Origin of the sequence: Caballeronia glebae, from assembly GCF_001545035.1 — a bacterium.
Classification (GTDB): Bacteria; Pseudomonadota; Gammaproteobacteria; order Burkholderiales; family Burkholderiaceae; genus Caballeronia; species Caballeronia glebae.
This window is the reverse complement of sequence record NZ_FCOJ02000029.1, coordinates 1-90,309: the sequence shown is the minus strand read 5'-3', so window position 1 is coordinate 90,309 and position 90,309 is coordinate 1. Positions and strand designations below refer to the sequence as shown.

General features: G+C 64.0%; 79 protein-coding genes and 3 pseudogenes. 38 read left to right on the top strand and 44 right to left on the bottom strand.

All coding sequences use genetic code 11. The features are described 5' to 3' along the window. From AWB82_RS20295 to AWB82_RS20270, 6 genes are all read left to right on the top strand, one after another. Nucleotides 1–1,051, top strand: a 1,051-nt coding sequence (locus AWB82_RS20295; protein WP_086970363.1) for an FGGY-family carbohydrate kinase, incomplete at its 5' end; no start/stop codon positions are given. 108 nt (nt 1,052–1,159) lie between these two features. Beyond that, a complete protein-coding gene (locus tag AWB82_RS20290; protein ID WP_086970361.1) occupies nt 1,160–2,374 on the top strand; it encodes an AGE family epimerase/isomerase in 1,215 nt (404 codons plus the stop codon). A gap of 27 nt (nt 2,375–2,401) precedes the next feature. Continuing rightward, the gene (locus AWB82_RS20285) at nt 2,402–3,508 is read left to right on the top strand and encodes an S-(hydroxymethyl)glutathione dehydrogenase/class III alcohol dehydrogenase (protein ID WP_086970359.1); all 1,107 of its coding nucleotides are present in this window, start codon (nt 2,402–2,404) and stop codon (nt 3,506–3,508) included. Between the two features lie 14 nt (nt 3,509–3,522). After that, nucleotides 3,523–4,371: an S-formylglutathione hydrolase gene (gene fghA / locus AWB82_RS20280; protein WP_086970357.1), complete on the top strand. Its 849-nt coding sequence runs from the start codon at nt 3,523–3,525 to the stop codon at nt 4,369–4,371. A 530-nt stretch (nt 4,372–4,901) separates the two neighbouring features. Then, nucleotides 4,902–5,858, top strand: coding sequence for a hypothetical protein (locus tag AWB82_RS20275; RefSeq protein WP_086970355.1), 957 nt, complete (start codon nt 4,902–4,904; stop codon nt 5,856–5,858). Beyond that, the gene (locus AWB82_RS20270; protein WP_086970385.1) at nt 5,851–6,336 is read left to right on the top strand and encodes a hypothetical protein; all 486 of its coding nucleotides are present in this window, start codon (nt 5,851–5,853) and stop codon (nt 6,334–6,336) included. The genes AWB82_RS20275 and AWB82_RS20270 overlap by 8 nt, the downstream gene beginning before the upstream one ends. A gap of 231 nt (nt 6,337–6,567) precedes the next feature. Here AWB82_RS20270 and AWB82_RS36795 read toward each other — a convergent pair. From AWB82_RS36795 to AWB82_RS20250, 5 genes and pseudogenes are all read right to left on the bottom strand, one after another. Then, a pseudogene (locus AWB82_RS36795) lies at nt 6,568–6,690 on the bottom strand (transposase); the annotation flags it as partial. 127 nt (nt 6,691–6,817) lie between these two features. Further along, complete coding sequence (locus AWB82_RS20265; RefSeq protein WP_086970354.1) at nt 6,818–7,606, bottom strand: metal ABC transporter permease; 789 nt, start codon at nt 7,604–7,606, stop codon at nt 6,818–6,820. 8 nt (nt 7,607–7,614) lie between these two features. After that, complete coding sequence (locus tag AWB82_RS20260; protein ID WP_200818155.1) at nt 7,615–8,499, bottom strand: metal ABC transporter ATP-binding protein; 885 nt, start codon at nt 8,497–8,499, stop codon at nt 7,615–7,617. Then, a complete protein-coding gene (locus AWB82_RS20255; RefSeq protein ID WP_086970352.1) occupies nt 8,496–9,377 on the bottom strand; it encodes a metal ABC transporter solute-binding protein in 882 nt (293 codons plus the stop codon). The genes AWB82_RS20260 and AWB82_RS20255 overlap by 4 nt, the downstream gene beginning before the upstream one ends. A 41-nt stretch (nt 9,378–9,418) precedes the next feature. Next, on the bottom strand, nt 9,419–9,877 hold the full coding sequence (locus tag AWB82_RS20250) for a Fur family transcriptional regulator (RefSeq protein WP_086970350.1): 459 nt from the start codon (nt 9,875–9,877) through the stop codon (nt 9,419–9,421). 340 nt (nt 9,878–10,217) lie between these two features. Here AWB82_RS20250 and AWB82_RS20245 point away from each other — a divergent pair, with 340 nt between their 5' ends. From AWB82_RS20245 to AWB82_RS38380, 7 genes and pseudogenes are all read left to right on the top strand, one after another. Next, nucleotides 10,218–10,991: an L-iditol 2-dehydrogenase gene (locus AWB82_RS20245; RefSeq protein WP_086970348.1), complete on the top strand. Its 774-nt coding sequence runs from the start codon at nt 10,218–10,220 to the stop codon at nt 10,989–10,991. 259 nt (nt 10,992–11,250) lie between these two features. Then, nucleotides 11,251–12,618, top strand: a complete 1,368-nt coding sequence (locus tag AWB82_RS20240; protein WP_096031447.1) for an ABC transporter substrate-binding protein — start codon at nt 11,251–11,253, stop codon at nt 12,616–12,618. Between the two features lie 63 nt (nt 12,619–12,681). Next, on the top strand, nt 12,682–13,620 hold the full coding sequence (locus AWB82_RS20235; protein WP_086970346.1) for a carbohydrate ABC transporter permease: 939 nt from the start codon (nt 12,682–12,684) through the stop codon (nt 13,618–13,620). Next, the gene (locus AWB82_RS20230; protein ID WP_086970344.1) at nt 13,617–14,468 is read left to right on the top strand and encodes a carbohydrate ABC transporter permease; all 852 of its coding nucleotides are present in this window, start codon (nt 13,617–13,619) and stop codon (nt 14,466–14,468) included. Before AWB82_RS20235 ends, AWB82_RS20230 begins: the two co-directional genes overlap by 4 nt. A 10-nt stretch (nt 14,469–14,478) precedes the next feature. Beyond that, complete coding sequence (locus AWB82_RS20225) at nt 14,479–15,192, top strand: HAD family hydrolase (RefSeq protein WP_086970342.1); 714 nt, start codon at nt 14,479–14,481, stop codon at nt 15,190–15,192. Nucleotides 15,193–15,237: 45 nt separating this feature from the next. Continuing rightward, a complete protein-coding gene (locus tag AWB82_RS20220; RefSeq protein ID WP_086970340.1) occupies nt 15,238–16,374 on the top strand; it encodes an ABC transporter ATP-binding protein in 1,137 nt (378 codons plus the stop codon). Between the two features lie 83 nt (nt 16,375–16,457). After that, nucleotides 16,458–16,651: pseudogene (locus AWB82_RS38380) on the top strand (MOSC domain-containing protein); the annotation flags it as partial. Nucleotides 16,652–16,677: 26 nt separating this feature from the next. Here AWB82_RS38380 and AWB82_RS20210 read toward each other — a convergent pair. From AWB82_RS20210 to AWB82_RS20195, 4 genes are all read right to left on the bottom strand, one after another. Beyond that, entirely contained in the window at nt 16,678–17,625 is a 948-nt protein-coding gene (locus AWB82_RS20210; protein WP_086970337.1) for a sugar-binding transcriptional regulator, read from the bottom strand. 126 nt (nt 17,626–17,751) lie between these two features. Beyond that, nucleotides 17,752–19,233, bottom strand: a complete 1,482-nt coding sequence (gene xylB / locus AWB82_RS20205) for a xylulokinase (RefSeq protein WP_086970335.1) — start codon at nt 19,231–19,233, stop codon at nt 17,752–17,754. A 184-nt stretch (nt 19,234–19,417) separates the two neighbouring features. Further along, nucleotides 19,418–20,797 (bottom strand): D-arabinitol 4-dehydrogenase, encoded by a 1,380-nt coding sequence (gene dalD / locus AWB82_RS20200; protein WP_086970333.1) that lies wholly within the window; start codon nt 20,795–20,797, stop codon nt 19,418–19,420. Between the two features lie 465 nt (nt 20,798–21,262). Then, nucleotides 21,263–22,084 (bottom strand): EAL domain-containing protein, encoded by an 822-nt coding sequence (locus tag AWB82_RS20195; protein ID WP_086970331.1) that lies wholly within the window; start codon nt 22,082–22,084, stop codon nt 21,263–21,265. Between the two features lie 248 nt (nt 22,085–22,332). Here AWB82_RS20195 and hmgA point away from each other — a divergent pair, with 248 nt between their 5' ends. The 3 genes from hmgA to AWB82_RS20180 are packed head-to-tail and all read left to right on the top strand — an operon-like array spanning nt 22,333 to nt 26,347. Then, nucleotides 22,333–23,670 carry a homogentisate 1,2-dioxygenase gene (gene hmgA, locus AWB82_RS20190; RefSeq protein ID WP_086970329.1) on the top strand — a complete coding sequence of 446 codons (1,338 nt, stop codon included), beginning with the start codon at nt 22,333–22,335 and terminating at the stop codon, nt 23,668–23,670. Further along, nucleotides 23,667–24,953 (top strand): fumarylacetoacetase, encoded by a 1,287-nt coding sequence (gene fahA / locus AWB82_RS20185; RefSeq protein ID WP_200818154.1) that lies wholly within the window; start codon nt 23,667–23,669, stop codon nt 24,951–24,953. The genes hmgA and fahA overlap by 4 nt, the downstream gene beginning before the upstream one ends. 53 nt (nt 24,954–25,006) lie before the next feature. Beyond that, complete coding sequence (locus tag AWB82_RS20180; RefSeq protein ID WP_086970324.1) at nt 25,007–26,347, top strand: MFS transporter; 1,341 nt, start codon at nt 25,007–25,009, stop codon at nt 26,345–26,347. A 46-nt stretch (nt 26,348–26,393) separates the two neighbouring features. Here the strand turns inward: AWB82_RS20180 and AWB82_RS20175 are convergent, their stop codons facing one another. Further along, nucleotides 26,394–27,554, bottom strand: a complete 1,161-nt coding sequence (locus AWB82_RS20175) for an MFS transporter (protein ID WP_086970322.1) — start codon at nt 27,552–27,554, stop codon at nt 26,394–26,396. A gap of 22 nt (nt 27,555–27,576) precedes the next feature. After that, the gene (locus tag AWB82_RS20170; RefSeq protein ID WP_086970379.1) at nt 27,577–28,749 is read right to left on the bottom strand and encodes an MFS transporter; all 1,173 of its coding nucleotides are present in this window, start codon (nt 28,747–28,749) and stop codon (nt 27,577–27,579) included. A gap of 312 nt (nt 28,750–29,061) precedes the next feature. On the opposite strand from AWB82_RS20170, the gene AWB82_RS20165 reads away from it, so the two are divergent. Continuing rightward, complete coding sequence (locus AWB82_RS20165; protein ID WP_086970320.1) at nt 29,062–29,505, top strand: hypothetical protein; 444 nt, start codon at nt 29,062–29,064, stop codon at nt 29,503–29,505. Here AWB82_RS20165 and pdeM read toward each other — a convergent pair. From pdeM to AWB82_RS20145, 4 genes are read right to left on the bottom strand one after another with little or no spacing between them, the layout of a single operon-like run. After that, complete coding sequence (gene pdeM / locus AWB82_RS20160) at nt 29,468–30,151, bottom strand: ligase-associated DNA damage response endonuclease PdeM (RefSeq protein WP_235023369.1); 684 nt, start codon at nt 30,149–30,151, stop codon at nt 29,468–29,470. The genes AWB82_RS20165 and pdeM overlap by 38 nt on opposite strands. Nucleotides 30,152–30,162: 11 nt before the next feature. Then, nucleotides 30,163–32,763: a ligase-associated DNA damage response DEXH box helicase gene (locus AWB82_RS20155; RefSeq protein ID WP_086970316.1), complete on the bottom strand. Its 2,601-nt coding sequence runs from the start codon at nt 32,761–32,763 to the stop codon at nt 30,163–30,165. Further along, nucleotides 32,760–34,415 (bottom strand): ATP-dependent DNA ligase, encoded by a 1,656-nt coding sequence (locus tag AWB82_RS20150; RefSeq protein WP_086970314.1) that lies wholly within the window; start codon nt 34,413–34,415, stop codon nt 32,760–32,762. Before AWB82_RS20150 ends, AWB82_RS20155 begins: the two co-directional genes overlap by 4 nt. Next, entirely contained in the window at nt 34,412–35,440 is a 1,029-nt protein-coding gene (locus AWB82_RS20145) for a ligase-associated DNA damage response exonuclease (RefSeq protein WP_086970377.1), read from the bottom strand. The genes AWB82_RS20150 and AWB82_RS20145 overlap by 4 nt, the downstream gene beginning before the upstream one ends. 233 nt (nt 35,441–35,673) lie before the next feature. Here AWB82_RS20145 and AWB82_RS20140 point away from each other — a divergent pair, with 233 nt between their 5' ends. Then, nucleotides 35,674–36,180: a plasmid fertility inhibition factor family protein gene (locus tag AWB82_RS20140; RefSeq protein ID WP_086970375.1), complete on the top strand. Its 507-nt coding sequence runs from the start codon at nt 35,674–35,676 to the stop codon at nt 36,178–36,180. 98 nt (nt 36,181–36,278) lie between these two features. Here the strand turns inward: AWB82_RS20140 and AWB82_RS20135 are convergent, their stop codons facing one another. After that, nucleotides 36,279–37,274, bottom strand: a complete 996-nt coding sequence (locus AWB82_RS20135) for a LysR family transcriptional regulator (protein ID WP_086970312.1) — start codon at nt 37,272–37,274, stop codon at nt 36,279–36,281. Between the two features lie 501 nt (nt 37,275–37,775). Between AWB82_RS20135 and aspT (AWB82_RS20130) the strand changes: the two genes are divergently transcribed. From aspT (AWB82_RS20130) to AWB82_RS20120, 3 genes are all read left to right on the top strand, one after another. Continuing rightward, a complete protein-coding gene (gene aspT, locus AWB82_RS20130) occupies nt 37,776–39,452 on the top strand; it encodes an aspartate-alanine antiporter (RefSeq protein ID WP_086970310.1) in 1,677 nt (558 codons plus the stop codon). 4 nt (nt 39,453–39,456) lie between these two features. Beyond that, nucleotides 39,457–41,148, top strand: a complete 1,692-nt coding sequence (aspT, locus tag AWB82_RS20125; protein ID WP_086970308.1) for an aspartate-alanine antiporter — start codon at nt 39,457–39,459, stop codon at nt 41,146–41,148. A gap of 66 nt (nt 41,149–41,214) precedes the next feature. After that, the gene (locus AWB82_RS20120; RefSeq protein ID WP_086970307.1) at nt 41,215–42,063 is read left to right on the top strand and encodes an aldo/keto reductase; all 849 of its coding nucleotides are present in this window, start codon (nt 41,215–41,217) and stop codon (nt 42,061–42,063) included. A gap of 18 nt (nt 42,064–42,081) precedes the next feature. Here the strand turns inward: AWB82_RS20120 and AWB82_RS20115 are convergent, their stop codons facing one another. From AWB82_RS20115 to AWB82_RS20070, 10 genes are all read right to left on the bottom strand, one after another. Continuing rightward, on the bottom strand, nt 42,082–42,501 hold the full coding sequence (locus AWB82_RS20115; protein ID WP_086970373.1) for a hypothetical protein: 420 nt from the start codon (nt 42,499–42,501) through the stop codon (nt 42,082–42,084). 84 nt (nt 42,502–42,585) lie between these two features. Beyond that, complete coding sequence (locus AWB82_RS20110) at nt 42,586–44,649, bottom strand: ABC transporter ATP-binding protein (protein ID WP_086970305.1); 2,064 nt, start codon at nt 44,647–44,649, stop codon at nt 42,586–42,588. Next, nucleotides 44,646–45,503: an ABC transporter permease gene (locus AWB82_RS20105; protein WP_086970302.1), complete on the bottom strand. Its 858-nt coding sequence runs from the start codon at nt 45,501–45,503 to the stop codon at nt 44,646–44,648. Before AWB82_RS20105 ends, AWB82_RS20110 begins: the two co-directional genes overlap by 4 nt. Next, the gene (locus AWB82_RS20100; protein ID WP_086970300.1) at nt 45,500–46,519 is read right to left on the bottom strand and encodes an ABC transporter permease; all 1,020 of its coding nucleotides are present in this window, start codon (nt 46,517–46,519) and stop codon (nt 45,500–45,502) included. The genes AWB82_RS20105 and AWB82_RS20100 overlap by 4 nt, the downstream gene beginning before the upstream one ends. Before the next feature lie 4 nt (nt 46,520–46,523). Beyond that, nucleotides 46,524–48,185, bottom strand: coding sequence for an ABC transporter substrate-binding protein (locus AWB82_RS20095; RefSeq protein WP_086970298.1), 1,662 nt, complete (start codon nt 48,183–48,185; stop codon nt 46,524–46,526). Between the two features lie 144 nt (nt 48,186–48,329). Then, nucleotides 48,330–48,812: a cupin domain-containing protein gene (locus AWB82_RS20090; protein ID WP_086970296.1), complete on the bottom strand. Its 483-nt coding sequence runs from the start codon at nt 48,810–48,812 to the stop codon at nt 48,330–48,332. 87 nt (nt 48,813–48,899) lie between these two features. Then, complete coding sequence (gene fusA / locus AWB82_RS20085) at nt 48,900–51,005, bottom strand: elongation factor G (RefSeq protein ID WP_086970294.1); 2,106 nt, start codon at nt 51,003–51,005, stop codon at nt 48,900–48,902. A gap of 215 nt (nt 51,006–51,220) precedes the next feature. Then, nucleotides 51,221–51,733, bottom strand: a complete 513-nt coding sequence (locus AWB82_RS20080) for a DUF192 domain-containing protein (RefSeq protein WP_086970293.1) — start codon at nt 51,731–51,733, stop codon at nt 51,221–51,223. Nucleotides 51,734–51,925: 192 nt separating this feature from the next. Beyond that, nucleotides 51,926–52,123: a hypothetical protein gene (locus AWB82_RS20075; RefSeq protein WP_086970291.1), complete on the bottom strand. Its 198-nt coding sequence runs from the start codon at nt 52,121–52,123 to the stop codon at nt 51,926–51,928. A 388-nt stretch (nt 52,124–52,511) separates the two neighbouring features. After that, the gene (locus AWB82_RS20070) at nt 52,512–53,087 is read right to left on the bottom strand and encodes a pseudouridine synthase (RefSeq protein ID WP_086970371.1); all 576 of its coding nucleotides are present in this window, start codon (nt 53,085–53,087) and stop codon (nt 52,512–52,514) included. Between the two features lie 202 nt (nt 53,088–53,289). Between AWB82_RS20070 and icd the strand changes: the two genes are divergently transcribed. Beyond that, nucleotides 53,290–54,546 carry an NADP-dependent isocitrate dehydrogenase gene (icd, locus tag AWB82_RS20065; RefSeq protein ID WP_086970289.1) on the top strand — a complete coding sequence of 419 codons (1,257 nt, stop codon included), beginning with the start codon at nt 53,290–53,292 and terminating at the stop codon, nt 54,544–54,546. Between the two features lie 170 nt (nt 54,547–54,716). Here the strand turns inward: icd and AWB82_RS20060 are convergent, their stop codons facing one another. Further along, on the bottom strand, nt 54,717–54,923 hold the full coding sequence (locus AWB82_RS20060; RefSeq protein ID WP_035497884.1) for a cold-shock protein: 207 nt from the start codon (nt 54,921–54,923) through the stop codon (nt 54,717–54,719). Nucleotides 54,924–55,438: 515 nt separating this feature from the next. Between AWB82_RS20060 and clpS the strand changes: the two genes are divergently transcribed. After that, on the top strand, nt 55,439–55,753 hold the full coding sequence (gene clpS / locus AWB82_RS20055; protein WP_016344488.1) for an ATP-dependent Clp protease adapter ClpS: 315 nt from the start codon (nt 55,439–55,441) through the stop codon (nt 55,751–55,753). Continuing rightward, nucleotides 55,750–58,053, top strand: coding sequence for an ATP-dependent Clp protease ATP-binding subunit ClpA (clpA, locus tag AWB82_RS20050; RefSeq protein ID WP_086970287.1), 2,304 nt, complete (start codon nt 55,750–55,752; stop codon nt 58,051–58,053). Before clpS ends, clpA begins: the two co-directional genes overlap by 4 nt. Before the next feature lie 75 nt (nt 58,054–58,128). On the opposite strand, the gene dut is transcribed toward clpA, so the two are convergent. The 6 genes from dut to AWB82_RS20020 form a co-directional block, all read right to left on the bottom strand. After that, nucleotides 58,129–58,575: a dUTP diphosphatase gene (dut, locus tag AWB82_RS20045; protein ID WP_086970285.1), complete on the bottom strand. Its 447-nt coding sequence runs from the start codon at nt 58,573–58,575 to the stop codon at nt 58,129–58,131. 11 nt (nt 58,576–58,586) lie between these two features. Further along, nucleotides 58,587–59,597, bottom strand: a complete 1,011-nt coding sequence (locus AWB82_RS20040) for an LLM class flavin-dependent oxidoreductase (protein WP_086970283.1) — start codon at nt 59,595–59,597, stop codon at nt 58,587–58,589. Between the two features lie 4 nt (nt 59,598–59,601). Then, complete coding sequence (gene coaBC, locus AWB82_RS20035) at nt 59,602–60,810, bottom strand: bifunctional phosphopantothenoylcysteine decarboxylase/phosphopantothenate--cysteine ligase CoaBC (RefSeq protein WP_086970369.1); 1,209 nt, start codon at nt 60,808–60,810, stop codon at nt 59,602–59,604. A gap of 54 nt (nt 60,811–60,864) precedes the next feature. Beyond that, a complete protein-coding gene (gene lspA / locus AWB82_RS20030) occupies nt 60,865–61,371 on the bottom strand; it encodes a signal peptidase II (RefSeq protein WP_086970281.1) in 507 nt (168 codons plus the stop codon). Continuing rightward, nucleotides 61,371–64,202, bottom strand: a complete 2,832-nt coding sequence (ileS, locus tag AWB82_RS20025) for an isoleucine--tRNA ligase (protein ID WP_086970367.1) — start codon at nt 64,200–64,202, stop codon at nt 61,371–61,373. The genes lspA and ileS overlap by 1 nt, the downstream gene beginning before the upstream one ends. A 92-nt stretch (nt 64,203–64,294) precedes the next feature. Then, nucleotides 64,295–65,290 (bottom strand): bifunctional riboflavin kinase/FAD synthetase, encoded by a 996-nt coding sequence (locus AWB82_RS20020; RefSeq protein ID WP_086970279.1) that lies wholly within the window; start codon nt 65,288–65,290, stop codon nt 64,295–64,297. Nucleotides 65,291–65,451: 161 nt separating this feature from the next. On the opposite strand from AWB82_RS20020, the gene purN reads away from it, so the two are divergent. The 6 genes from purN (at nt 65,452) to nadC (ending at nt 72,329) form a co-directional block, all read left to right on the top strand. Next, complete coding sequence (purN, locus tag AWB82_RS20015) at nt 65,452–66,102, top strand: phosphoribosylglycinamide formyltransferase (protein WP_086970277.1); 651 nt, start codon at nt 65,452–65,454, stop codon at nt 66,100–66,102. Further along, on the top strand, nt 66,099–67,397 hold the full coding sequence (locus AWB82_RS20010) for an RsmB/NOP family class I SAM-dependent RNA methyltransferase (RefSeq protein WP_086970275.1): 1,299 nt from the start codon (nt 66,099–66,101) through the stop codon (nt 67,395–67,397). The genes purN and AWB82_RS20010 overlap by 4 nt, the downstream gene beginning before the upstream one ends. Nucleotides 67,398–67,400: 3 nt before the next feature. After that, a complete protein-coding gene (locus tag AWB82_RS20005) occupies nt 67,401–68,765 on the top strand; it encodes a mechanosensitive ion channel family protein (protein WP_086970273.1) in 1,365 nt (454 codons plus the stop codon). Between the two features lie 240 nt (nt 68,766–69,005). Continuing rightward, the gene (locus AWB82_RS20000; protein ID WP_086970272.1) at nt 69,006–70,202 is read left to right on the top strand and encodes a DesA family fatty acid desaturase; all 1,197 of its coding nucleotides are present in this window, start codon (nt 69,006–69,008) and stop codon (nt 70,200–70,202) included. Nucleotides 70,203–70,317: 115 nt separating this feature from the next. After that, nucleotides 70,318–71,445, top strand: coding sequence for a quinolinate synthase NadA (gene nadA, locus AWB82_RS19995; protein ID WP_086970270.1), 1,128 nt, complete (start codon nt 70,318–70,320; stop codon nt 71,443–71,445). Then, nucleotides 71,445–72,329 carry a carboxylating nicotinate-nucleotide diphosphorylase gene (nadC, locus tag AWB82_RS19990; RefSeq protein WP_086970268.1) on the top strand — a complete coding sequence of 295 codons (885 nt, stop codon included), beginning with the start codon at nt 71,445–71,447 and terminating at the stop codon, nt 72,327–72,329. Before nadA ends, nadC begins: the two co-directional genes overlap by 1 nt. Nucleotides 72,330–72,332: 3 nt before the next feature. Here nadC and nadB read toward each other — a convergent pair whose 3' ends face one another. The 4 genes from nadB to radC form a co-directional block, all read right to left on the bottom strand. Then, a complete protein-coding gene (gene nadB, locus AWB82_RS19985; RefSeq protein WP_086970266.1) occupies nt 72,333–73,931 on the bottom strand; it encodes an L-aspartate oxidase in 1,599 nt (532 codons plus the stop codon). A gap of 222 nt (nt 73,932–74,153) precedes the next feature. Next, complete coding sequence (gene rpmG / locus AWB82_RS19980) at nt 74,154–74,321, bottom strand: 50S ribosomal protein L33 (protein ID WP_006050116.1); 168 nt, start codon at nt 74,319–74,321, stop codon at nt 74,154–74,156. Nucleotides 74,322–74,332: 11 nt separating this feature from the next. Continuing rightward, nucleotides 74,333–74,566 (bottom strand): 50S ribosomal protein L28, encoded by a 234-nt coding sequence (gene rpmB, locus AWB82_RS19975; protein ID WP_035968094.1) that lies wholly within the window; start codon nt 74,564–74,566, stop codon nt 74,333–74,335. Between the two features lie 234 nt (nt 74,567–74,800). Continuing rightward, a complete protein-coding gene (radC, locus tag AWB82_RS19970) occupies nt 74,801–75,547 on the bottom strand; it encodes a RadC family protein (protein ID WP_086970263.1) in 747 nt (248 codons plus the stop codon). 204 nt (nt 75,548–75,751) lie between these two features. Here radC and AWB82_RS19965 point away from each other — a divergent pair, with 204 nt between their 5' ends. From AWB82_RS19965 to AWB82_RS19935, 7 genes are all read left to right on the top strand, one after another. After that, nucleotides 75,752–76,207: an FKBP-type peptidyl-prolyl cis-trans isomerase gene (locus tag AWB82_RS19965; protein WP_086970261.1), complete on the top strand. Its 456-nt coding sequence runs from the start codon at nt 75,752–75,754 to the stop codon at nt 76,205–76,207. A 2-nt stretch (nt 76,208–76,209) separates the two neighbouring features. After that, nucleotides 76,210–77,172, top strand: a complete 963-nt coding sequence (gene ispH, locus AWB82_RS19960; RefSeq protein ID WP_086970259.1) for a 4-hydroxy-3-methylbut-2-enyl diphosphate reductase — start codon at nt 76,210–76,212, stop codon at nt 77,170–77,172. Nucleotides 77,173–77,602: 430 nt separating this feature from the next. After that, a complete protein-coding gene (locus AWB82_RS19955) occupies nt 77,603–78,829 on the top strand; it encodes a branched-chain amino acid ABC transporter substrate-binding protein (RefSeq protein ID WP_086970257.1) in 1,227 nt (408 codons plus the stop codon). A gap of 212 nt (nt 78,830–79,041) precedes the next feature. Further along, nucleotides 79,042–79,992, top strand: coding sequence for a branched-chain amino acid ABC transporter permease (locus tag AWB82_RS19950; protein ID WP_086970255.1), 951 nt, complete (start codon nt 79,042–79,044; stop codon nt 79,990–79,992). Between the two features lie 24 nt (nt 79,993–80,016). Beyond that, nucleotides 80,017–81,186: an ABC transporter permease subunit gene (locus tag AWB82_RS19945; RefSeq protein WP_086970253.1), complete on the top strand. Its 1,170-nt coding sequence runs from the start codon at nt 80,017–80,019 to the stop codon at nt 81,184–81,186. A 17-nt stretch (nt 81,187–81,203) separates the two neighbouring features. Beyond that, the gene (locus AWB82_RS19940; protein WP_086970250.1) at nt 81,204–81,980 is read left to right on the top strand and encodes an ABC transporter ATP-binding protein; all 777 of its coding nucleotides are present in this window, start codon (nt 81,204–81,206) and stop codon (nt 81,978–81,980) included. Then, nucleotides 81,981–82,703, top strand: a complete 723-nt coding sequence (locus AWB82_RS19935) for an ABC transporter ATP-binding protein (protein ID WP_200818153.1) — start codon at nt 81,981–81,983, stop codon at nt 82,701–82,703. A gap of 55 nt (nt 82,704–82,758) precedes the next feature. On the opposite strand, the gene AWB82_RS19930 is transcribed toward AWB82_RS19935, so the two are convergent. The 3 genes from AWB82_RS19930 to AWB82_RS19920 form a co-directional block, all read right to left on the bottom strand. Further along, complete coding sequence (locus tag AWB82_RS19930; RefSeq protein ID WP_086970248.1) at nt 82,759–83,181, bottom strand: GNAT family acetyltransferase; 423 nt, start codon at nt 83,179–83,181, stop codon at nt 82,759–82,761. Continuing rightward, nucleotides 83,178–84,362, bottom strand: a complete 1,185-nt coding sequence (locus AWB82_RS19925) for an acetylornithine transaminase (RefSeq protein ID WP_086970246.1) — start codon at nt 84,360–84,362, stop codon at nt 83,178–83,180. Before AWB82_RS19925 ends, AWB82_RS19930 begins: the two co-directional genes overlap by 4 nt. Before the next feature lie 264 nt (nt 84,363–84,626). Beyond that, nucleotides 84,627–85,658 (bottom strand): CDP-6-deoxy-delta-3,4-glucoseen reductase, encoded by a 1,032-nt coding sequence (locus AWB82_RS19920; protein ID WP_086970244.1) that lies wholly within the window; start codon nt 85,656–85,658, stop codon nt 84,627–84,629. A gap of 87 nt (nt 85,659–85,745) precedes the next feature. On the opposite strand from AWB82_RS19920, the gene AWB82_RS19915 reads away from it, so the two are divergent. Continuing rightward, nucleotides 85,746–86,759 (top strand): NAD-dependent epimerase/dehydratase family protein, encoded by a 1,014-nt coding sequence (locus AWB82_RS19915; protein ID WP_086970242.1) that lies wholly within the window; start codon nt 85,746–85,748, stop codon nt 86,757–86,759. Here AWB82_RS19915 and AWB82_RS37975 read toward each other — a convergent pair. From AWB82_RS37975 to AWB82_RS19900, 4 genes and pseudogenes are all read right to left on the bottom strand, one after another. Further along, nucleotides 86,756–86,932 (bottom strand): hypothetical protein, encoded by a 177-nt coding sequence (locus AWB82_RS37975; protein ID WP_200818152.1) that lies wholly within the window; start codon nt 86,930–86,932, stop codon nt 86,756–86,758. The two genes, AWB82_RS19915 and AWB82_RS37975, sit on opposite strands and share 4 nt — an antisense overlap. Before the next feature lie 226 nt (nt 86,933–87,158). After that, nucleotides 87,159–87,881: a pseudouridine synthase gene (locus AWB82_RS19910; RefSeq protein ID WP_086970240.1), complete on the bottom strand. Its 723-nt coding sequence runs from the start codon at nt 87,879–87,881 to the stop codon at nt 87,159–87,161. Nucleotides 87,882–88,071: 190 nt separating this feature from the next. Then, nucleotides 88,072–89,169, bottom strand: coding sequence for a TIGR03118 family protein (locus tag AWB82_RS19905; protein WP_086970237.1), 1,098 nt, complete (start codon nt 89,167–89,169; stop codon nt 88,072–88,074). Between the two features lie 118 nt (nt 89,170–89,287). Further along, nucleotides 89,288–90,309 (bottom strand): annotated as a pseudogene (locus AWB82_RS19900) (hypothetical protein); the annotation flags it as partial.

The window sequence follows — 90,309 nt, the reverse complement described above, 5'->3', positions numbered from 1 at the left end:
CGCGTCGAACGAGCCGCAGATCGCGGCCGCCGCGCGCTGGGCCTTGCAGCCGAAGGACTGGCTGCGCGTGAAGCTGGGCGGCACGTTCGCGAGCGACGCATCCGATTCGTGCGCGACCGCGCTCGCGCGGCCATCGGGCGAATGGGACGACGCGCTGATCGACCGGCTCGGCTTGCCGCGCATGTGGTTCGCGCCGCTCGCGGCATCGCACGAAACCGGCGGCGCGTTGTCTTCGGCGGCGGCGTCCGCGCTCGGGCTCGAAGCGGGCATTCCGATGGCCGTCGGCGCGGGCGATACGCCGTGCGCCGCGCTCGGCAGCGGCCTGTGCGCCAATGGCGACGCGCTCCTCACCACCGGCACGGGCGGCCAGATCGTCGTGATGTGCGCGGATCCGCCCGCGCCCGTGCACGGCCTGCACACGTATCGCGCGGCGACCGGCGCGTGGTATCGCATGGCGGCGATGCAGAACGTCGGCGTCGCGCTGGAAGCGGTGCGCGGCTGGCTCGGCTACGCGTCGTGGCGCGACGCCTACGACGACGCGTTCGCCGCGCACGCCAGCGCGTCCGTGAGCTTTCTGCCGTATCTGAGCGGCGAGCGCTCGCCGTGGATGAACCCGAACGCGCGCGGCGGCTGGCTCGGACTTGGCCTCGACGACACGCGCGGCACGATGATGCGCGCCGCGTTCGAGGGCGTGGCATTCGCATTGCGTGCGGGACTCGACGCGATCCGCGCGAACGGCGCGCCGCTCGATGCGATGCTGCTCGCGGGCGGCGGCTCGGTCGATCCGCGCTGGCGTCAATTGCTCGCCGACGCGCTGCGCGTCGAGTTGCGCGCCGTCGATTGCCCGAACGCGGCGACGCGCGGCGCGGCGCTACTCGGCGGCATCGCGGCGGGCCACTGGCGCATCGGCGATCTGGCGTCGCTCGCGCCCACGGCCACGCTCGCCGCGACGCCGCGTCCGAATCCATCGCTCGATGAACGGCTCGCGCGTTTCATCGATCTGTACAAGCGCACCGAAGACTGGTTCGCGATCGGGCGCGAGTCCGCTTAAACTTTCGTACCTTTAATCCCGATGCCTTTCGCGTCGGGGACTATGAAGCGGCGCTTCATATAAGCGGTAACTGAAGCTCGCCTCGTCCAGACAACATCGAACTCAGCCATGCCCGCACCTTCGCCGTCACATCCCGATTTCCGCTCGCGCGCGTTCCTGCTCGATCACGCGTTGCGCACGATGACCTTCTATCATCCGCACTGCATGGACCCGGCGGGTGGCTTTTACCACTTCTACAAGAACGACGGCACGATCTACGACCGCACGACGCGCCATCTCGTGTCGAGCACGCGCTTCGTCTTCAACTATGCGATGGCGTACAAGCACTTTGGCCTCGATGAATATCGCGGCGGCGTGGCGCATGGCATCGAATATCTGCGCGAGTTTCATCGCAATCCGCGCACGGGCGGCTATGCGTGGACGCTGAATGGCAGCGACGTCACCGATGCGACCAACCATTGCTATGGCCTCGCCTTCGTCGTGCTCGCGTATGCGAAGGCGGTCGAAGCCGGGTTCGACGAAGCGCGCGCCTATCTCGACGAAACCTGGAACCTGATGGAGACGCACTTCTGGGACGCGCAATACGGTCTCTACAAAGATGAAGCGAGCGCGGACTGGTACGTGTCCGACTATCGCGGGCAGAACGCGAACATGCACACGTGCGAGGCGCTGCTCGCCGCGTTCGAAGCGACGGGCGAAGCACGCTATCTCGACCGCGCGGCCTTGCTCGCGGACAACATGGTGAATCGTCAGGCCGCGCTCGCGGGCGGGCTCGTGTGGGAACACTACAAGCCGGACTGGTCGATCGACTGGGATTACAACAAGGGCGATCGCAGCAATATCTTCAGGCCGTGGGGCTTTCAGCCGGGGCATCAGACGGAATGGGCGAAGCTGCTGCTCATTCTCGATCGTCACCGGCCCGAGGCGTGGCACGTCACGCGCGCCAGAGAGTTGTTCGATCGCGCGCTGGAATCGTCGTGGGATCACGAGCACGGCGGCATGGTCTACGGCTTCGACACCGAGGGCCGGTTCTACGACGAAGACAAGTATTTCTGGGTGCAGGCGGAATCGCTCGCGGCTGCCGCGCTACTCGCGGATCGCGCACAACGCGATGGCGACGCCGCGCTCGCCGCGCGTTACTGGAACGATTACGATCGCCTGTGGACCTATAGCTGGGAGCATTTCGTCGATCACAAGTGGGGTGCGTGGTATCGGATTCTCACGCGCGACAACCGCCAGTACAGCGACGAGAAAAGCCCCGCGGGAAAGACCGACTATCACACGATGGGCGCATGTTACGAAGTCCTGAACATCATGCGCTGAGACATTCACAACCTTGGGAGCTAAACGATGAAGACCAAAGCAGCAATCGCATGGGAAGCCGGCAAGCCGTTGACGATCGAAGAGGTCGATCTCGAAGGCCCGCGCGCGGGCGAGGTGCTGATCGAAGTGAAAGCGACGGGCATCTGCCACACCGACTACTACACGCTCTCGGGCGCGGACCCCGAAGGCATTTTCCCCGCGATTCTCGGACATGAAGGCGCGGGCGTCGTCGTGGATGTCGGGCCGGGCGTCGGCACGTTGCGAAAGGGCGATCACGTCATTCCGCTCTACACGCCGGAGTGTCGCCAGTGCAAGTTCTGTCTTTCGCGCAAGACCAATCTGTGTCAGGCGATTCGTGCGACGCAGGGCAAAGGCCTCATGCCGGACGCGACTTCGCGTTTCTCGCTCGATGGCAAGCCGCTGTTCCATTACATGGGGACATCGACGTTTTCGAATTACATCGTCGTGCCGGAAATCGCGGTGGCGAAAGTGCGTGAAGATGCGCCGTTCGACAAGATCTGCTACATCGGTTGCGGAGTGACGACGGGCGTCGGCGCGGTCGTGTATTCGGCGAAAGTGGAGGCGGGCGCGAACGTCGTCGTGTTCGGTCTGGGCGGCATCGGCCTGAACGTGATTCAGGGCGCGAAGATGGTCGGCGCGGACAAGATCATCGGCGTCGATATCAATCCGGGCCGCGTCGAACTCGCGAAGAAGTTCGGCATGACGCACTTCATCAACCCGAAGGAAGTCGAGAACGTCGTCGACCATATCGTGCAATTGACCGATGGCGGCGCGGACTATTCTTTCGAATGCGTCGGCAATGTGAAGCTCATGCGTCAGGCGCTCGAATGCACGCACAAGGGCTGGGGGCAGTCGTTCATCATCGGCGTGGCGGCGGCGGGTGAGGAGATCAGCACACGTCCGTTCCAGCTCGTGACGGGACGCGAGTGGAAAGGCTCGGCGTTCGGCGGCGCGCGCGGGCGCACGGACGTGCCGAAGATCGTCGACTGGTACATGGAGGGCAAGATCAATATCGACGATCTGATCACGCATCATCTCAAGCTGGAGCAGATCAACGACGGCTTCGACCTGATGAAGAAGGGCGAGTCGATCCGTTCCGTCGTTATCTATTGAGCGAGGAAAACGCGATGCTGGAACTCGTGGAAGAACATCGTTGCTTCGATGGCGTGCAGCGCATCTATCGGCACGATTCGCAGACGATTGGTCTGCCGATGCGCTTTTCCGTCTTTCTGCCGAAGCAGGCGGCGTCGGGGAAGGTGCCGGCGCTCTTCTATCTCGCCGGTCTGACCTGCACCGAGGAGACGTTCCCGATCAAGGCGGGCGCGCAACGTTACGCGGCGGAGCACGGCATCGCGCTGATCGCGCCGGATACATCGCCTCGCGGCGCGGATATTCCGGGTGAGAAAGATGCGTGGGATTTCGGCGTCGGCGCGGGCTTTTATGTCGATGCGACGTGCGAGCCCTGGGCGCGGCGTTATCGCATGGACTCGTATGTGACGCGGGAATTGCGCGAGACGGTGCTCGCGGAGTTGCCGGTGCGCGAGGATCGCATCGGCATCTTCGGGCATTCGATGGGTGGTCACGGCGCGCTCGTGCTCGCGTTGCGCAATCCGGATCTGTACAAGTCGGTGTCGGCGTTCGCGCCGATCGCGGCGCCTTCGCAATGTCCTTGGGGCGTGAAAGCGTTCTCGGGCTATCTCGGCGACGATCGCGAAGCGTGGAAGCAATACGATGCGAGCGAGCTAATCAAGGGCGATGCGGCGTCGCGTTTCGAAGGCGGCATTCTCATCGATCAGGGAATGGCGGATCAGTTTCTTGCCGAGCAGTTGCATCCCGATGTGCTGGAGCGCAATGCGCAGCAGGCGGGGCATAAAGTGACCGTGCGGCGGCATGAAGGGTATGACCACGGGTACTTCTTCATTTCGACCTTCGTCGGCGAGCATGTCGCGCATCACGCGCGGGTTTTGGGGCGCTGACGGGTTTTTATTGTTGTCGGGGTTCGTGATCGTGTTGGTTTGTTAGCGGTGCCGCTGTGCGGGGCGGCACCTACTTTCTTTGGCTAGCGCAAAGAAAGTAGGCAAAGGAACCAGCTTTTCAGGCCCCGCGGTCACACGCACGTTGGCCAATTTTCTCCTCCAAGGTGGCACTCGCCTAAAGAGTGCCCTCGAAGACCTAATCGGGCTTGGATCGCGCACGGTCTTACGAGCGACCAGTTTCAGCGCGCCGGCTCAGCACGAAACAGCTTCGGCACAGCGCTACGCGCTGCCGTCGGGTATGCAGGGGAAACCGACGAATCACAGATGAAGCGGGATGGCGGAAGCTGAAAGAAAGGTGCACGTGCAGACCGGCCGCGGGACGGGCTTGAGCCGTTTCGTGCTGAACCGGTTTGTTGTGTGGTGCGATGCGGCAGACCCTGCGCGAGCCAAGCCGCATTTTCGAGACGCAACTGCAAAGACGAATTTACCCTCCGGTAGGATTAGCAGTCCTGCTAAAACACGGAGATGACATGTCGTTTCCCGAATGGGGATATTCGTATAACGCGCTCTACGTACCATTGACGGGAGGTCGGCATTGCGCGCTGATGCCAGCCCACGAGGTGCAGGAAGTCGATCGCTCTTGGGTCTTGCCGTTCGAAGTGCGCAAGCATAAGAGAAAAGAGCAAAAGGAGCAAATCGAGCAAGACCGACAGGACTTCGACCGCCTGTTCAGAGTAAGGATCGACCGGCGCGACGCGCGCTCGTGTTCCGACTTTCGCCAATACGCCGATTTCATCGTCCGAACGCTGCGAGTTTCGACTTGGGACAGGCCGGTTGACGGCGATGGGATCACACGCGTTCTCCGCCGTGCTGCCCGCGAGGGTCGTCTTATTCCCGTGATTGCGCGCAATTGGCACGGCGGCCAGCGCGTTTTCAGGCACTATGCGCCGCAGCGGTGGCCGACTCTGGGCGGCGGCGCGCAAGCCACAAGCGAAGTTTTCAGTTGGCGCGAATTCGCGGCGCTCAGGAAGGCCAACGGAGAGACGGGTTTCGGCGCTCACCTACTCGATTCCGACCTAAGCGCTGCGCGCAACGACGCAAGTGGCGGCAATTTCGATTGGATGAGCGTGATAGAAGCCGCGGGCGGCGCGGTCGCCGGGGCTGCGTTGCGCGGCAAAGACGCCGACAGCACTTCGATGCTCAAGAGTTTCGGAGATTCAGACAGCGGCGGGTCGTTGCTTGGTGACGCGCAGCCGTTCGATTACGTGCCGGATGATCTCGGGCAGGCCGTTGATCTCGTGGCCGGCGGCGAAGGAACGCCGGGCAATAATCAAGCACAGAACAAACAGTTCAAAGCAGTGGTTAGGGCGTTGGGTCTCGACAAGAATCAAGCGCAGGAACTTCACATGGAGATTAGCAAGCAAGGGCTCGGGTATCAGGAAATCATGGAGCGCGCGCGGGATATTTTCGGAGGTGTACGTGACTAATACGAAACGCGAAATTACGCGACGCCTTTCGGTACTGATTGGGCTTGATGTGAGCGCCGTCAGCCATGCGGCAGATATGCTGACCGTTCATTTCGGCCCGCAAAAACCGTACACAACGCGTCGGGGTACCGTCCTTGAAGGCGGCGCATGGGCATTACACGTTCAATGTCCCTGGCGGATTATGCGAGCAGGTGTGATTGTGGCAACGCAAGCCGTGCTTGCTGGCTCTGATGACGCCGTGCAACGTGGCGCGAAGTGGCTTAACAGACTATTGGTGACAGACGGGCCGATGAGTGTGAGAAGCCTGTCGGCAACGGAGTCTGGAGGGCTGCAACTTTCAATGTCGAATAACTTTTACCTGGAGGTCGTTTCTGGAACCGTGCCAGATGAGGAAGATTGGCGCTTCTTTGAACCGGGCTCTGATGCGAAGCATTTCGTCATCGAAGGAGGAAAAATTGATCCGTGGTCCCTGTTCTGACACCACGATTCGCACGAATCGCTGCGCTGGAAAATGAAAACGGTGTGGCTCCGGGAATCGTATGGCGACGAAGAACTGACGCAATCCCGGAAGCGCGAAGCGCGATTTGTCGGACTCTGCGAAGTCCGGCGCGTGACTGCACCGGAAGAGGCTTGGCAGCCTGTTGCAAAAAGGAGCCCTTAGCGCCTTCGAGAGGCAAGCGAGCGCGCCAGCCATCCGCGCCGATGGCAGCGCTTCAATCGTCGATGCCCGATAGACCTCTTTAAGCGCTGCGGCCACCGATTTGCGGTCTTTCCAATTCGCGAATTCCAGCGAATTGCGGATCAGGTGGACGATGCAGGTTTGTACCGTCGTTTCAGCCGTGCCATTCAGCGACTCGTCTGTGCCGGGGCCGGTGTGAAGCAATCTGAAGTAACCACCGCCCCGCACAAAGGCAACGCCAACAAGCCAACACGTTCACGAGTCCCGTCAACCCAAACCCTCAATGCCCGCGCCGCCCGAGCAAACTCGCGCCATACACGAGCGCCGCAAGCATCGTGATCCAGAAGCTCGTCGGCCAATCGGTGTAATACGCGAGCGTGAGCCCGACCCACGCCTGCCCGAGCGCGAACAGTGCCGCGAGCACCAGCCCCGACGACAACCGCGTCGTCACGTTCTGCGCCGCCGCCGCCGGTCCGACCATCAACGCGAACACGAGCAGCACGCCGACGATCTGCGTGCAAGCCGCGACCGCAAGCGCGGTGATCGCGAGAAACAGCACGGAGACGAGCCGCAACGACACGCCCTTGGCTTCTGCAAGCTCCGGCTGCAAGGACGCGAACAGCAGCGGCCGCATGATGAACGCAAGCGCGCCGAGGCTCACGACCGCAAGCCCGGCCAGCACCACGAGCGTGTCATGACTTACGCCGAGCACGTTGCCGAAGAGAAGCGCGGTCGCCTGCGTCGCGTACGCGGTGAAGAAGTGCAGAAACAACAAGCCGAAGCCGAGCGATAGCGAAAGAATCACGCCGATGGCCACATCGCGGCCCGAGAGACGCTCGCCGAGCGCGCCCATGCCGACGCCCGCCGCGAGCGTGAATCCGACCATCCCCCAGAGCGGCGACATGCCGAGCAGCACCGCGCCCGTCGCGCCGGTGAAGCCGACGTGCGAAAGCGCGTGTCCCGCGAAGGTCTGTCCGCGCAGCACGAGAAAGTACCCGACGATCCCCGACAACACCGCGACGATTCCCGACGCCGCGAATGCATTCACCATGAAGTCGTATTCAAACATTGCGCTTTCTATTTGACGTGGCTGTGGCTATGGCCGTGCTCATGCTCATGGCCATGATCGTGTTCATGTTCGTGCTCCTCGCCTTCTTCGTGCGCGTGATCGAGCTTGTCGATTTCCACATCGCCCGACATCACGAAGATGCGGCCGTTCACGCGCATCACGTCGATGGGCGAGCCGTACAGACGCGACAGCACGGGCTTGGAGATGACCTCGTCGACCGTGCCGAGCGCCGCGCGCCCGCTGCCGAGATAGAGCACGCGGTCGAGCGAATTGAGCAGCGGATTTAGCTCGTGCGCCGAAAACAGCACGGTGATGTTCAACTCGCGCTGCACGCGCCGCACGAGTTCGACCACACCCGTCTGATGCCGCGGATCGAGGCTGATGAGCGGCTCGTCGAGCAGCAAAAGACGCGGATTGCCGAGCAGACATTGCGCGAGCAAAAGGCGCTGACGCTCCCCGCCCGACAACTCCGACAGCGGACGCGAAGCCAGTTGATGCGCGCCGACGAGCTCCAGCACGCGCTCGACATCGGCGCGGATGCGCGCGTTGCGATGCGGCAGTCCCCACTGATGACCATCGGCGGCCATCGTCACGAAATCGCGGCCGAGCACGCGCCGGTTCGCGAGGCCCGTGCGAATCTGCGGCATATAACCGATCGACGGATTGCCGCGCACGACCGCTTCGCCGTTCACGCGAATCCTGCCGCTCTTGACGGGCACGAGCCCGAGGAGCGCGCGCATCAACGTGGTCTTGCCCGCGCCGTTCGGCCCGAGCACGCCGATGAACTCGCCGGTTTTGACGGTCAGGCTCGTGTCGTTGAGAATCTCGCGGCCGCCGAGCGCGAGCGTTACGCGATCGACTTCGAGCGCGGGCGGCATCGTCGCGGCGTTCATCGTTGCCATCCTTGCAAGGCGCCCGCGAGCGAGTCGAGTTGCGACTGCATCCATTGCTGATACGTTTTCTTCGCGGGCAAGGTCTCCGTCACGCTGATGCTCGGCACATGCGCGTCCTTCGCGACGTTGAGCAGACGCTTCGTCAGCGCGCCCGTCGCCTGGCTGTTGTAGATGAGCACGTGCACGCGGCGTTCGCGCAGATCCTTTTCGAACGCGACGATATCGGCGGGGCTCGGCTCGGTCTCGTTCATCGACGCCAGCTGGAAGCGCTGGTTGCGCATCTCCAGGCCGATCGCATCGGCCATGTAGCCGAACACCGGCTCGGTCGCCGTGACGGGCACGCCCTTGTAGCGCGCCTTCATCTGCGCGACGCTCGCATCGATCGGCTTCATCGAATCGAGGAAGGTCGCGAGGCGCGCGTCGTAATCGCTCTTGTGCGACGGGTCCGCGCTCACGAGATACGCGCTCACCGCTTTCGCGACGACGCGCATCGTCGCCGGGTCATACCAGAGATGCGGATTGTCGCCGGCCTTCTTGCCGACGAGTTTCGCCGCGACGATCACCGTGCGCTTGTCGTTGCGCTTCGATGCCGCGAGCAGCTTGTCCATCCACGGATCGTAGTCCGCGCCGTTATAGACGACGAGCGCCGCATGCTGCAACGCGCGCGCGGTCTTCGGGCTGGCTTCGAAGAGATGCGGGTCTTCGTCCGGATTGTTGAGGATGCTCGTCACCTGCACGTGATCGCCGCCGAGCTGGCCGATGACGTCGCCGTAGAAATTCTCCGCCGCGACCACCGGCACGCGCGCGGTCTGCGCCGATGCCGCGTTGCAAAAGCCGAGCGCGATGGCGAAGCAGGACAGGACGTGCGCGAGTTTCATCGATTTCCTTTCTGGCTGAGTTGTTCTCGGGATGATGCGATTCACGCGCCGCGATGCTTTCGCTGGCAATCGGCGCACAGCCCGCTCAGTTCGACGACCTGGTGATGCACCTGGAAGCCATGCGCGGGCGGACTCGCCGACAGCGACGAAGCGAGTTCGCGGCCCTGGATTTCGAGCGTCGCGCCGCATTCGTCGCAAATGAGGAACTGGCTTTCGTGCGGCTTGCCGGCATCGCAACACGCGATGAACGCGTTCTTCGATTCGATGCGATGCACGAAGCCGTTTTCGACCAGAAACTCAAGCGCCCGATACACGGTGGTCGGCGGCACGCGCGCGCCGCGTTGCGGCTCCATCGCGTCGATGAGGTCGTAGGCGCCGATCGGCTTGTGCGCCTTCAGCACGAGTTCGTATACCTGACGGCGCAGCGGCGTGAGCGCGACGCCGCGCTCGACAGCGAGGACTTCAGCGCGCGCCAGCATGGTTTCGACGGATGCGGTCATGTGATGTCGGCCACGCAGGACGTGGCTGGAAAAGGTTGAAGCGCGAGCGGAAGCTCCGCTCGTCGGACGTTTCCGAGATGATATAACGTATCGTCATCGGTTGCACGCGCGTATTGCCTCAAATGCCTCGCCCCGCGGTACGCCCCTTGCTCCCGGACGCCTTGCCAGGCGGGGTTTTCCCGAGGTTTTCCGACGTTTGCGCGTCGCAACATCGAAACCTGCGCCGATGCCTTGACACGATCACGCGCAGCGCCGATCATTCGATCAAACAGAGAGCAATTGTTCATTTGCGGAGCGTTCGCTCACCGCGAAAGAGCGAAGCCAGAAATCGGAGACATCGGTGAGATTGAGAGACAAGGTCGCGATCATCACGGGCGCCGCGAGCGGTATCGGCGAAGCGGTTGCGCGGCGCTATCTGGAAGAAGGCGCGAAGTTGGTCGTCGTCGACGTGAAGAACGAAGACGACATGGCCCAGCGCTTCGCGGATGCGCCCGGGCGCGTGTTCGCGCTCAAGGCCGACGTCACGCAGCGCGAAGATATCGCGCGCATCGTGGCAAGCGCCGTCAAGCGTTTCGGCGGCGTCGACATTCTCTTCAACAACGCGGCGCTCTTCGACATGCGCCCGATCCTCGACGAATCCTGGGACGTCTACGACCGCCTCTACGCGGTCAACGTGAAGGGCATGTTCTTCCTGATGCAAGCGGTCGCGCTTCGCATGGTCGAGCAGGGGCGCGGCGGCAAGATCATCAATATGTCATCGCAGGCCGGACGGCGCGGCGAGGCGCTCGTGTCGCATTACTGCGCGACCAAGGCGGCGGTGATCAGCTACACGCAATCGGCGGCGCTCGCGCTCGCAAAAGAGCGCATCAACGTGAACGGCATCGCGCCGGGCGTCGTCGATACCCCGATGTGGAACGAGGTCGATGCGCTCTTCGCGCGCTACGAGAATCGTCCGCTCGGCGAGAAGAAACGGCTCGTCGGCGAGGAAGTGCCGCTCGGGCGCATGGGCGTGCCCGCCGACCTGACGGGCGCGGCGCTCTTTCTGGCGTCATCGGATTCGGATTACATCACCGCGCAGACGATCAACGTCGACGGCGGCAACTGGATGAGTTGATGCACCGCCCCCGCGCGGGGCGTGCGGCTTGAAGCACGGAAAGCACCGTCTATAGTGAAACGGCGTCGCGGCGAATGCGCCACGATCGCGAAGGCGGACGCGAGACATGTCGTGCGCAGTGCGGCAGCAAGGATAACCCCGGCAACCACGCGATCCATGATCGCGCACCCTCAAAAGCAGGCAGCGGCATACACGGCGCTTGCGTTCATGCATCGAGACCGGCGCGGCGCCCGTGCCAACAAAAAGGAGACGAACTCAAATGAAACGCACTCAACGCATCGTTCGAGCACAACCGCGCGCGCGTCGCGCTCCGTTCGCGGCCGCGACGCTGACCGCTGCTTTGGCCGCGGCGGCGCTCGTGCCGCTCTCGGTGCATGCGGCGACGACCATCACGATCGCGACCTTGAACAACCCGGACATGATCGAGCTGAAGAAGCTCGCGCCGGCGTTCGAAAAGGCCAATCCGGACATCCAGCTCAAATGGGTGATTCTCGAAGAGAACGTGCTGCGCCAGCGTGCCACGACCGACATCACGACCAACAGCGGCCAGTTCGACGTGATCACCATCGGCACCTACGAGGCGCCGCAGTGGGGCAAGCGCGGCTGGCTCTCGCCGATGACGGGTCTGCCCGCCAACTACGATCTCGACGACGTCGTGAAGACCGCGCGCGACGGCCTGTCGTACAACAACACGCTCTATGCGCTGCCGTTCTACGTCGAAAGCTCGATGACGTACTACCGCAAGGATCTGTTCCAGGCAGCGGGCCTCAAGATGCCGGATCAGCCGACTTACGACCAGATCAAGCAATTCGCCGACAAGCTCACCGACAAGGCCAAGGGCCAGTACGGCATCTGTCTGCGCGGCAAGGCTGGCTGGGGCGAGAACATGGCATTCGTATCGACGGTCGTGAACACGTTCGGCGGCGAATGGTTCAACGAGAAATGGCAGGCGCAGCTCGACACGCCCGAGTGGAAAAAGGCGGTCGGCTTCTACGCCGATCTGCTGAAGAGCGACGGCCCGCCGGGAGCGAGCTCGAACGGCTTCAACGAGAACCTCACGCTGATGTCCTCCGGCAAGTGCGCGATGTGGATCGACGCGACCGTCGCCGCGGGCATGCTGTACAACAAGTCGCAGTCGCAGGTGTCGGACAAGATCGGCTTCGCGGCCGCGCCTGTCGCCGTCACGCCGAAGGGCTCGCACTGGCTGTGGTCGTGGTCGCTCGCGATTCCGAAGACGTCGAAGCAGCAGGACGCCGCGAAGAAGTTCGCCGCGTGGGCGACGTCGAAGGAATACATCGAAATGGTCGGCAAGGACGAAGGCTGGGCCTCGGTGCCGCCGGGCACGCGCAAGTCCACCTATGCGCGCCCCGAGTACAAGCAGGCCGCGCCGTTCGGCGACTTCGTGCTGAAGGCGATCGAAACCGCCGACCCGAACGACGCGACGCTCAAGAAGGTGCCGTATAGCGGCATCCAGTTCGTCGGCATTCCGGAGTTCCAGTCGTTCGGCACGGTGGTCGGTCAGTCGATCGCGGGTGTCGTCGCCGGACAGACGAGCGTCGATCAGGCGCTGAAGGCGGCGAACGCCACCGCCGATCGCGCCGTGAAGCAAGCGGGCTATCAGAAGTAATTTCCGTGGTAACGGGCCGCGTCGCCTGATGCGGCCCGGGAAGCATCATCGAGAGGTGACACGATGAGTCAACTGAATCCCCCCATCACCGATCGTCATCTGGAGGAGTCCGCCGCCGAGCGCGACAAGCGCCGCGCGAAGTCGGTGCGCTGGCTGATCTCGCCGTCGACCGGACTGCTCTTTCTGTGGATGGCCATTCCGCTCGCGATGACGATCTGGTTCTCGTTCTCGCGCTACAACCTGCTGAATCCGGATGTCAAAGGTTTCGCGGGCTTCGATAACTTCGAGTTTCTCGTCACCGATCCCGCGTTCGGGCCGTCCATCGGACACACGCTGACGCTGATCGTTTCGGTGCTCGTCATCACGGTCGTGGGCGGCGTGCTGCTCGCCGTGCTGTTCGATCGCAAGTTCGTCGGGCAGGGCATCGCGCGTCTGCTCGTGATCGCGCCGTTCTTCGTGATGCCGACGGTCTCCGCGCTTATCTGGAAGAACATGATCCTGCATCCGGTGTACGGCCTCATCGCCGGCCTGATGCGCTCGATGGGCATGCAGCCGATCGACTGGTTCGCCGACTATCCGCTTTTCGCGGTGATTGTGATCGTCGCGTGGCAGTGGCTGCCGTTCGCGTTCCTGATTCTCTTCACGGCGATTCAATCGCTCGACCAGGAGCAGAAGGAAGCGGCGCGCATCGACGGCGCGGGTCCGTTCGCGATGTTCTTCTTCATCACGCTGCCGCATTTGAAGCGCGCGGTCGCCGTGGTCGTGATGATGGAAACCATCTTTCTCCTGTCGATCTTCGCGGAAATCTATACGACGACGGGCGGCGGCCCCGGCACCGCGACGACCAATCTCTCGTACCTGATTTACGCGCTCGGCCTGCAGCAGTTCGATGTCGGTCTCGCATCGGCGGGCGGCATTCTCGCGGTGATTCTCGCCAACATCGTCGCGTTCTTCCTCGTGAGAATGCTCGCGAAGAACCTCAAAGGGGAGTACGAGTCATGAGCACTCAATCCGTAAGCGCACCGCCGCGGACCACCGCGCTCGGTCACGTCAAGAACATCGTGCCCGGCATCGTCGCGTGGATCGTGTCGATCCTGCTGTTCTTCCCGATCTTCTGGATGACGATCACCGCGTTCAAGACCGAGCAGCAGGCGTATTCGTCGTCGCTGTTTTTCACGCCGACGCTGGACAGCTTTCGCGAAGTGTTCGCGCGCAGCAATTACTTCGGCTTCGCGTGGAATTCGGTGCTGATCTCGCTGGGCGTCACGGTGCTTTGCCTGATTCTCGCCGTGCCGTGCGCCTACGCGATGGCCTTCTTCCCGACCAGGAAAACGCAGTCGGTGCTGTTGTGGATGCTCTCCACGAAGATGATGCCGTCGGTCGGCGTGCTCGTGCCGATCTATCTGCTGTGGAAGAACACGGGCCTGCTCGACACCGTGTCCGGCCTCGTGATCGTGTACACGCTGATCAACCTGCCGATTGCCGTATGGATGGCCTTCACCTATTTCAACGAAGTGCCGAAGGACATTCTCGAAGCGGGCCGCATCGACGGCGCGACCACATGGCAGGAGATCGTCTATCTGCTGATGCCGATGGCGTTGCCCGGTCTCGCATCGACGGGTCTTTTGCTCATCATCCTGTCGTGGAACGAGGCGTTCTGGAGCATCAACCTCTCTAGCTCGAACGCGGCGCCGCTGACGGTGTTCATTGCGTCGTATTCGAGTCCGGAGGGCCTTTTCTGGGCCAAGCTCTCGGCGGCTTCGTTGCTCGCGGTCGCGCCGATTCTCATCGTCGGCTGGGTCTCGCAGAAGCAACTGGTACGCGGCCTCACGTTTGGCGCGGTGAAGTGAGGACGCACTCGTGAACCTCACCCCATCCAGAGAGGCCAACCTCGAAGATCGCCTGCTGATCTGCGATTGCGACGGCGTGCTGATCGACAGCGAAGCGGTGGCGGCGCGCATGCTCGTCGGCGAATTGCAGGCGCTGTGGCCGGGCGTCGATGTGGAGCCCGTCGTGATGCCGCTGCTCGGCCTGCGCATCGAGGCAGTGCTCGCGAGCGCCGCCGATACGGTGAACCGAGCGCTGACGAACGATCAGGTCGTCGCGATCCGGCGTGCCGTCGAAGCGGCGGCGATAGAGGCGCCGACCGTGCCGGGCATCGCCGAGGCGCTCGCGGCCGTGCCCTTCACGAAGGCGTGCGCGAGCAACAGCTTCTCGACCTACGTCGATGCCGTGCTGCAACGCACGGGCCTCTTGCGCTTCTTCGGCGAGCGGCGCTTTTGCGCGGACATGGTCGCGAATCCGAAGCCCGCGCCGGACGTGTACCTCGCGGCGGCGCGCGCGATGCGCATCGATCCGCTGCGCTGCCTCGTCGTCGAGGACAGCGTGACCGGCGTGAGCGCGGCGCGGGCGGCGGGCATGCCCGTGCTCGGCTTCATCGGCGGCGGGCATGCGAGCGAAGGACAGATCGGCGCGCTGGAAAAAGCGGGCGCGCAAGCGGTATTCGACGACATGACGCGGTTGCCTGCGCTCGTCGAGCAATGGCTGCAGAACGCGACGTTCGAACTCAGATAGCGATGGCGTTCATCGCATCGCTAATGAAGACTGGAGACACACACCATGGCTAGCCTGACACTGCGCAACATCAGCAAGCGTTATGAAGAAACCGAGGTGATGCGCAACATCAACCTCGATATCAACGACGGCGAGTTCGTCGTGTTCGTGGGACCGTCGGGCTGCGGAAAGTCGACGCTGATGCGCATGATCGCCGGTCTGGAGGACATCAGCGGCGGCGACCTGATGATCGACAACGCGCGCGTGAACGAACTCGCGCCCGCGAAGCGCGGCATCGCGATGGTGTTTCAGTCGTACGCGCTCTATCCGCACATGACGCTCTACGACAACATGGCGTTCGGCCTCAAGCTCGCCGGCGAGAAGAAGCCCGCGATCGATGCCGCCGTGAAGAACGCCGCGAAGATTCTGCACATCGACCATCTGCTCGATCGCAAGCCGAAGCAGCTCTCGGGCGGTCAGCGGCAGCGCGTGGCGATCGGGCGCGCGATCACGCGCAAGCCCAAAGTGTTCCTGTTCGACGAGCCGCTCTCGAACCTCGACGCCGCGCTGCGCGTGAAGATGCGTCTGGAATTCGCACGCCTGCACGACGACCTCAAGACCACGATGATCTACGTGACGCACGATCAGGTCGAAGCAATGACGCTCGCGGACAAGATCGTCGTGCTGTCGGCGGGGAATATCGAGCAGGTGGGCACGCCGAACACGCTGTATCACGCGCCCGCGAACCGTTTCGTCGCGGGGTTCATTGGCTCGCCGAAGATGAACTTTTTGTCGGGCACGGTCGCGCAGATTCAGAACGACGGCGTGCTCGTGAAGTACGCGACGGGCGAGACGCAACTGGTCGGCGTGCTGCCGGGCAATGCGAAGCCGGGCGATGCGGTGACGGTCGGCGTTCGTCCCGAGCATCTGCAGCCGAATTCGCCGGAAGCGGGCGATTACGGTCTCTCCGCCACGGCGATGACGGTCGAAACGCTCGGCGACGCGGCGTATCTGTACGCCGAAACCGAAATCGCACCGGATGGATTGATCTCGCGCATTCCGCCGCTGGAAAAGCACGCGCGCGGCGAGAAGTTGAAGCTTGGCGCGCCGCCTGAACATTGCCATCTGTTCAACGCGGAAGGGCAGGCGTTCACGCGCAAGGTGGTCGATTCGTGGCAGCGGGAGCACGCGACGGCGGCTTGAGTTTTTTCGGGTGTTGCCACAAGCGCGGCGCGGTTCGGAAGGGCCGCGCCGCATCGCACGCACACGCGTTTCGTCGGCAAGGCGCGCCGTGCATCGCGGCGAATCGGTTTCGGCCGAATCTCGTGATCGTCGAACTGGATGCTTACGAAGAAGATTTCGTCGATCAGGAAGGAAGGACACGGGCGCGCCGAATCCGGCATGGCCGCACGAACCGCTCGACACGATGAGCGCGTATCGCGGCAGCGAGCAGTTCGACGGCGCGCTGGAAATCGGGCAGGAAGTGGAAGCCGGGATCGAGAGCCTTCAGGCTTCGAGCGCGGCCTTGGCGCACAACTCGTCCGTGACGAGGCCCGAGAGCCATTTCCCCCTCAACGCGGCCACCAGCGCATCGCGCTTGCGCTGGCCGCCCGCGAAGCCGATCGTCGGGCGTTTGGGCGGCGAATCGAGCGCGAGGCTCGTCGCGCGCGCGCCGGTTTTCGACTGCACGCGCTTGCCTTGCGCATCGATCGGCAGGCCGAGCCATTCGGCCACCGCGCCCTCGAACATCATCTCGTCGACTTCCGCGCGCGTGATGAAGCCGTCCTCGTGCAGCGGACAGTTCACGCCGACGTTGCCGATCCCGACGAACGCCACATCCGCCTTCTGCGCCAGCTCGCCGACGATCCGATACAGCCGGTGATTGACCCATTGCGCGCGCTCGGCTTCGTTGTCGGCCATGAGCGGCGCGGGCAGCATGAAGTGCTTGCCGCCGGTCTTTTCCGATAACTGCTGCGCGACGTCATAGCGATTCGACGAGCCGTCCTGCGCGATCGCGCCGACCATCGACACGAAACGATGCTGCGGCCGGTCGATCTGCCCGATTTGCGCGACGCAGGCCTTCAGCGTGCGCCCGCTGCCGATCGACACGACGAGCGGCTTTTCTTCGAGCAGATAGCGCTCCATTACTTGCGCGCCGGCGACGGCGAGCTTGCGGTCGACCTGTTCGGGCGCGTCGCCGTCGATGGGCACGACTTCGCACATCGCGAGGCCGTAGCGGTCGCTGAGCGCCTTCGCGAGCGACAGACAATCGGCGATGCGATGATCGACCCGCACGCGGATCAGGTTTTTCTCGACCGCGAACGCGACGAGCCGCTGCGCCACCGGACGCGAGATCTGCAGCTTTTCGGCGATCTCGTTCTGGGTGTTGCCGGCGACGTAGTACAGCCAGGCTGCGCGCGTCGCGAGATCGAGTTTTTCGGTGGACTTGGGCACTGTTTTTTTTAGGGGAAGAGGGGTGTGGTGGGATTGTCGTGGAATCCTGAACGGGATTCGGCGAAAAAAAGCGCCAGCAAACCCACCCACCCACAAATTCCATAGAAGCCCAGCCGAACTACAAAATCAAGCCAACCTCGGCCGCGCCGGATCGAATAGCGGCCGCACATGCTGATACAACTCCCGGAACCCCTTCAGCCGCTGCCGCAGCAGCGCATGCCGCTCGGCATTGGGCGTGAACTCCTGCTTGATCTCGGGTTTCGCGAGCACCGTCGCCGGATCGCCACCCGCCGCGAGCCAGCCGAGCCGCGCCGCGCCCAGCGCCGCACCGGTTTCGCCGCCGCCGTGCGTGCGCGTCGGGGTATCGAAAGCATCGGCGAACATTTGCGCCCAGTACGCGCTGCGAGCGCCCCCACCGAGCATCGATAGCGCGCGCGCCTGCGTACCCGCCGATTGCAGCGCGTCGAGACCATCGGTCAGCGAAAGCGTGACGCCTTCGAGCACCGAATAGCCGAGCAGCGCGCGGTCGGTCGCGTGCGTCATGCCGAAGAACACGCCCTGCGCATACGGATCGTTGTGCGGCGTGCGCTCGCCGCTCAGATACGGCAGGAACAAGGGCGCGGAAGGCAGCGCATCGGCGGGCAGCGCCTCGATCTCCGCTAGCAGCGTCGGCTCGTCCGTCGATGTCAGTTTGCACACCCAGCGCAGGCAACTCGCCGCCGACAACACCACGCTCATCTGATGCCAGCGATCCGGAATCGCGTGGCAGAACGCATGCACCGCGGAAGCCGGATTCGGCCGGAAGCGATCGCCGATCACGCACAGCACGCCCGACGTGCCGAGCGACAGAAAGCCATCGCCCGGATCGGTCGCGCCGATGCCCACCGCGCTCGCCGCATTGTCGCCGCCGCCCGCCGCGACGATCACGCCTTCGCGCAGTCCGAACTCTCGCGCGAGTTCGGGCCGCAAGGTGCCCGACGGCTCGCTGCCCTCCGCGAGCGCCGGCATTTGCAGGCGCGACATGCTGCACGCGGCGAGCAACTCGTCGGACCAGTCGCGGCGCGCGACATCGAGCCAGAGCGTGCCGGCGGCATCCGATGGATCGGACACTTTCGTGCCCGTCAGATGCATGCGCAGATAATCCTTCGGCAACAGCACGCACGCCGTCTGCCGGAAGATGTCCGGCTCGTTGTGCGCGACCCAGAGCAGCTTCGGCGCGGTGAAGCCGGGCATCGCCAGATTGCCGGCGATCTCGTGCAGATTCGGCGCGCGTTCGTAGAGCTCGGCGCACTCCTTGTCGCTGCGCATGTCGTTCCACAGGATCGCGGGGCGCAGCACCTTGTCCTGCGAATCGAGCAGCACCGCTCCGTGCATCTGACCCGAGAGGCCGATGCCGCGCACCTGCGCGAACTGATCGGGAAATTTCTCGCGCAGCTTGAAGAGCGCGGCACGCGTGCCTTCCCACCAGTCGAGCGGATTTTGCTCCGACCAGCGCGGCTTCGGACGCGAAACGGTGAACGGCGTGCCCGCCGTGCCGACGACGCTGCCGTCGCTCGCGAGCAGCAGCACTTTCACTTCGGAGGTGCCGAGGTCGATGCCTAAGTACATGAACGGACCCTTTGTCGTTGCCGGTATCGAACCCGGCCAAAAACCAGGCGTGACGCCAATTCGGCGGGAGGCGCTAATTTAACGCCACGCGCGGCGCCGCGCCATGGGCACATTACCCGAGCGGCGCGGTGCGCGCTTCACGTTGGCCTTTAACGTGGCGATAACGTCGCGCTTATGGACGCGCTTACGGACGATTCGCGAGCCACGCATCGACTTTCGAAACCGCGTTGCGCATCACGCGTTCGAGTCCTTCGCTCTGCGCCATGCGGCCCCACAAGAGTTTGTCCGCGGTGAACGCCTTGAGCGGATCGGGCGCGGTGAAGAAGCCGTGCGCGAGCGCCGGGTCCATCACGCCGTCCTGATACGCATACGGCAGTTTGCCTTCATGCCAGCGTTCGAGAAAACGGAAGAAGAGCGCGGGCAGGATGGCGGTCGAATCGGGATCGACCTTGCGCGCGAAGCATTCGGAGAGCGTCGGCGCGATGAAGCCCGGCAGCTTCGAGAAACCGTCCGCCGCGACGCGCTGATTCGTGTCCAGGATGTACGGATTGCTGAAGCGGTCGAGCACGACATCGCGATACTTCGCGAGATCGATCGGGCTCGGCGAGAGGCAGGCGATCACGTCGTCGGTGACGTAGGCGTCCGCGAGCGCGCGGATCTCCATGTCCTGCGTGCCTTCGTGAATGTATTGCAGCCCGACGAGCGTGCCCGCCCACGCAATGCAGCTATGGCTCGCATTGAGGATGCGGATTTTCGCCTCCTCATACGGATGCACCGACTCGACCATCTCCGCGCCGACCTTCTCCCACGCGGGCCGCCCGGCGATGAAATCGTCCTCAATCACCCACTGGATGAACTTCTCGCCCATCACCGGCGCGCGGTCGTCGAAGCCGGTCGCGGCCTTCACGCGCTCGGCGACATCGGGCGTCGGGCGCGGCGTGATGCGGTCGACCATCGCGTTCGGACACGATGTGTTCGCGATCATCCAGTCGCGCAGCGCGGTTTCGCCGCGTCGTTCGAGGAATTCGAGCATGCCCGCCTTGAAGCGGTCGCCGTTGCTGCGCAGGTTGTCGCAGTTCTGCAGCGAGACCTTGCCCGCGCCGTTTTTCATGCGCGCATCGAGGATCGCGGCGAGCGCGCCGTAGATCGTCGTTTTCGCGCCTTTGAGGTCGGCGGCGAGATCGGGATTGGCGGTGTCGAGCTTGTCGTGCTCGTCGAGGTAATAGCCGCCTTCGGTGACGGTGAACGACACGATCTTCGTCTTCGGGTCCGCGCCCACGGCGATGAGTTCGGCCAGATCCGCGGACCACGGCACGACCTTTTTGATCGCGCGAATGGTCTCGTACTCGCGCTCGCCCTTCGGCGTGACGGTTTCGAGCGTGTATTCGCCGTTCTGCGCGGCGAGCGCGTCGAGCACGGCGTTCATGTCGCCGCGAATATTGCCCACCGCGAGCGACCAGCTTTTGTCGCCCGTCTCGTTCAGTCGATGCAGATACCACGCCTGATGCGCGCGATGAAAAGACCCGGCGCCGATGTGCAGGATCACGTTGGCTTCGCTAGTCATGTCGTCTCTTCCTCTGAATGGCTGCGCGCCCGTTCTTCGCGGGCGGCGGGTCGCCGTGACGCGCGATGGCGGCCAAAGCGGTTAGGTGAGCATTTGCTCTGTTGATGATCGAATGATCGTATTCGCCCGGACGAAAGTCAAGGCGCGATGCTTGCCGCGACGCGGCGCAATTCACGCGCCTTGGGGCATTGAAAAGGTCGGTGCGGGCGCGCGTTTGGGCGGCGTTGCGGCGCAGCAATCGAATCGGGGCGGGGCATCGGGAATAACCCGGAGAGTCAACGCGAGGGGCGTTGAACGAAGGCGCGTGCTGTCAATCGAGCAGGATCTCGAAGCCGCGACGGACGCAGCCCGACGCGCAACGTCAACGCATGCGTGCGCAGCGCTTCAGCGTTTATCTCGATCTATATCCGGCGTTGAAGCCGTCGATGCATCGTTAGCGCGTCGAATGAGCGCCCGGTCCGGCGATCAGCGTCCGTGCACCGGATGCGCATCGAACACCGGTCCCTGCACGAAATGCACGTCGAACTGCTGGAGCGCATTGAACTGCGCTTCGTCGCAGACATTCGAAAAGATGAGCGGAATCTTCAGTCGATGCGCATACGCCACGAGATGCTTCACCACCGAATCGCGCAAGGCCTGCCCCGCATCCATCTTGATGAAATCGAGCCGCGCCATGTCCGACACGGCCATGATCTGCCCGGCGTTGGGCAGATTGCCCGCGACCTTGAACCCGTAGTGCTGATAGCTCTTGGTGAGATAGCCGACAAACGTCTTGTGCGCGACCGCCGCTGCCGGCAATTCGATCACGATGCGCGACGGACTCACGCCGAACTCCATCAGCACGGACGAGAAGTGCAGTCCGTGGTCGTACTTCACGCTCTTCAAAAGCCGCTCGTGCACGCGCAAGAACAACAGCCCCGGCCGATGCGGCCCGAAGAAGTTGAACGCATGCACCGCGCGCGATAGCCGGTCCAGCGCGACCAGCTCGCGATCGTCTTCAAGTTGTCCGAACGGATCGCGCGGCGCATCGCCCTGAATGAGCGTCAATGCCTGCACGCCGAGTTCATCGCCGAAACGCTGCGCGCTCTCCGGCGACGCGCTCAAGGTTTGCGGAAAGCTGTGTGTGCCGACATCGAAGATCGGCTCGTAGGCGCTCGAAATGCACAGATCGCGGTAATGCGCGACCGCTTGCCCGGCGTGCTCGTTCTCGCCGAGCGCGACATGCGCGCCGAGAAACGGATGTTCCGCGGCGCGGGCGACGAGTTCGGGCAAGGACGGGGCGATCATTGGATGGAGCGTTCGATTGGCGCAGCGTGCCGTACCGATTGTCATTGGAATGGTCGATGGTATCAGCGCGCAACACCGCGTCCAGCACCAAATTCACATATTGATATGCCGGATGAGCCGCGTCGATTAAGGGTTTACGAGAAATTTCACTAATCGTAATTGGTTTTACCATGCGTAAAACTCTGCGACGACGCGCCGCACGCATCGCCGTAGCCTGAACCATCGCTTTTTCGTCGAGGATTTCGACCATGCCAACGTTCGAGACACACACGGACGCAAACCAGCACTACCAGTCGGGTTTCGCCAACGACTTCGCCACCGAGGCGCTGCCGGGCGCGTTGCCCATCGGCCGCAACTCGCCGCAGCGCGCGGCTTACGGCCTGTACGCCGAGCAGCTTTCGGGCACCGCGTTCACCGCGCCGCGCGCGCACAATCGCCGTTCGTGGCTCTATCGCATCCGGCCGGGCGCCGTGCACAAGCCGTTCACGCGTATTCCCGCCGACATGCTGCGCGCGAAACTCGTCGCGAATTTCGCTGACGTTCCGCCGACGCCGCCTAATCAGCTTCGCTGGGACCCGCTCGCGATGCCCGCCGCGCCGACCGATTTCATCGATGGCTGGGTGACGATGGCCGGCAACGGCGCGGCGGAATCGATGTCCGGCTGCGCGATTCATCTCTACGCCGCGAATCGCTCGATGCAGGACCGCTTCTTTTACAACACCGACGGCGAATTGCTGATCGTGCCGCAGCAAGGCCGCCTCGCGATCTGGACGGAGCTGGGCAAGCTCGACGTCGAGCCCTACGAGATCGCGGTGATTCCGCGCGGCGTGCGCTTTTCCGTGGCGCTGCCCGATGGCGTCGCGCGCGGCTATATCTGCGAGAACTTCGGCGCGCTTATGCAGTTGCCGGATCTCGGTCCGATCGGCTCGAACGGGCTCGCGAATCCGCGCGACTTTCTCACGCCGCAAGCCGCCTATGAAGATCGCGAAGGCAGCTTCGAACTGGTCACGAAGATGAACGGCGTGCTGTGGCGCGCGGACATCGGCCATTCGCCGCTCGATGTCGTCGCGTGGCACGGCAACTACGCGCCGTACAAGTACGATCTGCGCCACTTCAACACCATCGGCTCGATCAGTTTCGACCATCCCGATCCGTCGATCTTTCTCGTGCTGCAATCGCCGAGCGACACGCCGGGCGTCGATACGATCGACTTCGTGATCTTTCCGCCGCGCTGGCTCGCCGCCGAGGATACGTTCCGGCCACCGTGGTTCCATCGCAATGTCGCGAGCGAGTTCATGGGGCTCGTGCACGGCGTGTACGACGCGAAGGCCGAAGGCTTCGTGCCGGGCGGCGCGAGCCTGCACAACTGCATGTCGGGGCACGGGCCGGATGCCGAGACGTTCGAGAAGGCATCGGCGATCGATACGTCGAAACCCGCGAAGGTCGACGCCACGATGGCGTTCATGATCGAGACGCGCACGCTCATCAAGCCGACGCAATTCGCGCTCGAAACCGCGCAGTTGCAGGCGAACTACTACGAGTGCTGGCAAGGCCTCGCGAAACACTTCAACCCGGAGCAACGATGAACCACGCGCTGAAGGCGACGCTCGCGCCTGCCCTTAAAAGCTGGATCGAATCCGCGAACGATCCGGCGAGCGACTTCCCGATCCAGAACCTGCCGTTCGGCATTTTCAGCGACGCGGTGAACCCGCAACCGCGCGCGGGCGTCGCGATCGGCGCGTGGATCGTCGATCTGGCCGCCCTCGAACGCGCTGGCCTGCTCGATGCGCAAGGCGCGTTCGACAAGCCGCGCCTGAACGACTTCATCGCGCTCGGACGCGAGAAATGGCGCGGCGTGCGCATCGCGTTGAGCGCGTTGCTCGCGCACGGCAACGCGACGCTGCGCGACGACGAGACTTTGCGACGCGGCGCGCTCGTGCCGCGTGCAGACGCGACGATGCATCTGCCGGTCGAGATTCCCGGCTACACGGACTTCTACTCGTCGAAGGAGCACGCGACGAACGTCGGCTCGATGTTCCGCGATCCGAAGAACGCGCTCTTGCCGAACTGGTCGGAGTTGCCGGTCGGCTATAACGGGCGCGCGTCGTCGGTGGTCGTGAGCGGCACGCCGGTGCGCCGCCCGAACGGTCAGATCAAGCTGCCGAACGAAGATCGGCCGATTTTCTCCGCGTGCCGCAAGCTGGATATCGAGCTGGAGACGGGCTTCATCGTCGGTCGCGGCAATGCGCTCGGCGAGCCGATCGCGTGCGAGGACGCGGAGCAGCATATCTTCGGCATGGTGCTGCTCAACGACTGGAGCGCGCGCGATATCCAGCAATGGGAATACGTGCCGCTCGGCCCGTTCAACTCGAAGGGTTTCGCGACGACCATCTCGCCGTGGATCGTCACGCTCGATGCGCTCGAACCGTTTCGCGTCGCGACGCCCGCGCAGGAGCCGCAGCCGCTCGCGTATCTGCGTCACGAAGGCGATCACGCGTTCGACATCGAGCTGGAAGTCACGCTGCGTCCGGAAGGCGCGCGCACGCCGACGACCATTTCGCGCACCAACTTCAAGCTGATGTACTGGTCGATGGCGCAGCAGCTCGCGCATCACACGGTCGGCGGCTGCAACACGCGCGTGGGCGATCTCATGGGCTCGGGCACGATCAGCGGTGCGACGCCGGATTCGTGCGGCAGCCTGCTCGAAAGCACGTGGAACGGTCAGCGGCCGGTCAAGCTGGAAGAGGGCGGCGAGCGCGCGTTTTTGCAGGACGGCGATGAAATCACCCTGCGCGGATGGTGCCGGGGCGATGGCTATCGCGTGGGCTTCGGCGAATGCGCGGGCCAGATTCTGGCGGCGCGCGGCTGACCGTGAAGCGGCCCCGGCGCGGGCCGTCTGACATCTGAAGCGAAGGAAAAGACATGCAGAGAGAGACGACCATCGACGTCGAGCGCGCGCTGGGCGACGCGCATCGGCCCGCATTCCAGTTCTTGCTGCTCGCGCTATGCGGGCTGTGTCTCGTGATCGACGGCTTCGACGCGCAGGCGATGGGCTATGTCGCGCCCGCCGTCATCGCGGACTGGCACGTGGCGAAGTCCGCGCTCGGGCCGGTGTTCAGCGCGAGTCTCTTCGGCATGCTGCTCGGCGCGCTGGGCTTGTCGGTGCTGGCGGATCGCATCGGGCGGCGTCCGGTGCTCATCGGCGCGACGCTGTTTTTCGGGCTGTCGATGATCGCGACCGCCTTCACGCACGATCTGACGGTGCTGACCACGCTGCGCTTCGTCACGGGGCTCGGGCTCGGCTGCATCATGCCGAACGCGATGGCGCTCGTCGGCGAATTTTCGAGCGCCGAACATCGCGTGAAGCGGATGATGCTGGTCTCGTGCGGCTTCACGCTCGGCGCCGCGCTCGGCGGTTTCCTGAGCGCCGCGCTGATTCCGGCGTTCGGCTGGCGTTCGGTGTTCTGGATCGGCGGCGCGGTGCCCTTGCTGCTCGCGCTGGCGATGATCGTCGCGTTGCCCGAGTCGCTGCAGTTCCTCGTGCTGAAGGGCCGCGAAGCGCAAGCGAAGGCGTGGCTCGTGAAATTCGATCCGTCGCTGCCGATCGATGCGGCCACGCGTCTCGTCGTGCGCGAAAAGGCGAGCGGCGGCACGCCCGTCGCCGAGCTGTTTCGCGCGGGTCGCGGTCCGGTCACGCTGATTCTCTGGGCGATCAGCTTCATGAACCTCATCGACCTGTACTTCCTGTCGAACTGGCTGCCGACCGTGATGCGCGACGCGGGTTACACGCAAGGCATGGCGGTGCTCGTCGGCACGCTGTTGCAGACGGGCGGCGTGCTCGGGACGCTGTCGCTCGGCTGGTTCATCGAGCGCTTCGGATTCGTGCGCGTGCTGCTCGCGTGTTTCTGTCTGGGCGCGGTGTGCGTCGGCGCGATCGGCGGCGTCGCGCATGTAGAGACGTGGTTGTTCGTGGCGGTGTTCGCGAGCGGCTTTTGCATCGTCGGCGGACAGCCCGCGGTGAATGCGCTCGCGGGTCATTTCTATCCGACGACGCTGCGCTCGACCGGCATCGGCTGGAGCCTCGGCATCGGGCGCGTGGGTTCGGTGATCGGACCGCTCGTCGGCGGGCAGATGATCGCGCTCGGCTGGAACAACGTCGCGCTGTTTCATGCGGCGGCGGTGCCGGTGTTCTGCTCGGCCGTTCTGGTCGCCGTGCTGGGATTCGTGCGGCGCGAGAAGGGCGTGACGGTGCAGGCGGCGTGATCAGACCGGCGCACCCCGGCCGCGCGTCGTTCGACAGGCCCGAAGCCTAGCCGGACACGCGCGCGGACGAAGCGCGCCGCTCCCACCACGCCGCCGCCAGAAACGCGCACGCCGCCGCCGTCAGCACGCCGATGAGCGCGTTCGCGCCGACGCGCTGCATCAGCGTGCCCGCGACGATCGGCCCGCCGAAGCTCGCGACACTCCACGAGGCCCCGACGATAGCCGTCGCCGATACCAGCGACGGTCCGCGAAAGCGCTCGCCGCACGCGACGAGCGACAGCGTGTACACGCTGCCCGCCGCCGCCCCGGTCACGAACAGCAGCGGCCAGCAGATCCACGGATACGCAATCGCCCAGGGCAGCAGCGGCAGCAGCACGGCAGCCACCACGCCCGCGCCCGCATGCACCTTCGCGCGGCCGATGCGATCGGCGAGCCAGCCGATCGGGAACTGCATCGTCGTGTCGCCGAGCAGAATCGCCGATGCGAACAGCACGCCGACGTGCTCGCCGACGCCGTGCGACATCGCGAAGAGCGGCATCAGCGAAAGTGCGAGCGTGTCGAAGAGCGCGAAAAAGCCCGTGCCGATCACGAGCGCCGGCATGCGCGGCAGCACGCTGCGCCAGTCGCCATGTTCGCCCTCGCCGGCTGCGAGCGCGTGCGGCGCGCCGCGTATCGACGCGAGCACGGGCAGCGCCAGCAGAAAGATCGCGCCGCAGATCGCGAAGCGCATCGACGGCAAACCGCCGATTACGCTGACGAGCACCGGGCCCATCATCTGGAAAAGCGTGAAGTTGGTCGCATAAATTGCGACGACGCGGCCGCGCGTGGAATCGTCGGCGAGTTGCGTGACCCATGCCTCGCCAATCGTGAACAGCAGCATCAGCGCCGCGCCGCAGAAAAAGCGCAGCACGGCCCATAGCCACAGGTTCGCGGTGAACTGCATCGCGATGGTGGACAGCGCCGCGACGATCACCGTGCCGACGATCGTGTCGCGCGCGCCGAACCGCGTCGCGACGCGGCTCGCCACCGGCGCGATGACGAGGCCGCCCGCCGCCTGCATCGCCGTCATCAGGCCGACGATGTCGGTGCCGTAACCCGCTTGCGTCAGCGCGAGCGCGGTCAGCGGCAGCGTCGCGCCCAGACCCAGGCCGACGACCGCGACGCTCAAAATCAGCGCGAGAAAATCGCGCGAGAGAATGCGCTTCATCCAGCGCGCCGCCTGCCGGAACTCACGCGGCTTGTCCGATGGCAAGACGGCGCGCGCGCTTGTCGAGCGTCGCCGACAGCAGCGTGAGGCCGAACGCGCTCGCCGCCATCAGAATGCCGACCCACGGCAGCGACGTGAGCGGTGCGCCCGCGCCGATCACGCAGCCGCCGAGCCACGCGCCCGTTGCGTTGCCGAGGTTGAACGCGCCCTGATTCAACGTCGATGCGAGGTTCGGCGCATCGCTCGCGCGATTCACGATCAGCATTTGCAATGGCGGCACGATGGCGAAGGCGAGCACGCCCCAGAAGAAGATCGTGATCATCGCCGGGACGGCCTCGTGCATCGTGCCGGCGAAGATCGTCAGAATGACGACGATCGCGAGCAGGAACGACAGCAGCGAGCGCAGCAGCTTCCAGTCGGCGAGCTTGCCGCCGAGCGTGCTGCCGACCGTGAGGCCGAGGCCGAAGAGCAGCAGCACATACGTGACCGCGTGCGGCGAAAAGCCCGTCACGTCTTCGAGAATCGGCGTGATGTATGTGAACACCGAGAAAAGACTGGCCGAGGCGAGCACGCTGATGCCGAGCACCATCAGCACTTGCGGGTTCTTGAGCACGTCGAATTCGCGCAGGATGCTGGTTTCGCGCATTTCGATATGCTTCGGCAGGCACACGGCGAGCGCGCCCGCCGCCGCAATGCCGATCAGCGTGACGACCCAGAACGTCGAGCGCCAGCCGGCGGCCTGCCCGAGCGCGGTGCCGAGCGGCACGCCGAGCACGTTGGCGAGCGTGAGCCCGGTGAACATCAGCGCAATGGCCTGCGCGCGGCGGTTCGGCGCGACGAGAGCGGCGGCGACCACCGAGCCGATGCCGAAGAACGCGCCGTGACAGAACGCGGTCACGATACGCGCGCCCATCAGCACCCAGTAGTTCGGCGCGAGCGCGCACAGCAAATTGCCGACGATGAAGACGCAGATCAGGCTCATCAACGCCTTCTTGCGCGGCATTTTCGCGGTGACGACGGCGAGGATCGGCGCGCCCACGGTCACGCCGAGCGCATAGCCGGACACGAGCATGCCCGCCGCCGGAATCGACACCGCGAGATCGCGCGCGACGTTGGGCAACAGGCCCATGATGACGAACTCCGTCGTGCCGATGCCGAACGCGGCAATGGCGAGAGCAAAAAGAGGCAGGGGCATGGCGGAAGCGGACGATTTGTCACGCCTGGGCGCATCGTCGGATTGATCGATGCAGGCGCCGAGGCGGAGTTGAAGGCTCGAATTGTACCGAAACGTCATTTTCGATGCTGGTATAAACCCTGATGCCGATCCGCCGATCCAAGCTTCCGCCAGAACGGATATTCTTTCGGACGCGGCGGCGGCGCACGACTCTTGCAAACGCGGCGCTGCCATGCGTCAGATGTTTCCGGTAACACGCGCGCAGCCGCGCATTCCTTGCGCGTCGCGTGCGTCGCGCAGTGTTGGAAAAACGCAGCAACTTTTTGAACGAAGATGTCACTGACCCAATTCTTTATCCGCGCGGCAGCCGCCGGCACGTTGTTCATCGCCACGCTCGCGTCCGCGCAGAGCGAGGCCACCGGTCCCATCGCCACCAAAGCGGGCCCAATGTATTTTGTGCGCGACGAATACGGCATGGTCGCGCTCATCGACACGCAGGCGTTCGATCACCTCGACGCGAAGCGCAGCGTGCATTTCGACGAAACGGCCGGCGCGAACGGCACTGTCACACGCATGCTCGTGCAGACCAGTTCCGGCCCGATCCTCTACGATTTCCGCAGCAATCCGCCGCTCGTGCAGCGCGTCGGTCAGCGCATGACGCTCAAGCGCGTGTTCTGGCAGAGCGAGGAAGTGGTGATGCAGTCGGAACTCGGCTGGTACGGCTTCAAGCGCGGCAAGCTCACGAAGCTGCAATCGTCGACGTCGACCTATCACTGAGCGGGAACACGCGTTCGCCGGCGATCACGTAGAGCGCTTCGCCGCGCACGCCGCCGTTCACCTCGAAGCCGCCCGTGAACGCGCCGAACGCGGGCAGCACGCCCGCGCGCGGGCCGAAGCGAAAGCACGGCAGACGCGCGCTATCGACGCGCGTCGCGAGCCGGTACACCGGATGTTCGTGTCCCGCGAGCGCGTAAGCGCCATCGACCGTCTGCGGATGATGGCAAAGCGCCCACGGCCCGAGCACGTGCGGTTCCTTCACGACATCGACGCCGAACAGGGCGGGCAGCGCGCCCGCGTGCTTGTCGTGATTGCCTTCGACGAGCACGAGCCGCAATGCCCGATGCCGCGCGCGCCAGGCGGCGAGTGCGTCGAGCGTTTCATCGGCGTGGGATTCGCGCGCGTGCAGCAGGTCGCCGAGAAAGACGATCGATTCCGGCCGATGCGCCGCGACGAGCGCATCGAGCCGCGCGAGGCTCTCGCCGGTCGTGCCGACGGGCACCGGAATGCCGCGCGCGCGAAACACGGCGTCCTTGCCGAAGTGCGCATCGGCGATGAAGAGGCTTCTGGCGTGCGGATCGAACGCCGCGCGCCCGGCGGAAATCACGAGCGCGTGGCCGTTCGCGTCGATGGTCAGTGCTTCCACGGTGTTTCCATTCAAGCCTTCGCCGCCTTTTCCAGATCCGCGAGCATGCGTTCGACGCGATCCGCGAGTTTTTCCGTGCTCACCTTCTCCCGCAAGCGCGCGACGATCAGCGGAAACGCGAAGGGCGTCGGCTTCTTCGGCGCGTGCAGCGCGAGGCGGCTTTCGCTCATGCGTTCGAGCGCCGCGCGAATGCGGCCGAGTTCCAGTTCCTGCAGCATCACTTCCCGATCCGCCTGCGCGAGCAGCAGATTGCCGCTGTCGTGTTTGCGAAAAACTTCGTAGAACAGGCCGCTCGACGCCTGCAATTGCCGCGCGCTTTTCTGCTGCCCCGGATGACCCTGATAGATCAGCCCCGACACGCGCGCGATTTCGCGAAAACGCCGCGCCGACAACTCGGATGCGTTGAGGCTCGCGAGAATGTCGTGCTCCAGATTCTCCGATGAAAACAGTCCCTGCGCGATGAGCGTCTCCCAATCGAACGGCCGTGCCGAAAGTAATTCGAAGCCGTAGTCGTTCATCGAAATGGAGAACGTGCTCGGCTGCTCGCGCGCGACGCGCCAGCCGATAAGCGAGCCCAGCCCGATGTGCGCCATGCGTCCCGCGAACGGATAACAGAAGAAGTGATGACCTTCGCGCGAGCGCACGCGTTCGACGACAAGCACGCCCGGCCCCGGCAGCGCGGACCATTTGGCCTGCAAGTCGAGCAAGGGTTTGATGGCGCGCATTTCGGGCTCGTCGTAGATGCCGTCGTTGGCGCGCGCGAGCATCACGAGCGCGGCATCGGCCAGTTCGGACGAGAGCGGCATCTTGCTGCCGGCCCATTGCGGCATCGCTCCGCGCGAAGAGGTCGCGCGCTTCACATAGGCGGTCATGTCGCGCACGCGCACGAGTTCGAGCGCGCGTCCGCCGAAAGTGAAGACATCGCCGGGTTTCAGACGCGAGATGAACGATTCCTCCATCGCCCCGATGCGCCCGCCCGTCATATAGGCCACGCTGATAGTTGCGTTTGCAACTATCGTCCCGACGTTGTTGCGATGCCTGCGCGCGAGGTCTTCGCGCGGCACGCGATACACGCCGTCGTCGCCCTTCAGCACGCGATGAAAATCCGGATACGCCCCGAGCGACGCGCCGCCGCGCTCGACGAACACGAGCGCCCAGTCGAACTCCTGCTGCGTCAGATCGCGATAGGCATACGCGCTGCGCACTTCGTCGAGCATGTCGGCGGGCGTGAAGCCGCCGCCGATCGCCACCGTCACGAGATGCTGCACGAGCACGTCGAGCGGCTTCGTCGGCATGTCGCGTCCCTCGATGCGACGCTCCTCGATCGCCCAGCGCGCCGCCGCCGCTTCGACGAGTTCGAGCGCGTGCGTCGGCACGATCGTGACGCGCGACACGCGGCCCGGTGCGTGACCCGATCGTCCCGCGCGCTGCATCAGCCGCGCGACGCCTTTCGGCGAGCCGATCTGGAACACGCGATCGACCGGCAGAAAATCGACGCCCAGATCGAGACTTGACGTGCACACGACCGCTTTGAGCTGACCGCTCTTCAGGCCGAGTTCGACCCAGTCGCGCACTTCCTTGTCGAGCGAGCCGTGATGCAGCGCGAGCAAGCCGGCCCAGTCCGGGCGCAATTCGAGCAGCGCGCGATACCAGATTTCCGATTGCGAGCGCGTGTTGGTGAAGACGAGCGAGCTTTGCGCGCGATCGATTTCGTCGGCGACGGGGCCGACCTGCCGCACACCCAGATGCCCGCCCCACGGAAAGCGTTCGATGGTCTCGGGAATCAGCGTATCGACGACGAGCGTCTTCGGCTGCGCGCCACGCACGACGACGCGCGGCGTCTTCACGGGATGCAGCAGCGCATCGTGCGCGAGCGCGAGATTGCCGAGCGTCGCGGACAAGCCCCAGATCTGCAGATCGGGACGCCAGCGCGCGAGCCGCGCGATCGCCAGTTGCGTCTGCGTGCCGCGCTTGTTGCCGAGCAGTTCGTGCCATTCGTCGACGACGATCATGCGCAGGTGCTTCAGTTCGTCCTGCGCGTTCGCGCGCGTGAGCATCAGCGTGAGGCTTTCGGGCGTCGTCACGAGCGCGGACGGCATGCGGCGATTCTGACGCGCGCGTTCGGTCGACGACGTGTCGCCCGTGCGCAGACCGACCGTCCACGGCACGGACAGCGCGCTCACCGCGCCTTGCAGCGCGCGGGCGCTGTCGGCGGCGAGCGCGCGCATCGGCGTGATCCAGAGCACGGTGAGCGGTGCGGGAAGCGCGTTTGCCTTCGGCGCTGCGCGAGCGTACGCGGCGAGCGCGCCGAGCCACACGGCCCAAGTCTTGCCCGCGCCCGTCGTCGCGTGGAGCAGGCCGCTCGCGCCGCGTGCGATCTCGCGCCACGCCTCGCGCTGGAACTCGAACGGCTGCCAGCCGCGTTCGTCGAACCAGCGCGCGATGCGCTCATCGAGCGGCTTTGCGGCTTCCGTCGCGTCGTACGCGAAAGGCGCGGGCGCGAAAAGCTCGGCGGCGGCATCGAGTTTTGCTTGCGCCGCGCGCGTGCGCGGCACACGCCGGGGCCGCGGCGCGCGGCGCTTGCGCTCGTCTGTCCCCTCGGGCGCGCTCATGCGGTGGCCTCGTGCAGGAAACCTTTGAGGACGTCGAGCGTATCGGCGTCTTCGATTTTTTTATCGGTGCGCCAGCGCAACATGCGCGGAAAACGCACGGCGATGCCCGACTTGTGGCGCGGGCTCGCCTGTATGCCTTCGAAGCCGATCTCGAAGACGAGCGTCGGCGTGACGCTCCTCACCGGCCCGAACTTCTCGATGGTCGTTTTGCGCACGACGGCATCGACCTGGCGCATTTCTTCGTCGGTCAGGCCGGAATAGGCCTTCGCGAAGGGCACGAGCGTGCGCGTGCCGCCGGCTTCGTCCCACACGGCGAAGGTGAAATCCGTGTAAAGGCTCGCGCGGCGTCCGTGACCGCGTTGCGCGTAGAGCAGCACGGCGTCGATCGAGTACGGATCGATCTTCCACTTCCACCACGTGCCCGACGCCTTCGTGCGCCCGACGCCGTACATCGACGCGCGCTCTTTCAACATCAGCCCTTCGACGCCGCGCGCGCGGCTTTCGTCGCGCAATGCGGCGAGCGCGTTCCAGTCCGATGCGGCGACTATCGGCGATACGCGCAGCACATTCACCGCGAGCGAGGACGCGAGCGCGTCCAGTTGCGCGCGCCGTGCGTGGAGCGGCTCGGTGCGCAGATCGCGCCCGTTCGCTTCGAGCAGGTCGTAGGCGAGCAGCGCGGCGGGTGAATCGGCGAGCACTTTCTTGGTGAGCGACTTGCGCGTGATGCGCGGCTGCAGTCGCGCGAAAGGCAAGGGCACATCGGCGCCGGGCTCCCATGCGAGGATTTCGCCGTCGATCACGGTGCCGTCGGGCAATGCCTCGCCCAGCGACGCCAGCTCCGGAAAGCGCTCGGTGACGAGATCCTCGCCGCGCGACCAGATCCACACGCGGCTCGCGCGCTTCACGAGCTGCGCGCGTATGCCGTCCCATTTCCATTCGGCGATCCAGCCATCGGGCGCGCCGAGCGTTGCCGGATCGGCTTGCAACGGATGCGCGAGAAAGAACGGATAGGGCAGGCCGATATCGCTTTCATGCGGCGTGTCGACGTCGTCGCCCTCGGCTGCCGGCGCGATCAGCCGGAGATAGCGCGCGGCGCTCGGCTTCTCGCGCGAATCGGTCCAGCCGACCATGCGTTGCGCGACGCGCTTGTGATCGACGCCCGCGACCTGCGCGAGCGCCCGCACGACGAGCTGCCGCGCGACGCCCACGCGAAAGCCGCCGCCTATCAGCTTGGTCAGCAGGAAGCGCTCGCTCCAGTTCAGTTCGTCCCAGTAACTCAGAAGCCGTTCGCGCAATTCGGCCGGATTCGCGCCGCGCAACGTGAGCACGCGTTGCTCGATCCATTGCGCGAGCCCGAGCGACGACTCGCCCGACGCCGGCGGCAGCACGTGCGCGATGGTTTCCGCGAGATCGCCGACCGCCTGATACGACTCCTCGAAAAGCCACGCCGGCAAACCCGCGCGCTCGCGGGCGAACTCGGTGAGAAGGCGCGTCGGCACGGACTGGCGCGGCTTGCCGCCCGCGAGAAAGTACGACGCCCACGCGGCGTCCTCGGGTTGCGCGACGGAGAAATACGCGATCAGCGCTTCGAGCTTCTCGTTCGTCGATGTGGTCGCGTCGAGCGCGGCGTAGAGCGTCGCGAAGCGCTTCATGATGCCTCGGCGGTATCGGCTTCGACGGCATCGTCGCCGTATTCGGTCTTGAACGCGCCCGCGTCCAGGCCCTGTTCGCAGAGCCAGCGCACCATCGGCTCGATCTGTCCGTGCGTGACGATCACGCGCTGCGCGCCCGTCGCGCCGATGGCGAGTTGCAGGCCCGGCCAGTCCGCGTGATCCGAGAGCACGAAGCCGCGATCGACGCCACGGCGCCGGCGCGTGCCGCGCAGACGCATCCAGCCGGACGCGAAGGCATCGCTGTACTCGCCGAAGCGGCGCATCCACGTGCTGCCTTGCGCGGACGGCGGCGCGACGATCAACGCGCCCTTGAACGCGGCCTTGTCCTTCGCCGCGATCTCGCTGACGAGTCGCGTCGCCGGCAGCCCGACGCCCGATTCGCGATACGCGCGATTGAGCGGCTCGACCGCGCCGTGACAGAAGATCGGACCGATGGCGGCATCGACGCCCGCGAGCACGCGCTGCGCCTTGCCGAACGAGTAGCAGAACAGCACCGACGCGCGCCCCTGGGCCGCGTTGTGCCGCCACCAGCCATCGATGCCGTCGAAGACGTCGCGCGAGCTGTCCCATCGATAGATCGGCAGGCCGAACGTCGATTCGGTGATGAAGGTGTCGCACCGCACCGGTTCGAACGGCGCGCAGGTCGGATCGGGCTCGACCTTGTAATCGCCGGACGCGACCCACACGCGCCCCTTGTATTCGACGCGCACCTGCGCCGAGCCGAGCACGTGCCCGGCGGGATGCAGCGACACGCGCACGCCGTTCACGACGATTGCTTCGCCGTAAGCGAGGCCTTGCACGTCGATGCCCGGCAGCCTCGACAACAACACGCCCAAGCCCGGCTCGGCCGCGAGATAGTGCGCATGTCCGAAGCGCGCGTGATCGGCGTGCGCGTGCGTGATGACGGCCCGCTCGACAGGCCGCCACGGGTCGATATGGAAGTTGCCCGGCACACAGAAAAGACCTTCTGGCCGCGCGACGATGAGATCGGAATGAGTGTCCACTGATTGTTTATCGGTGCCTTGAATAAAGCCGCATGACATGCCCGCTGGCAGGCTATGTCAGCGTGTTCGATTCTGGCAACAAAAGCACATCACGTGCCCGTCACGGCGCTTTCACGAATCGCGACTAGGGTGTAAAAGTTTATTTGGCCCGAGCGCCTGTTTAGCGAATGGCGCTCAGGCTGTTTTCAGCGAAACACGCGCGCACGGGGCGCGCGCGCCGCGGTCTTCTTCATATGCCGAATATGGACACGATGGTTGCGCCGACCGCCGCAGAAGCGGTCTGGATCGTCAGATTACAGAGCCATCCGCTGTATGACTTCGTGCGCCTGAAGCGGGTTTTCACCGATCACGGCTCGCGTCATCAAGTCGTGCTCGTCGATGTGAGAAAGCTTCTCGCGTGCGCCGATCGCGACGATACCGATTACGTGCTCAAGTCCGTCGATGACTGGCACGCGGGCAAGGTGCGCGGTATTCGCGAGTTTCTCGACCCGGATAATCCACGCGTGCCGGAAATGCCTTATGTAACGATCACCGTGCGCCGCTCGCCGGGGCTGCTCGGGCTTCTGCGCGTGCATCGGGAAGGCGTCGTGGCGTTTCGCAACGGCCAGCATCGCGCGCGTTACCTGGCCTATGCCGGCGCGTTGTGCATGCCGGTCGAAGTGCACGAGCGTGAAGCGTCGTTGCTGCGCGAGATGTGCGCGGCGCCGGATGCGTCGAGTGCGGAGTACGGGGAAATCTGAACGCTGCCGGAGTCGGCCGCTCGACGAAGTTTAGTTGTGCGGTGCGATGGGCCAGACGGCGAAGACACCGTGCTGGCCCTCGTATTCCCTACGGCCTGTCAGTTGGCAGTCACCGGCGCGCCGCGCATCGCCTGAATCGGCAGGACCGGCGGCATGCCGGGGCGGAGGACCTCTTCCCCGCGGCCTTGGGCGGCGAATTCCCGGCCCAGATAATCCAGCGCGTAGTCGATGAAAGTGCGCGTCTTCGCGGGCAGATATTGCCGTCCCGGATACACGATCGACACCTTCATGTCGGGGTCGTCGATCGAGTAGTCGTCGAGCAGTTGAACCAGCGCGCCAGCTTCGAGGTCCGCACGCACGATGCCTTCGGGAAGAATCGAGAAACCCATGCCTTTTAGCGTGGCGAGGCGCACCATCAGCGCACTGTTGACGGTGTACACCGGCGCGAGCGCGACCTGATCTGCCGAGCCGTGACGATGCCGGAAATGCCAGGTCTGACTGCGCATCTCGTTCGGCAGTCCGACGGACGGAAACGTTTGCAAGTCGGTCGGCGAAGCGGGCATGCCGTGCTCGGCGACGAACGCCGGCGTCGCGACCGTCACGAACGGGCTGGTGCCGACTGGCCGCTCGACGAGCGCGGTGCTCGACACCATGAACGCCGTGACGATACCGACGTCGTAGCCGTCCTCGACGAGATCGACATGGCGCTCGGCGAGCGTGAGTCGCACGTTGATTCGTGGATGCACCTTGCGAAAGCCGTCGATGAGCGGCGTCAGCGTCAGCAGCGAAAGCGCGCTCGATGCAACGACGCGCAGCGTGCCGCTCGGTTCGCCTTCGGTGTGCGTGACGGTCGATTCAAGATGGTCCAGTTCTTCCAGCAACGCGCGGCAGCCTTCGAGATAACGCGTTCCGGCCTCGGTGAGAGACAAATTGCGGGTGGTGCGATTGATGAGGCGCGTTCGCAGATGTGCTTCCAGCATCGCGATGGCTCGTGTCACAAGTGCATTCGAGACATCGAGTTGTTGAGCGGCGCGGCGAAAGCTCTCGGTATCCGCCACGCGCACGAAGACGCGCATTGCATGTATCTGATTCATCGTTCGGCTCTCTCGGATGGTGCCACACGGACCGGACGTTTTGCGCTAGTACAGGTTTGTGTCCGGTTCTTGAAAAACCTGTTAAGTCGATAATATGGAGGGTTAATAAACTTTGCAATATAAAGTTTCAAATAGCCGATAAAAGCTGAAAATCAGTCGTTAATAGAATTGTTAATGTGACGGCGCGCATATTACACCTTTCTTACAACATTCGAAGGCGGGAAAAATGTACGAAATGTGCCCATTGTGGGCGTTGAATTTCTACTCTAAATGCTAAAAAAGCGGTACGTATGATGTGTTTAATAAATGATATTTTCGCGTTGCTTTCTAGACCCAGGCGCAGCGATATTTCAAAGTTAGTTAAAAAAGATTTTATTTATCGCTCTTTTAATGTCGATAAGAAATTTTTGAGGTAAATCGTGCCCTTTTTCGTATATTGCTAGAGGGCGAACGCAGTGCGATTAAGTTTGACAATCGATGGACAAAAGGTCAAATCCAAATATGACTTTGCTTGCGACGCAGCCTGAGATTGCCCTTTTTGCCAGTCTCGCGATTGGTTATTTTGTGGGGTCTGTAAAGCTTGGTCCCATTCAGCTCGGCGGCGTGTGCGGCACGCTTATCGTCGCGCTGATTTTGGGTCAGAGCGGCGCGCGCATTTCACCCGATCTCAAGAACATCGCGTTCGCGCTTTTTATCTTCGCGCTCGGTTTCACCGGCGGCCCGCAGTTCTTCGCGAACATCGGGCGCGGCTGGCGTTATGGCGCGTTGTCGATCGTCGAAATCGTCGTGGTGGTCGCGCTCGTGCTCGGCGCCGTCATTACGTTGAAACTCGACCCGGGCACGGCGGCCGGTTTGCTCGCCGGCGGCGCGACCGAATCCGCCGTGATCGGCACGGCGTCGGAGGCCATCAACCGGCTCGGATTGTCCTCGGCGGAGACGGCGCGGCTGCAGGCGAACATCGTCACCGCCTACAGCGTGAGCTATCTGTTCGGGCTCGTCACGATCGTCCTGTTTACAAGCCAGTTCGCGCCGCTACTGCTGCGCGTAAATCTGCGCGACGAAGCGGAGCGCGTCTGGCGCAAGCTGGGCGGCGACGGCGCGCTCGGTCCCGGACAGACGCCCGCCGCGCCGCCGCTCGCCGGCCGCGAACTTCGGGTGACGGCGGCTGCGGGCCACACTATCGGCGAGCTGGAAAAGCGCTTCGGCGACAAAATCAGCGTCCAGCGCGTGCAACGCGACCGCTCGGTCATCAAGCCTCAGCCCGCGGTCGTGCTGAAGGCGGGCGATCTCGTCGTGGTGGGCGGGCGGCGCGAGGCGCTCGTCGAGGCGATTGCGGCGATCGGCGAGGAAGTGTTCGGCGGCGGCGTCGCCGATGTCTACGTTGAGCGCGCCGACGTGATGCTCACGCGGCGCGCGCTGCATGGCTTAACGCTCGCGCAGGTGCGCGAGCGCGCCGCGCCCGCCGATGCGCACGGCGTTTTCGTCGCCGCCGTGACGTGTCTCGACAGCACGATTCCCGCGCTCTCCGGCACGCAGGTGCAGCGCGGCGACGTGCTGACGCTCGTCGGCAACAAGGAGGATGTGGCGCGCGGCGCGGCCAGGCTCGGCTACATCATTCGCGCGACGCAGAAGACGGACTTCGTGTTTCTCGGGCTCGGCGTGCTGCTCGGCATCGCGATTGGGCGGCTGTCGGCGCATGTCGGCGGCATCGATCTCACGCTCGGCACGGGCGGCGGCTGTCTGCTCGCCGGGCTGCTCTTCGGCTGGATTCGCTCGCGCTATCCGCTGATCGGCTCGCTGCCCTCGGCGGCCGCGCAGATTCTGAAGGACTTCGGCCTGTGCACGTTCATCGCGGCGGTGGGTCTGTCGGCGGGCGCGGACGCGTTGAGGCTCATCCGCGAATACGGCGTCGCGCTGCCGGTCGCGGGTATCGTCATCACGCTCGGGCCGGCGCTCGCGTCGCTCTTCATCGGCCGATGGCTGCTCAAGCTCGATGTGCCGATGCTGCTCGGCGCGATCGCGGGCCAGCAATGCAGCACGCCCGCGATTAGCGCGCTTGTAGGCGTGACCGGAAACGCGACGCCCGTGATCGGCTACACGATCACGTATGCGCTCTCCAACGTGCTGTTGCCGCTGCTCGGGCCCGTGATCGTCGGGCTCGCGAGCAAACTGGGCTGAGCTCATGACCTGGCTCCACGAAGTCTTCCAGAAATCGCCGGAATCGGCGCTTTTCCTGTCGCTCGCGGCGGGTTATCTGATCGGCCAGATCAACTTCGGCCGGTTTCAGCTCGGCGGCGTGGGCGGCTCCCTGATCGCGGCCGTGATCGTGAGTCAGGCGGGCGTGCAGATCGACAATGGCGTGAAATCCGTGATGTTCGCCGTGTTCATCTACGCGGTCGGTTACGACTCCGGGCCGCAGTTCTTCGGCTCGATCAACCGGCGCACGCTGCGTGAAATCGCGATGGCGGTGTTTCTTGCGCTGACGGCGCTCGCGAGCGTGATCGTCTGCGCGAAGCTTTTCGGGCTGAACAAGGGCCTCGCGGCCGGACTCGCGGGCGGCGCGCTCACGCAATCGGCGATCATCGGCACGGCGGGCGATGCGATCGCGCGGCTCGGATTGCCCGCCGATCAGATAAAGGCGTTGCAGGCCGACGTCGCGGTCGCGTATGCCGTGACCTACGTGTTCGGCTCGCTCGGCGCGATCATCGTGTGCGTGAACATCCTGCCGAAGTTCATGAAGCAAAGTCTCAAGGACGCGTCGATCGAAGCGGAGAAAGCGCTCGCGGGCGGCGCGTCCGGTCCCGGGCCGGGGCAGATTTCGGCGTTGCCCGCGCTCGTCGGACGCACGTATCGCGTGACGCGCGACGGCGCGGCGGGGCGCACGGTCGCGCAGCTCGAAGTAGGCGGCCAGGACATGATCACCGTCGAGCGCATCCGGCGCGGCGGCCGCGTGCTGGAGCCCGCGCCGGACATCGTGCTGGAGGCGGGCGACATCGTGCTCGTCGTCGGGCGGCGCGAGGCGATGGTCGGCGCGACGGTGCACATCGGCGAGGAAGTCGCGGATGCCGATGGCAGCAGCGTCGTCATGCAGACGCGTCAGGGCGTGTTTACGAAGCGCGGCATGAATCACGTGAGCATCGCCGAGGCGCGAACGACGGTCGATCGCGCGATGCGGCACGGCGTGTATATCCAGGGCGTCACGCGCGCGGGGCATGCGCTGCCGGTGCTGCCCGAAACCACGCTGAGTCACGGCGACGTCATCACGTTCTACGGCGCGCCGCACGACACGAAGCGCGCCGTCGACGCCGCCGGTTACGAGCTGCCGTATTCCGACAAGACCGATTTCATCTACATGGGCGTGGGCATCGTGCTCGGGCTGCTGATCGGCCTGATCGTCGTCGATGTGGGTGGCGTGCCGCTCACGCTCGGTTCGGGCGGCGGCTGCCTGCTCGCCGGGCTGCTGTTCGGCTGGATGCGCGGCAAGCATCCGATGTATGGCGTGATGCCGCCGGCCGCGTCGCAATTGCTGAAGGATTTCGGGCTCGCGGCGTTCGTCGCGGTGGTCGGGCTGAATTCCGGGTTGCAGGCGGTCGTGACCGTGAAGCAGAGCGGGCTGACGATCTTCCTGCTGGGCGTGTTCGTCACGCTGTTTCCGCTCGTGCTGACGATGCTCTTCGGCCGCTACGTATTGCGCTACGACAATGCGGCACTGCTCGCGGGCGCGCTTACCGGCTCGCGCAGTGCGAATCCGGCGTTCGGCGCCGTGCTCGACAAGGCCGAAAGCGCGGTGCCGACGGTGCCGTTCGCGATCACGTATGCGCTCGCGAACGTGCTGCTGACGCTGCTCGGGCCGCTGGTGGTCGGGCTGGCGTGAGTGATGGCGTGAAGTGACGGCCTGCTCCTTGCGCCATAATCGGCGAACCTACAAGGAGGCTTCTTCATGGCTCAATCCAATACGGCGACCGTCACGCTTCCCACGGGCGAAGCGATTCCGAAGCTCGGCCAGGGCACCTGGGAAATGGGCGAGCGCCCGAACGCGCGCAAGAACGAGATCGCCGCGCTGCGCGAGGGCGTCGAGCTCGGCATGACGCTCATCGATACCGCCGAGATGTACGGCGACGGCGAAAGCGAAAAGCTCATCGCCGAAGCGCTCGGCGACAGGCGCGACGAGCTATTCATCGTCAGCAAGGTGTATCCGCACAACGGCAGCGAGCGCGGCGTGCAGGCCGCATGCGAGCGCAGCCTGAAGCGTCTGAAGACCGATCGCATCGATCTGTATTTGCTGCACTGGCGCGGCGGCGAGGATCTGGAAGGCGTGGTCGCGGGTTTCGAGAAGCTGAAGGGCGACGGCAAGATTCGTCACTGGGGCGTTAGCAATTTCGACACCGACGACATGGAAGAACTCTTCTCGCTCGATGGCGGCGACGCCTGCGCGACCGATCAGATTCTCTTCAACGTCGCGCGGCGCGGGGCGCAGTTCGATCTGCTGCCGTGGCTGCGCGAGCGCCGCATGCCCGCGATGGCCTACAGTCCTGTCGATCATGCGCGCCTGCCGCGAGGCGGCGCGCTCGAAAAGATCGCGGCGGCGCGCGGTGTGTCGGCGTTTCAGGTGGCGCTCGCGTGGGTGTTGCAGCAGCCGCAGGTATTCGCGATTCCGAAAGCGGCGGACGTTGCGCACGTGCGTGAGAATCGCGCGGCGCTCGACCTTCACTTGTCCGCCGATGAACTCGCGGGCATCGATCAGCAGTTCAAGCCGCCGAAGTCGAAGCGCTCGCTCGAAATGCTTTGATATCGATATCGCGCTGGATCACGTGCACGCGTGATGCGCGTGCACCGAGCCGAGCACGGCAACTTCCGCGGGCGTGCGTTTGAGGTCGGCTTCGTTGACCTGCTTCGCGTCGGCGAGGAAGTCGTCGACGATCGACGAAACCTGCGTGTCCGCCAGACACAGCGATACGCGCTTGGTCTCGCCAACGGGCAGCGATGCGCGCTGCGAGAGGAACAGCACGCCGTACTGATACCCGCGCACGATGCCGCGCACCGCGCCGACGCATTGCCCTTGCGCCGTGTTGTCGGACTTCGCGGCGCATTGCTGCGCGAGCGAGTAAGCGGAGAAGGACGGATCGGACGCGCCGGGCGTCGGGGCTTGCGGCGCGGTCTGCGCGTGCGCGGCCATCGCGACGCCGAAGGTGAGTGCGAAGAGCGTGGCTGAAAGAGTGGGTTTCATCGGTGAATCCTCGTTGTTGTTGAGCATCGAACCGATGAGAGACGCGCGCGGTCGCTTTGGTTCCGACGAATCGCCGCTTTGCCTTCACTGAAGCTGCAACGTGCGTAATTCGTCAACGGGAATGTGGCAATGAATCGCGTGGCCGTCGCCTGCGTCGCGGCACGGCGGCGTTTCGGTTTCGCAAATCTCGCCGACCTTGCGCGGGCAGCGCGTATGGAACACGCAGCCCGAAGGCGGATTCGCCGCGCTCGGCAGTTCGCCCGACAGCCGGATGCGCTTCGCATGCGTCCCGTCGATCGACGGCACCGACGACAACAATGCTTCAGTGTACGGATGCTGCGGTCCGTCGAACACGGCCGCCGCGCGCCCGATCTCCACGATGCGCCCGAGATACAGCACCGCGATGCGGTCCGACAGATAGCGCACGACATGCAGATCGTGCGAGATGAACACGTAGGAGACGTGCCGCTCGCGCTGCAGATCCGCGAGCAGATTGAGAATCGCGGCCTGCACGGAGACATCGAGCGCGGAGGTCGGCTCGTCGCACACCACGACACGCGGGTCGCCCGCGAACGCGCGCGCAATCGCGACGCGCTGCTTCAGTCCGCCCGACAGTTGCCGCGTGCGCGAGCCGAGATAGCGCTCCGGCAGACGCACGGCTTCGGTCAGCGTGCGCAGGCGCGTTTCCTTCGCCTCGCCGCGTAACGCAGCGAGCTTCGACAGCGAACGCGCGATCAGTCGCCGCACCGAATGCGCGCGGTTCAGCGCGGAATCCGGATTCTGGAAGACGATCTGCAGCGATTTCACCTGCTCTTCGCTGCGCCTCGTCACGCGCTCGGGCAACGCCGCGCCGTCGAGTTCGAGCGACGCGCCTTTATCGGGCGACACGAGGCCGAGCAAAAGCTTCGCGAGCGTCGTCTTGCCGCTGCCCGATTCGCCGACAAGCCCGAGCGTCTCGCCTTGCACGAGATCGAGCGAGACATCGTGGACGGCGCGCACTTCTTCATCGCCGACGCGGAAGGTCTTCGAGAGATTGCGCGCGCAAAGCGCGAGCGGCTGTTCCTCGCGGCGGGCGACGGGCGCGGGCGCTTCGCCGGTGGAGCGCGGCAGCGTCTGCGCGCGTTCGTGATAGTGGCAGCGCGCCATCTGATCGCCGTGCGCCGACGCCATGCGATACGGCGGCGGCGCGTCCTTGAGACAGCGTTCGTCGGCGAGCTTGCAGCGAGGCGCGAAGATGCAGCCCTGCGCGATCGATCCCGGCAGCGGCAGCGAGCCGGGAATCGTGTCGAGCCGGCCCGTTTCCTTGCCGCGGCCTTCGCGCGGCAGACAGCGCAGCAAGCCGACGGTGTACGGATGACGCGGCTTCGCGAAGACATCGGCGGTCGTGCCTTCTTCGACGAGCTTGCCCGCGTACAGCACGCCGACGCGGTCGCACATACGCCCGATCACAGCGAGGTTGTGGCTGATGAAGAGCACGGCCGTGCCGAGTTCCGCGCGCAATTGCGCGATGAGATCGAGCACTTCGGCTTCGACGGTGGCGTCGAGCCCGGTGGTGGGCTCGTCGAGAATCAGCAGTTCGGGATTGCACGCGAGCGCCATCGCGATGACGACGCGCTGCTGCATCCCGCCCGAAAGCTGATGCGGATAGCTCTCCATCACGCGTTCGGGCGATGCGATGCGCACGCGCCTGAGCATCTCGGCGGTGCGGGTGCGCGCTTCGTCGGCGGATGCGCCCGTGACTTCGAACGCCTCGGAAACCTGTCGCGCGATCGTCAGCGACGGATTCAGCGCGCGTCCCGGGTCCTGATAAACCATCGACACCGCGTTCGCGCGCATGCCGCGCAGCGCGTCGGCGTTGAGCGCGGCGACATCGCGGCCGCCGATCGAAATGCGGCCCGCCTTCACGCGCCCGTTGCGCGGCAGATAGCGCAGCACCGCGAGCGCGGCGGTCGACTTGCCGCAGCCCGATTCGCCGACGAGCCCATACGCCTCGCCGCGCCTCACGCGCAATGTGACGTCCTGCAGCACCTCGCGCTCGCGTCCGCGCGACCGGTATGTGACCGTCAGCCCGACGACCGTGAGCGCGTCGGCCTGATCGCCTTTCGCGGCGCCGAACGTGGGAAAAGCCGATGGCGGCGGTCCGTTCATCGGTCGAGCACTCCTTGCACCGCGTCCGCGACGAGATTCACCGCGACGACCAAGGACGCGATCGCGGCGGCGTCGAAGACGACGGTCCACCACGCGCCGCCCGCCATTAACGTATAGCATTCGGACAGCGCGAGGCCCCAGTCCGCGGACGGCGGCTGAATGCCGAAGCCGAGAAACGACAGCGTCGCGACGGCGAAGATCGCGTAGCCGAGACGCACGGTCGCCTCGACGATGATCGGCGGCAGCACGTTCGGCAGGATTTCCGCGAACATGATGTAGAGCGCGTTTTCGCCGCGCAATTGCGCCGCCAGTACGTAGTCGAGATGGCGCTCGCTCAGCACGGCGGCGCGCACGGTGCGCGCGGTGATCGGCGCGAACGTCAAACCGATGACGAGGATCACCGTCGTGTTGCTCGCGCCGACCGCGGCCAGCGCGAGCAGCGCGACGATCACGAGCGGCAGCGCGAGCAGCGCATCGATCACGCGGCCGATGGCGGCGTCGACCCAGCCGTCGAAATAGCCGACGACGAGACCGATCGCCGTGCCCGCCGCCGTGCCGAGCAAGGTGGCGAGCGGCGCGATCGTCAGAATGTCGCGCGAGCCGACGATCACGCGCGCGAACACGTCGCGGCCGAGCTGGTCGGTGCCGAACCAGTGCTCGCCGGAAGGGGCGGCGAGCGAATTGAGCGGATCGGACGCGTAAGGATCGTGCGGCGCGAACCAGTGGCCGAAGAGCGCGCACGCCACCCAGAACAGCAAAATGAGCACGCCGATATCGAAGGTGGCCGATGCGCCGAGCGCGCCGAGCGCTTCGAAGCGGCGCGCCTTGACGGGCGTTGCGGCGGCCGTGCTCATCGTCCGTCTCCGTTCGGATCGGTCGTGCGAAGACGCGGATTGAGCACGACGTAGAGCGCATCGGCAATCAGATTCGCCGCCGTATAGATCACGCCGATGCTCAGCACGCCCGCTTCGAGCATCGGAAAGTCCTTGCCCTTCGCGGCGGTGTAGATCAGCGAGCCGATGCCCTGATAGTGGAACAGCGTCTCCACGACGACGAGTCCGCCGATCATGTAGCCGAGTTGCGTCGCGGCGACGGTGACGGTCGGCAGGAGCGCGTTGCGCAGCACGTGCCGCAGGATCACGACGCGTTGCGGCAAGCCCTTCAGGATCGCGGTGCGCGTGTAGTCGGCGTCGAGCGCTTCGACGGTGCCCGCGCGCGCCATGCGCGCGATATAGCCGAAGAACACGAAGACGAGCGGCAGCACCGGCAGGATCAGATGCTCCAGTTGCGTGAAGACACCGGCGTCGGCTGGCGCGGTCGCTTCGATCGGCAGCCATTGCAGCCATACGCCGAAGATCAGGATCAGCACGATCGACGAGACGAATTCCGGCACGACCGTCGCCGTCAGTCCGCCGATGCTGATCACGCGATCGATCCATCGGCCGGCATGCAGCGCCGCATACACGCCGCCCGCGATGCCGAGCGGCACCACGACCACGAACGCCAGCGCGCCGAGCTTCGCCGAGTTCCACAGCGCCTGGCCGATGAACGGCGCGACCGGCGCGCGAAACGCGTATGACTCGCCCATGTCGCCGCGCAGGAAATGGCCGATCCAGCTCGAATATTGCGTGAGGAGCGGCCGGTCGACGCCGAGCTGATGGTTGAGCGCGGCGACCGCGCGCGCATCGGCGAGCGGACCGAGAATCGCGCGGCCGACGTCGCCGGGCAAGAGCTGACCGCCCGCGAAAACGATCATCGACAAAAGCCACAGCGTGACGAGCGCGAGCAGCAACCGCACGCCGATGAAGCGCACGATGCGCTTCATTTTGGCGAAGTCGGCGACGTGCGCCGTGGGCGTGATCGTGCTCATTCGTTCAGGCCGAGATCGTCGCGCGGTCGAACCACATCTGCGAGATCGCGTTGAAGCGCACGCCGGAGACATTGGCGCGCGTGACGATCAACTGGTCGTAGAAGTAGGGGATCACGACTGGCGTTTCGTCGAGCAACAAATGCTGAATCTGCCCGGACAATTTCTTCTGCGACGCGACATCGAGCGCCGCGACGAACTGCGTAACGAGCTTGTCGTACTCGGGATTCTTGAAGTGCGCCGCGTTCCACGTGCCGCCGCTCGTCAGCGGTGCGTTGAGGAACACGTTCGGCACGCCGCGATGCCCGTAATCGGTAATGCCGAGCGGCGAATCTAGCCAGTCCGACTTGCCGAACGTGCCCGAGCCGTAATAGAGATCCTGACTCTCCACCTTCAACTGGATGCGAATGCCGATCGCCTTCGCCGCGTTCTGCACGACGACCGCGAGATCGGGAATCTCCATGTATTTTTCGGTCGTGAGCGTGACGTCGAAACCGTTCGCGACGCCCGCATCGCTCATCAGCTTCTTCGCCTGCGCGATGTCGATCTTGCGTTGCGGCACGGCGAGATCGCTCGACGGAAATACCGGCGCGAACGGGCTGTCGTTGCCGACCTGCGCGCGCCCGCGGAACAAGCCCTTCACGATGACCTCGCGATCGATCGCGAGCGCGAGCGCCTGACGCACGCGCTTGTCCTTGAACTGCGCCATGTCGCAGCGCATGTGCAATTGCCGGTGCGAACTCGACTTCGTGCCGAGCACCTTGAACTGCGGATTCGTCAGCATCGCGACGCCGCCCTGCACGGTGAAGTCGCCCATCACGTCCGCCTGGCGGCCTTGCATCGCGAGGAGTTGCGCCTGCTGATCCGCGTAGAAGGAAAAGGTCACGCGATCGGGCAGCGACTTCTCGCCCCAGTAGTCGGGATTGCGCACGAACGACGCGCCGACCTTCGGCGTGTATTTTTCGAGCTTCAGCGCGCCCGTGCCCATGAACGTCTTCTCGTAAGGGCCGCTGAAATTCGCCGGGAGGATCACGGCGTTATACGTGTCCGAGGAAACGTAGTACGGGAAATTGCCGTTGGGCGCGTCGAGGTGAAACTCGACCGTGTGATCGTCGATGGCCTTCGCCGAATTCTTCGACAGCACGCCCTTCAGCACCGAAAGCGCAGCCGAGCCCGTCGCCGGATCGGACAGACGGTTGAAGGTCGCGACGACGTCCTTCGCGGTCATTTGCTGGCCGTCGTGGAACTTCACGTTCTGGCGCAGCTTGAAAGTCCACACGTCGCCTTTCGCGTTCGACGACCACGACAGCGCAAGCGCGGGCTTGAGCGTTAAATGCTCGCTGTCGTCGTCGATCAGGAACTCGCCCGTCTGATTGATGAGCGCGAGACCCGCCGCGTCGGTCACGGTGAGCGGATCGACCGCGCCTGCGGGCATCAGATGCGCAACGCGGATCGTGCCGCCGGGCTTGCCCGCGCCCTGTGCGCGCGCGCCCGGCATGCCGAACACGCCGCCCGCGGCGAGCGCCAGGCCGAGCATGCTCGCATGGCGCAGCAACTCGCGGCGCGTGAGCCGCCCGGCCATGAACTCGTCGATCGCGTGATTGCCCAGTTCGCCCGCGCGAGGACGGGCCAGTTCGAGAAGATGCGCGTCGGTCGAAGGTTTCTTCATCGTGTGCGGATGTTGTAGTTGTAGCGCTCGCACGCGCATTTCGCCGTGCAAGCGACCAGGTTAGCCGCGCCGAAAGCGCCGCCGCGTCGTTTCGGGGTAGCAAGGAACACGCCGCCTCTGTTCTCGCGCGTGCCCGCGCCCGCTTCAGTGATCGTGTGGATGCTTGTGGATCGGATCGACCCAATAGACTTCCTCGGGCTTTTCAACGGCATCGATGTTCAGATTCACCACCACCGCTTCGTTGTCGCTGCGCACGAGCACGCATTCGAGCGGGTCGTCGGTGCTGGCGTTGATTTCCTGGTGCGGCACGTAAGGCGGCACGAAAATGAAGTCGCCGGGACCGGCCTCGGCGACGAATTCGAGATGCTCGCCCCAGCGCATGCGCGCCTGGCCGCGCACGACATAGATGACGCTTTCGAGCGCGCCGTGATGGTGCGCGCCCGTCTTCGCATTCGGATGGATCGTGACCGTGCCGGCCCAGATCTTCTGCGCCCCGACGCGCGCCGCGTTGATGGCGGCCGCGCGGTTCATGCCGGGCGTCTGCGGGGTGTTGGTGTCGAGCTGATCGCCCTTGATGACCTTGACGCCGTGTTCGCGCCAATCGATGTGCTGATGTGGGTCGCTCATGTCGTATCGTCTGCGGATAAGGAAAGTCCGCTGCCGCCACCAACGGAGCGCGCAACGGACTTCCGATACTACACGGTTCGATCGCGGTTATTTCGCTTTCGAGTTGATGATGGCCTCCGACACGTTCGTCGGCGTCTCCGCGTAATGCTTGAACTCCATCGTGTAGGTCGCGCGGCCCTGCGTCAGCGAACGCAGCGACGTGGAGTAGCCGAACATCTCGGCGAGCGGCACTTCCGCGCGCACGAGCTTGCCGCCGCCGCCCGCGATGTCCTCCATGCCCTGCACGATGCCGCGCCGGCCCGAGAGATCGCCCATCACGTTGCCCATGAAGTCCTCGGGCGTCTCGACTTCGACGGCCATCATCGGTTCGAGCAGCACGGGTCTGGCGCGGCGCATCGCTTCCTTGAAGGCGATCGAGCCGGCCATGCGGAACGCGTTTTCGTTCGAATCGACATCGTGGTACGAGCCGAAGGTCAGCCGCACCTTCACGTCGACGACCGGATAGCCCGCGAGCACGCCTGCCTTCAGCGTTTCCTGAATGCCCTTGTCGACCGCCGGAATGAATTCGCGCGGAATCACGCCGCCCTTGATCTGATCGACGAACTCGTAACCCTTGCCCGGGTCGGGCTCCAGCGCGATGACCGCATGACCGTACTGGCCGCGTCCGCCCGACTGCTTGACGAACTTGCCTTCGACGTCTTCGACCTTGTTGCGCACCGTCTCGCGATACGCGACCTGCGGCTTGCCGACCGTGGCTTCGACGCCGAACTCGCGCTTCATCCGGTCGACGAGAATTTCGAGGTGCAGCTCGCCCATGCCGGAGATGATCGTCTGGCCGGATTCCTCATCGGACGTGACGCGAAACGACGGGTCTTCCTGCGCGAGACGATTGAGCGCGATGCCCATCTTTTCCTGGTCCACTTTCGTCTTCGGCTCGACGGCCTGCGAGATCACGGGCTCGGGGAAGATCATCCGTTCGAGGATGATGACCTGGTTCGGATCGCACAGCGTGTCGCCGGTCGTCGCTTCTTTCAGGCCGACCGCCGCCGCGATGTCGCCCGCGCGCACTTCCTTGATTTCCTTGCGCTCGTTCGCGTGCATTTGCAGAATGCGGCCGAGACGCTCCTTCTTTTCCTTCACCGGGTTGTAGACCGTGTCGCCCGAATTGACGACGCCCGAATACACGCGGAAGAAGATCAACTGGCCGACGAACGGATCGGTCATGATCTTGAACGCGAGCGCGGAGAACGGCTCGTCGTCGCTCGGATGGCGCTCCGCTTCCTCGTCGTCTTCCGTGTGGCCGAGAATCGCGGGCACGTCGACGGGCGAGGGCAGGTAGTCGATCACGGCATCGAGCATCGCCTGCACGCCCTTGTTCTTGAACGCGCTGCCGCACAGCATCGGCACGATCTCGTTGGCGATCGTCCGTTTGCGCAACCCGCCCTTGATCTCGTCCTCGGTCAGGCTGTGGTGATCCTCAAGATACTTTTCGAGCAGCTCCTCGCTCGCTTCGGCCGCGGCCTCAATCATCTTTTCGCGCCACTCGTGGGCGAGGTCCTTGAGGTTGGCGGGAATCTCCTCATAGCTGAAATGGATGCCCTGACTGTCGTCGTCCCAGATGATCGCCTTCATCTTCACGAGGTCGACGACGCCCTGAAAGTGATCTTCCGCGCCGATCGGAATCTGGATCGGCACCGCGACGCCCTTCAGACGATCGCCGATCTGCCGCTGCACACGGAAGAAGTCCGCGCCGACGCGGTCCATCTTGTTGACGAACGCGATGCGCGGCACTTTGTACTTGTTCGCCTGACGCCAGACGGTTTCCGATTGCGGCTGCACGCCGCCGACGGAGTCGTAGACCATGCACGCGCCGTCGAGCACGCGCATCGAGCGCTCGACTTCGATCGTGAAGTCCACGTGCCCCGGCGTATCGATGATGTTGATGCGATGTTCCGGATAATTGCCCGCCATGCCTTTCCAGAAGGCCGTCGTCGCCGCGGAGGTGATCGTGATGCCGCGTTCCTGCTCCTGCTCCATCCAGTCCATCGTGGCCGCGCCGTCGTGCACTTCGCCGATCTTGTGCGTCACGCCGGTGTAGAAAAGGATGCGCTCGGTAGTCGTGGTTTTGCCGGCATCGATGTGAGCGCTGATCCCGATGTTCCGGTAGCGCTCGATAGGAGTCTTGCGGGGCACGTGAACCTCCTGTGGATATGTCGACCCCGGTCGCCATGCGGCGACCGTCGGCGCGACCTGAAGTGGTGAGATGTGTCGCGCTGAATCCTTTTAGGATAGCGCGTCGGCAGGGTCTTTGCAGGAATCCTGCCAGCTAGGGGCAAGGGACTTTTCGGACGCAAAAAAAACCGGCGTGTCGTGCGACGACGCCGGTTTTTCAGTCGGGCGAGAATGCGTTATTGCGCGCGGGGCAAGCCCTTCATCTGCATGCCCGGCTTGATGCCCTTCGCGGCGAACCAGCCCTTGGACATTTCGAGCGCATACACGCCGTTGTTGCGCGGGCAGTGATTGTTCTCCGTTTCGGCCTGCATCTCGTCGATGTCGGTGATCGTGCCGTCCGCGCGAATGAACGCGATCGACAGCGGGATCAGCGTGTTCTTCATCCAGAAGCAATGCACGGCATTTTCGTTGAACACGAAGAGCATGCCTTCGTTCGGCGCGAGTTTCGTGCGATACATGAGACCTTGCTCGCGATCCGCATCGTTCGCGGCGACGGCGGCGTCGATCACATACATGCCCGCGGTCAGCTTCGCGCGCGGAAAATCGGACGGCTGCTTGGCGCCCGGCGGCATTGTCTGCGCTTGCGCGAGCGGCAATGCGGCAAAGGGCAGGGCCAGGGCGATCACGCACGCGCGCGCAAGCTTGCCGATGTTGAGTCGTTGATTCGAGAAGCGCGAGACGAGATTCACGGCAAAGCTCCCTTTCTATTCGATCGTTTGCGCCTGAACCGGGCAAACCCCGCGCATGTTACTCGATGCGCGGACACAAGACAAAAGCACAAAACAAAAGGGCAGAGGCCTTGCGGCCGTCTGCCCTTCAACGCCGTAAAGACGGCGGTAAAGCTCGTTCTTGACTTCGCTATACCGCCTCTTACAACGAACTTACTGAGCTGCCGAAGCTGCTGCAGGAGCCGAAGCGGCTGCCTTCTTGTGCGACTTCTTGTGCGACTTCTTGTGCGTCGACGACTTGTGAGCCGACGAAGCAGCTGCCGGTGCAGCAGCGGCCGGTGCCGAAGCTTCTTGTGCGAAAGCGGCGGTTGCGAACAGGCCAGCGACGAGAGCAGCGATCAGTTTGTTCATTTGTGAATCCTCAGCTTGAGTTAATTAACCAAACGACCCGGTCAATGAGTCATTCATGTCGGTAAACGAGCCACCTACCTTTCGGTTGACAGTTCATATCGATTAATTTAATTCGATGCGACTGTGAAGCTTGAACCTTTCAAATTCCCTGGAGCACCAGGGCGTTTGTAATCGGCTATTCGCTCATGCCGGATAGCTTTGCGCGGCATCTGTCGCCCTTAACGTGTCGCGAGAAGAGTCGGTTGACGCGATTTACAGAGAAAATTGCGCACGGACAAAAAAAGATACGCACAGCGCGATATGCGCTACTCCATCTTCATGACACGACGTTTAAACGCATCGCGCTAAACGGTGCCCGCCGCTTATATTCAGGATAGTTGAATGCAATTCAACGAACGCGCTGCCACGGCGCGCGCGGCGCAACCTCGACGCTCTCGCCGGGCGCGAGGCCGAGCGTGAAGATATCGAGCGCGCCGATCGCGACGCGCACGAGCCGCAAGGTCGGATAGCCGACGGCCGCCGTCATGCGTCTGACCTGCCGGTTCTTGCCTTCGGTGATAGCAAGCTCGATCCACGTCGTCGGAATGGCGGCGCGAAAGCGGATCGGCGGATTGCGCGGCCAGAGCGCGTTGACGCCGCGTTCATCGACGAACGCGCTGCGGCAAGGCTGCGTGACGTAGTCGCCGAGATCGACGCCCTTAGCGAGACGCGCGAGCGCGGCTTCGTCGGGCGCGCCTTCGACCTGCGCCCAATAGCGCTTCACGAGCTTGTGACGCGGCTCCGCGATGCGGGCCTGCAGCGCGCCGTCGTCGGTGAGAAGGAGCAGGCCTTCGCTATCGGCGTCGAGCCGGCCCGCGGGATACACGCCTGGCGTCTTCACCCAGTCGCCAAGCGACGCGCGCGTGTCGTGCGCGGAGAACTGGCAGATGGTGCCGAAAGGCTTGTTCAGGGCGATGAGTGACATGCGGGCGGCGCGCGGCGTGATCGGATGCGGCATCTTAATGCATGCGCGCGGTGGCTCCGGGCGCGCCGGGACAGGCCAGCATGGTTAGAATGATGTCGTGAACTTCATCGCATGGGCGTCGCCGCCCGCGCATGCTGCATCGCATCGCTCTCTATCCAGTTTGCTTGCTTCCATTCAAGCCCGGCCTTATTTGGAGTCGACCATGCCGTATCAGCACATCAAGGTTCCGGCGGACGGTGACAAGATCACCGTCAACGCGGACTTCTCGCTCAACGTTTCGGACCAGCCGATCATCCCGTATATCGAGGGCGACGGCACGGGCGTCGACATCACGCCGGTGATGATCAAGGTCGTCGACGCGGCGGTGGAAAAGGCCTACGGCGGCAAGCGCAAGATTCAATGGATGGAAATCTTCGGCGGCGAAAAGGCCACGCGCGTCTACGGCCCGGACGTGTGGCTGCCCGACGAAACGCTCGACGCGGTGAAGGACTACATCGTGTCGATCAAAGGACCGCTCACGACGCCCGTCGGTGGCGGCATCCGATCGCTGAACGTGGCGCTTCGTCAGCAACTCGATCTGTATGTATGCCTGCGTCCGGTGCGCTACTTCAAGGGCGTGCCGTCGCCGGTGCGCGAGCCGGAGAAGATCGACATGGTGATCTTCCGCGAGAACTCGGAAGACATCTACGCGGGCGTCGAATGGCCGGCGGAGTCGCCCGAAGCGAAGAAGGTCATCAAGTTCCTGCGCGAGGAAATGGGCGTGACGAAGATCCGCTTCCCGGATTCGTCGGGACTCGGCATCAAGCCGGTGTCGCGCGAAGGCACGGAGCGGCTCGTGCGCAAGGCGATTCAGTACGCGATCGACAACGATCGCCGCTCGGTGACGCTCGTGCACAAAGGCAACATCATGAAGTTCACCGAAGGCGCGTTCCGCGACTACGGCTACGCGCTCGCGCAGAAGGAATTCGGCGCGGAGCTGATCGACGGCGGCCCGTGGATGAAGGTGAAGCATCCGAAATCGGGCAATGACATTGTCGTGAAGGACGTGATCGCCGACGCATTCTTGCAGCAAATCCTGCTGCGTCCCGCCGAATATGACGTGATCGCCACGCTCAATCTCAACGGCGACTACATCTCGGACGCGCTCGCGGCACAAGTGGGCGGCATCGGCATTGCGCCGGGCGCGAACATGTCGGATTCCGTTGCGATGTTCGAAGCGACGCACGGCACCGCGCCGAAATACGCGGGCAAGGACTATGTGAATCCGGGCTCGGAAATTCTCTCGGCTGAAATGATGCTGCGCCATCTCGGCTGGTTCGAAGCGGCGGACCGCATCATTTCGTCGATGGAGCAGTCGATTCTTTCGAAGCGCGTCACATACGACTTCGCACGCCTGATGGAAGGCGCGACGCAAGTATCGTGTTCGGGCTTCGGAGCGGTGATGATCGAGAATATGTGAGGACTCACCTCAATTCGATGCCGACATTAAAGACCCCGAAAGGCCTACGCTTTTCGGGGTTTTTAGTTTGCGGGCATGTCTCATATATGTTCGACGCGAATGTGCGAGGCGAGGCGTAAAAAAACCCGGCGCGACGGCCGGGTTTCACGAGGCAAAGCCGGATCGAGCGGTCAGGCCGATTCCTGGATGTTCGAAGCCTGCTTGCCCTTGGGTCCCTGGACAATCTCAAAGCTGACCTTCTGGCCTTCCTTGAGCGTCTTGAAACCGTTCATCTGAATTGCCGAGAAATGTGCGAACAGATCCTCGCCGCCTTCATCGGGCGTGATGAATCCGTAGCCTTTCGCGTCGTTGAACCACTTGACCGTACCAGTAGACATTCGTGCTTCCCCTCTAACTCTCGTCGCAACCAGAGCACGCTCGAAAAGCTCGACGGCACACCCCACAATGTGAGCCGCCCCCTCCTCACAAGCTCACCTCGGCCTCTTTTTTTTCGTCCGTGGTTGGCCCCCGGAAAAAAGTGCCAGTTTGATTGTTAAATCTCTTAAATCGGGTGTCAAGGAAATTTTGAGATGGCCGATAAGCACGTTGCAAGAAGCGCATTTGTAGGGTAATTCCTGCTTCGCGTGTGCGCTGCCGTCCAAGCACGCCATCTTGAAAAGTCGCATAATCGACTCACTTGTGTGTTACCTGGCGGCCCGCAGCGCGGTTTGTTTTTTTTGAAGCTGTGCGATACTGGTTTCGACGAGGTGCAAGCGGGCCGCGCCGAAGCGGGCAGCGGCAGGATTGAATGGACGACACCTGGGTGAGCGCGGTTTTCAGCAACTCATTCCGACCAAGTGGTCGGTGCTGGAGCGGCAATTGCAAGGACGTCCGGGTTGTTTAGAATGGGTGTATGGCGACAAATCCCAACAAGCAGGATGGCACGGTACTGGAGCGGCAGGAGCAGAAGCTCAAGAAGCCGGCCATGTACAAAGTGGTGCTGCTGAATGACGACTTCACGCCGATGGAATTCGTCGTGATGGTCGTGCAGGAATACTTCAATAAAGACCGTGAGACCGCGACGCAGATCATGCTCAAGGTTCATCGCGAAGGCAGGGGGGTTTGTGGGGTCTACACGCGAGACATTGCGTCGACCAAAGTTGAGCAAGTCGTTAGCCATGCACGGCAGGCGGGGCATCCGCTGCAGTGCGTGATGGAGGAAGCATGATTGCCCAGGAACTGGAAGTCAGTCTGCACATGGCGTTTATGGAAGCACGTCAGGCGCGGCATGAGTTCATAACGGTCGAGCACTTGTTGCTCGCCCTGTTGGACAATCCGACCGCGGCTGAAGTGTTGCGTGCCTGCGCAGCCAACATTGAAGATTTGCGTCAGAACCTGCGCAATTTCATTCATGACAACACGCCGACCGTGCCCGGCACGGACGACGTCGATACTCAGCCGACGCTTGGTTTCCAGCGCGTGATCCAGCGCGCGATCATGCACGTGCAATCGACTTCGAACGGCAAGAAGGAAGTGACCGGCGCGAACGTGCTGGTGGCGATCTTCGGCGAGAAGGACTCGCACGCGGTCTACTACCTGCAGCAGCAGGGCGTCACGCGTCTGGATGTCGTGAATTTCATTTCGCACGGCATCGCGAAGACGAACAGCGGCGATGCCGCCAAGACGAACAGCGAGGCCAATCCGGAATCGGAAGACGCCGCCGCGCAGAAGGAAACGCCGCTCGCGCAATTCACGCAGAACCTGAACCAGCTCGCGAAGGACGGCAAGATCGATCCGCTGATCGGCCGTGAACTCGAAGTCGAGCGCGTGGTGCAGGTGCTGTGCCGCCGTCGCAAGAACAATCCGCTGCTCGTCGGCGAAGCTGGCGTCGGCAAGACCGCGATCGCCGAAGGCCTCGCCTGGCGCATCACGCGCGGCGAAGTGCCGGACATTCTGGCCGACGCGCAGGTGTACTCGCTCGACATGGGCGCCCTGCTCGCGGGCACGAAGTATCGCGGCGATTTCGAACAGCGTCTCAAGACGGTGTTGAAGGAACTGAAGGAGCGTCCGCACGCCATTCTGTTCATCGACGAAATTCATACGCTGATCGGCGCGGGCGCGGCATCGGGCGGCACGCTGGATGCATCGAACCTGCTGAAGCCGGCGCTGTCGTCGGGACAACTGAAGTGCATCGGCGCGACCACGTTCACGGAATATCGCGGGATCTTCGAGAAGGACGCGGCGCTGTCGCGTCGTTTCCAGAAGGTCGATGTTACCGAGCCGACCGTCGAGCAGACGGTGGCGATCCTGCGCGGTCTCAAGACGCGCTTCGAAGAGCATCACGGCGTGAAGTACTCGTCGGGTGCGCTGTCGGCGGCGGCTGAACTGTCGGCGCGCTTCATCACGGATCGTCATCTGCCGGACAAGGCCATCGACGTGATCGACGAAGCGGGCGCGGCGCAACGCATCCTGCCGAAGTCGAAGCAGAAGAAGACCATCGGCAAGAGCGAGATCGAAGAGATCATTTCGAAGATCGCGCGCGTGCCGCCGCAAAGCGTGTCGCAGGACGACCGCAGCAAGCTTCAGACGCTCGATCGCGATCTGAAGGCCGTCGTGTTCGGTCAGGATCCGGCGATCGACGCGCTGTCGGCATCGATCAAGATGGCGCGCGCGGGTCTCGGCAAGCTGGACAAGCCGATCGGCGCGTTCCTGTTCTCGGGTCCGACGGGCGTCGGCAAGACCGAGGTCGCGAAGCAACTGGCGTTCACGCTGGGCATCGAACTGCTGCGCTTCGACATGTCGGAATACATGGAGCGCCACGCGGTGAGCCGGTTGATCGGCGCGCCGCCGGGCTATGTCGGTTTCGACCAGGGCGGTCTTTTGACCGAGGCCGTCACGAAGAAGCCGCATTGCGTGCTGCTGCTCGATGAAATCGAGAAGGCGCATCCGGACATCTACAACGTGCTGCTGCAGGTGATGGACCACGGTACGCTGACGGACAACAACGGCCGCAAGGCGGATTTCCGCAACGTCATCATCATCATGACGACGAATGCGGGCGCCGAAGCAATGGGCAAGGCGGTGATCGGCTTCACGTCGCGGCGCGAGTCGGGCGACGAAATGGCCGACATCAAGCGCATGTTCACGCCGGAGTTCCGCAACCGTCTGGATCAGATCATCAGCTTCCGCTCGCTGGACGAGGAAATCATCCTGCGCGTGGTCGACAAGTTCCTCATGCAACTGGAAGATCAGTTGCACGAGAAGAAGGTCGATGCGGTCATGACCGACGCGTTGCGCAAGCATCTCGCGAAGCACGGTTTCGATCCGCTGATGGGCGCGCGTCCAATGCAGCGTCTGATCCAGGACACGATTCGCCGCGCTCTGGCCGACGAGTTGCTGTTCGGCAAGCTGGTCAACGGCGGTCGCGTGACGGTCGACGTCGATGCGGACGACAAGGTCCTGCTGACGTTCGACGAGAACTCGACGCCGCCGCGCAATCCGAATCCGGAAGCGATCGAAGTGGATTAATAGAAGGGGTCTTTGGAAGTGCAAACGGCGCGGTTTCGACCGCGCCGTTTTTTTTGCCCGCTTGGGCGCTGAACCTCAGTGCTTGCCGGTGCTGCCGAAGCCGCCCGCGCCGCGCTCGCTCGCGTCGAAGTCGTCGACGATATTGAGCTGCGCCTGCACGACGGGCACGATCACCATTTGCGCGAGACGCTCCATCGGGTTGAGGGTGAACGCGGTGTCGCCGCGATTCCACGTCGAAACCATCAGTTGACCTTGATAATCCGAGTCGATCAGACCGACCAGATTACCGAGCACGATGCCATGCTTGTGGCCGAGGCCCGAGCGCGGCAGGATCATCGCCGCGTAGCCGGGATCGGCGAGATGAATGGCGAGGCCGGTCGGCAGGAGCACGGTCTGATGCGGCTCGATGACGAGCGGCGCATCGAGGCACGCGCGCAGGTCGAGGCCCGCGCTGCCGGGCGTGGCGTAGGCGGGCATGAAGTCGCGCATGCGCGCGTCGAGAATCTTGACGTCGAGTTTCATGGATCGGGGCGTTATTGAGCCGATTGGCCGAGCTCGAAGGCTTCGGCCAGAAGTTGATAGGAGCGCGTGCGCGCGGCGTAGCTGCCGGAGACCGTTATCACGATCAGTTCGTCGGCGTTGAATTGTTCCTGCAGCGCGTGCAGCTTTGCGGTCACGCGCTCCGGCGTGCCGATGATGCTGCGCGCCTTTTCATGCGCGATCACCGCGAGTTCGCGCTCGCCGTAGACCTGGCTTGCGCCCTGCGCGATCGATGGAATCGGCTGGTTGAGCCCATACGCCATCTGCACGCGCCGCAGATCGACGGCGCGTTCGAGCGCTTCGGCTTCTTGATTCGTATCGGCGCAAATCACGAACACGGCCGCGGCGAGATAGGGCTTTTGCTCGTGACCCGGCGTGAAGCGCTCGCGATACGCCTGAGCCACATGATGCCCGTGCTGCGCGTTGATGAAATGCGCAAACGCGAAGCGAATGCCGAGTTGCGCGGCGAGCAAGCCGCCGAAATCGCTGGAGCCGAGCATCCACAGTTCGGGACGCGTGTCGATCTGCGGTTGCAGCAGCACGCCTTTGGCGAGCGAATCGTCGGGAACGTTGCCGCTGAAAAGCGCGATCAGCTCGGCAACTTGCTGCGGGAAAACATCGCCGCGATTGTACGAACCCGCCGCGACCGCCTGCGCCGTGCGCATGTCGCCGCCGGGCGCCCGTCCGACGCCGAGATCGACGCGATTCGGAAACAGCGCTTCGAGCATCAGGAATTGCTCGGCCACCTTGAACGACGAGTAATACGGCAACATCACGCCGCCCGAACCGATGCGGATGCGCTTGGTGAGACTGCCGATGCGCGCGAGCATCACCTCGGGACACGGATTCGACACGCCATACAAGCCGTGATGCTCGGCGCACCAGTAGCGCGTATAGCCGAGATCGTCGGCGAGTTGCGCGAGATCGAGCGTCGCGGCGATGGCGTCCGCCGTGCTATGGCCGTGGATGACGGGCGTCTGGTCGAGAACGGAGAGCCTGGTCATCGTGTCAGGAGAAAAGCGTGCCGCCGGTCTTCGGCGCGCGTTTTGCGATTTCCACGATCAGCGTGCGCGCGAGTTGTTGCTTGTCGGCGCGTGGCAGCGGCGTCGTGCCGTGCTCTTCGAACAGCACGACTTCGTTGTCGTCGCGTCCGAACGCGAGCTGGCCGATATTGCCGATCAGAAGCGGCACGCCCTTGCGCTGGCGCTTTTCCGCGCCATGCACGTCGAGGTCTCCGCTTTCGGCCGCGAAGCCGACGCAGTAGGGCGGATTCGGCAGCTTGGCGACCGTCGCGAGAATGTCCGGATTTTCGACGAAGCTGAACGTCGGCAAAGCGCCGGCGGTCTTCTTGATCTTGTGTTCGCTGACGTGATCGACGCGCCAGTCCGCGACCGCCGCGACCGCGATGAAGATGTCGGTATCCGGCGTGGCGGCCATCACGGCGTCGTGCATCTCCTGCGCGGTCTGCACGTCTTCGCGATACACGCCCCACGGCGTCGACAAGGAAACGAGACCGGCGACGAGATGCACGTCGGCGCCCGCTTGCGCCGCCGCGCGCGCGAGCGCGAAGCCCATCTTGCCCGACGAGCGATTGGTGATGCCGCGCACCGGATCGAGCGGCTCGAAGGTCGGACCGGCGGTAATGAGCACGCGCTGGCCGCGCAGAATCTTCGGCTGGAAGAACGCGCAGATCGCTTCGAACGCGGCTTCCGGCTCGATCATGCGGCCATCGCCGACTTCGCCGCACGCCTGCGAGCCCGAATCCGGACCGAGCACTTCCACGCCGTCAGCGCGAAGTTGATCGACATTGCGTTGCGTCGCGGAGTTCTGCCACATCTGACGGTTCATCGCGGGCACGACGAGCAGCGGACAGTCGCGCGCGATGGCGAGCGTCGAGAGCAGGTCGTCGCACATGCCGTGCGCGAGCTTCGCGATAAAGTCGGTCGAGGCGGGCGCGATGACAATGGCATCCGCTTCGCGCGAAAGGTCGATGTGCGGCATGTTGTTCGGCATGCGCGCATCCCATTGCGACGTGTACACGGGACGGCCCGAAAGCGCCTGCATCGTGACCGGCGTGATGAACTGCGTGGCCGCTTCGGTCATCACAATCTGCACGGTCGCGCCGGCCTTGATCAGCAAGCGCGTGAGTTCGGCGATCTTGTAGCAGGCGATGCCGCCGGTCAGCCCTAAAACGAGATGTTTGCCCGCGAGTTCCAACTTGCCTCCATCGCAAAAGATCACGGCTCCGTGAGAGGAGCCGCGTCGTGAATGTCAACGTGAACCGCGCACGCGCCGCAGCTCGTCAAACACCAGCAGCACCGCGCCGACGGTGATCGCGCTGTCGGCGAGGTTGAACGCGGGCCAGTGCCACGCGTTCACGTGAAAGTCCAGGAAGTCGATGACGTGCCCATACGCGATCCGGTCGATGACGTTGCCGATCGCGCCGCCCATGATGAGCGAAAGCGCCGTGCAGAACATGCGCTGCCCCGAATGGCGCTTGAGCAGATAGCAGATCACGATTGCCGCGACGACGCCCAGCGCCGTGAACGCCCAGCGCTGCCAGCCGCCCGCCATCGCGAGGAAGCTGAACGCCGCGCCGCGGTTGTAGACGAGCAGCAGATTGAAGAAGGGCGTGAGCGCGTGCGGATCGCCATAGGCAAACACGCGCTGCACCGCGATCTTCGTCAACTGGTCGAACAGGATCACGATCAACGCGATGCCGAGCCACGGCGCGAGCGATCCGCTACTGGAAGTTTGTTTCGCCATCGTTCGAGCCATTATGCTGCGCCTCGCGTTTCGCCGGCGCCGAAGAGGTTGGAGAAGCAGCGGCCGCACAGACCCGGATGATCCGCGTGCGCGCCGACATCCGCGCAGTAGTGCCAGCAGCGCTCGCACTTCATGTAGCTCGACGCGGCGACATCGACGCCTTCTTCCGCTTCGCTCGCCACCTTTTCCACTTGCGCCGACGACGTGATCAGCACGAAGCGCAATGCATCGCCGAGGCTCGCAAGCGCGTCGTAGCGTGCGCCGCTTGCGCGCACCACGACTTCCGCCTGCAGCGACGAGCCGATCTGGTTCGCCGTGCGTGCTTCTTCGAGCGCCTTGGTCACGTCGGCGCGCGCGTGGCGGATGAGCGTCCACTTGTCGAGCAGATCGCCGCCGTTCGCGATGTCCGGATAGGTCGCGAAGACTTCCGTGAAAATGGTGTCCTGGCCGGGCTTGAACACCTTGTACGCTTCTTCCGCCGTGAACGACAGATACGGCGCGACCAGCCGCAGCAAGCCGTGCGCGATATGGAATAGCGCGGTCTGCGCGCTGCGACGCTCGCGCGATGCAAGCTTGGTCGTGTAGAGACGGTCTTTCAGGACATCGAGATAGAAGCCGCCGAGATCTTCCGAGCAGAACGTCCCAATCTTCGCGACGACCGGATGGAACTCGTACTTCTCGTAGTGCGAGAGCGCGTCGTCCTGCAGATTGCGTGTGAGCGCGACCGCGTAACGATCGATTTCGAGCCAGTCTTGAACCGGCAGCGCGTCTTTATCGAAATCGAAGTCCGACAGATTCGCGAGCAGGAAGCGCAGCGTGTTGCGGATGCGCCGGTACGTCTCCGTCACGCGCTTGAGAATTTCCTCGGAGATCGCGAGCTCGCCCGAATAGTCCGTCGATGCGATCCACAAACGGATGATTTCCGCGCCGAGGCGATTGGCCACATCATGCGGATCGATGCCGTTGCCGAGCGACTTCGACATCTTGCGGCCTTCTCCGTCGACGGTGAAGCCGTGCGTGAGCAGCGCGTCGTAGGGCGGACGGCCATCGAGCATCGAGGCCGTGAGCAGCGACGAATGGAACCAGCCGCGATGCTGGTCCGAGCCTTCGAGATAAAGATCGGCCGGGAACTGCAGCGAATCCTTGTGCGAGCCGCGCAGCACGTGCCAGTGCGTCGTGCCGGAATCGAACCACACGTCGAGCGTGTCGCGGTTCTTTTCGTACATGTTGGCGTCGTCGCCGATCAGCTCGCGCGGATCGAGCTTCTGCCACGTTTCGATGCCGCCTTCCTCGACGCGCTTCGCCACTTCTTCCAGCAATTCCAGCGTGCGCGGATGCAGCTCGCCGGTTTCCTTGTGGACGAAGAACGCCATCGGCACGCCCCATTGACGCTGACGCGAAAGCGTCCAGTCCGGGCGATTCGCGATCATGCTGTACAAACGCTGCTTGCCCCACGACGGATAGAACGCCGTGTTCTCGACGCCTTCCAGCGCGGTTTCGCGCAAGGTCTTGCCGCCGTCCTTCGGCGTCACGTCCATGCCCGCGAACCATTGCGAGGTCGCGCGATAGATGATCGGCGTCTTGTGGCGCCAGCAGTGCATGTAGCTGTGCGTGTACTTTTCGCTCTTGAGCAGCGAGCCCGCGCCCTCCAGCGCTTCGACGATCTGCGGATTCGCCTTCCAGATCGACAGCCCGCCGAAGAGCGGCAGCGACTCGATATAGCGGCCATCGCCCATCACCGGATTGATGATGTCCGAGTCCGGCATGCCGTGCGCCTTGCACGACACGAAGTCTTCCACGCCATACGCGGGCGACGAGTGCACGATGCCCGTGCCGCTTTCGGTCGTCACGTAGTCGCCGAGATAGACCGGCGCGGTGCGCTTGTAGCCTGGATGCGCGGCCGCGAGCGGATGATGAAAGCGCAGATTGGCGAGCTTCTCGCCGGTCGTCGTCGCGATGACTTCGCCGGGGATGCCGTAGTTCTGCAGGCACGCCTCGACGCGTTCTTGCGCCAGGATCAGCAGGCCGCGCGGCGTATCGACGAGCGCGTAGACGATCTCCGGATGCACGTTCAACGCCTGGTTCGCGGGAATGGTCCAGGGCGTCGTCGTCCAGATGACGATGCCGCCTTCCGCGCGCGGCAGCGCGGGCAGGCCGAACGCCTGCGCGGTCTTCTCCGGTTCGGCGAATGCGAACATCACGTCGATGGTCGGATCGGTCTTGTCCTTGTACTCGACTTCCGCTTCGGCCAGCGCCGAGCCGCAATCGAAGCACCAGTTCACCGGCTTCAGGCCGCGGAACACGAAGCCCTTTTCCATGATCTTGCCGAGCGCGCGGATCTCGCCCGCTTCGTTGGCGAAGTTCATGGTCTTGTACGGGTGGTCCCAGTCGCCGAGCACGCCCAGACGCCGGAAGCCGACCTTCTGCTTTTCGATCTGTTCGCTGGCATAGGCGCGCGCCTTCTGCATGACTTCGATGGCGGGCAGCGTCTTGCCGAACTGCTTTTCGATCTGGATTTCGATCGGCATGCCGTGGCAATCCCAGCCCGGCACGTAGACCGCGTCGAAGCCCGCGAGGTTGCGCGCCTTGACGATCATGTCCTTCAGAATCTTGTTGACGGCGTGACCCAGATGGATGTCGCCGTTCGCATACGGCGGGCCGTCGTGCAGGATGAACTTCTTGCGGCCCTTCGATGCCGCGCGGATCTTCTCGTAGATCTTCTCGTCCTGCCACTCCTTGACCCATGCGGGCTCGCGCTTGGGCAGGTCGCCGCGCATCGGGAAGGGCGTGTCGAGCAGGTTGACGGGATACTTCGAGGAGGCTTTCTCTTTCTTGTCGCTCATGGGTGACTCAGTGAATTCGGTGAGACGGCGCTTTTGTAGCGCGCGATGATTCGGAAAGCGGGGCAGCGAGCGGCACACGTTGCGCCGCGCGCTCACCTAATTCGATCGGTCGCCGAAATGGCAAAGCCCGTGGCGCGGCTGCCGGCGTTGCTCGCGGGCGGCAGGCCGAAGTACGCGCGCGCGTTGTCGACGTCTTTCGCAATCGCAGCGGACAGCGTTTCGAGGTCGACGTATTTTTCCTCGTCGCGCAGCTTCTTCAGGAATTCGACGCGCACGAGCTTGCCGTAGGCGTCGCCGTGCCAGTCGAGCACGAAGACTTCGAGGAGCACGCGGCCGGAATCGTCGACGGTCGGACGCAGACCCAGGCTCGCGACGGCAGGCAGCGGTTCATCGGCGAGACCGTGCACGCGCACGACGAAAATGCCCGCGAGCGCCGGCCGCTTGTGCGCGATCGGCAGATTCAGCGTGGGAAAGCCGAGATCGCGGCCGAGCTTCGCGCCATGCACGACGTGCCCGCTGATGACATACGGACGCCCGAGCGCGACTTGCGCCGCGTCGAGATCGCCCGCGACGAGCGACGCCCGCACCGAGGACGACGAAATGCGCGTGCCGTTCGGATGCGCGACGGTGGCCATCTGCTCGACTTCGAAGCCGTATTTCTCGCCGGCCGCCTTGAGGGAATTGAAGTCGCCCGCGCGTCTCGCGCCGTAGCAGAAGTCGTCGCCGACCATGACCCAGCGCGCGTGCAATCCGTCGACGATGACGTTCTTCACGAACGTATCCGGCGACTGGCCCGCGAACGTCTTGTTGAAGTGCTCGACCACCACGCGATCGACGCCGTTGGTGCGCAGCGCTTCGAGTTTGTCGCGCAGCATGGCGATGCGCGGCGGCGCGCCGGCCGGATTGAAGAACTCGCGCGGATGCGGCTCGAAGGTCATCACGCAGACCGGCAGGCCGCGCGCGTCGGCGGCCGCCCGCACGTGCGCGAGCAGCGCCTGGTGGCCGCGATGGACACCGTCGAAATTGCCGATGGTCAGTGCGCAGGGCGCCCGGCTTTCGGCATTGGGAAGGCCGCGAAAGACTCTCACGATAGGCGATGGTCGATGGGAGGGCTGATGCTGCAAAGCGTTAGATTATAAACGCTCGCACAGAGGGACGGGCGCGGGCGCCCCGGTTCGATGCCCGATCGATGCCGGTTCCGATCCTCTTTGGCACGATTTTCGCACCCTTCGAATGATAAAATCCGCGGATGAAAAAAATCGTCATCCTGATCTCCGGACGCGGAAGCAACATGGAGGCCGTCGTGCGTGCATGCGCGCGCGACGGCTGGCCGGCCCGCATCTGTGCGATCGTTTCCAACCGGCCCGATGCCGCCGGTCTAGGCTTCGCGGCCGCGAACGGCATCGAAACCTGCGTGGTGGATCATCGCCGGTTCGACGGGCGCGAATCGTTCGACGCCGCGCTCGCGCGTGAAATCGATCGCTTCGAGCCCGATCTCGTCGTGCTCGCGGGCTTCATGCGCGTGCTGACCGACGCCTTCGTCGAGAAATATGCCGGGCGCATGCTCAATGTTCATCCGTCGCTCCTGCCGTGTTTTCCGGGGCTGCGCACGCATCAGCGGGCGCTCGACGCCGGCGTGCGCGTACACGGCGCGAGCGTGCATTTCGTGACGCCGACGCTCGACCACGGGCCGATCGTCGCGCAGGCCGCGGTGCCGGTCGTGGCCGGCGACGATGCCGCCGCGCTCGCCGCGCGCGTGCTTTCGGTCGAGCACGAAATCTATCCGCGCGCGGTGCGCTGGTTTATCGAAGGGCGTTTATCTGTCGAGGGCGAACGTGTCGCCCTCACGCCGTCTGAGCCGCAATGGCTCTTTGCCGACATTGCCGGGGAGGGCGTATGAGGCTGCATGGATTTTTGATTGGACAAACTGAAACGTTGCTGGCGGACGTACTCCGCTTTTCCGGCCCCGCCGACGCCGCGACGAGCCGTTTCTTCCGCGCGCATCCGAAGCTCGGGCACGGCGAGCGCGGCGTGATCGCCGAGGCGGTCTTCGCCGTGCTGCGCCGGAAAATGGAGTTTTCCCATCTCGCGGAAAGCGGCAGCGGCAACCAGGCGCGCCGTCTCGCGCTGCTCGGGCTGATGCAGACCGCCGGCCTGAGCGCGGTGAAGCCGTTCGTTTCCGCCGACGAGTATCAATGGCTCGCGCAAGTCTCGAAGATCGACCCGGCGAGCCTGGCGGTGCGGGTGCGCACGAACCTGCCGCAGTGGATCTACGACGCGATGGCCAAGCGCTTCGCGCCCGAGGAACTCGCGCAACTCGCCGCCGCGCTGAACTATCCCGCGCCGCTCGATCTGCGCGTGAATCCGATCAAGGCGAGCCGCGAGGTCGCATTGAAGGCGCTCGCCGAGGCTGGAATCGACGCTGGCGAAATGCCGTTCGCGCCGTTCGGCGTCCGTGTGGACGGCAAGCCGGCGCTGACGCGTCTCGCGCCGTTCCAGGAAGGCTGGATCGAAGTCCAGGACGAAGGCAGCCAGTTGCTCTGCTCGCTGGTGGCGCCGCGCCGCGGCGAAATGATCGTCGACTTCTGCGCGGGCGCGGGCGGCAAGACGCTTGCGCTCGGCGCGATGATGCGCTCGTCCGGCCGTCTCTACGCGTTCGACGTGTCCGATCGCCGGCTCGCGAAGCTCAAGCCGCGCCTCGCGCGCAGCGGTTTGTCGAACGTGAATCCCGTGCTGATCGACAGCGAGCACGACGCCAAGATCAAGCGTCTCGCGGGCAAGATCGACCGCGTGCTCGTCGATGCGCCGTGCTCGGGCCTCGGCACGCTGCGCCGCAATCCGGATCTGAAGTGGCGTCAGTCGCCCGCGAGCGTCGCGGAATTGACGCCCAAGCAGCTCTCGATCCTCACGAGCGCCGCGCGCCTCGTGAAAACCGGCGGACGTCTCGTCTACGCGACCTGCTCGATGCTCGAAGCGGAGAACGAAGACGTGGTGGCGCAGTTCCTCGAAACGCATCCGAATTTCCGCGTCGTGCCCGCGCGCGACGTGCTGGCGGAACAGCGCATCGATCTGGACACGGGCGAATATCTGTCGCTGTGGCCGCACAAGCACGGCACGGACGGCTTCTTCGCGGCGGTGCTGGAGCGTCTGCCCGACGCCGGAAAAGCGCCCAAGGCAGCCGAAGAAACCGCTTAAGCAATGCAGAACCACTTCCTGAGCGAACTCTCCGCGCGGCTTTTCCGCGATTTCGGCGAGCCGGAAGTGATCTGGCAGGTGGCCGTTCTGCTCGGCCTGTTCGTGGTGGCGTGGTGGTGCGCGCGTCTGCTTCGCAAGAAGCTCGATGCGCGCCGTCAGTCGCGTTTCGAAGCCGTGCGCTTCGGCGCGGAAAGTCTCAACAAGGCGCTGTTTCCGTTACTCGGCACGGTTTTCGTGTCGATCGCGCAGGTCGTGCTCGCGCCGTTCATCCATACGTCGCTGCTGCGGCTCGCGCTCGTACCGCTGTGCGGGATCACCGTCATCTACACGATGCTCTACGTCGCGCGGCGCGTGTTCAGCCGCGGCCAGACGGAGCACGAGGCGAACGCGCTTCTCTATCTCTTCGAGAAACTCGTGACGGTGGTCGTCTGGGTCGCGATGGTGCTCACCGTCATGGGCATCCAGGACGACGTCGTCCACTGGATGGCGAGCGTGCGCTTCAACTTCGCGAACGCGCACATGACGCTGCTCTCGCTCGCCTCGGGCGTGCTGTGGGTGTGCGTGACGCTGATCGTCGCGATGTGGGCGGGCGCGCTCCTCGACGACCGCCTGATGCGCGCCCGCTCGGTCGACGCGAATCTGAAAGTGGTGCTCGCGCGCGTCGCGCGGGCGCTGATGATCCTGGCCGCGATTCTGGCGAGTCTGTCGATCGTCGGCATCGACATCACGGTGCTCGGCGTGTTCGGCGGCGCGCTCGGCGTCGGGCTCGGTTTTGGCTTGCAGAAGATAGCGAGCAATTACGTGTCGGGCTTCATCATCCTGCTGGACCGCTCGTTGCGCCTCGGCGACATGATCAATGTCAGCGGAAATCAGGGCACGGTCACGCAGATCCGCACGCGCTACACGGTCGTGCGCGGGCTCGACGGCATCGAAACGCTGATTCCGAACGAAAAGCTCATCACCGATGTGGTGCAGAACCACTCGTCGTTCCTTACGCGCGGCAACGCCAAGATCGCGGTGCAGGTAAGTTATCGCTGCGATGTCGAACGCGCCATGCAATTACTCGTCGAGGCGACGCAAGGCGTCGAGCGCGTGTTGCAGGACCCGGCGCCTGCCGCGCTGCTCGCGAGCTTCGGCGCGGACGGCATCAATCTCGAACTGAGCTTCTGGATCGAAGAGGCTGCGAAAGGCACGGGCGGCGTAAAGTCGCACGTAAACCGTGCGGTTTGGCGGTTATTCTGTGAGCATGGCATTGAAATTCCTTACGCTCAACGCGATATAAGGATTATCGATTGCGCGCCGCGTAGGGGCGCCGAATCAGTATTAAATACCGGAAACGGCGGCGCAGGTGCCGCACCTGTCGCCTGATTGCTGATCGACAAGCTCAAACCTGCGATTTGGCCGATGAATCAACACCAATTCGGGGCGTGAGTTTTTCTTTGTTTTGATACGATTCAAAGAATTTCACCTTTACGCCAAAGACTTGGAACGCATGCAGTAGAATGCGATCGAACTTGCGCACCTTTCTTTCATGTGCACAACACGTCGCTCGAAGTCTCTTCGACCGGCCATTTTTCCCGAATTTCACAGCTACCCAGGTAAACTGCCTTGCTGAATTCTTTCCTTGAATTTCTCGCCAACGGACTGCTGGATCTCTCTTGGTGGCAGATTCTGCTGTGCACGCTTGTGATGACTCACGTCACCATCGCTGGCGTCACGATCTATCTGCATCGTTGTCAGGCGCATCGCGCGCTGGATCTCCATCCGATCGCGAGCCATTTCTTCCGTTTCTGGCTGTGGATGACCACGGGCATGCTGACCGGCCAGTGGGCGGCGATCCACCGCAAGCACCACGCGAAATGCGAAACCGAGGAAGACCCGCACAGCCCGCAAACGCGCGGCATCTGGAAGGTGCTCCTCGAAGGCGCGGAACTCTATCGCAGTGAAGCGAAAAACGAAGAAACCATGCGCAAGTTCAGTCACGGCACGCCGAACGACTGGATGGAACGCAATGTCTACACGCGTTATCCGATCCTCGGCATCAGCGTCATGATGGTGATCGACGTCGCGCTGTTCGGCATCGTCGGTCTGTCGGTGTGGGCCGTGCAGATGATCTGGATTCCGTTCTGGGCGGCGGGCGTCGTCAACGGTCTCGCGCACTGGTGGGGATACCGCAACTTCAACTCGGCCGACGCGTCGACGAACATCTTCCCGCTCGGCATTCTGATCGGCGGCGAAGAACTGCATAACAACCACCACACGTTCGCGACGTCGGCGAAGCTTTCGAGCAAGTGGTACGAATTCGACATCGGCTGGATGTATATCCGCATGATGTCGATGGTCGGCCTCGCGAAGGTGAAGAAGGTCGCGCCCACGCCGAAGCTCGCGGCGGGCAAGGCCGTCGTCGATCAGGACACGCTCCAGGCCGTGCTGTCGAACCGCTACGAAGTGATGGCGCGTTACGGCAAGGCGCTCAAGCGCGCCTACGCGCAGGAACTTGCAAGGCTGAAGGAAGGCGGCGCGCGCGAGAAGTATCAGTTGATGCGCGGCGCACGCACGTGGTTCCACAAGGAAGAAGACGGCCTGAACGAGCCGCAGCTCAAGCAGTTGCCGGAGCTGACCTCGGACAACCAGAAGCTGCGCACGTTTATCGAGCTTCGCAAGGACCTCTCGGCAATGTGGGATCGCTCCAACGCGTCGCGCGAGCAACTCGTCACGCAATTGCAGGACTGGTGCCACCGCGCGGAAGAAAGCGGTATCAAGGCGCTGCAGGATTTCGCGTTGCGTCTGCGCCGCTACGCCTGACGCGCGAGATCCGTTAAAATTTGTAGACGTCACAAGACCCCGCTCTGGCGGGGTTTTTGTTTTTGTGCAGCCGATTCTCGCATCACGTAGTTGGCACGGAGCAGGGGACAGGGACATGGAAGCGATCAGGAGCGTCGAGTACGACCGGCCGCAAGGCCTGACGTGTGGAGTGGGCGAGGCGTGGGCGCGCGTGCCGGACGCACCGTCGGCCGAGCGCAAGCGCGAGTTGAAGGAGCGCATTCGCGCGCTGCTGAAGCGGGAGGAGGCTGTGCTCGTCGCACATTATTATGTCGACGCCGAACTCCAGGAACTCGCCGACGAAACCGGCGGTTGCGTTGCCGATTCGCTCGAAATGGCGCGCTTCGGCCGCGATCACGCCGCGAAAACACTGGTCGTTGCGGGCGTGCGCTTCATGGGTGAAACAGCCAAGATCCTGAGCCCGGACAAGCGCGTGCTGATGCCCGATCTCGACGCGACCTGCTCGCTCGACCTCGGCTGCCCCGCCGACGAATTCTCCGCGTTCTGCGATGCGCATCCCGACCGGACGGTGGTCGTCTACGCGAACACGAGCGCGGCCGTGAAGGCTCGCGCGGACTGGATGGTCACGTCATCGATCGGGCTCGAAATCGTCGCCGATCTGCACGCGCGCGGCGAAAAAATCCTGTGGGCGCCCGATCGTCACCTCGGCGGATACATTCAGAAGAAGACCGGCGCGGACATGTTGCTGTGGCAAGGTTCGTGTCTCGTTCATGATGAGTTCAAGGGCATCGAACTCGATCTGCTGCGAAACGAATATCCCGACGCCAAAATTCTCGTGCATCCGGAATCGCCGGAAGGCGTCGTCGCACTCGCGGATGTGGTCGGATCGACCACGCAACTCATCGACGCCGCGGTGAAGCTCGACGCGAAACGCTTTATCGTCGCGACCGATCTCGGCATTCTGCACAAGATGCGGCTCGCCGCGCCGGGCAAGACCTTCATCGAAGCGCCGACCGCCGGCAACAGTGCAACCTGCAAAAGTTGCGCGCACTGCCCGTGGATGGCGATGAACGGTCTCGCCAATCTCGCCGAGGTGCTGGAACGCGGTCACAACGAGATTCACGTCGATCCGGCGATCGGGCTGCGCGCGCGCGTGCCGATCGACCGCATGCTCGACTTCGCCGCGCGTCACAAGAAACGCGTGCAGGCGAGCGGCGATCTTGCCAAAGACCGCTCGCTGTTCTCGAACGTGGGAGCCGCGTAATGACTTATCCAGCGACTTATCCGGCGATTTTCGAAGAAGTCCGCAAACAATACGGCGAAGCATTCGACGCCGCGCTCGCGCGCAATGTCGTCGATGCGCTCGATGAAGACGTTGGCGCGGGCGATCACACCGGCCGTCTCGTGCCCGCCGACGCACGTCGCACCGCGCGCATTATCGTGCGCGAGGAAGCGGTGCTGTGCGGCGCGCCCTGGTTCGATGAAGTCATGCGCCGCGTCGATCCGACGATCGAAGTCGAATGGCAGTATCGCGAAGGCGATCGCATGGCGGCGAACTCGCCGGTCGTGCTGCTGCACGGCCCCGCGCGCGCGCTTCTGACGGCGGAGCGTAACGGCCTCAATTTTCTGCAATTGTTGTCGGGCGTCGCGACCGCGACGCGCCGCTATGTCGATGCAATCGAGGGCGCGCACGCACGGATTCTCGACACGCGCAAGACGCTGCCGGGCTTGCGGCTCGCGCAGAAGTACGCGGTGCGCGTGGGCGGCGGCGCGAACCAGCGCCTTGCGCTGTATGACGGCATTCTGATCAAGGAAAACCATATCGCGGCGGCGGGCGGTGTCCGCGCGGCAATGGAGGCGGCGCTTGCGTTGAACGCAGGCGTGCCGATTCAGATCGAAGTGGAAACGCTGGAGCAGCTCGAAACGGCGCTTGACGCTGGGGCGGAATCGATCCTGCTCGACAACTTCACGCTCGACATGATGCGCGACGCCGTGCGCATCACGGCCGGACGCGCGTTGCTCGAAGTGTCGGGCGGCGTGAACTTCGACACGGTGCGCGCGATCGCGGATACCGGCGTCGATCGCATCTCCGTCGGCTCGCTCACGAAGGACGTGCGCGCGGCCGACTTTTCGATGCGCCTGATCTAAACGCTAAAGGCTCGTGCGGCGCGCGACCGGCGGCATCAGCACCGTCGGCAGCGCCTTCGGCAAGGTCGCGGGCCAGTCGCGGCTGTAGTGCAGGCCGCGGCTCTCGCGCCGCGAGCAAGCGCTTTCGACGATCAGCGACGCTACATCGACGAGATTGCGCAACTCCAGCAGGTCGCGGCTCACCTTGAAATTCGCGTAGTACTCGTGGATCTCGTCGCGCAACAGCGCGATTCGATGCTGCGCGCGCGCGAGGCGCTTGTCCGTGCGCACGATGCCCACGTAATTCCACATCAGGCGCCGCAGTTCGTCCCAGTTGTGGGCGACGACCACTTCCTCGTCCGGATCGGACACGCGGCTTTCGTCCCAGTCGGGCAATTCGGCGTGACAGCCGTTCGAGAAGCCGTCCGCTTCGATCGCCTGCGCCGCCGCCCGGCCGACCACGAGGCATTCGAGCAGCGAGTTGCTCGCGAGCCGGTTCGCGCCGTGCAGCCCCGTGTACGAGGTTTCGCCGACCGCATACAGCCCCGGACGATCCGTGCGCCCCGCGAGATCCGTGACCACGCCGCCGCAGGTGTAATGCGCGGCGGGCACGACGGGGATCGGCTGCTTCGCGATATCGATGCCGAATTCGCGGCAGCGCGCGAGGATCGTCGGAAAGTGTTCTTCGAGAAACGCGCGCGGCTGGTGGCTGATGTCGAGATACACGCAATCGATGCCGCGCTTCTTGATCTCGAAGTCGATCGCCCGCGCGACGATATCGCGCGGCGCAAGCTCGGCGCGCTCGTCGTGCGCGGGCATGAAGCGCGTGCCGTCGGGCAGGCGCAGGATGCCGCCTTCGCCGCGCACCGCTTCGGAAATCAGGAACGACTTTGCGTAGGGATGAAACAGGCAGGTCGGATGGAACTGGATGAACTCCATGTTCGCGATGCGGCAACCCGCGCGCCACGCCATCGCGATGCCGTCGCCGGTCGACGTGTCGGGATTGGTCGTATAGAGATAGACCTTGCCCGCGCCGCCCGTCGCGAGCACGGTGTGCGGCGCCTGAATCGTGACCGTGCGGCCCGTGTTCAGATCGAGCGCATAGAGGCCGTGGCAGCGATGACCCGGCAGCCCGAGGCGGTCCGACGTGATCAGGTCGATTGCGTAGTGATCTTCGAGAACGGTGATGTTCGGATGGTTTCGCACGCGCTCGCTGAGCGTCGTGACGACCGCGTGGCCGGTCGCGTCCGCCGCGTGAATGATGCGGCGATGGCTATGGCCGCCTTCGCGCGTCAGATGAAAGCCGAGTTCGGCCGAGACATCGCGCGTGAAGGGCACACCTTCGTGGATGAGCCAATCGATTGCCGCGCGCCCGTTCTCGACGATGAAGCGCGTCGCGGCCTCGTCGCACAGGCCGCCGCCCGCGACGAGCGTATCGTCGACGTGATTGTCGACGCTGTCGGCCGAATCCAGCACCGCCGCGATGCCGCCTTGCGCCCAGTCGCTTGCGCCGACGTTCGCCGCGCGCTTGGCGAGGATCGCGACGCGTCGCGTTTCAGCCAGATTCAGCGCGACGCTCAGACCCGCGAGCCCGCTCCCTACGATCGCTACATCGAAATTCATGCTGCCGGTTCTCCGTCCGTGTTCTTCGCCGATAGCCGGCAAATATAACGCGCATGAACATTCCGTGACAGAAAAAACCCCCGCACGATCGTGTGCAAAGCGTATGAAAAGCGGCGTCGGAAAACAAAAAGCCCCGCGGGTGCGCGGGGCTTTTTGCTGTCTTCGTACAGGCAACTCAATATCAAGCGGGGTCTATCTCCATGCAGACGGAGAAAAAGCGACTTACTTGATCTTGGTTTCCTTGTAGTCAACGTGCTTGCGGACGACGGGATCAAATTTCTTGATCAGCATCTTTTCCGGCATGTTGCGCTTGTTCTTGGTCGTCGTGTAGAAGTGACCCGTGCCTGCGGTCGATTCCAGCTTGATCTTGTCGCGTGCGCCCTTGGCCATGTGCGTGCTCCTTAGATTTCACCGCGTGCGCGCAGGTCTGCGAGCACGGCGTCAATACCGTTCTTGTCGATCAGGCGCAGGCCGGCGTTCGAAACGCGCAGACGCACCCAGCGATTTTCACTTTCAACGAAGAAACGGCGATTCTGCAGGTTCGGCAGGAAGCGACGCTTGGTCCTGTTGTTTGCGTGGGAAACGTTGTTGCCCGACATCGGGCCTTTCCCAGTTACTTGGCATACGCGTGCCATGGTGACACTCCTAATACACGTTGAGTCTGAGCCGAACGCTCGAATGAAAGCAACTCGCTTTCGCGCGCTTCGTTTCGATGCCTCTTATCGCCCAATTTGCCGATCGGGGACTTGGCAGCACGGTTATGCCAATGAGGACTGCATTCGTTCAGAACAGGCGGGTTGAGAAAAGCAAACGCGGATTTTAGCAGGAAAAACGCTGCAATATCAAACCCTTTTTGGGACTTCCCGCCGTCACAGCCAGCCGTGCCGCGCAAACGAGAACACTTCGTTCGCCGCCACGACGATGTGATCGAGCAGCCGCACGTCGATAAGAGTGAGCGCGTCCTGCAGCGTCTTGGTGAGCCGCCGGTCGCTCGCGCTCGGCTCCACGCCCCCGGACGGATGATTATGCGCGACGATGAGCCCGGCCGCGTTCAGCGTGAGCGCGCGCCGCACGATTTCACGCGGATAGACGGCGACCCGGGTGAGCGAGCCGCGCGCCGACTCCTCGACATGCAGCAACTGATGACGCGCATCCAGATAGAGGCAGATGAACACCTCGTAAGGCCGCGTGCCGATCAAGAGCCGCAGATAGTCTTCGACCGCGCCCGGCGCATTCAGCAGTTCGCGATCGCGCGCCTTTTCCGCGAGCGCGCGCCGGCACAGCTCCGACACGGCGATGAGCGTCGCCGCGCGCGCTGGCCCGATGCCCCGCAGCTCGCGCAATTCCGCCGCCGACGCGTCCAGCACGCCGCGCAGCGACCCGAAGCGCCGCAGAAGCTGGCGCGCGACATCGACGGCCGTTGCGCCGCAGACGCCCGTGCGCAGGAACAAAGCGAACAGTTCCGCGTCCGACAGCGACGCGGGACCCGCATCCAGCAGGCGTTCGCGCGGCCGGTCGGCGCGCGCCCACTTGCGGATGGGAATAAGGGGCGCGATTGCGGGCGGGCTGTCGTCGGGCTCGTCGAGCGGCTGTATGAGCCGCGGATCAGCGTTCATCGCGGTCCTCCGGGACGTCTTGTCGCGCGGGCGAGCGCACACGGGACTGCGTCGCATGACGCGTCCTGACACAACTCTGTCTTACAATAGCGGTTTTGGCGCCCGGTTCGCACCGGCGCCGCGCGGTTCGCCGCCATGCGCCGAAGAGCCGCCCCATGCGGGGTCCGCGCCCTGCCTTCAAACGAACGGCCACATCCAATACTCATGAGCATCATCGATATCTCCGAGGTGAAACCCGGTTCGCACGTCACGCTTCATTACCGGCTCGCGCTTGCCGATGGTGCGGACATCGTCAATACGTTCGCCGACAAGCCCGCGACGCTCCTGCTCGGCGCGGGTCAGCTCGCCGAACCGCTGGAAGAGATTTTGCTGGGCATGAAGGTCGGCCACCACTCGACCGTTCAGCTAACGCCCGATCAGGCGTTCGGGCCGCGCAATCCGGAACTGGTTCAGTGGGTGTCGCTCGCGACCTTGCGCGAAAACAGCATGATCGGCGAGGATTTTTCTCCTGGCGATCTCGTCGAATTCAACGCGCCGAACGGCGGACGCTACGCCGGCGTGTTGAAGGAAGTCGGCGAAACCGCGGCCCTGTTCGACTTTAATCACCCGCTCGCGGGCCAGGCGCTAGTCTTCGAAGTGAAAATCATCGGAATTCTGTAACCATGATTGAAAGCCTCAACGAAGTTCAGACCGACGTCGAAATCCTGCTCGCGCAGCCGCGCGGCTTTTGCGCGGGCGTCGATCGCGCGATCGAGATCGTCGAGCGCGCGATCAAGCTCTTCGGCGCGCCCATCTACGTGCGCCACGAGATCGTGCATAACGCGTATGTCGTGGCCGATCTGCGCAAGAAGGGCGCGATCTTCATCGAAGAGCTCTCCGACGTGCCCGAAGGCGCCACGCTGATTTTCAGCGCGCACGGCGTCTCGAAAGCGGTGCGCGGCGAAGCCGAGGCGCGCGGCCTGCGCGTGTTCGACGCGACGTGCCCGCTCGTGACCAAGGTGCATATCGAGGTCGCGAAGATGCGTCAGGACGGCTTCGACATCGTGATGATCGGTCACAAAGGCCATCCCGAAGTCGAAGGGACGATGGGTCAGTCGGGCGAGGGCATGCATCTCGTCGAGGATATCGACGACGTGCTGAAGCTCGATCTGCCCGATCCGCAGCGCATCGCGTTCGTCACGCAGACGACGCTTTCGGTCGATGACGCCTCCGCCATCATCGGCGCGCTCAAGAGCAAGTTTCCCGAGATCAAGGAGCCGAAGAAGCAGGACATCTGCTACGCGACGCAGAACCGCCAGGACGCGGTGAAGTTTCTCGCGCCGCAGTGCGATGTCGTGATCGTCGTCGGCAGCCCGAACAGCTCGAATTCGAGCCGTCTGCGCGAGGTCGCGGAGAAGCGCGGCATTCCCGCATATATGGTGGATTCGCCGACGCAGATCGATCCGGCATGGGTGGAAGGCAAGAAGCGCATCGGCGTGACGGCGGGCGCTTCGGCTCCGGAAGTGCTGGCTCAGGCCGTCATCGCGCGCCTGCGCGAACTCGGCGTGCGCAACGTGCGCTCGCTCGAAGGAATCGAAGAGACGATTTCGTTTCCGTTGCCGCGCGGGCTATCGCTGCCGCAGTGATCCGCCCTCATCTCAGAGAAAAAGCGCCTCCGGGCGCTTTTTTTTCGCTCAGAGAACGCGGCGCCGCATCGAAAAGGAACCTCGCCACAAGATACGAAACCAAGTGTCAAGCACCGTCCTGGCGCACGCGTCGCCTTGAGCATTTTCTTGTAAATGGCTTCAGGGTTTCCCCGTAAATCCGATAAGCAAACGTAACCGTCGAAACCCGTCGGATTAAACCTGTTTCCGTTATGGTGCAACTGCTGCACAAAAGCGAATCGCAACCCGGTTGCGCTTTTGCCGGAAAATCGCCCGAAAATGACGGTTGCAATGCTGGAAAACCCCGCCACGCAAGAATATTGCTCGTCTCATATTTAGCGTTACAATGCGCGCGTCTTGAGGCCAGAAGGGTCCATGACAACCGTTTTTAGAGGCGCAGGAGACCTATTTGATGCGATTCAAGTTTGCTCACGCCGTGTCCATCGCGGCTGCGGTTGCAATGGCATCCGCATGCGGCAAGAAGGACGAAGGCGGAGCGAGCACGGCAGCGTCGGCAGCCAGTGCCGTCGCCGTGCCGGCTGCGTCCGCACCGGCGCCAGCGCCCGCGAGCGAGGCGACTGTCGTGAAGATCGGCCATGTCGCGCCACTGACGGGCCTGCAGGCCCACCTCGGTAAGGACAATGAAAACGGCGCGCGTCTCGCGCTGGAAGAAATCAGCGCGCAGGGCTTGACCATCGACGGGCATTCCATCCGTCTCGAACTCGACGGCCAGGACGATGCGGCCGATCCGCGTGTCGGCACCGAAGCCGCCCAGAAGCTTGTCGATGACCATGTGGTCGCGGTGATCGGCCACATGAACTCGGGCGTGTCGATTCCGGCGTCGAAGATTTACAGCGATGCGGGCATCGCACAGATTTCGCCGTCGACGACGAATCCCCAGTACACGAAGCAAGGCTACAAGACGACGTTTCGCGTCGTCGCGACCGACGCACTGCAAGGCCCCGTGCTCGCCAGCTACGCGATGAAAACGCTGCATGCGAAGAAAGTGGTCGTGGTCGACGACGCCAGCGCCTATGGCCGCGGCCTCGCCGACGAATTCGTGAAAAGCGTGCAGGCCGGCGGCGTGAAGGTCGCCGCTCGCGAAGCGACCACCGAGAAGTCCCGCGACTTCAAGGCGATTCTCACGAAGATCAGGCGCATCCAGCCGGACGTCGTGATGTACGGCGGCATGGACGTGACGGGCGGCCCGTTCGCGAAGGAAGCGGCGGCGCTCGGCATCAAGGCGAAGATCCTCGCGGGCGACGGCGTCTGCACCGACAAGGTGGCCGAACTCGCGGGCGACGCGGTGCAAAACATCGTCTGCTCGGAGGCGGGACTCGCGCTTTCGAAGATGGACAAGGGAGCCGACTTCGAGAAGAAGTACGAAGCGCGCTTTCACTCGCCAGTGCAGATTTACGCGCCGTTCACGTATGACGCGATGTACGTGATCGTCGATGCAATGAAGCGTGCGAACTCCATCGAAGCGCCCAAGGTGCTCGCTGCGATCGCCACGACCGACTACAACGGTCTGACGGGGCATATCGCATTCGACGACAAGGGCGATCTGAAGGCGGGGACCATCACGCTGTACGACTTCAAGGACAAGAAGAAGGACGTACTCGACGTCGTCAAGCAGTAGGCAGTCTGGCGGCGCCAGCTATCCGGCGGCGCTGTTTTCGTATCCGTCCGTGAACTGCTCGCAGCCTCATCCGGCCGCGGGCGGACGATCGGCGCTCAACCCTTACCGGTTTTTTAAAAGTACGCGCAGTGCCGCTTCAGATTTCGCTTCACACCGGTTTATCGGTCGGTGATAAAGGCGTTATCGAATCGCACGGGGCTAAGGAGCTTTAAATGGATATTTTCATCCAGCAGGTCCTCAACGGTCTGGTGCTTGGCAGCGTCTACGCCATCATCGCGTTGGGCTACACGATGGTGTACGGCATTCTCGGCATCATCAACTTCGCGCACGGCGACGTGCTGATGGTCGGCGCGATGGTTGCGCTCTCGGCCATCGGCGTCATGCAGAATCACGCGCCCGGCTTGCCCGGACCGATCATGCTGACGATCGCGCTTGTGGTCGCCGCGGTCGTCTGCGCCCTCGTCGGTTACACGATCGAGCGCGTCGCGTACCGGCCGCTGCGTAAAGCGCCGCGTCTCGCGCCGCTGATCACCGCGATCGGCGTGTCGATCCTGCTGCAGACCATCGCGATGATGATCTGGGGCCGCAATCCGCTCGCGTTCCCGCAGCTTCTCCCGACCGATCCGATCAACATCATCGCCGCCGACGAAACCCGTCCGGGCGCGGTGATCTCGATGACGGAAATCGTGATCATCGTCGTCGCGTTCATCGTGATGGCCGGCTTGCTGCTCCTCGTACACAAGACCAAGCTCGGCCGCGCGATGCGCGCCATCGCCGAGAACCCGGCCAACGCCTCGCTCATGGGCGTGAATCCGAACTTCGTGATTTCCGCGACCTTCATGATCGGCTCGGCGCTGGCCGCGCTGGCAGGCGTGATGATCGCGTCGGAATACGGCAACGCGCACTTTTACATGGGCTTCATTCCGGGCCTGAAGGCGTTCACGGCGGCGGTGCTGGGCGGTATCGGCAACCTCGGCGGCGCGATGGTCGGCGGCGTGCTGCTCGGTCTCATCGAACAGTTGGGCGCCGGGTACATCGGCAATCTGACGGGCGGCGTCTTCGGTTCCAACTACCAGGACGTGTTCGCCTTCATCGTGCTGATCATCGTGCTCGTGTTCCGTCCGTCGGGTCTGCTCGGCGAACGTGTCGCGGACCGCGCTTAAAGAACGTGTGAGGAGCTCAAAAAAATGACTTCGATTCAACCGATTGAGCCGTCCGCGACGCTCATCCCCGAGAAGAACACGACGAAGACACTCGTCGTCGGCATTCTCACCGCCGCATTCGTGATCGCCGCACCGATGGTGATCGGCGCGGCGGGTGGCAACTACTGGGTCCGCGTGCTCGACTTCGCGATGCTGTACGTGATGCTCGCGCTCGGCCTGAACGTGGTGGTCGGCTTCGCCGGCCTGCTCGACCTCGGCTATATCGCGTTCTATGCGGTCGGCGCGTACACGGCGGCCTTGCTGTCGTCGCCGCAACTGACCTCGCAATTCGAATGGATCGCGCATCTCGCGCCGGGCGGCCTGCACGTGCCATTCCTTCTCATCGTGCCCTGCGCGATGGCGCTCGCGGCGACCTTCGGCGTGCTGCTCGGCGCACCGACGCTGCGTCTGCGCGGCGACTACCTCGCGATCGTGACTTTGGGCTTCGGGGAAATCGTCCGGATCTTCATGAACAACCTCGATCGGCCGATCAACATCACGAACGGTCCGAAGGGCATCACGGGTATCGATCCGGTGACGGTGGCGGGCTTCAACCTGTCGCAGACGCACGAATTCTTCGGCATGAAGTTCCCGTCCGTCTACATGTATTACTACCTGTTCGTGATCGGCGCGCTGATCGTGATCTGGGTGTGTACGCGTCTGCAGCACTCGCGCATCGGCCGCGCATGGGCCGCGATCCGCGAGGACGAAATCGCCGCGAAAGCGATGGGCATCAACACCCGTAACGTGAAGCTGCTGGCGTTCGCGATGGGCGCGTCGTTCGGCGGGCTGTCGGGCGCGATGTTCGGCGCGTTCCAGGGCTTCGTGTCGCCGGAATCGTTCACGTTCTGGGAATCGATCGTCGTGCTGGCGTGCGTGGTGCTGGGCGGCATGGGTCACATCCCCGGCGTGATTCTCGGCGCGGTGCTGCTCGCCGTGTTCCCCGAATTCCTGCGCTCGACGATGGGTCCGCTGCAGAACGCCATCTTCGGTCATCAGATCGTCGATACCGAAGTCATCCGCCAGTTGCTGTACGGTCTGGCGATGGTGCTGATCATGCTGTATCGCTCGGAAGGCCTGTGGCCCGCCGCTAAACACGAAGACAAGATCGCGAAGATCGCGAAGCGCGGCGGCAAGAAGCCGGTGCGTGCTTAAAGGCGGGGGACTGAAAGATGAGCGATAAGCAAACACGACTTTCCGTCACGGGCGTGAACAAGCGTTTCGGCGGCTTGCAGGCGTTATCCGATGTGCGGCTCGAAATCAAGGAAGGCGAGATTTATGGCCTGATCGGCCCGAACGGCGCCGGCAAGACGACGTTCTTCAACGTGATCACGGGTCTCTACACGCCGGATTCGGGCGAGTTCCGGCTCGACGGCCAGGCGTACACGCCGACCGCCGTGTATCAGGTGGCGAAGGCCGGCATCGCGCGCACGTTCCAGAACATTCGTCTGTTCGGCGGCATGACCGCGCTCGAAAACGTGATGGTCGGACGCCACGTGCGCACGAAGCACGGTCTGATCGGCGCGGTGTTTCAGACGCCGGCCGAACGCCGCGAAGAGCGCGAGATCAAGGAACGCGCGCTCGAACTGCTCGAATACGTCGGCGTGCTGCAATACGCGGACTACACGTCGCGCAATCTGTCGTACGGGCATCAGCGTCGCCTCGAAATCGCGCGTGCATTGGCGACCGATCCGAAGCTGCTCGCGCTCGACGAACCGGCCGCCGGCATGAACGCGACCGAGAAGGTGGAACTCACGCGTCTGCTCGACAAGATCCGCTCGGACGGCAAGACGATTCTGTTGATCGAACACGACGTGAAACTCGTGATGGGATTGTGCAACCGCATGACGGTGCTCGATTACGGCAAGGTGATCGCCGAAGGTCTGCCGCAGGACGTGCAGAAGGACCCGAAGGTGATCGAGGCATATCTGGGTGCGGGGGTGCACTAAATGGCGACCACTAACGCGATGTTGAAGGTCAAGGGTCTGCAGGTGAATTACGGCGGCATCCAGGCGGTGAAGGGTGTCGATCTGGAAGTCGCGCAGGGCGAACTCGTTACGCTGATTGGCGCGAACGGCGCGGGCAAGACCACGACGATGAAGGCGATCACCGGTCTCAAGCCGTATTCGGGCGGCGATATCGAGTACATGGGTCAGTCGATCAAGGGCGTGCCGACGCACGAACTTCTGAAACGCGGTCTCGCGATGGTGCCGGAAGGCCGCGGCATCTTTGCGCGCATGTCCATTCTCGAAAACATGCAGATGGGCGCGTATCTGCGCAACGATACCGCCGCGATTCAGAAGGACACCGAGCGCATGTTCGGCTTCTTCCCGCGTCTGAGAGAGCGCGCGTCGCAGTATGCGGGCACGCTCTCGGGCGGTGAACAGCAGATGCTCGCGATGGCGCGCGCGCTGCTCTCGCGTCCGAAGCTTCTGTTGCTCGACGAGCCTTCGATGGGTCTCTCGCCGATCATGGTCGAGAAGATCTTCGAAGTCGTGCGCGAAATCTCGAAGGAAGGGCTGACGGTGCTGCTCGTGGAACAGAACGCGCGGCTCGCGCTGCAGGCGGCGAATCGCGGTTACGTGATGGACTCCGGCACGGTCACGATGACCGGCGACGCGAAGACCATGCTCGATGACCCGAAGGTTCGGGCGGCCTATCTGGGCGAGTAATTTCGCCTGTGGCCCGGTTGGACGAAAGCCGACTGTCTCGCGACAGTCGGCTTTTTTATAGTCGCTTCCCGAGACTCACCACTTCGTCCATCCGATAGCCGAGCTTCTCGTAAAACCCGCGCAACTCTGTCTTGAACGAGAGAATCTGCAGGTTCACTTTCGGACAGCCGAGCTTCGTCAACGCGGCTTCCGCGTGCTTCATCAACGCGCCGCCGAATCCGCGTCCGCGCAGCGCCGGCGTGACCGCCAGCGAATACACCCAGCCGCGATGCCCGTCGTAACCGGCCATCACCGTGCCGATCACGACATCGTCGAGCGAGCCGATGAAGAACAGCTCCGGCTGCATCTGCATCTTGTTGGCGATCGACCGCGCGGGATCGCGCTGCGGCCGCGATGCGTCCGCGTACTCGGGGAACACGTCGCGCCACAGGGCGATCACGGCATCGCGATCGCCTGCGTCGAAAGTGCGGATGATCACAGCGAATCGAGCACCGAGCGCAGCATCGTCATCATCTGGTCGATCTCGTCCTTCGTCACGTTGAGCGCGGGCATGAAGCGCAGCAGATTCGGGCGCGCCGCGTTGAGCAGCAGGCCGTCCGGTTGCATGAGACGCGCCTTCTCGACGATCTGCGGACCCTTGTCGCTGTCGAGCAGCAGCGCGCGCAACAGGCCTTCGCCACGCTCGCCGTTAAAGCCGCGCTCATCGGAGAGCTTCAGCAGTTCCTGCTTCAGATACTCGCCTTTCTCGCGCACGCTTTCGAGGAAGCCCGGCGCGACGAGCTGCGAAATCACCGAATAGCCGGCCGCCGTCATCAGCGGATTGCCGTTGTAGGTGCCGCCCTGATCGCCCGCATCGAAGCACGCGACGTCAGCCTTCGACAGGAGCGCCGCGAGCGGCACGCCGCCGCCGATACCCTTGCCGAGCGTCATGATGTCCGGCTCGACGCCCGAAAGCTCATACGCGAACAACGTCCCCGCGCGGCCGCAACCGCTTTGCACTTCATCGACGATGAGCAGAATGTTGTGCTTCTTCGTCAGCTCGCGCAGTTGCTGCATGAATTCGCGCGTCGCGGGAATGACACCGCCTTCGCCCTGAATCGGCTCCAGCATTACGCCGACGGTTTTCCCGGTGATGAGCTTCTCGACCGATGCGATATCGTTCAGATCGGCCTTCGGGAAGCCCGGCACTTGCGGTGCGTAGATCGTGTCCCAGCCGGGCTTGCCGCTCGCGGACATCGTCGCGAGGGTGCGGCCGTGGAAGCTGTGGTCGAACGTGATGATCTCGTACGCGCCGTTCTTGAATTTCTTGCCCCACTTGCGCGCGAGCTTGATCGCGCCTTCGTTGGCTTCCGCGCCGCTGTTGGCGAAGAACACCTTGTCGAAGCAACTGTTCGCGGTGAGCAGCCCTGCGAGCTGCGCCATCGGCGCGTTGTAGAACGCGGGCGACGGGTTGATCAGCGTGCGTGCCTGCTTCTCCATCGCCTCGATCATGCCTTCGTTGCAGTGGCCGAGCGAGTTCACGGCCCAGCCCTGGATGAAGTCGAGATAGCGCTTGCCCGTATTGTCGTAGAGCCACGAGCCTTTGCCGTGCGTGAACACGATCTCGGGGCGGTTCGTGATGTACATCAGCGAATCGACGGGGTACTCATTGAAATTCATGACGGCGGGCTCCACGAGGCAAAAGAGAAAAGTGGTGCGGAAAAAACAAAAGCCACGGATTTCCGTGGCTTCATTTCGTACGCTTCGAACAAACCGAACCGTGAGCGCAATGTGTGACGAGCCAGCGGCATCCCTAGGGGAGCGGCGAGCGGCGACGTCGAAGTGCGTTCAGGGTTTTGAGCATTCGCGAAGGATACGTTAAGCGGTTGCCGCGTGTAAACCGTGCACGCGGATTTTTTGTCCGCGTGCAGATTACGTGCAACATCACACAGGATGCGCGAGATCGGCCGCGCTCGTGAACGAATCCGCGTAGAACTCGTCCTCCGGCAACCGATGATGCTGCGTGAAATCGCGCTGAGCCGATTCCACCATCACGGGCGCGCCGCATGCGTACACCTGATAGGCGCTCAAGTCCGGCAGATCTTCGATGACAGCGCGATGAACGAAGCCCGTGCGGCCCGTCCAGCCATCGCCTGCTTCGGGTTCGGAAAGCACCGGGACGAAGCGGAAGTTCGGAACCTCGCGCGCCCATTGTTCGGCGAGCTCCATCATGTAGAGGTCTTTTTTGCGGCGGCCGCCCCAATAGAGCGTCATCGGGCGGTTCAGATTCTTGAACACCGCATGTTCGATGATCGCCTTGATCGGCGCGAAGCCCGTTCCCGACGCGAGCAGCACGATCGGCTTTTCGGACTCGTCGCGCAGGAAGAACGTGCCGAGCGGGCCTTCGAAGCGCAGGATGTCGCGCTCCTTCATTGCGCCGAACACGTGATCCGTGAACGTGCCGCCCGGCATGTGGCGGACGTGCAGTTCGAGCGGCCCTTCGTGATGCGGCGGGCTCGCCATCGAATAGCTGCGGCGCTTGCCGTCCTTCAGAATGAATTCGATGTACTGGCCCGCGTAATATTGCAGGCGTTCGTTCGCGGGCAACTGCAGTTTCAACTCGATGACGTCGTCGGCGCGGCGTTCGAGCGCGTTCACGCGGCACGGCAGCTTTTTCACCTGCACGTCGCCTACGCCCGCGACTTCACGCACGTCGATGGTCAAATCCGTCTGCGCGGTCGCGCAGCAAAAGAGGGCCATGCCGCGCGTCTTTTCGTCGTTCGACAGCGCCGACGACGAATGCGGCGCCTGCTCGACTTCGCCGCTCACCACCGCGCCCTTGCACGAGCCGCACGCACCGTTCTTGCAGCCGTACGGCAGGCCGATGCCCTGGCGCAGCGCGGCGGTCAGTACGGGTTCGTCGGGTTCTACTTGAAACTGCCGGCCGCTTTGCCGGAGCGTTACGTTGAAAGCCATAGATCGATTTTCTGCGCTGTGTGGAGTTGTCTCGTTCGTCTTTTCGGACGCCGCGCGCGCGTTTCAGGCGACGGATAGAATGCTCCGATGATCGCCACTCGAAACCTTCGCCGCGCGCGTATTCTGATCGTCGGATGCGGCGATGTCGGCATGCGCGCGCTGCCGCTTCTGCATGCGCGCGCCGCCGCGCCCCGCGTCGTCGCGCTTACGCATCATCCCGAGCGCGCTGGCGAATTGCGCGCGGCGGGCGCGACGCCCATTTCCGGCGATCTCGATTTGCGCCGCAGCCTCGGACGGCTCGCGGGCCTCGCGCGCGATGTGCTGCACCTCGCGCCGCCGCAGCGCGATGGCGATTCGGACCGCCGCACGCGCACGCTGATTGCCGCGTTGCGCAGTACGCGCCGCTCGGTGGCGCGCGGCGCCGCGAGTCACTGGCTGCATCCGGATCGCGCCGGAAAAACGGCTTTCATTGTACCCGACGGTCTTCGTGCGGCTACGAAGCGCCGGAACGGCCCCGGCACGCGTTTCGTCTACGCGAGCACGACGGGCGTCTATGGCGACTGCGCTGGCGCGTGGATCGACGAAACGCGGCCCGCGCGGCCCGGCAACGAACGTGCGCGACGGCGCGTGTCGGCGGAGAGGCAGTTGCGCGCGGCGGGTGTGCAGAGCGGCTGGCGCGTGTCGATCGCGCGGATTCCGGGCATTTACGCGGCCAATCGCTTGCCGATCGCGCGCATCGAAAAGGGCATGCCCGCGCTCGTCGAAGCGGACGACGTCTACACGAACCACATTCACGCCGACGATCTCGCGGCCATTCTCGTGCGGGCGCTCGCTCGCGGGCGTGCGCAACGCGTGATCAACGCCTCGGACGACACGGATTTGCGCATGGCGGATTACTTCGACCGCGTGGCCGATGCATACGGCCTGCCGCGCGTGCCGCGCATTTCGCGCAGCGAAGCGCAAACGCGCCTCGAACCGGTCACGCTCTCATTCATGCGCGAATCGCGACGGCTCGCCAATTCGCGCCTGAAACGCGAATTGGGCTATGTGCTGCGTCATCCGACGGTCGACGAATTCCTGAAGGAGAACGCGCGAAGCTAGATCAGCGCCGGGATCGTTTCGAGCAGGACGAAGCACATCAACGCGCCGATCAATGCGCCGATGAGATTCGGCGAATACTTATGGCGCCTGTGCGTGACGACGCCCAGCACCCCGATGAGGACAGCCCACAGCGCGACGAACGCAATCAGCGCGGCGGTCGAGTGGGAGACCATGATGCCCTCCTGCTTTTTTCGTAGTCGTTTTTGGTATCCGTTAGACCAGTATATGAGTGCGGATCGCGGAAGGCATGCTGCGCCGCAGCGCGCGTGATGATCGGATATACCGATTTGTATGCTCAATGGGAATCGATGAAGGCGAGAACGCGGTGAAAACCGGCGATGCGGCGCGTTCGGCGCGGCTTTGAAGCAGGCTTTGAAGCGGCGTTATGGCGTTATGGCGTTATGGCGTTGTGTCGGGTGCTTCTCGCAGCGCGGCGAGATCGGCGTCGTCGAGCCAGCGCCACGCGCCTTCGCCGAGCGAATCGGGCAGCGCATAACCGCCGACCCGCTCGCGATGCAGTTTCTCCACGCGATTCCCGGCGGCCGCGACCATGCGCTTCACCTGATGATATTTGCCTTCGAGCACGGTGAGTTCGAGCAGCCGCTCGTCGCGCCGTTCGGCCGCGAGCGCGGCGCTCGGCTTCGACTCGCCGTGCAGCAGCACGCCGTCGCGCAACTTCGCGAGTTGTTCATCGTCGAGCGGATGACGCACGGTCGCGAGATAGACCTTCGGCACCTTGCGTTTGGGCGACGTGAACGCATGCACGAACGCGCCATCGTCGGAGAGCAGCAACAGTCCGGTCGTGTCCTGATCGAGCCGGCCGACCGACTGCACGCCGCGCGCGGCGAGTTGCGGCGGTAGCAGATGAAACACGCTCAGATGATGCTGCGGATCGCGCGAGCATTCGTAGCCCGCGGGCTTGTTGAGCGCGATGTACGCGTTCTCGCGATACGTCCAGAGACGATCGTCGATTTCGAATTCGAGACCGGGCGCGACGGAAAGATCGGCGTGCGGATCGTCGCGCACGATGCCCGCGATGCGCACGCGGCCTTCGGCCACGATGCCGCGGCACTGGCGGCGCGACCCGAAGCCTTGGGAGAAGAGGAGGGTTTCGAGGTCCATCGGATGAGCGGGAGTTGAAGCGCGCATTCTAGCAAGCCGCGCTTTTGGTCCGCGCGCGCCGGGGCGCGGTTCGCATCGGCTAAAAAAATGCGCCGCCCCAACCGCGGGCGGCGCCGAGTGTGGCGATGCGCTTTCGGACGGCCAGCCGTCCGCGGCCAGCGTCATCGCCCAGGGAAACGCGGCGTGTGCGTCATTGCATGTCGATGCGGCCGTACACGCCATCGGCTTCGGCGTTCGGCCCGGCGGCGAAGAAAAGCGTGTTCGACGGCTGAGCGTTCAGGTTGTTGCCGAACGCGATGCCCCACAGGCCATGCTGCACGAGCGGCGTGCCGTCGGTGTTCGTGAGCTGGCCGACGAGCGCGCCGCTGTTCGGATCGAACGCGTTGATCGCGCCGTCGCCGAAATTGCCGACGAGGATATCGTTGCTGAAGGTGCCGAAGTTGCCGGGCGCCTGCGCGACGCCCCACGGCGCATTCAGCGGTCCGTTCGCCGCGAGGCGCTGCATCAGATTGCCGTCGATGTCGAACACGTCGACGAAGCCCTGGCCCGCGCCCGCCACGTCGTCCTCGGCGTCGCTGTCCTGTTTCGCGTAGGTGACATAGATCTTCGAGCCGATCGCCTGAATGCCGAAGGGCGCGAAGCCCGCCGGAATCTGCGTGTCCTTGAAGCCGCCGGGCACGGCGATCTTCGTGAACGTGCCGTCGAAGACATCGATCGTGTTGTTATGGAAATCGGTCGCGTAGAGGCGATGCGTGCCCGCCGCAGTCGTGGCGATCGCGAGTCCCTTGTAGATGGCGCCCGACGCGCTCGAATCGACGGCGGTGAAGGCGTGCGTCGTGTCGACGGCGGGCGCCCACGCGGTGATCGAGCCGCCTTCGCCCGCGAAGAGGAACGCGGCGACACCTGACTTGCCGTTGCGCGCGAGCGTGAGATCCGGTCCCTTGTTGAAGACGATTCCGGTCGGATTGGCTGGCCCCGAGGCGCTCGGCGGAATCGATACGACCAGCGATTGAACGACGCCGTTGCCGTCGTAGAGCGAGGCCGTCTGCGTGCCGTTGTTGGCGACCCACACGAAGCCGTTCGGGTTGAACGCGACGCCCCAGCTGTTCTTCAGATTCGCGTCCGTGTGAGGCGCGGGCACGGCGCCATCGGAGACCACGATCGACATCTTGAAACGCGTCGCCGTCGGCATGTTGTTATCCGAGCCGCCGCCGCACGAGGCGATGCCCGCGAGCGTGACGAGCGCGGCGGCGCAAGCGACGACACGGCTCCACAATCCAGTTTGCATGATGGTGACTCCTTCGGCAGCGGTCCGCCGTCAGTTCGTTCGTCACCTCTAAACGAATGCGCGTCGCGGCTTATTCCGTTCGCATCATGCTTTGTCGGTCGATGTTTTTCGATGTCAGTCAGTGCGCGTCGCCGCGTCCCTTCGATACGACCGGCACGCCCAGGCCGAAGAGCGAGAAGCGCGAATCGTCCTGATCGCCCGACATCGCCGGGTGGCGCGTGCCGGCGCTCCAGCGTCCGTCGTAGGTCATCGTCGGAACGATCGGCTTCGGTATGCCGCTGGCCTGCTGGAAGTACTCGGTGTTGGTCTCGTTCTGCACCGCAAGCGCGCGGCGCAGCGTCGCCTGCGTCTGTCCGTTGCGTGGGTCAAGCGCGACCGCGCGGCGCGCGTTGCGCAATGCGCACGCCGGGTCCATGTTCGCGGCGCAGGTGCGTGCGCTCGCCATCGCACCGTCGCGCGCACGTTCCTGACGCGACAATTCGGCCGCGAGCTGCTGGATTTCGGGACTGCGCGGCTCGCTTGCGGCGAGGCCGCGCATGTGACGGCGCGCCGACGCGAGATCGCGACTGGCAAGCGCTTGCTGAGCCGCCGCGATGCTGCGGGCGACGGCTGCGGGAAGCGGCTCCGGCGCTGGCTGAACGACGGGCGCAGGCTTGTCGATCGAGGCGACCGTGGCGGTGCTGCGAGGCTGTTCGGAGGGGCGGACAACGGGCGCGGGAGGCTTGCCGGTCGAGGCAATTGTCGCGGTGCCGCGAGCCGGTTCGGATGGACGGGCGACGGGCGCGGCGGGCTTGTCGAGCGAGGCGATCGTCGCGGTGCCGCGAGGCTGTTCGGAGGGACGGGCGACGGGCGCGGCGGGCTTGTCGAGCGAGGCCACCGTCGCGGTATTCCGGGGCTGTTCGATCGCGCGAGCGATGGGCGCGGGCGCTTGCGTCGTCGGCTTTGCCGGAACCGGCGCGGCTGTGGCGAGCGTCATGTTCACGCGCGCTTCCGGCTTCTGCGACGATGCGATGACCGGCGTCGCCGGTTTGATCGCCGGCGCGACGGCCGCGACCGAAGCCGCTGTCGCGCCGGCTGCGGTCATCGTCGGAATGGGCGTTGCGGGTTTCGCCGTTACGACCGTTGTCGGCGATGCGATGG

Coding starts and splice junctions, on each gene's coding strand:
- AWB82_RS20135 (WP_086970312.1), bottom strand. CDS start 37,274: ATGAATCAGATACATGCAATGCGCGTCTTCGTGCGCGTGGCGGATACC.
- rpmB (WP_035968094.1), bottom strand. CDS start 74,566: ATGGCACGCGTATGCCAAGTAACTGGGAAAGGCCCGATGTCGGGCAAC.
- purN (WP_086970277.1), top strand. CDS start 65,452: ATGAAAAAAATCGTCATCCTGATCTCCGGACGCGGAAGCAACATGGAG.
- AWB82_RS20060 (WP_035497884.1), bottom strand. CDS start 54,923: ATGTCTACTGGTACGGTCAAGTGGTTCAACGACGCGAAAGGCTACGGA.
- AWB82_RS19950 (WP_086970255.1), top strand. CDS start 79,042: ATGGATATTTTCATCCAGCAGGTCCTCAACGGTCTGGTGCTTGGCAGC.
- AWB82_RS20110 (WP_086970305.1), bottom strand. CDS start 44,649: ATGAACGGACCGCCGCCATCGGCTTTTCCCACGTTCGGCGCCGCGAAA.
- AWB82_RS20240 (WP_096031447.1), top strand. CDS start 11,251: ATGAAACGCACTCAACGCATCGTTCGAGCACAACCGCGCGCGCGTCGC.
- dalD (WP_086970333.1), bottom strand. CDS start 20,797: ATGACTAGCGAAGCCAACGTGATCCTGCACATCGGCGCCGGGTCTTTT.
- AWB82_RS20150 (WP_086970314.1), bottom strand. CDS start 34,415: ATGAAGCGCTTCGCGACGCTCTACGCCGCGCTCGACGCGACCACATCG.
- ispH (WP_086970259.1), top strand. CDS start 76,210: ATGATTGAAAGCCTCAACGAAGTTCAGACCGACGTCGAAATCCTGCTC.
- AWB82_RS20275 (WP_086970355.1), top strand. CDS start 4,902: ATGTCGTTTCCCGAATGGGGATATTCGTATAACGCGCTCTACGTACCA.
- nadC (WP_086970268.1), top strand. CDS start 71,445: ATGACTTATCCAGCGACTTATCCGGCGATTTTCGAAGAAGTCCGCAAA.
- AWB82_RS19915 (WP_086970242.1), top strand. CDS start 85,746: ATGATCGCCACTCGAAACCTTCGCCGCGCGCGTATTCTGATCGTCGGA.
- xylB (WP_086970335.1), bottom strand. CDS start 19,233: ATGTACTTAGGCATCGACCTCGGCACCTCCGAAGTGAAAGTGCTGCTG.
- AWB82_RS20265 (WP_086970354.1), bottom strand. CDS start 7,606: ATGTTTGAATACGACTTCATGGTGAATGCATTCGCGGCGTCGGGAATC.
- AWB82_RS20140 (WP_086970375.1), top strand. CDS start 35,674: ATGCCGAATATGGACACGATGGTTGCGCCGACCGCCGCAGAAGCGGTC.
- AWB82_RS19920 (WP_086970244.1), bottom strand. CDS start 85,658: ATGGCTTTCAACGTAACGCTCCGGCAAAGCGGCCGGCAGTTTCAAGTA.
- AWB82_RS19940 (WP_086970250.1), top strand. CDS start 81,204: ATGAGCGATAAGCAAACACGACTTTCCGTCACGGGCGTGAACAAGCGT.
- AWB82_RS19910 (WP_086970240.1), bottom strand. CDS start 87,881: ATGGACCTCGAAACCCTCCTCTTCTCCCAAGGCTTCGGGTCGCGCCGC.
- AWB82_RS20040 (WP_086970283.1), bottom strand. CDS start 59,597: ATGACCAGGCTCTCCGTTCTCGACCAGACGCCCGTCATCCACGGCCAT.
- AWB82_RS20075 (WP_086970291.1), bottom strand. CDS start 52,123: ATGAACAAACTGATCGCTGCTCTCGTCGCTGGCCTGTTCGCAACCGCC.
- AWB82_RS19935 (WP_200818153.1), top strand. CDS start 81,981: ATGGCGACCACTAACGCGATGTTGAAGGTCAAGGGTCTGCAGGTGAAT.
- clpS (WP_016344488.1), top strand. CDS start 55,439: ATGGCGACAAATCCCAACAAGCAGGATGGCACGGTACTGGAGCGGCAG.
- AWB82_RS19925 (WP_086970246.1), bottom strand. CDS start 84,362: ATGAATTTCAATGAGTACCCCGTCGATTCGCTGATGTACATCACGAAC.
- fghA (WP_086970357.1), top strand. CDS start 3,523: ATGCTGGAACTCGTGGAAGAACATCGTTGCTTCGATGGCGTGCAGCGC.
- AWB82_RS20095 (WP_086970298.1), bottom strand. CDS start 48,185: ATGAAGAAACCTTCGACCGACGCGCATCTTCTCGAACTGGCCCGTCCT.
- AWB82_RS20195 (WP_086970331.1), bottom strand. CDS start 22,084: ATGATCGCCCCGTCCTTGCCCGAACTCGTCGCCCGCGCCGCGGAACAT.
- rpmG (WP_006050116.1), bottom strand. CDS start 74,321: ATGGCCAAGGGCGCACGCGACAAGATCAAGCTGGAATCGACCGCAGGC.
- aspT (WP_086970310.1), top strand. CDS start 37,776: ATGACTTTGCTTGCGACGCAGCCTGAGATTGCCCTTTTTGCCAGTCTC.
- AWB82_RS20220 (WP_086970340.1), top strand. CDS start 15,238: ATGGCTAGCCTGACACTGCGCAACATCAGCAAGCGTTATGAAGAAACC.
- AWB82_RS20290 (WP_086970361.1), top strand. CDS start 1,160: ATGCCCGCACCTTCGCCGTCACATCCCGATTTCCGCTCGCGCGCGTTC.
- fahA (WP_200818154.1), top strand. CDS start 23,667: ATGAACCACGCGCTGAAGGCGACGCTCGCGCCTGCCCTTAAAAGCTGG.
- hmgA (WP_086970329.1), top strand. CDS start 22,333: ATGCCAACGTTCGAGACACACACGGACGCAAACCAGCACTACCAGTCG.
- AWB82_RS20230 (WP_086970344.1), top strand. CDS start 13,617: ATGAGCACTCAATCCGTAAGCGCACCGCCGCGGACCACCGCGCTCGGT.
- AWB82_RS20170 (WP_086970379.1), bottom strand. CDS start 28,749: ATGCCCCTGCCTCTTTTTGCTCTCGCCATTGCCGCGTTCGGCATCGGC.
- lspA (WP_086970281.1), bottom strand. CDS start 61,371: ATGGCTCGAACGATGGCGAAACAAACTTCCAGTAGCGGATCGCTCGCG.
- icd (WP_086970289.1), top strand. CDS start 53,290: ATGCCGTATCAGCACATCAAGGTTCCGGCGGACGGTGACAAGATCACC.
- AWB82_RS20235 (WP_086970346.1), top strand. CDS start 12,682: ATGAGTCAACTGAATCCCCCCATCACCGATCGTCATCTGGAGGAGTCC.
- AWB82_RS20260 (WP_200818155.1), bottom strand. CDS start 8,499: ATGAACGCCGCGACGATGCCGCCCGCGCTCGAAGTCGATCGCGTAACG.
- AWB82_RS20255 (WP_086970352.1), bottom strand. CDS start 9,377: ATGAAACTCGCGCACGTCCTGTCCTGCTTCGCCATCGCGCTCGGCTTT.
- AWB82_RS20105 (WP_086970302.1), bottom strand. CDS start 45,503: ATGAGCACGGCCGCCGCAACGCCCGTCAAGGCGCGCCGCTTCGAAGCG.
- AWB82_RS19965 (WP_086970261.1), top strand. CDS start 75,752: ATGAGCATCATCGATATCTCCGAGGTGAAACCCGGTTCGCACGTCACG.
- ileS (WP_086970367.1), bottom strand. CDS start 64,202: ATGAGCGACAAGAAAGAGAAAGCCTCCTCGAAGTATCCCGTCAACCTG.
- AWB82_RS20005 (WP_086970273.1), top strand. CDS start 67,401: ATGCAGAACCACTTCCTGAGCGAACTCTCCGCGCGGCTTTTCCGCGAT.
- AWB82_RS19955 (WP_086970257.1), top strand. CDS start 77,603: ATGCGATTCAAGTTTGCTCACGCCGTGTCCATCGCGGCTGCGGTTGCA.
- dut (WP_086970285.1), bottom strand. CDS start 58,575: ATGAAACTCGACGTCAAGATTCTCGACGCGCGCATGCGCGACTTCATG.
- AWB82_RS19945 (WP_086970253.1), top strand. CDS start 80,017: ATGACTTCGATTCAACCGATTGAGCCGTCCGCGACGCTCATCCCCGAG.
- AWB82_RS20250 (WP_086970350.1), bottom strand. CDS start 9,877: ATGACCGCATCCGTCGAAACCATGCTGGCGCGCGCTGAAGTCCTCGCT.
- AWB82_RS20180 (WP_086970324.1), top strand. CDS start 25,007: ATGCAGAGAGAGACGACCATCGACGTCGAGCGCGCGCTGGGCGACGCG.
- aspT (WP_086970308.1), top strand. CDS start 39,457: ATGACCTGGCTCCACGAAGTCTTCCAGAAATCGCCGGAATCGGCGCTT.
- nadA (WP_086970270.1), top strand. CDS start 70,318: ATGGAAGCGATCAGGAGCGTCGAGTACGACCGGCCGCAAGGCCTGACG.
- radC (WP_086970263.1), bottom strand. CDS start 75,547: ATGAACGCTGATCCGCGGCTCATACAGCCGCTCGACGAGCCCGACGAC.
- AWB82_RS19905 (WP_086970237.1), bottom strand. CDS start 89,169: ATGCAAACTGGATTGTGGAGCCGTGTCGTCGCTTGCGCCGCCGCGCTC.
- AWB82_RS37975 (WP_200818152.1), bottom strand. CDS start 86,932: ATGGTCTCCCACTCGACCGCCGCGCTGATTGCGTTCGTCGCGCTGTGG.
- AWB82_RS20090 (WP_086970296.1), bottom strand. CDS start 48,812: ATGAGCGACCCACATCAGCACATCGATTGGCGCGAACACGGCGTCAAG.
- AWB82_RS20285 (WP_086970359.1), top strand. CDS start 2,402: ATGAAGACCAAAGCAGCAATCGCATGGGAAGCCGGCAAGCCGTTGACG.
- AWB82_RS20120 (WP_086970307.1), top strand. CDS start 41,215: ATGGCTCAATCCAATACGGCGACCGTCACGCTTCCCACGGGCGAAGCG.
- AWB82_RS20100 (WP_086970300.1), bottom strand. CDS start 46,519: ATGAGCACGATCACGCCCACGGCGCACGTCGCCGACTTCGCCAAAATG.
- clpA (WP_086970287.1), top strand. CDS start 55,750: ATGATTGCCCAGGAACTGGAAGTCAGTCTGCACATGGCGTTTATGGAA.
- AWB82_RS20070 (WP_086970371.1), bottom strand. CDS start 53,087: ATGTCACTCATCGCCCTGAACAAGCCTTTCGGCACCATCTGCCAGTTC.
- AWB82_RS20165 (WP_086970320.1), top strand. CDS start 29,062: ATGTCACTGACCCAATTCTTTATCCGCGCGGCAGCCGCCGGCACGTTG.
- AWB82_RS20155 (WP_086970316.1), bottom strand. CDS start 32,763: ATGAGCGCGCCCGAGGGGACAGACGAGCGCAAGCGCCGCGCGCCGCGG.
- AWB82_RS20115 (WP_086970373.1), bottom strand. CDS start 42,501: ATGAAACCCACTCTTTCAGCCACGCTCTTCGCACTCACCTTCGGCGTC.
- AWB82_RS20010 (WP_086970275.1), top strand. CDS start 66,099: ATGAGGCTGCATGGATTTTTGATTGGACAAACTGAAACGTTGCTGGCG.
- AWB82_RS20175 (WP_086970322.1), bottom strand. CDS start 27,554: ATGAAGCGCATTCTCTCGCGCGATTTTCTCGCGCTGATTTTGAGCGTC.
- nadB (WP_086970266.1), bottom strand. CDS start 73,931: ATGAATTTCGATGTAGCGATCGTAGGGAGCGGGCTCGCGGGTCTGAGC.